At 61.0% G+C, this 115,343-nt stretch carries 103 protein-coding genes (1 of these 103 running past the window's edge); 64 read left to right on the forward strand and 39 right to left on the reverse strand.

Annotation, left to right across the window (positions count from 1 at the left end; translation table 11 throughout):
- Window positions 1–213: 213 nt before the first annotated feature.
- The 7 genes from PH605_RS13075 to PH605_RS13105 all read right to left on the reverse strand — a co-directional run bounded on the left by PH605_RS13075 (window position 214) and on the right by PH605_RS13105 (window position 8,308).
- Window positions 214–3,036: a condensation domain-containing protein gene (locus PH605_RS13075; protein WP_142845252.1), complete on the reverse strand. Its 2,823-nt coding sequence runs from the start codon at window positions 3,034–3,036 to the stop codon at window positions 214–216.
- 62 nt (window positions 3,037–3,098) lie between these two features.
- Window positions 3,099–3,377: a phosphopantetheine-binding protein gene (locus tag PH605_RS13080; protein WP_078053260.1), complete on the reverse strand. Its 279-nt coding sequence runs from the start codon at window positions 3,375–3,377 to the stop codon at window positions 3,099–3,101.
- Entirely contained in the window at window positions 3,370–4,209 is an 840-nt protein-coding gene (locus tag PH605_RS13085; RefSeq protein ID WP_142845251.1) for a siderophore-interacting protein, read from the reverse strand. The genes PH605_RS13080 and PH605_RS13085 overlap by 8 nt, the downstream gene beginning before the upstream one ends.
- Window positions 4,210–4,444: 235 nt before the next feature.
- Window positions 4,445–5,398 (reverse strand): ABC transporter substrate-binding protein, encoded by a 954-nt coding sequence (locus PH605_RS13090; RefSeq protein ID WP_142845250.1) that lies wholly within the window; start codon window positions 5,396–5,398, stop codon window positions 4,445–4,447.
- 23 nt (window positions 5,399–5,421) lie between these two features.
- Entirely contained in the window at window positions 5,422–6,486 is a 1,065-nt protein-coding gene (locus tag PH605_RS13095) for a FecCD family ABC transporter permease (RefSeq protein ID WP_142845249.1), read from the reverse strand.
- An 11-nt stretch (window positions 6,487–6,497) separates the two neighbouring features.
- On the reverse strand, window positions 6,498–7,511 hold the full coding sequence (locus tag PH605_RS13100; RefSeq protein WP_142845248.1) for a FecCD family ABC transporter permease: 1,014 nt from the start codon (window positions 7,509–7,511) through the stop codon (window positions 6,498–6,500).
- Window positions 7,508–8,308: an ABC transporter ATP-binding protein gene (locus PH605_RS13105; RefSeq protein ID WP_142845247.1), complete on the reverse strand. Its 801-nt coding sequence runs from the start codon at window positions 8,306–8,308 to the stop codon at window positions 7,508–7,510. The genes PH605_RS13100 and PH605_RS13105 overlap by 4 nt, the downstream gene beginning before the upstream one ends.
- Window positions 8,309–8,522: 214 nt before the next feature.
- On the opposite strand from PH605_RS13105, the gene PH605_RS13110 reads away from it, so the two are divergent.
- Entirely contained in the window at window positions 8,523–9,824 is a 1,302-nt protein-coding gene (locus PH605_RS13110) for an NtaA/DmoA family FMN-dependent monooxygenase (protein ID WP_142845246.1), read from the forward strand.
- A gap of 2 nt (window positions 9,825–9,826) precedes the next feature.
- Here PH605_RS13110 and PH605_RS13115 read toward each other — a convergent pair whose 3' ends face one another.
- Complete coding sequence (locus PH605_RS13115; RefSeq protein ID WP_142845257.1) at window positions 9,827–10,603, reverse strand: IclR family transcriptional regulator; 777 nt, start codon at window positions 10,601–10,603, stop codon at window positions 9,827–9,829.
- 297 nt (window positions 10,604–10,900) lie between these two features.
- Here PH605_RS13115 and PH605_RS13120 point away from each other — a divergent pair, with 297 nt between their 5' ends.
- Window positions 10,901–12,967: a TonB-dependent receptor gene (locus PH605_RS13120; RefSeq protein ID WP_142845245.1), complete on the forward strand. Its 2,067-nt coding sequence runs from the start codon at window positions 10,901–10,903 to the stop codon at window positions 12,965–12,967.
- A gap of 80 nt (window positions 12,968–13,047) precedes the next feature.
- Here PH605_RS13120 and PH605_RS13125 read toward each other — a convergent pair whose 3' ends face one another.
- Window positions 13,048–14,235: an acyl-CoA dehydrogenase gene (locus PH605_RS13125; RefSeq protein WP_142845244.1), complete on the reverse strand. Its 1,188-nt coding sequence runs from the start codon at window positions 14,233–14,235 to the stop codon at window positions 13,048–13,050.
- 96 nt (window positions 14,236–14,331) lie between these two features.
- On the opposite strand from PH605_RS13125, the gene PH605_RS13130 reads away from it, so the two are divergent.
- The 8 genes from PH605_RS13130 (at window position 14,332) to PH605_RS13165 (ending at window position 22,970) form a co-directional block, all read left to right on the forward strand.
- Window positions 14,332–15,252, forward strand: coding sequence for a LysR family transcriptional regulator (locus tag PH605_RS13130; protein ID WP_142845243.1), 921 nt, complete (start codon window positions 14,332–14,334; stop codon window positions 15,250–15,252).
- A gap of 135 nt (window positions 15,253–15,387) precedes the next feature.
- Window positions 15,388–16,449, forward strand: a complete 1,062-nt coding sequence (locus tag PH605_RS13135; RefSeq protein WP_142845242.1) for a LacI family DNA-binding transcriptional regulator — start codon at window positions 15,388–15,390, stop codon at window positions 16,447–16,449.
- Window positions 16,446–17,468: an ABC transporter substrate-binding protein gene (locus PH605_RS13140; RefSeq protein WP_080857865.1), complete on the forward strand. Its 1,023-nt coding sequence runs from the start codon at window positions 16,446–16,448 to the stop codon at window positions 17,466–17,468. Before PH605_RS13135 ends, PH605_RS13140 begins: the two co-directional genes overlap by 4 nt.
- A gap of 167 nt (window positions 17,469–17,635) precedes the next feature.
- On the forward strand, window positions 17,636–18,463 hold the full coding sequence (locus PH605_RS13145) for an ABC transporter permease (protein WP_078053248.1): 828 nt from the start codon (window positions 17,636–17,638) through the stop codon (window positions 18,461–18,463).
- A complete protein-coding gene (locus PH605_RS13150) occupies window positions 18,460–19,239 on the forward strand; it encodes an ABC transporter permease (protein WP_065655279.1) in 780 nt (259 codons plus the stop codon). The genes PH605_RS13145 and PH605_RS13150 overlap by 4 nt, the downstream gene beginning before the upstream one ends.
- Window positions 19,232–20,257: an ABC transporter ATP-binding protein gene (locus PH605_RS13155; RefSeq protein WP_078053247.1), complete on the forward strand. Its 1,026-nt coding sequence runs from the start codon at window positions 19,232–19,234 to the stop codon at window positions 20,255–20,257. The genes PH605_RS13150 and PH605_RS13155 overlap by 8 nt, the downstream gene beginning before the upstream one ends.
- A 2-nt stretch (window positions 20,258–20,259) precedes the next feature.
- The gene (locus tag PH605_RS13160) at window positions 20,260–21,180 is read left to right on the forward strand and encodes a nucleoside hydrolase (RefSeq protein ID WP_142845241.1); all 921 of its coding nucleotides are present in this window, start codon (window positions 20,260–20,262) and stop codon (window positions 21,178–21,180) included.
- Window positions 21,177–22,970: an adenine deaminase gene (locus PH605_RS13165; protein WP_142845240.1), complete on the forward strand. Its 1,794-nt coding sequence runs from the start codon at window positions 21,177–21,179 to the stop codon at window positions 22,968–22,970. The genes PH605_RS13160 and PH605_RS13165 overlap by 4 nt, the downstream gene beginning before the upstream one ends.
- A gap of 55 nt (window positions 22,971–23,025) precedes the next feature.
- Here the strand turns inward: PH605_RS13165 and PH605_RS13170 are convergent, their stop codons facing one another.
- Entirely contained in the window at window positions 23,026–24,201 is a 1,176-nt protein-coding gene (locus PH605_RS13170; protein ID WP_161987897.1) for a M20 aminoacylase family protein, read from the reverse strand.
- A gap of 311 nt (window positions 24,202–24,512) precedes the next feature.
- On the opposite strand from PH605_RS13170, the gene PH605_RS13175 reads away from it, so the two are divergent.
- The 14 genes from PH605_RS13175 (at window position 24,513) to PH605_RS13240 (ending at window position 39,083) form a co-directional block, all read left to right on the forward strand.
- Entirely contained in the window at window positions 24,513–25,220 is a 708-nt protein-coding gene (locus PH605_RS13175; RefSeq protein WP_142845238.1) for a phosphoribosyltransferase, read from the forward strand.
- Window positions 25,221–25,427: 207 nt separating this feature from the next.
- Complete coding sequence (locus PH605_RS13180; RefSeq protein ID WP_142845237.1) at window positions 25,428–26,483, forward strand: dipeptidase; 1,056 nt, start codon at window positions 25,428–25,430, stop codon at window positions 26,481–26,483.
- Window positions 26,484–26,532: 49 nt separating this feature from the next.
- The gene (locus tag PH605_RS13185) at window positions 26,533–28,173 is read left to right on the forward strand and encodes an ABC transporter substrate-binding protein (protein ID WP_142845236.1); all 1,641 of its coding nucleotides are present in this window, start codon (window positions 26,533–26,535) and stop codon (window positions 28,171–28,173) included.
- Window positions 28,174–28,191: 18 nt separating this feature from the next.
- Complete coding sequence (locus PH605_RS13190) at window positions 28,192–29,259, forward strand: ABC transporter permease (protein WP_142845235.1); 1,068 nt, start codon at window positions 28,192–28,194, stop codon at window positions 29,257–29,259.
- Window positions 29,256–30,188: an ABC transporter permease gene (locus PH605_RS13195; protein ID WP_080857872.1), complete on the forward strand. Its 933-nt coding sequence runs from the start codon at window positions 29,256–29,258 to the stop codon at window positions 30,186–30,188. Before PH605_RS13190 ends, PH605_RS13195 begins: the two co-directional genes overlap by 4 nt.
- The gene (locus tag PH605_RS13200) at window positions 30,185–31,021 is read left to right on the forward strand and encodes an ABC transporter ATP-binding protein (RefSeq protein WP_080857873.1); all 837 of its coding nucleotides are present in this window, start codon (window positions 30,185–30,187) and stop codon (window positions 31,019–31,021) included. The genes PH605_RS13195 and PH605_RS13200 overlap by 4 nt, the downstream gene beginning before the upstream one ends.
- On the forward strand, window positions 31,018–31,767 hold the full coding sequence (locus PH605_RS13205) for an ABC transporter ATP-binding protein (RefSeq protein WP_080858207.1): 750 nt from the start codon (window positions 31,018–31,020) through the stop codon (window positions 31,765–31,767). Before PH605_RS13200 ends, PH605_RS13205 begins: the two co-directional genes overlap by 4 nt.
- 177 nt (window positions 31,768–31,944) lie before the next feature.
- Entirely contained in the window at window positions 31,945–32,847 is a 903-nt protein-coding gene (locus tag PH605_RS13210) for a LysR family transcriptional regulator (protein WP_142845234.1), read from the forward strand.
- Window positions 32,848–33,030: 183 nt separating this feature from the next.
- Complete coding sequence (locus tag PH605_RS13215) at window positions 33,031–34,566, forward strand: ABC transporter substrate-binding protein (RefSeq protein ID WP_142845233.1); 1,536 nt, start codon at window positions 33,031–33,033, stop codon at window positions 34,564–34,566.
- Window positions 34,567–34,778: 212 nt separating this feature from the next.
- Complete coding sequence (locus tag PH605_RS13220) at window positions 34,779–35,729, forward strand: ABC transporter permease (RefSeq protein WP_059760891.1); 951 nt, start codon at window positions 34,779–34,781, stop codon at window positions 35,727–35,729.
- Complete coding sequence (locus tag PH605_RS13225; protein WP_161987896.1) at window positions 35,726–36,547, forward strand: ABC transporter permease; 822 nt, start codon at window positions 35,726–35,728, stop codon at window positions 36,545–36,547. Before PH605_RS13220 ends, PH605_RS13225 begins: the two co-directional genes overlap by 4 nt.
- Before the next feature lie 53 nt (window positions 36,548–36,600).
- On the forward strand, window positions 36,601–37,998 hold the full coding sequence (locus PH605_RS13230; RefSeq protein ID WP_142845232.1) for an amidase: 1,398 nt from the start codon (window positions 36,601–36,603) through the stop codon (window positions 37,996–37,998).
- A gap of 97 nt (window positions 37,999–38,095) precedes the next feature.
- On the forward strand, window positions 38,096–38,662 hold the full coding sequence (locus PH605_RS13235) for a DJ-1/PfpI family protein (RefSeq protein WP_003523156.1): 567 nt from the start codon (window positions 38,096–38,098) through the stop codon (window positions 38,660–38,662).
- 70 nt (window positions 38,663–38,732) lie between these two features.
- Window positions 38,733–39,083 carry a ribbon-helix-helix domain-containing protein gene (locus tag PH605_RS13240; protein ID WP_080853594.1) on the forward strand — a complete coding sequence of 117 codons (351 nt, stop codon included), beginning with the start codon at window positions 38,733–38,735 and terminating at the stop codon, window positions 39,081–39,083.
- Between the two features lie 162 nt (window positions 39,084–39,245).
- On the opposite strand, the gene PH605_RS13245 is transcribed toward PH605_RS13240, so the two are convergent.
- From PH605_RS13245 to PH605_RS13255, 3 genes are all read right to left on the reverse strand, one after another.
- Window positions 39,246–40,166, reverse strand: a complete 921-nt coding sequence (locus PH605_RS13245) for an ABC transporter permease (RefSeq protein ID WP_003523158.1) — start codon at window positions 40,164–40,166, stop codon at window positions 39,246–39,248.
- The gene (locus tag PH605_RS13250; protein ID WP_142845231.1) at window positions 40,159–41,169 is read right to left on the reverse strand and encodes an ABC transporter permease; all 1,011 of its coding nucleotides are present in this window, start codon (window positions 41,167–41,169) and stop codon (window positions 40,159–40,161) included. Before PH605_RS13250 ends, PH605_RS13245 begins: the two co-directional genes overlap by 8 nt.
- A gap of 143 nt (window positions 41,170–41,312) precedes the next feature.
- Entirely contained in the window at window positions 41,313–43,022 is a 1,710-nt protein-coding gene (locus PH605_RS13255; RefSeq protein WP_142845230.1) for a peptide ABC transporter substrate-binding protein, read from the reverse strand.
- Between the two features lie 305 nt (window positions 43,023–43,327).
- Here PH605_RS13255 and PH605_RS13260 point away from each other — a divergent pair, with 305 nt between their 5' ends.
- The 11 genes from PH605_RS13260 to PH605_RS13310 all read left to right on the forward strand — a co-directional run bounded on the left by PH605_RS13260 (window position 43,328) and on the right by PH605_RS13310 (window position 56,675).
- The gene (locus PH605_RS13260) at window positions 43,328–44,491 is read left to right on the forward strand and encodes a M20 aminoacylase family protein (RefSeq protein ID WP_142845229.1); all 1,164 of its coding nucleotides are present in this window, start codon (window positions 43,328–43,330) and stop codon (window positions 44,489–44,491) included.
- Window positions 44,492–44,539: 48 nt separating this feature from the next.
- Window positions 44,540–46,390 (forward strand): ABC transporter ATP-binding protein, encoded by a 1,851-nt coding sequence (locus tag PH605_RS13265; protein WP_065655299.1) that lies wholly within the window; start codon window positions 44,540–44,542, stop codon window positions 46,388–46,390.
- A 298-nt stretch (window positions 46,391–46,688) separates the two neighbouring features.
- Window positions 46,689–47,642: a sugar-binding transcriptional regulator gene (locus tag PH605_RS13270; protein ID WP_125146489.1), complete on the forward strand. Its 954-nt coding sequence runs from the start codon at window positions 46,689–46,691 to the stop codon at window positions 47,640–47,642.
- Window positions 47,643–47,786: 144 nt separating this feature from the next.
- Window positions 47,787–49,100 carry an ABC transporter substrate-binding protein gene (locus tag PH605_RS13275; RefSeq protein WP_065655300.1) on the forward strand — a complete coding sequence of 438 codons (1,314 nt, stop codon included), beginning with the start codon at window positions 47,787–47,789 and terminating at the stop codon, window positions 49,098–49,100.
- A gap of 173 nt (window positions 49,101–49,273) precedes the next feature.
- Window positions 49,274–50,146, forward strand: coding sequence for a carbohydrate ABC transporter permease (locus PH605_RS13280; RefSeq protein WP_080837071.1), 873 nt, complete (start codon window positions 49,274–49,276; stop codon window positions 50,144–50,146).
- Window positions 50,147–50,158: 12 nt separating this feature from the next.
- On the forward strand, window positions 50,159–50,983 hold the full coding sequence (locus PH605_RS13285) for a carbohydrate ABC transporter permease (RefSeq protein ID WP_104679666.1): 825 nt from the start codon (window positions 50,159–50,161) through the stop codon (window positions 50,981–50,983).
- Between the two features lie 12 nt (window positions 50,984–50,995).
- Window positions 50,996–51,994, forward strand: a complete 999-nt coding sequence (locus tag PH605_RS13290) for an ABC transporter ATP-binding protein (RefSeq protein ID WP_142845228.1) — start codon at window positions 50,996–50,998, stop codon at window positions 51,992–51,994.
- Window positions 51,991–52,767, forward strand: coding sequence for an L-iditol 2-dehydrogenase (locus PH605_RS13295; protein ID WP_080857882.1), 777 nt, complete (start codon window positions 51,991–51,993; stop codon window positions 52,765–52,767). Before PH605_RS13290 ends, PH605_RS13295 begins: the two co-directional genes overlap by 4 nt.
- A 61-nt stretch (window positions 52,768–52,828) precedes the next feature.
- A complete protein-coding gene (locus tag PH605_RS13300; protein WP_142845227.1) occupies window positions 52,829–54,313 on the forward strand; it encodes a mannitol dehydrogenase family protein in 1,485 nt (494 codons plus the stop codon).
- A gap of 7 nt (window positions 54,314–54,320) precedes the next feature.
- Complete coding sequence (locus PH605_RS13305) at window positions 54,321–55,040, forward strand: HAD family hydrolase (protein ID WP_059759542.1); 720 nt, start codon at window positions 54,321–54,323, stop codon at window positions 55,038–55,040.
- A gap of 60 nt (window positions 55,041–55,100) precedes the next feature.
- Complete coding sequence (locus PH605_RS13310; protein ID WP_161987899.1) at window positions 55,101–56,675, forward strand: FGGY-family carbohydrate kinase; 1,575 nt, start codon at window positions 55,101–55,103, stop codon at window positions 56,673–56,675.
- 213 nt (window positions 56,676–56,888) lie between these two features.
- Here the strand turns inward: PH605_RS13310 and PH605_RS13315 are convergent, their stop codons facing one another.
- Window positions 56,889–57,722, reverse strand: a complete 834-nt coding sequence (locus PH605_RS13315) for a MurR/RpiR family transcriptional regulator (RefSeq protein ID WP_125146079.1) — start codon at window positions 57,720–57,722, stop codon at window positions 56,889–56,891.
- 298 nt (window positions 57,723–58,020) lie between these two features.
- Between PH605_RS13315 and PH605_RS13320 the strand changes: the two genes are divergently transcribed.
- Window positions 58,021–58,758 (forward strand): sulfate transporter family protein, encoded by a 738-nt coding sequence (locus PH605_RS13320; protein ID WP_142845225.1) that lies wholly within the window; start codon window positions 58,021–58,023, stop codon window positions 58,756–58,758.
- On the opposite strand, the gene nth is transcribed toward PH605_RS13320, so the two are convergent.
- Entirely contained in the window at window positions 58,720–59,502 is a 783-nt protein-coding gene (gene nth, locus PH605_RS13325) for an endonuclease III (RefSeq protein WP_035239600.1), read from the reverse strand. The genes PH605_RS13320 and nth overlap by 39 nt on opposite strands.
- A gap of 37 nt (window positions 59,503–59,539) precedes the next feature.
- Here nth and PH605_RS13330 point away from each other — a divergent pair, with 37 nt between their 5' ends.
- The 4 genes from PH605_RS13330 to PH605_RS13345 all read left to right on the forward strand — a co-directional run bounded on the left by PH605_RS13330 (window position 59,540) and on the right by PH605_RS13345 (window position 61,696).
- Entirely contained in the window at window positions 59,540–60,022 is a 483-nt protein-coding gene (locus PH605_RS13330; RefSeq protein WP_003523126.1) for a DUF2244 domain-containing protein, read from the forward strand.
- 217 nt (window positions 60,023–60,239) lie between these two features.
- Complete coding sequence (locus PH605_RS13335) at window positions 60,240–61,112, forward strand: bifunctional helix-turn-helix domain-containing protein/methylated-DNA--[protein]-cysteine S-methyltransferase (RefSeq protein ID WP_271040149.1); 873 nt, start codon at window positions 60,240–60,242, stop codon at window positions 61,110–61,112.
- Between the two features lie 54 nt (window positions 61,113–61,166).
- Window positions 61,167–61,403, forward strand: coding sequence for a CopG family ribbon-helix-helix protein (locus PH605_RS13340; protein WP_035228253.1), 237 nt, complete (start codon window positions 61,167–61,169; stop codon window positions 61,401–61,403).
- 5 nt (window positions 61,404–61,408) lie between these two features.
- Window positions 61,409–61,696 carry a type II toxin-antitoxin system RelE/ParE family toxin gene (locus tag PH605_RS13345; protein ID WP_059759532.1) on the forward strand — a complete coding sequence of 96 codons (288 nt, stop codon included), beginning with the start codon at window positions 61,409–61,411 and terminating at the stop codon, window positions 61,694–61,696.
- Here the strand turns inward: PH605_RS13345 and PH605_RS13350 are convergent.
- The gene (locus tag PH605_RS13350) at window positions 61,693–62,667 is read right to left on the reverse strand and encodes a sugar-binding transcriptional regulator (protein ID WP_161987895.1); all 975 of its coding nucleotides are present in this window, start codon (window positions 62,665–62,667) and stop codon (window positions 61,693–61,695) included. The two genes, PH605_RS13345 and PH605_RS13350, sit on opposite strands and share 4 nt — an antisense overlap.
- A gap of 206 nt (window positions 62,668–62,873) precedes the next feature.
- On the opposite strand from PH605_RS13350, the gene tal reads away from it, so the two are divergent.
- A complete protein-coding gene (tal, locus tag PH605_RS13355; RefSeq protein WP_065656345.1) occupies window positions 62,874–63,839 on the forward strand; it encodes a transaldolase in 966 nt (321 codons plus the stop codon).
- Between the two features lie 106 nt (window positions 63,840–63,945).
- On the opposite strand, the gene PH605_RS13360 is transcribed toward tal, so the two are convergent.
- Window positions 63,946–64,719, reverse strand: coding sequence for an IclR family transcriptional regulator (locus tag PH605_RS13360; protein WP_142845223.1), 774 nt, complete (start codon window positions 64,717–64,719; stop codon window positions 63,946–63,948).
- Between the two features lie 199 nt (window positions 64,720–64,918).
- On the opposite strand from PH605_RS13360, the gene PH605_RS13365 reads away from it, so the two are divergent.
- Window positions 64,919–65,650, forward strand: a complete 732-nt coding sequence (locus PH605_RS13365; protein ID WP_065656346.1) for an SDR family oxidoreductase — start codon at window positions 64,919–64,921, stop codon at window positions 65,648–65,650.
- A gap of 58 nt (window positions 65,651–65,708) precedes the next feature.
- Here PH605_RS13365 and PH605_RS13370 read toward each other — a convergent pair whose 3' ends face one another.
- The 5 genes from PH605_RS13370 to PH605_RS13390 form a co-directional block, all read right to left on the reverse strand.
- On the reverse strand, window positions 65,709–65,882 hold the full coding sequence (locus PH605_RS13370) for a DUF1328 domain-containing protein (protein ID WP_003499086.1): 174 nt from the start codon (window positions 65,880–65,882) through the stop codon (window positions 65,709–65,711).
- A gap of 209 nt (window positions 65,883–66,091) precedes the next feature.
- Entirely contained in the window at window positions 66,092–66,946 is an 855-nt protein-coding gene (locus tag PH605_RS13375) for a metal ABC transporter permease (protein ID WP_142845222.1), read from the reverse strand.
- Window positions 66,943–67,803, reverse strand: coding sequence for a metal ABC transporter permease (locus PH605_RS13380; RefSeq protein WP_142845221.1), 861 nt, complete (start codon window positions 67,801–67,803; stop codon window positions 66,943–66,945). Before PH605_RS13380 ends, PH605_RS13375 begins: the two co-directional genes overlap by 4 nt.
- On the reverse strand, window positions 67,784–68,692 hold the full coding sequence (locus tag PH605_RS13385) for a manganese/iron ABC transporter ATP-binding protein (RefSeq protein ID WP_065656349.1): 909 nt from the start codon (window positions 68,690–68,692) through the stop codon (window positions 67,784–67,786). The genes PH605_RS13380 and PH605_RS13385 overlap by 20 nt, the downstream gene beginning before the upstream one ends.
- Complete coding sequence (locus PH605_RS13390; RefSeq protein WP_065656350.1) at window positions 68,689–69,579, reverse strand: metal ABC transporter substrate-binding protein; 891 nt, start codon at window positions 69,577–69,579, stop codon at window positions 68,689–68,691. Before PH605_RS13390 ends, PH605_RS13385 begins: the two co-directional genes overlap by 4 nt.
- 314 nt (window positions 69,580–69,893) lie before the next feature.
- Here PH605_RS13390 and PH605_RS13395 point away from each other — a divergent pair, with 314 nt between their 5' ends.
- A complete protein-coding gene (locus tag PH605_RS13395; protein ID WP_161987898.1) occupies window positions 69,894–70,796 on the forward strand; it encodes a hypothetical protein in 903 nt (300 codons plus the stop codon).
- A 52-nt stretch (window positions 70,797–70,848) separates the two neighbouring features.
- Here PH605_RS13395 and PH605_RS13400 read toward each other — a convergent pair whose 3' ends face one another.
- The 7 genes from PH605_RS13400 to PH605_RS13430 form a co-directional block, all read right to left on the reverse strand.
- The gene (locus PH605_RS13400; protein ID WP_078053212.1) at window positions 70,849–72,588 is read right to left on the reverse strand and encodes a patatin-like phospholipase family protein; all 1,740 of its coding nucleotides are present in this window, start codon (window positions 72,586–72,588) and stop codon (window positions 70,849–70,851) included.
- A 306-nt stretch (window positions 72,589–72,894) separates the two neighbouring features.
- Window positions 72,895–74,394, reverse strand: coding sequence for a lysine--tRNA ligase (gene lysS, locus PH605_RS13405; RefSeq protein ID WP_142845220.1), 1,500 nt, complete (start codon window positions 74,392–74,394; stop codon window positions 72,895–72,897).
- A 249-nt stretch (window positions 74,395–74,643) separates the two neighbouring features.
- On the reverse strand, window positions 74,644–76,101 hold the full coding sequence (gene gltX / locus PH605_RS13410) for a glutamate--tRNA ligase (protein ID WP_104680272.1): 1,458 nt from the start codon (window positions 76,099–76,101) through the stop codon (window positions 74,644–74,646).
- Window positions 76,102–76,312: 211 nt separating this feature from the next.
- Window positions 76,313–78,085, reverse strand: coding sequence for an SLC13 family permease (locus PH605_RS13415; protein WP_125146072.1), 1,773 nt, complete (start codon window positions 78,083–78,085; stop codon window positions 76,313–76,315).
- 155 nt (window positions 78,086–78,240) lie between these two features.
- Window positions 78,241–78,552 carry a GIY-YIG nuclease family protein gene (locus PH605_RS13420; RefSeq protein WP_080857900.1) on the reverse strand — a complete coding sequence of 104 codons (312 nt, stop codon included), beginning with the start codon at window positions 78,550–78,552 and terminating at the stop codon, window positions 78,241–78,243.
- Window positions 78,553–78,707: 155 nt separating this feature from the next.
- Complete coding sequence (locus tag PH605_RS13425) at window positions 78,708–79,469, reverse strand: TerC family protein (RefSeq protein WP_080857901.1); 762 nt, start codon at window positions 79,467–79,469, stop codon at window positions 78,708–78,710.
- A gap of 163 nt (window positions 79,470–79,632) precedes the next feature.
- Window positions 79,633–80,319 carry a TetR/AcrR family transcriptional regulator gene (locus tag PH605_RS13430; RefSeq protein ID WP_065656355.1) on the reverse strand — a complete coding sequence of 229 codons (687 nt, stop codon included), beginning with the start codon at window positions 80,317–80,319 and terminating at the stop codon, window positions 79,633–79,635.
- Window positions 80,320–80,479: 160 nt separating this feature from the next.
- Here PH605_RS13430 and PH605_RS13435 point away from each other — a divergent pair, with 160 nt between their 5' ends.
- The 11 genes from PH605_RS13435 to PH605_RS13485 all read left to right on the forward strand — a co-directional run bounded on the left by PH605_RS13435 (window position 80,480) and on the right by PH605_RS13485 (window position 96,140).
- Window positions 80,480–81,694, forward strand: coding sequence for an HlyD family secretion protein (locus PH605_RS13435; protein WP_142845219.1), 1,215 nt, complete (start codon window positions 80,480–80,482; stop codon window positions 81,692–81,694).
- A gap of 34 nt (window positions 81,695–81,728) precedes the next feature.
- Window positions 81,729–83,312, forward strand: a complete 1,584-nt coding sequence (locus PH605_RS13440; RefSeq protein ID WP_065656357.1) for a DHA2 family efflux MFS transporter permease subunit — start codon at window positions 81,729–81,731, stop codon at window positions 83,310–83,312.
- Between the two features lie 223 nt (window positions 83,313–83,535).
- Entirely contained in the window at window positions 83,536–84,558 is a 1,023-nt protein-coding gene (locus PH605_RS13445) for a LacI family DNA-binding transcriptional regulator (RefSeq protein WP_065656358.1), read from the forward strand.
- A gap of 105 nt (window positions 84,559–84,663) precedes the next feature.
- A complete protein-coding gene (gene xylB, locus PH605_RS13450) occupies window positions 84,664–86,118 on the forward strand; it encodes a xylulokinase (protein ID WP_142845255.1) in 1,455 nt (484 codons plus the stop codon).
- Between the two features lie 232 nt (window positions 86,119–86,350).
- Window positions 86,351–87,661: a xylose isomerase gene (gene xylA / locus PH605_RS13455; RefSeq protein ID WP_142845218.1), complete on the forward strand. Its 1,311-nt coding sequence runs from the start codon at window positions 86,351–86,353 to the stop codon at window positions 87,659–87,661.
- A 725-nt stretch (window positions 87,662–88,386) separates the two neighbouring features.
- Complete coding sequence (locus PH605_RS13460) at window positions 88,387–89,766, forward strand: GH1 family beta-glucosidase (RefSeq protein ID WP_142845217.1); 1,380 nt, start codon at window positions 88,387–88,389, stop codon at window positions 89,764–89,766.
- Between the two features lie 368 nt (window positions 89,767–90,134).
- A complete protein-coding gene (locus PH605_RS13465; RefSeq protein WP_142845216.1) occupies window positions 90,135–90,764 on the forward strand; it encodes an NAD(P)H-dependent oxidoreductase in 630 nt (209 codons plus the stop codon).
- A 368-nt stretch (window positions 90,765–91,132) separates the two neighbouring features.
- Window positions 91,133–92,173 (forward strand): methionine ABC transporter ATP-binding protein, encoded by a 1,041-nt coding sequence (locus PH605_RS13470; RefSeq protein WP_080857906.1) that lies wholly within the window; start codon window positions 91,133–91,135, stop codon window positions 92,171–92,173.
- Window positions 92,163–92,831: a methionine ABC transporter permease gene (locus PH605_RS13475; protein WP_004433403.1), complete on the forward strand. Its 669-nt coding sequence runs from the start codon at window positions 92,163–92,165 to the stop codon at window positions 92,829–92,831. The genes PH605_RS13470 and PH605_RS13475 overlap by 11 nt, the downstream gene beginning before the upstream one ends.
- Window positions 92,832–92,864: 33 nt before the next feature.
- A complete protein-coding gene (locus tag PH605_RS13480; protein WP_004433407.1) occupies window positions 92,865–93,644 on the forward strand; it encodes a MetQ/NlpA family ABC transporter substrate-binding protein in 780 nt (259 codons plus the stop codon).
- A 252-nt stretch (window positions 93,645–93,896) separates the two neighbouring features.
- Complete coding sequence (locus PH605_RS13485; RefSeq protein WP_065656782.1) at window positions 93,897–96,140, forward strand: bifunctional diguanylate cyclase/phosphodiesterase; 2,244 nt, start codon at window positions 93,897–93,899, stop codon at window positions 96,138–96,140.
- A gap of 127 nt (window positions 96,141–96,267) precedes the next feature.
- Here PH605_RS13485 and trhO read toward each other — a convergent pair whose 3' ends face one another.
- The 3 genes from trhO to PH605_RS13500 form a co-directional block, all read right to left on the reverse strand.
- Window positions 96,268–97,212 carry an oxygen-dependent tRNA uridine(34) hydroxylase TrhO gene (trhO, locus tag PH605_RS13490; RefSeq protein ID WP_080857907.1) on the reverse strand — a complete coding sequence of 315 codons (945 nt, stop codon included), beginning with the start codon at window positions 97,210–97,212 and terminating at the stop codon, window positions 96,268–96,270.
- Window positions 97,213–97,503: 291 nt separating this feature from the next.
- Window positions 97,504–98,412 (reverse strand): CHAD domain-containing protein, encoded by a 909-nt coding sequence (locus PH605_RS13495; protein ID WP_142845215.1) that lies wholly within the window; start codon window positions 98,410–98,412, stop codon window positions 97,504–97,506.
- On the reverse strand, window positions 98,396–98,884 hold the full coding sequence (locus PH605_RS13500; protein ID WP_065655372.1) for a CYTH domain-containing protein: 489 nt from the start codon (window positions 98,882–98,884) through the stop codon (window positions 98,396–98,398). The genes PH605_RS13495 and PH605_RS13500 overlap by 17 nt, the downstream gene beginning before the upstream one ends.
- Before the next feature lie 171 nt (window positions 98,885–99,055).
- Here PH605_RS13500 and PH605_RS13505 point away from each other — a divergent pair, with 171 nt between their 5' ends.
- From PH605_RS13505 to PH605_RS13520, 4 genes are all read left to right on the forward strand, one after another.
- Window positions 99,056–99,694: a 2-dehydro-3-deoxy-phosphogluconate aldolase gene (locus tag PH605_RS13505; protein ID WP_065655371.1), complete on the forward strand. Its 639-nt coding sequence runs from the start codon at window positions 99,056–99,058 to the stop codon at window positions 99,692–99,694.
- A gap of 108 nt (window positions 99,695–99,802) precedes the next feature.
- On the forward strand, window positions 99,803–100,498 hold the full coding sequence (locus PH605_RS13510) for a tellurite resistance TerB family protein (protein WP_142845214.1): 696 nt from the start codon (window positions 99,803–99,805) through the stop codon (window positions 100,496–100,498).
- Between the two features lie 262 nt (window positions 100,499–100,760).
- Complete coding sequence (locus PH605_RS13515) at window positions 100,761–101,453, forward strand: GNAT family N-acetyltransferase (RefSeq protein WP_142781356.1); 693 nt, start codon at window positions 100,761–100,763, stop codon at window positions 101,451–101,453.
- Entirely contained in the window at window positions 101,440–101,700 is a 261-nt protein-coding gene (locus PH605_RS13520) for an intracellular growth attenuator family protein (RefSeq protein ID WP_142781357.1), read from the forward strand. The genes PH605_RS13515 and PH605_RS13520 overlap by 14 nt, the downstream gene beginning before the upstream one ends.
- Here PH605_RS13520 and PH605_RS13525 read toward each other — a convergent pair.
- The 3 genes from PH605_RS13525 to PH605_RS13535 form a co-directional block, all read right to left on the reverse strand.
- The gene (locus tag PH605_RS13525; protein ID WP_142845213.1) at window positions 101,697–102,746 is read right to left on the reverse strand and encodes a nickel/cobalt transporter; all 1,050 of its coding nucleotides are present in this window, start codon (window positions 102,744–102,746) and stop codon (window positions 101,697–101,699) included. The two genes, PH605_RS13520 and PH605_RS13525, sit on opposite strands and share 4 nt — an antisense overlap.
- Window positions 102,740–103,381 carry a DUF1007 family protein gene (locus PH605_RS13530; RefSeq protein ID WP_161987894.1) on the reverse strand — a complete coding sequence of 214 codons (642 nt, stop codon included), beginning with the start codon at window positions 103,379–103,381 and terminating at the stop codon, window positions 102,740–102,742. Before PH605_RS13530 ends, PH605_RS13525 begins: the two co-directional genes overlap by 7 nt.
- Window positions 103,382–103,488: 107 nt before the next feature.
- Entirely contained in the window at window positions 103,489–104,667 is a 1,179-nt protein-coding gene (locus tag PH605_RS13535; protein ID WP_142845212.1) for a hypothetical protein, read from the reverse strand.
- 270 nt (window positions 104,668–104,937) lie between these two features.
- On the opposite strand from PH605_RS13535, the gene PH605_RS13540 reads away from it, so the two are divergent.
- From PH605_RS13540 to PH605_RS13550, 3 genes are all read left to right on the forward strand, one after another.
- Window positions 104,938–105,225 (forward strand): hypothetical protein, encoded by a 288-nt coding sequence (locus PH605_RS13540; protein ID WP_142845211.1) that lies wholly within the window; start codon window positions 104,938–104,940, stop codon window positions 105,223–105,225.
- A 526-nt stretch (window positions 105,226–105,751) separates the two neighbouring features.
- Window positions 105,752–106,399 (forward strand): outer membrane protein, encoded by a 648-nt coding sequence (locus PH605_RS13545; protein ID WP_142845210.1) that lies wholly within the window; start codon window positions 105,752–105,754, stop codon window positions 106,397–106,399.
- Window positions 106,400–106,727: 328 nt separating this feature from the next.
- Window positions 106,728–107,909 carry an MFS transporter gene (locus PH605_RS13550; RefSeq protein WP_142845209.1) on the forward strand — a complete coding sequence of 394 codons (1,182 nt, stop codon included), beginning with the start codon at window positions 106,728–106,730 and terminating at the stop codon, window positions 107,907–107,909.
- A gap of 30 nt (window positions 107,910–107,939) precedes the next feature.
- Here PH605_RS13550 and PH605_RS13555 read toward each other — a convergent pair whose 3' ends face one another.
- The 3 genes from PH605_RS13555 to PH605_RS13565 all read right to left on the reverse strand — a co-directional run bounded on the left by PH605_RS13555 (window position 107,940) and on the right by PH605_RS13565 (window position 111,448).
- Window positions 107,940–108,932 (reverse strand): WD40 repeat domain-containing protein, encoded by a 993-nt coding sequence (locus PH605_RS13555; protein ID WP_004433450.1) that lies wholly within the window; start codon window positions 108,930–108,932, stop codon window positions 107,940–107,942.
- 483 nt (window positions 108,933–109,415) lie between these two features.
- Window positions 109,416–110,534, reverse strand: coding sequence for a CobW family GTP-binding protein (locus PH605_RS13560; RefSeq protein WP_059758487.1), 1,119 nt, complete (start codon window positions 110,532–110,534; stop codon window positions 109,416–109,418).
- A gap of 113 nt (window positions 110,535–110,647) precedes the next feature.
- Window positions 110,648–111,448, reverse strand: a complete 801-nt coding sequence (locus PH605_RS13565) for a creatininase family protein (RefSeq protein WP_078053192.1) — start codon at window positions 111,446–111,448, stop codon at window positions 110,648–110,650.
- Window positions 111,449–111,527: 79 nt separating this feature from the next.
- Here PH605_RS13565 and PH605_RS13570 point away from each other — a divergent pair, with 79 nt between their 5' ends.
- The 3 genes from PH605_RS13570 (at window position 111,528) to PH605_RS13580 (ending at window position 114,496) form a co-directional block, all read left to right on the forward strand.
- Window positions 111,528–112,037 (forward strand): MarR family winged helix-turn-helix transcriptional regulator, encoded by a 510-nt coding sequence (locus PH605_RS13570; protein ID WP_142845208.1) that lies wholly within the window; start codon window positions 111,528–111,530, stop codon window positions 112,035–112,037.
- A 134-nt stretch (window positions 112,038–112,171) separates the two neighbouring features.
- Complete coding sequence (locus PH605_RS13575; protein WP_003505469.1) at window positions 112,172–113,194, forward strand: LacI family DNA-binding transcriptional regulator; 1,023 nt, start codon at window positions 112,172–112,174, stop codon at window positions 113,192–113,194.
- Between the two features lie 339 nt (window positions 113,195–113,533).
- Complete coding sequence (locus tag PH605_RS13580) at window positions 113,534–114,496, forward strand: 2-hydroxyacid dehydrogenase (protein WP_104679894.1); 963 nt, start codon at window positions 113,534–113,536, stop codon at window positions 114,494–114,496.
- 162 nt (window positions 114,497–114,658) lie between these two features.
- Here PH605_RS13580 and PH605_RS13585 read toward each other — a convergent pair whose 3' ends face one another.
- Window positions 114,659–115,343 carry the 3' portion of a Gfo/Idh/MocA family protein gene (locus PH605_RS13585; protein ID WP_142845207.1) on the reverse strand. Its footprint extends 443 nt past the window's final position, so the window shows 685 of its 1,128 coding nt (coding positions 444–1,128); the start codon falls outside the window, past its right edge; its stop codon occupies window positions 114,659–114,661.

Raw genomic sequence — 115,343 nt, forward strand, 5'->3', positions numbered from 1 at the left:
TGCCGCACGGTGTTGCTCCTCTTTCGTGTCCGAGATCGTCGCCAAACGCTCGAATACGAGTAGAATCAACACCGTGCGCCATGTCCACCAAATTTAAACCGGACAGCAGTGGGACAGACCCGAGCATGACGGAGGTGGGCTTTCGGGATTTTGCCAACAAATTGAACCCGGCTCCGCTAAGGCGAAGCCGGGTTTTTCTTGCCCAATTCCAGCTCAGGCGAGTGTCGTCAGCGCGCGGCTCGAAGCGCCGGCTTCGGCAAAGCGGCTGAAGACGCCGCTGGTGGTGTTGCGCAGCCGTTCGACATCCTGCGGGCCGTAGCGGTCCGAACGGTAGCTCATCAGCACGCGAATGGAGCGCTCGCCGCCGATCATCTCTTCCATCACCTCGAATTGCAGTCCCAGCATGGATTCATGCTTGTCGGGGTCGATCTGGCGGAACTCCACCGGTTTGCCATCCGGCCCGGCAAGAGTGCCGTTCAGCTTGTTCTTGGCGTGGATCTGGATAAAGACCTCGAACAGATGGTCGCGGCCGGGCGTCATGCCCAGCGCTTCCTCGACGAGATCGATCGGGATTTCGCTATGTTCCAGCGAGCCGTTGATGGTGTTCTTCACCGAAGAAATCAGGTCGCCGACGGTCATTGTCTCGCCGAAACGCACGCGATGGGCGACAACCGTGGTGAAATAGCCGATCGTATCGAAATAACCGCTATCGGTGCGGCCTGAAGCCGAGGTGCCGACCACGAGATCGCTTAACCCGCCGAGATGGCGCAGCGATGCGGCAATGGCGGCGTAAACCACGTTGAACAGCGAGGCGCTGTTCTGCTTGGCAATGGCGTAAAGCCCGTCGCTGACATGTTTTTCCAGCTTGAATTCGATCCAGCCGCCCGCCGGTGCTTCGTCCTGCGATGCCTCGTGCGGCGTGCTGTCCTGTCCGTTGAGGGTAAGGCCTTTCGGCGCATCCCGCAGCATATCGGTCCAGTAGGCGAGGTGGCCGGCATTGACGCCTGACGCGACCTGTTTTCTCGCAAATTCATGGAAGGGCGCCGGCTTGGTGGCAAAGACCGGGGCCTTGCCCGCCGCCCTTGCCCGGTAGGCCTCGGTCAGCTCGTCCATCATCAGGTTCACCGACCATTCGTCGAGTACGATGTGATGGAAAAGGAAGGAAAGCACCTGACGGCCGGTCTGCGCATCCTTAAGGAAGCGCAGCCGCATCGGCAGTTCACGCGCAAGATCGAACCGCCAGCCGGCCTCCGCGTGCCGGTCCACACCTTCGCTTTCTTCGCTGGTCCAGAACCATTTGTAACCGGGCAGGTCGTGCATCGGCACGATCTTCTGCAGAACCGTATTGTCTTCGACGTAGAAATGGGTCCGCAGGCCGGGATGGCGCTCGATGATATCGAGGAAGGCGCATTCGAAGGCATTCTCATCCACCGGATCGAGGAAATCGAGCGCGAAGGGAATGTTGAAGATTTCGCCGAAGCCGAAGGCGGCATAGGCCTTCCAGAGCGACATCTGCGCCAGCGAAAGCGGCGCGGTGAGCGAGCCGCTCGCCGTCGCTTCGGCCTGCGCGGGTGCTGCGGTTTCGAGCCGGGTCGCCTGTTTTGCGAGCGAGGCGGCGGTCGGGTAGCTGAACAGGTCGTTGAAGCGCAGCTCGATGCCGTGGTTGCTGAGAAGACGTCCGATGATGCGCGTCGCAATCAGCGAATGGCCGCCGAAGTCGAAGAAATCGTCATCCGGCCCCATGTCGGGCGAAACGAGCGCTTCACGGAATTCCGCAAGGATCGTTGCGACGGTGTTGTCATCGTTTTCACCCGAAGCAGGCTGCTGCGGTGCTGTCGCGACGTTTTGGGGGACGATGCCGGAAAAATCCGTGCCGCCTTCGAGATGGTTGACGAAGCGCTCCAGCAGGAAGGCCGTCGCATGCGGCGATGTCTCCCTGCCGCCCGTCAGTTCGAGGCGGATATCGCCGGCGGCTGTCGGGCCGGCGGCAAGCGTCAGGCCGAGACCGGATTGCAGGGAGGGCAGGGGCAGGTGCTCAAACTGGAGCCCATGCTCCGATATGGCCTGAACGGGTGTCGCAAGCGCCTGCAGCGTGAAGGTTGCGGTTCCGCCTTCATTGTCGTTTCGCTGCTCCAGACCGGACAGCACGGCTTTTTCAGCCTGTTCGGGTGATTGGTCGCGGGAGATCGCTACCCGTGCCGCAGCCTCCGCTGACATCGGCATCGAAGCGCTGACACCGGGCTCCAAGCGCAGGGTTACTGTCTCGGGACCGCCGGTTTTCGCGAGGAAAAGGGCAAAACGCGATCCGGCGCGGGCCAGAAGCGCATTCGTCGCCGTGGAGCTGTTAAGGCCGAGCAGGGTGGCGGGAAGATCGATGCCGTGGCTGTGGCTCGCCGGCCTGTCGACCCCGTTTTGCCGCAGCGCCACGACGGTCGAGCCGGAGGCCGGACGTTGCAGCCAGCCGAGCGGAAGCGGGTCGACACTGTTACTTTCGACCGCGCGCGGCGAAAGCGGTTTCGGTGTCTCACCGGCATAGGCCGCCGTAATGCCTTCCAGCAGGATTTGCGGCGAGAGGACTTCGCCGAGCAGGCCGTGGACCAGAAATGCCAGCAGGATTTCTCCCTCGCTCAAAAGCACGACGGCCTGAAACGGCGGGTCGGTCTCGGCATCGAAGGGCCTTGCCTGAAGGTCGTGTAGCAAAGTCAGGGCCTCGCCTGCCGATGGAACATGCAGCAGTTGCACGATGGATGCGGACGGGGCCTCGATGCTCTTGGCAAGCGTGCCGTCCTGGCCGAAGGCAAAGCGTGCACGAAGTTCGGGCCAGACTTCGCAAAGCGTCTTCAGCGCCGAGGTCAGGCGCAGCAGATCGCACTCTTCACCGATGCGATAGGCGAGAAGGGCGCGGAAGACCTGATCGGGATCCTGAAACTGCTCGAACCAGACCCGTTCTTCGTATTGGCTGGGCGGGGCTGCATCCCCCCTGTCGAAAGTTTCTTCGACGCGACGTGCGAGCATACGCGTATTGTCTGCTGCCATGGTCCTCTCCTTGGAAATATTCGGGAATCGCGCTCCGGCGCGAAAAGTGCTGCGTCGCGGGATCAATGTCCCGCGCGCGACCGTTCGATGAGCGCCTGCCAGGCGGCAAGCGTGGGCTGCCGGGCCAGATCCTCATAATCGAGCCGCGTCCCGGCAAGCTGGGAAAGCGGTGGCATCAGCCGCATGAGGGCAAGCGAATGAAGCCCGCGACCGAACAGGTTGTCCCCCGGTTCGATGTCGCGCACTTCATCGTCGAGAACCCTGGCGATAAGGGCCTTGAGTTCCGTCATCATCGTTTCCGCCTCCGGCATGGTGTCCGCCGCGATTGCCGGTTCACTCATCGAAATGATCGTGAACGCCGCTGGCGCCGCGCCGCCAGTAACCGGAAGCGCGAGTCCATTTGGGGTTGGCGCCGAATTCTTCGACCAGAAGGGCGCGAACCTCCTTTGCAGCCTTCGATTCGCAGGCAACCCAGCTGAAGAAATCGCCCTTCGGCAGGTCAAGCTTGCGCAGGGCGCCCACCAGCGCGTCGTGGTCGGTTCCGTTTTCCGTCCTCTGCGTCACCCAGACAATAGACGCATCCGCCTTCGTCGTGAGTTCCAGCCGGTCGGCATCCGTCTCGACCTCGATCAGCGCCACGACGCGGGTGCCCTCAGGCATTTCCTCCAGCCGCCGCGCCAGCGCGGGAAGGCCGGTATCGTCGGCAATCAGCAGATGCCAGTCGTAGGTGAAGGGAACGGTGAAGGAGCCGCGCGGACCGGCGATCCACGCTTTGTCACCCGCTTTGGCGGCTTTCGCCCAGTTGCTGGCGGGGCCGTCGTGATGGGTGGCGAAATCGATGGCGAGTTCGCCCTTTTCGACGTCGAAGCTGCGCGGTGTGTAGTCGCGCGCCAGCGGGCGCGGCGCACCTTCCGGGAATTCAATGCCGTTCGGGCCGATCACCGGCAGGCTCGGTTCGGTTTCGCCGGGCTGGGCAAAGAACATCTTGACGTGGTCGTCGAAACCGAGGCTCGCAAAGCCCTCCAGTTCCGGCCCGGTCAGGACGATGCGGACCATGGACCGGCTGAGCTTTTCGACGCGCGCGACATTGAGCGCGCGCAGCGCGACGGGGTGGCGATGGCGTTTGGGAGTGCGGTCCGGAATGGGGGAATCCATGGTTTCTGGCATGCTCATGCTGTTGTCTTTCCTGGGATATCGCCGACGGGTTCGGCGGTCTCGCTGTCCCGGGTCGGCGTGCCGGACGATCGCGCGTTGGGAATCTTAATCCGGCGCGATATTCCGGCGTCGTTGCGTCAAGATGCGCGAACCATAACAGGCGGTTTCGGCCCCGGCAATATAACTTTCTCCAAAAGCTCAAGTTTATACCCGGCACATAAATCGTGCCGGGATTGGCTTTGGATAACGCCGTTCAGCGGCGGCCTGCCCAGCTTTCCACCTCATCCAGTGTGTGCAGGGCGCTCGGGATTGAAGGCGTCGTGACCCTGGTGGAATCGAGGAAAACGATCCTTTTCTCGCGCGCCGGTTTTACGAAACGCTCCCAGCCGGGAATGATCTTTTCAAGGGCGGCGCGCGTTCCGGCCTCGCCGCGGGCGGGGCTGGTATAGCTGTTCATCACCACCAGCAGATCGGGATTGAGCTTGCCGAAGGCATCGGCGCTCAGCGGCATCATCAGGGTCGAGCCCATGCCGCCCGAAGAGGCAGCGTTGTCGATCTTCAGGCGGGTATAACCCAGATCCTCCAATGCCTGCACCGCGCCGGACATATCACCCACCGCATTGATCTGGTCGGTCAGCAGGATCGCGAGATAAGTCTTGCCCTTGATCTCGTCGCCCAGCGTCTTTTTGACGGCGGCGAGCTTCGTGTCATAGGTCTTCCGGCGCTCGGCAAAGACATCGCTTCGCCCGACCAGGGCGGCAAGGTTTTCTTCGACGCTGAAACCGTAGGCATGGCCGGTGCTGACTTTTTGCAGATAGACGGGGGCGACGGTGGAGAGTTGTTCGGCCTTGCCGCCATCCATTTCCGTGGCGACGATCAGGTCCGGTTGCAGCGCCCGCAGTTTTTCAAGGTCGATCTGGCCGACCGCGCCGAAACCCTTCGGTTTCGTGCGGCCTTCACCGAGAACGGTGTCGACGAAATCGACGGCGGTGGCGAATTTGCCGTCGCTGTTGCGGCCATAGGCGCCGACCACATTGGCGTCGAGATCCATCAGCGGCACGCCGAGCAGCGGCTCGTGCATGACGACGATGCGTTGCGGCTTTTCCGGAACGGAGACGGTGCGGCCGGCGGCATCGGTCACGCTGCGCTCGGCGGCGAGGCTCGTTCCGGCGGCCAGAAGTGCGGCGATGAGGATGGCAATTCGCATGGCATTCCCTTTATTCGATGTCTTCAGTGGCTATTGGTTCTGCGCAACGCCTGAAGGCGCAGCGTGAGGATGAAAAGCGGCACGCCGATCAGCGTCAGCGCAAGGCCGATCGGCATCGGCGTATCGGCCACCAGCCCGCGTGACAGCGTATCGGCGGTGACGACCAGAATGCCGCCGGTAAGCCCCGACAGGAAAAGCCTGGCGCGACCGACGGCGGGCGAAACGAAGGTGGCGAGATGCGGGGCGATAACGCCGAGAAAGGTCAGCGGGCCGACGGCGGTAACGGAGGAGGCGCTGAGGATGACCGCAAAAACAATGACGAGCGGGCGCGAATGCCTGACGGTTTCACCGAGCGCCATGGCCATTTCATTGCCGAGATCGAAGACCGCGAGCGCCCGGCCGATGAGAAAAATACCCACGAGGCTTGCGCCAAAGGGGGGCGCGAAAACGAGGATGGTCGACCAGCTTGCCTGAAACAGCGAACCCGCCATCCAGTCGGCCAGCGACAGCGAGGTTTCGGCCGGCGTGTAGAGCAAAAGGACGGAGGAGACGGAGGAAAGCGCCGATTCAATTGCGATGCCCATCAGCAATATGGCAAGGCCGCTCGAGTGTTCCCGTCCGACGAGGGCGATGAGAAGGAAGGCGACGGCCAGACCGCCGCCGACGGCCGCAAGCGCCACCAGCGTCTTGGGTGCGGCCGGCACCAGCACCAGAAGCAGCATGATGGTGGTCATCGAGCCTTGGCTCAGACCGAACAGGCCGGGATCGGCGAGCGGATTGCGGGCGACGGATTGCAGCATGGCGCCTGCCAGCGCCACGCTCCAGCCGGCCATGAAACCGATGAGGATACGCGGCAGCCGCACCGTCCACAGCGCATAGGCCTGATCGTCGCCGAGGTGCCCGCCCACCAAGCCGCGCAGGAGATCGGCGAGGCCCGTTTCGGTATTGCCGAGGCTGACGGACAGGGCGGCGAGCGCCAGCGCCAGCACCATCAGCGCAAGGCCGGCCTTCAGATTTCCGATGCCGATCTGCAGGCCGCTCGGAAGCCGGAGGACGGCTTTGCCGTCGGTAGCGAAATGCCGTTTCATGAAAGCCCCCTTCATGACAGCCCCCTCGCCGAAGGCGACAGATAGAAGCGCTTGACGATGACGATGAAGACGAGGCCCCCGAGCAGGTCCATGAACAGCCCGGTATTCACCACATAGGGCGCAAACAGGGTTTGCGCGCCAAGATCGGCCAGCACGCAGAGGCCCGCACCGACAAGCGCAGAGGCCGGCAGGGCAAGCGTGAAATTCACACCAACCAGCGGCCGGATCATATGCGGTACGATGAGGCCGACGAAGCCGATGGGGCCGCAGATCGCCACCGCCGAACCCGAGGCCAGCATGGTGGCGAAGAGCGCGACCCGGGAAATACGCGTGACATTCACACCGGCGGAGGCGGCCTTTTCCGCGCCCAGCAGAACCAGCGTCAGCGGCCGGGCGACCGCCCACAACATGACGAGCGCAATTGCGCCGATCCACCAGAAATCGGTGAGGCGCTCGGCATAGACGTGGTTGATATTGCCGCCCACCCAGCTGAGGAACTCGGCGCGGCGTGTGGGGTTGGAGAGAAGCAGGGCGTTGGTCACGCCGATCAGCAGCATGGAAACCAGCGCGCCGGAAAGGATGAGCGACAGGCCGCGCGGATCGTTCGCCCGCCCGGCGAGACGCGCGACGACGAAGCAGGCGGCAAAACCGAAGCCGGCGCCCGCGAGTGCTGCAAGGCCCTGCATTTCCGGAGAGAAATCGAACACCAGCGCACCGGCAATCACAAAAAGCGTCGCGCCGGCATTCAGCCCCAGGGTGGAGGGCGAGGCGAGGGGATTGCGCGCAAGCCCCTGCAGCACGCAACCGCTGACGGCCGTAGTCGCCCCCACATAGATGGCAATCAGCGCGCGTGGTATTTGCTGATAAAGAAGCACCGACTGCTCATAGCTGTCGGCCTCGCCGCGCCAGAGCGTCGCCAGGATTTCGGCAGGCGGCATGTCGCCGGACATTACCAGCAGATTGATGGCGAGGATGGCAGCCAGCAGCAGCGCGGCGGCGAAAATCAGCGTTATTTTCGGGGTCATGCCGGAATGGCCTGTTCCTGCCGCTCCAGCCGGGGCACGCAGATGAGCCGCCCCTGCCGGGAGAAGATATCGGCTTCGAGATCGAAGACCTCGGCGACATTTTCGGACGTTACCGTTGTTTTCACCGGCCCGGATGCCAGAACCCGCCCGGCTTTCAGCATGATGACATCATCGGCGAAGGTGGAGGCGAGGTTGAGATCGTGCAGCACGACGATGACACTCTTGCCATGCCTGTCCGTCAGTTCGCGCACGAGGCTGAGAACGGCATATTGATATTTCATGTCGAGATGATTGACCGGCTCGTCCATCAGGATCATGTCCGTATCCTGCGCCAGCACCATGGCGATGAAGGCGCGCTGGCGCTGGCCGCCGGAAAGCGTGTTGACCTGCGCTTTCGCCTTGTCTTCCAGCCCGACGGTCTTCAGCGCCTCGGCAAAAAGCGCGCGGTCGCGTTCGGTCGGGCCGCCCGCAAGGCCGTAACGGGCGTAACCGGCAAGCTCGATCAGCTCACCGAGCGTCATATAGTCAGGGCAATGGCACTCCTGCGGCAGATAGGCGATGCGCCGCGCCAGTTCGCGGCGTCCGATCTCGCCGATCGAACGCTCACCGAGCCTTATTGTCCCCGATGACAAAGGCACGAAACCCATGATGGTCTTCAACAGCGTCGACTTGCCGCAGCCATTGGGGCCGACCAGCGCGGTGACGCGGCCTGATCTGAAACGGGCGGAAAGCCCCCGCAGGACGGGAACATGTCCATAGCTGGCGTGAAGGTCCGTGGCGTCAAGCACCGGATACAACTCCTGTTATTCATGCGCCCATGCGTCGAGACGCCGCACGGTCTTTATAAGTATTTGAATTTAAACGTCTAACCCGTCGAAAAAGCATTTCTTTCCGGCAGGCGCGACGGTGTGGTCTTGAAGCGACACTAAACTATAGTAAAACTCTCCACAAATCGAAATTTGCCGATTCAATGTGCAGACTTCCTGCCGGTTATTTCAGTCGAGGTGCATCATGTCAGTCGCAGCCAAGCTTCATGTCGGCATGTCGCTGGCCCCAACCTGGCTCAGCGGCGAGGCATGGCGGCGCGCGGACAGCGATATAAACGGGGTGTTTTCCAGCGATTATTTCGTCGATCTGGCGCAGCGCGCGGAAGCCGCGCATGTGGATTTCGTGTTTCGGCCGGATACGCTTTTTCTGCGCACCGAGGGGCTGGAGACCGGCGGCGGATTTGCCAGCATGGATCCGACCATGCTTCTTGCGGCCATTGCGCGGGAAACCAGCCATGTCGGGCTGTTGTCCACCGTTTCGACCACATTTCTGCCGCCCTATGTGGTGGCCCGCCAGATCCAGTCGCTGAACTGGCTGAGCAACGGCAGGGCGGGGTGGAATATCGTCACGGCGCTTGAGGGGCACGAAAATTTCGGCCTGAAAGAGATGCCTTCGCCGCAGGAGCGTTACGAGCGCGCCGCCGAATTCACGCAGGTAGTACAGCAGCTCTGGGCGAGCTTTCCGAACGAAGCTCTCAAACTCGACCGGGAAAGCGGTCGGTTCGCGGATTCCTCGTTGGTGCGGCCGGTGGCGCATGAGGGTAGGCATTTCAGCGTCAAAGGCCCGCTCAACCTGCCGTCCCATGCCAGCCGCATTCCGCTGGTGCAGGCGGGCGCTTCTCCCGAGGGCCGTGATTTCGCCTCGTCGGTGGCCGATGCTGTCTTTGCCTCGACGCCGGATATGCAGGCGGCCATCGAACTCAGGGCGGATTTGCGGCGGCGTGCCGAGGGCCACGGTCGCAACCCCGACGGCGTGAAGCTGATGCCGGGCCTCAGCCTCTATCTCGCGGAGACCGGCAGGGAGGCGCTGGAACTCTTCGCGGAGACCCATGCCCGCGCCAACCGCGCCCGCGCTTTTGCCTCCATTCGCGATATGACGGGTCTTGATCTCACGGACTGGCCGCTCACGCGGATCGTTACCGCCTCCGACCTGCCGCCGCCGCCGGAGACACCGAGAAGCCGCACCCATGCCGGCCTGCTGCGCCGGCTGATCGAGCGGGAGACGCTGAGTGTTGCGGAATTATTGCGACGTCCGGAAGTGATGGGGTCGGGCCATTGGCAGATCATCGGTACTGTTGAAGATGCCCTTGAGGCCATCCGCGAATGGGCGGCTGCCGGTGCGATCGACGGTTTCGTCGCGGTGCCCGGCGGTTCGGTGGCATCCATGCGGCTGGTGCTGGAGCGGCTATTGCCGAAGCTCGCCGATGCCGGGCTGTTCCGCACCGCTTATTCCGGCCGCACCTTTGCGGAACATCTGGCCGAATAGGCTTATACGCCGCCGGATTCGGCCGTCGCCTGTCTGGCGGATTCGATCAGCCGGGAAAAATGCTGTTCGGTCTCGGCGGTGGCCACGAAGGATACGGTGGTGACGACACAACAGAGTTCGCCCTGGGCGTCGAAAACCGGCGCCGCCTTGCCCGTCAGGGCGGAGAACAGATGTTCATTGAGTTCCGCGCCGCCGACCTCACGAATGGTTTCCAGAATGCCGGCATCGGGACGGGAGCCACGAAAGGCGGCCGGTTGCAGCCTGCGCACGGCGGCTATCCTGTCCGGTGGCAGGTAGGCCTGAAAAACCAGCCCGCAGGCGCTGTTGTCCAGCGGCAGAACATCGCCGAGCGCTACGGTGCTGATGGAAAAGCTGGCGCTTCTCGCCCACCGCACCACGGTCGGGCCGCGTTCGGTCCAGATCGCCACGCCGCAGCTGGCGCCGATCTCGGAGGCAAGCGCATTCATCTGGCGGCCCGCGGTTTCGACCGGATTGATTCGCCTGAGCGCGCTTATGCCTATTCCGAGCGCCGCAGGTCCGAGGTCGTAACTGCCGCTTGCGGGGTCCTGTATCACCAGCCCCTCCCGCACGAGGCTTTGCATGTAGCGATGCGCCGTGGAGCGGCCGGTGCCGGCGCGTTTGGCCAGTTCGCCAAGTGCCAGCGCCCTGTCCGATCTGGCGAGAAGATTGAGGAAACGCGCCGCGATCGATACCGACTGAATGAGGGCAGAGCGCTTTTCGCCCTCGTTTTCCGGCAGATTGTCCGAATCGTCATCCATGGCGTTCAAGCGCGTTCCCCCGTTTTGTTGAGCATGCCTAACGCATCGCACCGGAAATCGGAATGGATTTCTGCGGACGGAACTATGCTGTTTCCTTTCGAAACGCTGCGGGTGAGCAAACGGTGGTCGGTAAACTTTGTTGTAAATATGGCACATCCCGTTACGGAAGCCTTTTTGTCCGCAATACAGAACGCATTCTCTATTGCGAAACGGATAACGCTTCCGTTACTTGAATATGACTTTAATACTCATGTTTATTAGGGGTGTGCGATGGGGTTTAGCTCTAACGGTCGTTTGATGAGCGGGGTCAGCGCTCTGACGCTGGCGACATTGTTTGTGACGCCGGTTCTCGGTCAGGATCAGCAGGCAACGACGGCGGGCACCACCGTCCTGAAGCCGATCGTCGTGACCGGTGAAAAAGTGGCGCGCGACATGAAGAACACGGCGTCGTCCGTTTCGGTCATATCCGGGGATAAAATCAAGAAGGAAAAGACCGGCGACCCGACCGTATCGGAAGCGATCAAGGATATTCCGAACGTCGTTTACACCGACAATGTCAGCGCCCCGATCATTCGCGGACAGGACACACAGGGACCGAATACCGGCTCCATCGCCTTCTTCACCGGCACGGTGCCGCGCGCGACGATCAATGTCGACGGCCATTATCTCGGTTATAACGAGTTCATCTATGGCGCGAGCTCCATCTGGGATGTCGAAAGCATCGAGGTGTTCCGCGGCCCACAGACCACCTCGCAGGGCGCCAACGCCATTGCCGGCGCGATCCTCGTCAACACCAAGGACCCGACCTTTACGCCGGAAGCCAGCTATCAGGCGGAAATCGGCAATTATCACCAGAAGCGCGGTTCCTTCGCCTTTTCCGGTCCGCTGATCGAGGATGAACTGGCGGCGCGTGTGGCGATCGATTATTCCGGCCGCGACACCTTCATCGACTACATCAATTCCGCCTTCGCCCATACCGGTACGGACCAGAATTTCAAGGAGTTCAACGGTCGCTTCAAGCTTCTGTGGGAGCCTTCGGAAATACCTGGTCTTTCGACAAAGCTAACCTATTCCTACAATGCCTCTAACCGGCCGAGCCAGGAAGCGGCTTCGCGCCCATTCGAGGACCTGAACCACGTCACCACAACCATGCCAAGTTTCGGCCAATACACCAATACTGGCATCCTCGACGTCAATTACGATTTCGAGAACGGTGTGAAGCTGTTCAACCAGACGCAGTTCTCCTCTTCCTCCGCCGAGCGCCGGGTTGGCATTGCGAATAATGGTGACGCCGAAATCGATCTGAAGAACACGTCTCACGAAACACGCGTGACCTTCGGTGATCAGGAAGACGTGCTGAGCGGTGTCGCGGGTATTTATTACGCGCATACGAAAGCCGACGAGGTGCTTTATCTGCGCGGAACCTCGCGCTTCAACGATACCAAGGATAATCTCGGCCTCTTCAGCGAATTGAGCTATCGCCTGACCGATCAATGGACCCTGACCGGCGGCCTGCGCTACCAGCAGGACCAGATTCAGCGCGCCGGCTACCGGACGCTCTCCGCCACCAGCAGAAGCTCGGTCAATTATGACGAAACCTTCTCGGAAATCCTGCCCAAGGCGTCGCTGGCCTACGCCATCAATGACGACTGGACGGTGGGCGGCCTGATCAGCCGCGGTTACAATCCCGGCGGCGTCGCATTCGACCTGACGACCAGCAAATGGCGCACCTTCGACAAGGAAACCATCTGGAACTACGAGCTGTTCACCCGCGCCAGCCTGCTGGACGATACGCTGACAGTGAACGGTAACCTGTTCTACATGGACATGAAGGACGCCCAGTTTAACGTGCCGGTCGTCGTCTCCACGGGCATCAGCGAGTCCTACACCGTCAATGCCGAAGAAGCTCATGCTTACGGTCTGGAAATCGGCGTGGATTATCAGGTCCTCGACAATCTGACACTGAAGGCCAGCGCCGGTCTGCTGAAGACGAAGATCGACGAGATTTCCAGCAATGCCGCCTATGTCGGCAAGGAATTCGCCAAGTCGCCGGGTTACAGCTTCACCGTCGGAGCAAGCTGGGACGTGACGGATAAATTTACCGTTTCGGGGCAGGTGCGCCATCTCGACGGCTATTATTCCGACACGGATAACAAGGCCGTTTATGCCATCGATCCTTATACGATTGCAGATGTGCGGGCGAGCTACAAGTTCCAGGAGGAGCTTGAATTCTACGCTTACGTCAAGAACGTCTTCGATGAGCGCGCACCGACGCTGATGAAGGAAAACCGCGGCATTGGCGGCATCGAGGCAAGCATGACCGAACCGCGCATGTTTGGCGTCGGTATTCGCGGCACGTTCTGAGCGATTGCCGGATTTGAAAAGCAAAAGGCCTTCGAAGTGATCTTCGAAGGCCTTTTTGATGAAACGACGCGGATAAAGTCTCAGAAAAACGCCTGAATGCCCGTCTGCGCCCGGCCGAGGATTAACGCGTGGACGTCGTGCGTGCCCTCATAGGTGTTGACCGTCTCAAGGTTCTGGGCGTGGCGCATGACGTGATATTCGATCTGAATGCCGTTGCCGCCATGCATGTCGCGGGCCTGGCGGGCGATATCCAGCGCCTTGCCGCAATTGTTGCGCTTGATGATGGAGATCATTTCCGGCGCCATCTTATGCTCGTCCATCAGTTGGCCGACGCGCAGCGATGCCTGAAGGCCGAGCGCGATTTCGGTCTGCATGTCGGCGAGCTTCTTCTGGTAAAGCTGCATGCCGGCGAGCGGCTTGCCGAACTGCTTGCGGTCGAGACCATATTGCCGGGCGCGGAGCCAGCAATCTTCCGCAGCCCCCATGACCCCCCAGGAAATGCCGTAACGGGCGCGGTTGAGGCAGCCGAACGGGCCTTTCAGGCCGGAAACATTGGGCAGCAGCGCGTCTTCGCCCACTTCCACACCGTCCAGAACGATCTCACCGGTGATGGAGGCGCGCAGCGACAGCTTGCCGCCGATTTTGGGAGCGGAGAGGCCCTTCATGCCCTTTTCCAGCACGAAGCCCCTGATCTGGTTGTCATGCGCTTCCGATTTCGCCCAGACGACGAAGACATCGGCGATTGGCGCATTAGAAATCCACATTTTCGAACCGCGCAGGCGATAGCCGCCGGCAATTTTCTCGGCGCGGGTCTTCATGCCACCGGGATCGGAGCCGGCATCCGGCTCGGTGAGGCCGAAACAGCCGATCAGCTCGCCGGAGACGAGGCCGGGCAGGTATTTCTTCTTCTGCTCGTCAGAGCCATAGGCGAAGATCGGATGGATGACGAGCGAGGACTGCACGCTCATCATCGAGCGGTAACCGCTGTCGATCCGCTCCACCTCGCGGGCGACGAGGCCGTAAGCCACATAGCTGGCATTGGCCGCGCCATATTCTTCCGGCAGGGTGACGCCGAGCAGGCCGGTGCGGCCCATCAGGCGGAACAGTTCCGGTTCGGTGGTCTCGGAAAGATAGGCTTCGGAGACACGCGGCAAGAGTTCGGATTTGCCGAAAGCGGCGGCGGCGTCGCGGATCATCCGCTCGTCATCGGTCAGTTGGTCTTCGAGCAGAAAAGGGTCCTGCCAATTGAATGCTGCGTGTTCGCTCACGTGATGCCTCCGGATTTGCTGGCCGGATTATTGGTATTCGAGCCAGTCGGCACAAGCCATGTTTACTCATTTTTGCATTACATATAGTAATGGCTCATGACATCTCTCAGCCGCAAACTCCTGCCCTCCACCAGTGCGCTCGCCGCCTTCGATTCCGTGGCCCGGCTCGGCAGCTTTTCCGCCGCCGCCGATGAGCTTGCCCTGACGCAGGGGGCGATCAGCCGGCAGGTTATGTCACTGGAAGAACAGCTTGGCGTGCGCCTGTTCGAACGCGGCGCGCGCGGCGTGACGCTGACGGCGGAAGGCCGTGCCTATGCAAAATCCATCGCCTCCGCCCTTGGCGAGATACGCTCTGCGTCGCTGCAGATCATGACCAAAACGCATGGCAATACCTTGAACCTTGCCATGTTGCCCACCTTCGGCACCCGCTGGCTTCTGCCGCGTATCCCGGATTTCGTGGCGAACCACCCCGAAATCACCATCAATTTCGCCACCCGCATCGGCCAATTCGACTTTGAGCGTGAGCAGCTGGATATGGCGATCCATATCGGCCAGGCCGATTGGCCGGGGGCGGAGAGCACCTTTCTCATGCATGAAATGGTCGCGCCGGTGTGCAGCCCGCAATTTCTCAGCGCTCACCCGGTGGAAAGGGGCGAGGATATCGCCGCCCTGCCGTTGCTGCACATGGCCTCGCGGCCCGGCGCATGGGGGCACTGGTTCGAAAGCCTCGGCCTGTCGCTCGCCCTGCCGCAGGGCATGCGCTTCGAACAGTTTTCCAGCGTGGCGCAGGCCTGCATCGCCGGGCTCGGCGTGGCGCTGATGCCGCTGTTTCTGATCGATAACGAACTGAAATCGAAGCAACTGGTCAAAGCCTTCGATCATCAGGCGAGAAGCCCCAGTTCCTATTATGCGGTGGCGCCGCTTTCGCGTGCCAATCATGTCCCGGTCGTGCTGTTTCGCGATTGGCTGGTGCGCCAGGTTGAGGCTTATCGCGCCGCCAGCACTCAGGCCCTGTAAAAAATAATCGCTCTTTTTTCGGGCATTTAACCTTTGTGCCCAGCTTTTCGCCGTATTTCGCCGGCGCAGGACTCGACAGCGGCCCGCGCCTCGCTTATTCTGATTAAACGTTTAATCAGCCTTCCCGGACCATCCATGGCGTCGTCACGGCCTGCCACCAATCTGAGCGCGATAGCAGCGGCACTAGGCGTGTCGGTTGCAACCGTGTCCAATGCGCTGTCGGGTAAAGGCCGTGTTTCACCTGATCTGGTAGAGCGTATCCGCAAGACGGCAAGTGAACTGGGTTATGTGCCGAGTTCGGCGGGCAGGGCGTTGCGCACCGGCAGAAGCGGTGTTCTGGGGCTGGTTCTGCCTGACATTGCTAACCCGCTCTTCCCGCAGATCGCGCAGGCCATTGAAAAGGCTGCCGTTACTGCCGGTTACGGCGTGCTGATCGCCGACTCCCGTGGCGATATCGCCATGCAGACGGATGCGATCAACCGGCTGATTGAGCGCGGGGTCGATGGTATGGTGGTCGTTCCACGCCGTGGCACGCGCATTTCTGATGTCGATTGCCCGGTCGCCGTCATCGACAGCCCGTCAACACCGGGCAATACCGTCGCCGCCGACCATTGGGATGGTGGCCGGCAGGTGGGTGACTATCTGGCAGGCCTTGGCCACCGCAAGGTGGTGCTGGTGGGCAAGAACCGCGATTCCAACGTACAGAATGACCGTCTCGGCGGCATTCGGGATGGTCTTGGCAAGGCCTGTGTGACCCGGACGCTCTGGATCGACAGCATCGAAGAGGCTGACGGTGCGGGTTGCCGGCTGGGGCTTGCCGATCTGGTGGCGGATGGTTTTACCGGCTTTGCCGCCATTTCCGACCTGCATGCGCTGCGGGCGCTGACCGAGTTGCAGCGCGAGGGCATCGAGGTGCCGGAAGAAGCAAGCGTCACCGGTTTCGACGATCTCATCTTTTCCGCCGTGGTCACCCCACCCTTGACGACCATGCGCATGGATATGGGCCGTATCGCCGATCTCGCCGTGGCCGCGCTGCTGCGCGCGATCGATGGCGCCGGCGAAAACGGCATCGCGGGCGAAGTGACCGCGGAAATCTCGAAAGTACCGATGGCGCTGATCATGCGCGGTTCCACCGGCAAGGCAAAGCATGATGCGATTGAAGCCAAAAAAACGACAGCAGGAGAACTCACACCATGAAAAAGATCATTCTTGCATCGGGCACCGCCCTGATGCTGACGATGGGGGCCGCTGAGGCGCAGGACAAGACGCTGACGATTTCCGTCTACGCCTTCGCGCAGGACGAATTCAAGGAACTGGTCTATACGCCGTTCGAAAAGCAATGCGGCTGCAAGCTGGTCGTTGAGACCGGCAACAGCGTCGAGCGTCTGGCCAAGATGGAGGCCAACAAGGCCAATCCGGTGGTCGATCTCGCCATCGTCTCCATGGCGGATGCGCTTTCGGCCACCCGCAAGGATCTGATCCAGAAGATCGATGCTTCCAAGGTTCCGAATATCGAAAAGCTCTATGACATCGCCAAGGATCCGAATGGCGACGGCATGAGCGTCGGCGTCAATTTCTACGCCACCTCAATCGTTTACCGCACCGACAAGATGAAGATCGATAGCTGGGCCGATCTTTTGAAGGACGGTATCGTCGACCACGTCGCCTTCCCGAATGTTACCACCAATCAGGGCCCGCCGGCGCTTTATATGCTCGGCAAAGCTATCGGCAAGGACACGCCCGATCTTTCCGGCGCCATCGAGGCCGTGGGCGAAAAGAAGGACGACATCGTCACTTTCTACGTCAAATCCTCGCAGTTGGTGCAGTTGATGCAGCAGGAAGAAATCTGGGCAGCCCCGATCGGCCGCTTCTCCTGGGCGCCTTTCACCAAGCTCGACCTGCCGCTTGCCTGGGCGACGCCCAAGGAAGGCCAGACCGGCGGCATGAACGTGCTCGTGGTGCCGAAGGGCACGAAGAACGAAGATCTGGCGTTGCAGTTCATGGATTTCTGGCTCTCGACCGACGTTCAGAAGGCGCTGGCCGAAAAGCTGGTGGACAGCCCGACCAACAGGGAAGTCAAGGTTTCCGACGAGGTGGCGAATAACATCACCTATGGCGACGAAACCGCAAAAAGCCTGCAGCTCATCCCTTCCGACGTGACGCTTGATAACCGCGACAAGTGGCTGTCGGAGTGGAACGCGAAGGTGGGCCAGTAAGCCCATTCACCGTTTGGAATGGGGCATTTAAACGTCCGCAAGGACGGCTCCATTCCCGGAAAAGCGGTTCGGTCGTCCCCTGACCGCTTTTCCACCCTTTTTGATCGTAGGCCGGCGCGTCTGGCTGCCGTAACAACCGGCCCTCAGGCCGTTCAGGGAATAAACCCATGTTTCAGAACCGGGCCGAAGCGCTGGCGCTTGCCTTGCCTGCCGCAATTTTCGCGGCGGCGGTCTTTCTTGTGCCGGTCTTCATCCTGCTGTCGGAGGGCTTCCGCACCGCCGACGGCTGGACGTTGTCGGCTTATGCCGATTTCTTCACCGATCCGCTGAACCAGACGGTTTTCCTGCGCACCCTGAAGCTCGGCGCGCTTGTCACCATCGTCTCGGCGGTGGTGGGTTATGCGGCGGCCTTCGCCATCGTCAACCTGTCGCAGGGCGCGAAGGGGCACGTCGTCAATCTGGTCGTGCTGCCGCTGATGATTTCGCCTGTCGCCCGCACCTATGCCTGGATCGTCATTCTGGGTCGAACCGGCATCGTCAATCAGGCGCTGCAGGCTGTCGGCCTGAGTGACGGGCCGATCCGTATCCTGTTTTCCGAAACAGCCGTCTTCATCGGCCTTCTGCAATTGTTCCTGCCATTGATGATCATCTCGCTCATCAGTGCGCTTGAGAATATGCCGAAGGATACGATTGCGGCTGCCCGAGTGCTCGGCGCAAGCTGGCTGCAGGTGTTCTGGAAGGTCATCCTGCCGCTCACCAAGGAAGGGTTGGTCGTCGGTGGCACGCTGGTCTTCACCGGTTCGCTCACGGCCTATATCACGCCCGCCATTCTCGGCGGCTCGAAGGTGCTGATGCTGGAAACCCTGCTTTACCAGCAGGTGACGGTTTCCAACAATTTCGTCTCCGCGAGCGTCATCGCCTTCATCCTGATCGTCATGAGCTTTGCCGCCAATATCCTGCTGAAGCGCATCGCCACCGCAAGGAACAAGAAATGACCCGGCAGCTCTTCATTCCGCTTACGCTTCTGCTTGTCGTCGGTTTCCTGATCGGGCCGTTCCTCATCATCGTCGCGGCCTCGTTTTCGGCCGGCGATACGCTCGCCTTTCCGCCGCAGGGCTTTTCGCTGAAGTGGATCGCCAAGGTCTTTACCGTTGAGAGCTTCCGGGAAAGCTTTGCCATGTCGATGTTCCTCGCCATCGGCGGCACGTTTGCGGCGCTCATCCTCGGCATCCCCGCTTCTTACGCCATGTCGCGCTACAAGCTACCTTTTGCCGAGACGGTGCGCACCATCGTTTCCGCGCCGATCATCGTGCCCGGCATCATCGTGGGTCTCGCGCTGCTGCGTTATTTCGTCGTGCCTTTCGGCATCGGCATCACGCTTGCGTTGTTCCTCGCCCACACCGCGCTCATCCTGCCCTATGCGGTGCGGGTGGTGTCGGCCAGCCTCAACAATCTGCGCTCGGATATCGAGGAGGCGGCGGTGCTGCTCGGCTCGTCGCGGGTCGGGGCGTTTTTCCGCGTCGTGTTGCCGAATATTCGCGGCGGCATTCTCTCAGCCTTCATTCTCGGTTTCGTAACGAGCTTCAACCAGGTGCCGGTGTCGCTGTTCCTGTCAGGCCCCGGCGTTCGCACGCTGCCCATCGACATGCTGGGTTACATGGAAATCGTCTTCGATCCTTCCGTGGCCGCACTCTCCTCGCTGCTCGCCTTCCTTTCCATCGGCATCGTCTTCATGGCCGAACGTTTTCTGGGGTTCTCCCGTTATGTCTGACGCAAATTACCTTTCGCTCAACAAAGTCTCGCTCGCCTATGGCGGCAATGTCGCCGTCAAGGACCTCGATCTCGATATCCGCAAGGGCGAGCTGCTCGCGCTTCTCGGGCCTTCCGGCTGCGGCAAGACCACGACGATGCGCGCCATTGCCGGGCTGATGCCGGTGGCGGGAGGACGTATCGATCTCGATGGGGCAGACATTACCCGGGTGGCCGCGAACAAGCGTGCCGTGGGTCTGGTGTTCCAGTCCTATGCGCTCTTCCCGCATCTGACGGTCTATGAAAACGTCGCCTTCGGCCTGAAACTCAAGGGCATGAACGGCAAGGCGCTGGAAGACAAGGTCGCCTCCGGCCTGAAATCGGTGGGCTTGTCCAGCTTCGCCTCGCGCAAGCCGGCGGAGCTTTCCGGCGGCCAGCAGCAGCGCGTGGCGCTGGCGCGCTCCATGGTCATGGAGCCGAAAGTGCTCTTGCTCGATGAGCCGCTCTCCAACCTCGATGCCCGCCTGCGCCTTGAAATGCGCACCGAATTGCAGCGCGTGCAGAAGGAAACCGGCGTGACGATGATCTTCGTCACCCATGACCAGATCGAGGCTTTGGCGCTCGCCGACCGCATTGTCGTCATGAAGGGCGGCAAGATTGAGCAGATCGGTACGCCGGAAGAGATCTACAACGCGCCGGTTTCATCCTTCGTGGCGGATTTCGTCGGCTTCGAAAACATCTTCGCGCTGGAAGGCGGCGCGCTCAAAACCGCAAACGGCGCAACACCGCTTCCCGGACCAGTCCTTTCAGCATCCGGACTGGCCTGGCGGCCGCGCATGGTCACCCTCGGTTCAGGTCCTTTCCAGGGAACCGTGCGCGGCACCTCCTTTGCCGGCAACAGCCGCGAATATCTGCTCGATACGCCGCTTGGCCCCATCAAGGCGGAAACGGACGCCGCCCTGACCTCCCACGCAATCGGCGATACGCTCGCCTTCGACCTGCCGGTCGAAAAAGCGGCGAGCCTCAAGGTGTTCAACTGACCATGGGTGTATGGATCGATACCGATATGGGCTTCGACGATATCGCCGCCATCATGGTGGTGCAATCGTCGGGCCTTGCCATCGACGGCATTTCGCTGGTCTTCGGCAACGCGACACTTCAGGCCGTCTGCCGCAATGCCGCAGGCGCCGTCTCAGCCTTCGGCTGGTCGATGCCGATCCATCAGGGCCGCACCATGCCGGTGCTCGGTGCACTCGAAACCGCGCAATGCATTCTGGGCGATAACGGCATTCCGACCGTCGGCCAAAACTTGCCGGATGCGCCGGTCTTGCCGAAAAGCGATGCCTTTGCCGCCCTGTGCAACTGGCTTGAGGGTGATGGTGAGAAGCGCATTCTGGCACTCGGCCCACTCACCAATATCGCCGCGCTTTGCCTTGCCCGGCCTGATCTTGCCGCCAGAATTTCCGATCTCACCTGGATGGGTGGTGGCGTGACCAGCGGCAACCACACGGCCTCGGCCGAATTCAACGCCTTTGCCGATCCGGAAGCGCTGGCCATCGTGCTCTCCCACGGCCTGCCGTTGCGCATGGTCGATCTGGACGCCTGCCGCAAAGTCACCGCCTCGCCGGCCGATGTGCTGCCGATCCGTAATGCCGGCGGCAAGAATGCCGGGCTGATCGCCGATCTGCTGGAAGGTTTCATCGGCATCGCCACCAGCCGTGGCAGAGCTGCCATGGCGCTTTACGATCCCGTTGCCGCCGTCGCATTCGTCTCCGGTCTCATCGGTTGGCGTCATGCGCGGATCGATGTCGAGCTTCAGGCGACGCTGACGCGCGGGCGAACCGTGGTCGAGACGCGCGCTGAGAAAGCTCACGCCTTCAACGCGCATTTCGCCGAAACGGTGGATGCCGAAGGTGCGAAGACGGCGATTCTCGAGGCGTTGCGCCGGGAGGCCGCCCGATGAGCGCGAACTTTCCGACACGCGAGCCTGCCGATCTCACCGATGATGCGCTGCGCAGCCGCGCGGTCGCCGCCGCACGCGGCGATGCACCTTTCGATGTTCTCGTCAGCGGCGGAACATTGGTGGATGTGGTGACGGGAGAGCTTCGCGCCGCCGATATCGGCATTGTCGGCGCTTTGATCGCCAGCGTGCACGAGCGAGCAAGCCGCAGCGACGCTGCACGGATCATCGATGCGGCAGGCGCCTATGTCTCGCCCGGCCTCATCGACACACATATGCATATCGAAAGCTCGATGGTCACGCCGGCCGCCTATGCGGCAGCCGTGGTTGCCCGTGGCGTCACCACCATCGTCTGGGACCCGCATGAATTCGGCAATGTGCATGGGGTGGAAGGGGTGCGCTGGGCGGCGAAATCCATCCAGAACCTGCCCCTGCGCGCCATTCTGCTCGCGCCCTCCTGCGTGCCTTCCGCACCGGGGCTGGAGCGCGGCGGGGCGGATTTCGACGCTGCCACTCTCGCCGATATCCTGTCGTGGCCGCAGGTCGGCGGTGTCGCGGAAATCATGAATATGCGCGGCGTCATCGAGCGCGATCCGCGCATGAGCGGCATCGTGCAGGCCGGGCTTGCCTCGGAAAAGCTGGTCTGCGGCCATGCACGCGGCCTGAAGGGCGCCGATCTCAACGCCTTCATGGCGGCGGGCGTTTCTTCCGATCACGAGCTGGTCTCGGGCGAAGACCTGATGGCGAAACTGCGGGCAGGAATGACGATTGAGTTGCGCGGCTCGCACGATCACCTGCTACCGGAATTCGTGGAAGCGCTGAACGCCCTCGGCCACCTGCCGCAGACGGTGACACTCTGTACCGACGACGTCTTCCCCGATGATCTGCTACGAGGCGGTGGGCTTGACGATGTGGTGCGCCGCCTCGTCCGTTATGGCCTGAAGCCCGAATGGGCGCTGCGCGCCGCAACGCTCAATGCCGCGCAAAGGCTCGGCCGTGCCGATCTCGGCCTCATCGCCGCCGGCCGTCGCGCCGATATCGTCGTCTTTGAGGATTTGAGCGGTTTTGCCGCCCGCCACGTTCTGGCCGAGGGCAGGGCGGTTGCGGAAGGCGGGCATATGCTCGTCGACGTTCAGGCCTGCGATGCGGCGGCGCTCGAAGGCTCGATGAAGCTGCCGCTGCGCGCAGCCGATGATTTCCGGGTTGCCTGCGAAGGGGCAAAGGTACGCCTCGCCACCATCGACCGCCCGCGCTTCACGCAATGGGGCGAGGCGGAAGCCGAGGTGAAGGACGGTTTCGTCGTTCCCCCTGAGGGCGCCACGATGATTTCCGTCACCCATCGCCACGGCATGGCCGAGCCGATCACCAGAACCGGCTTTCTCACCGGCTGGGGAAACTGGAACGGCGCCTTCGCCACCACCGTCTCGCATGACAGCCACAACCTCACCGTTTTCGGCGGTAATGCGGAGGACATGGCGCTCGCCGCAAATGCGGTGATAAAGGCCGGCGGCGGCATGGCTGTCGCTTCCGAAGGCAGGGTGACCGCACTTCTCCCGTTGCCGCTTTCCGGCCTCGTTTCCGATGCCCCGCTTGACGACGTGGCAAAGGCTTTCGAAGAATTGCGCGAAGCCGTCGGCAGGCTGGTGGAATGGCAGCCGCCCTATCTCGTCTTCAAGGCCTGCTTCGGCGCCACGCTCGCCTGCAATATCGGCCCGCACCAGACGGATATGGGCATTGCCGATGTGTTGACGGGCAGGGTGATGGAAAGCCCGGTGATTTCGGTTGTGAGCTAGAACATCCGCTCACATCTTTCGGTTGTCATCGCGCGGACGGAGCGTGCCGCGGGCTTCATTGATCCGCCGCCAGTTCCTGCTCCACCAGCGTCGCCCAGAACGCCACGCCCGGCACGATGGCTGCATCGTTAAAGTCGTAGGAGGTGTTGTGGTGCAGCGCGCCATCCACCGCCGGACCGTTGCCGAGCCAGACATAGCAGCCGGGCGCTTCGCCTGCGAAGAAGGCGAAATCGTCGCCGGCGGTCGAGGGCGGGAAGGCGTTGCGGGTCCTGTTGCCGAAGACGGTTCTTGCGGCGCGCAGCGCCCGTTTCGTCGCATCCGCCTCGTTGATGACGGGTGGAATCCGGCGGATGAACTCATAACTTGCTTCGATGCCGAACATCGCCGCCGTGCCCTTTGCCAGCCTGCCGATTTCCGCTTCCAGCTGGTCGCGCACGTCAGCCGCATAAGCACGCGCCGTGCCGCCGATTTCGACGAGGTCGGGAATGACGTTGAGCGCCTTCGGGTCGCCCGCCTGCACCGAACAGGCGCTGACTACGGCGGGTTGCAGCGGATCGACGACGCGGCCGACGATGGTTTGCAGCGAGGCGAGGAAGGTGCCCGCCGCCGTCACCGGATCGCGGCCGAGATGCGGCTTGGCGCCGTGGGTGCCGATGCCTTTGAACGTGACGCGCCAGCTGTCGGAAGAGGCGAGCTGCGGGCCTTCCACCACCGCCATTTCGTCGATGCCGAGCCCCGGCATATTATGCAGGCCATAGACCGCATCGCAGGGAAACAGGGTGAAAAGCCCGTCCTCCACCATTTTTTTCGCGCCGCCACGGCCTTCTTCGGCCGGCTGGAAAATGAAATGCACGGTGCCGGAAAAATCGCGGGTCTTTGCGAGGTAACGCGCCGCACCCAGCAGCATGGCGGTGTGGCCGTCATGGCCGCAGGCATGCATCTTGCCGGGAAATTTCGATTTATAGGGCCGGTCGGGAACTTCCGGCATGGCAAGCGCATCCATGTCGGCGCGCAGGCCAATGCTGCGGGTGCCGTTGCCCACCTGCAGCGTGGCGACCACGCCGGTGCCGCCGAGACCGCGATGCACCTTCAGCCCGGCACGCTCGAGAAGATCGGCGACGATGGCGCTGGTTCTTTCCTCTTCGAAGCCCAGTTCGGGATGCGCGTGCAGGTCGTGGCGAAGCTCCGTCAGGAATGGCAGGTCCTCGCCGATGCGGTCCAGCAGTCTCATGGGCAGCTTGTCCTTGAATATGAGAAAAACCCGCGTCATAGGTGGGTTCATCCGAATGCCTGTTGCTTTTTTATCTTCTAGAGCATTTCCAGCAAAAGTGTGTAGCGGTTTTGCGTTCGGAAATGCGTAAACCAAAGAGCCAGGGTATTTCCGTGTTTCGGATAAAAACGGAAATACCCTAGCGGAAAAAGCCAATGAAATGAACCCGCAGTGTCTCTGTGGTTGCTAAAATGACTAATCTGCCGAACGGGATTGGTGCGGCCGAAAACCGCCTCCGCCTTGCGCCATCCCGGTTCTGAAAGGAAAAACCGATGCCGTCATCCGCATCGCCTGCCGCCCATTCTCCCGTCGCGCCGCATGAGTTCTGGCAGGAGATCCATCCGCGCCACAGCTTCGAAACGGCAGGCCCGCATTCCACCTTTTTTCCGGCGGCGCTGGATGACGGAAGGCAGATATGCCTGCCGATAAGGCCGCTGGCGGATGGCGAACATGCGCTCGCCTCGCTTATCGTCAATCAGGCCTCTTTCGAGGTGCTCGAGGCGCTGGCGGCCGACCTTGCCGCACAGCTTCTTCCCTTCAAGCCCGATGTCGTCATCGGCCTGCCGACGCTGGGGCTGACGCTCGCCGCCGCCGTCGCCCGGCATCTCGGCCATTCCCGTTACGTGCCGCTCGGCACTTCGCGCAAATTCTGGTATCTCGAGGAACTGTCGGTGCCGATGTCCTCCGTCACCACAAGGCAGGAAAAACGGCTTTATATCGATCCGCGCATGCTGCCGCTCATCGAGAACCGGCGGGTGGCGCTGGTGGATGATGTGATCTCCAGCGGCAGCTCCATCATAGCGGGTCTTTCCCTTCTCGCCGCCTCCGGCATTCGGCCCGCCGTCATCGGCGCGGCCATGCTGCAATCAGATCGCTGGCGGGAAAAAATCGCCGCTTTCGGGCCGGAATGGCCGGAGCGGGTGAGGGGTGTTTTTTCAACGCCGCTGCTCACCAAAGCGGAAGGCGGCTGGCGCGCCTGACGAAGCGCAAATTCCGGCAAAAGGCAAGTGGTGATAATTTCACCGCTGCCTAATTTGTGTCTTGCGAAGCTCGAAGAGATCGTCCTAAGATCGCCCCCGACAGACAATAGCGGTCGGCGAATAATGCGCCGGTTTGCTTTCGCGCGGTGTCATCCCGGCGTCTGCCCGCCCCCGTTTTGTTCTTTCCGATGACTGGAATTTCTTCCCATGCATGCAGTATTCGACGGTCATAATGATGTGCTGCTTCGGTTGTGGCGCAACAGCAAGGCCGGTGCCGATCCGGTGGCCGAATTCAGGAACGGCACGCGCGAAGGCCATATAGACGGCCCGCGTGCGAGGGCAGGCGGTCTCGGCGGCGGCATCTGCGCCATCTATATTCCCTCCGGCGATCTCATCTTGCAGGAACCGGATGAAAGCGGCCACTACAACACGCCGCTCGCCTCCCCACTGGAGCGCCAGCCTTCGCTCGATATCGCCATGGAAAAGGCGGCGATTGCGCTGAGGCTCGACCGCGCCGGCGCGTGGCGGCTTTGCCGCTCCACGGCCGATATCCGCAAGGCCTTTGCCGAGGATATCTTCGCCGCCGTGCTGCATATGGAGGGCTGCGAGGCGATCGACGCCGATCTCGATGCGCTGGACGTGTTTTACGCCGCCGGCCTGCGCTCGCTCGGCCCCGTTTGGAGCCGGCACAATATCTTCGGCCATGGCGTTCCGTTCTCTTACCCCATGTCTCCCGATACGGCCCCCGGCCTCACCGACGCCGGTTTTGCGCTGGTGAAGGAATGCAACAGGCTCGGCATTCTCATCGATCTCGCGCATATCACCGAAAAAGGCTTCTGGGATGTGGCGAAGACCACCAACCAGCCGCTGATCGCCAGCCATTCAAACGCACATGCGCTTACCCCCGTCGCCCGCAATCTCACCGACAGGCAGATGGATGCCATCAGGGAAAGCGGCGGGCTGGTGGGGCTTAATTATGCCGTGACCATGCTGCGCGCGGATGCGCGCGACATTGCCGATACGCCGCTTTCCGACATCGTGCGCCATATCGATTACATGGTGGAGCGCATGGGCATCGATTGCGTGGCGCTGGGATCGGACTTCGACGGCGCGACGATACCCGTTGGCGTTGCCGATGCGAGCGGCAATCACAATCTGGTTGCGGCGCTGAAATCGGCGGGCTACGGTGATGGAGAACTTGCTAAAATATGCCGGGAAAACTGGCTGCGTGTTTTGTCTCAGGCCTGGCACGAGGCGGCCTGAGAAGAGCTGAAGCGAACCAAATCAAGCTTATAACAAAAGGGGAGATCCTATGATCAAATCGCTCAACAAATCCATGCGTATTCTCAGCACCAGCGCCGCTTTGTCGCTGATGATGCTGGCCGCGCCCCATGCTTTTGCCGCAACGCCGGCCGATACGCTGGTCGAAGGTTTCGCCATCGACGACATCATCACGCTTGATCCGGGCGAGGCTTTCGAACTTTCCGCCGCCGAAGTCACCGGCAACACCTACAGCAAGCTGGTTTCCATCGATCTTAACGACACGTCCAAGGTTATCGGCGATCTGGCCGAAAGCTGGACGACCTCCGACGATGGTCTCACCTATACGTTCAAGCTGAAATCCGGCCTGAAATTCGCGTCGGGCAATCCAGTCACGGCCGATGATGTGGCTTTCTCCTTCGAACGCGCCGTGAAGCTCGACAAGTCGCCGGCATTCCTGCTGACGCAGTTCGGTCTCAGCGGTGACAACGTCACCGAAAAGGCGAAGGCTGCGGATGCGAACACATTCGTTCTGACGGTCGACAAGCCCTATGCGCCGAGCTTCGTGCTGAACGTGCTGACCGCAACCGTCGCTTCGGTGGTCGACAAGAAATTCGTGACGGAAAAGGCCAAGTCGGTCACGCCGAGCGCCGATTACAAATACGACACAGATTTCGGCAACGAGTTCCTGAAGACCGGTTATGCCGGTTCCGGCCCTTACAAGATCCTCGGCTGGAAGGCCAATGAAGCGGTCATCCTCGAGGCCAACCCGAATTATTACGGCGAGAAGCCGAAGCTGAAGCGTGTGGTCTATCGCCATATGAAGGAAAGCTCGGGCCAGCGCCTGGCGCTTGAGAACGGCGATATCGACGTTGCCCGCAACCTCGAGCCGGGCGACATGGAAGCCGTTTCCAAGAAGGAAGGCCTTGCCGTCACCTCCGCGCCGAAGGGCACCGTCTATTATTTCAGCCTCAACCAGAAGAACGAGAACCTGAAGAAGCCCGAAGTCATCGAAGCCTTCAAATATCTCGTCGACTATGACGCCATCGGTGCGACGATCATCAAGGGCATCGGCGAAATTCACCAGACCTTCCTGCCGAAGGGCCAGCTCGGCGCGCTTGACGAGAACCCCTACAAGCTCGACGTCGCCAAGGCGAAGGAGCTTCTCGCCAAGGCCGGCCTGAAGGACGGCTTCACCGTGTCCATGGATGTGCGCAACACCCAGCCGGTAACCGGCATTGCCGAAAGCGTGCAGCAGACGCTGGCGCAGGCCGGCATCAAGCTGGAAATCATCCCCGGCGACGGCAAGCAGACGCTGACCAAATATCGCGCCCGCACGCATGATATCTACATTGGCCAGTGGGGTTCGGACTATTTCGACCCGAACTCGAATGCGGAAACCTTCACCATCAACTACGACAATTCCGACGAGGGCAAGAACAAGACGCTCGCCTGGCGCAATGCCTGGGACGTTCCTGATCTGACCAAGGAAACCCAGTCGGCGCTTCTGGAGAAGGACAGCGCCAAGCGCGCCGCCATCTATGAAAACCTACAGAAGGAAGTTCTGGCGAAGGGTCCCTTCGTCATCATCTTCCAACAGACGGAAGTGGCGGGATATTCCGCCAAGCTGAAGGGCCTGAAGCTCGGACCGAGCTTCGACACCAACTTCGTCTACACCATTTCCAAGGAATGATCCGGAAGGATCGGTCTCTTGAGCATGGTTGAAACCAACAGCAGGGCGAGGCACGGCAAACGCCGTGCCAATGCCCGCGTGAAAGCCGTTCTCGGCTTCGCCGTCACCGTCATCACCACCTTTCTGGGGCTGATGGCGGTCACATTCTTCATTGGCCGCGTCGTGCCGATCGATCCCGCGCTGGCGATCGTCGGCGACCGTGCGCCTGCGCATGTGGTCGAGCGGGTGCGTGAGCAGCTCGGCCTCAACCTGCCGCTCTGGCAGCAGTTCTTCCTTTATCTGAAACAGGCGCTATCGGGCGATTTCGGCACCTCCGTCCTCACCACCAATCCGGTGATGGAGGATATCAAGCGGGTGTTTCCGGCGACGATAGAACTCGCCACGCTCGGCACCATCATCGGCGCCGTCTTCGGCATTCCGCTTGGCGTGCTTGCCGCCGTCAAGCGCGGCAGCTTTGCCGACCAGGTGGTGCGCGTCATCGGCCTCATCGGTTATTCGGTGCCGATCTTCTGGCTCGGCCTTCTGGCGCTGCTGGTGTTTTACGCCCGGCTGCAATGGGTGGCTTATCCCGGCCGCATGGATATCGTTTATGAATTCACCTTCACGCCGGTCACGGGCTTCTTCCTGATCGACGCGATCTGGCAGCGGCAATGGGACGTGTTGTGGGATCTCTTCCGCCACATCATCCTGCCGGCCTGTCTACTCGGCTATTTTTCGCTGGCCTATATCAGCCGCATGACGCGCTCCTTCATGCTGAACGAGCTTAGCCAGGAATATATCGTCGCGGCCCGCGCCAAGGGGCTTTCGGAAACCCGCATCATCTGGTTCCACGCGCTGCGCAACGCCGCCGTGCCGCTGGTGACAGTGATTGCACTCTCCTATGCCGGTCTGCTGGAAGGTTCGGTGCTCACCGAAACCATCTTCGCCTGGCCGGGGCTCGGCCTCTACATCACCAATTCCCTGCAGAATGCGGATATGAATGCCGTTCTCGGCGGCACGATCGTGATCGGCGCCATCTTCGTTGGCATCAATCTCTTCTCCGATCTGCTTTACCGGACGCTCGATCCAAGGACGCGCAGCCGATGACCCTTTCGACCGATACGATCAAACCCTATAGCCGCGAATGGCTGCTCTCCGACCGGCCGGCCTCGCGCAGGCAGGCGCGGCTTGGCCGTGCCTATGTCATCTGGCGGCGCTTTTCGGAAAACCGTCTGGCGCTGCTTGGGCTCGGCATCATCATCGCGCTGCTGTTCGTGGCGCTGTTTGCCGATGTTCTGGCCCCGCATAACCCGGTGCAGGGCGATCTGCGCAATGCCCGGCTGTTGCCGCCCGGTACGGAAGGTTATCTGCTTGGCACCGACGATCAGGGCCGCGATATTCTCTCGCGCCTCATTCACGGTTCGCGGCTGACGCTGTTCGTAGTTCTGCTGGTCGCCATCATCGCAGCCCCCGTCGGCCTCATCGTCGGCACGGTTTCCGGTTATGCCGGCGGCTGGGTGGATGCGGTTTTGATGCGCATCACCGATATTTTCCTTGCCTTTCCGAAGCTCGTTCTGGCGCTGGCGCTGGTCGCGGCGCTTGGGCCGGGCATCGAAAACGCGGTGCTCGCCATCGCGCTCACCTCATGGCCGCCCTATGCGCGCATCGCGCGCGCCGAAACCATGACTTTCCGCAATTCCGATTTCATCGCCGCGGTCAAGCTCATGGGGGCGTCGCCCTTCCGTATCGTGCTGAAGCACGTCATGCCGCTCTGCCTGTCGTCGCTCATCGTGCGCGTGACGCTGGATATGGCAGGCATCATCCTCACCGCCGCAGGCCTCGGCTTCCTCGGTCTCGGCGCACAGCCGCCGCTGCCGGAATGGGGCGCGATGATCGCTTCCGGCCGCCGCTTCATTCTCGATCAATGGTGGGTCGCGGCCATGCCCGGCGTGGCGATCCTCATCGTCAGCCTCGGTTTCAATCTCCTGGGCGACGGTCTGCGCGATGCGCTCGACCCCAAGGAGGCGGGCCAATGAGCGCGCCGCTTCTGACCGTTCAGAATCTCCGCGTGTCCTTCCCCACCCGCACCGGGCTGGTGGAGGCGGTGCGCGGCGTGTCCTTCACGCTCGGCCGCGAGCGTCTCGGCATCGTCGGCGAATCCGGCTCGGGCAAATCGCAGACCGGCCGCGCCATCATGGGGCTGACGCCCAAAAATGCGCGCATCGAGGCCGATGCGCTGCGCTTCGGCGATATTGATCTGCTCAAGGCGTCTGCAAAAGAGCGGCGGATCATGCGCGGCAAGCGCATGGCCATGATCCTGCAGGACCCGAAATATTCGCTGAACCCGGTCATGACCATCGGCCGCCAGATCATGGAAACCCTGCGCACCCATGAAAAGATCGGTGGCGGCGAGGCGCGCCAGCGCACGCTCGCCATGCTCGAAGCGGTGCAGATACGCGACCCGGAACGCGTCTTCGATCTTTACCCGCACGAGGTTTCGGGCGGCATGGGCCAGCGTGTCATGATCGCCATGATGCTGGTCTGCGGCCCGGAACTGCTGATCGCCGACGAACCGACATCGGCGCTCGACGTGACGGTGCAGCTGGAAGTGCTCGACATTCTCGACAAGCTGGTGCGCGACCGCGGCATGGGGCTGATCTTCGTCAGCCACGATCTCAGGCTGGTATCGTCTTTCTGCGACCGCGTTCTGGTCATGTATGCCGGCAAGGTGGTGGAGGAACTGTCCTCGGCCAATCTGAAAGAAGCGAAACATCCCTATACGCAGGGCCTGCTGAACTGCCTGCCGGAAATCGGCGGCCACCGGCATCCGCTGCCGGTTCTGGAACGCAAGCCGGAGTGGCGCGCATGAGTTCAGTTCTTTCCGTTCGCGACATGGTGGTCGATTTCGACGGTTATATCGCGCTCGACCGCGTCAGCATCGATGTGGCCGAGGGTGAATCTTTCGGCATCGTCGGCGAGTCCGGCTCCGGCAAATCGACGTTGCTGCGCGCCATTGCCGGCCTTAATCATTTCGATGAAGGCTCCTTGATGGTGGCCGGACGCTCCTATACCGGCAAGCACCGCGACAAGAGCTTCTATAGCGACGTGCAGATGGTGTTTCAGGACCCCTATGGCTCGCTTCACCCGCGCCAGACGGTGGATGCGCTGCTGCTCGAGCCGCTGGTCATCCACGGTCTAGACAATCGCGAGCAGCGCATTGCCCGGGCATTGGACGAGGTGGGCCTCGGTTCCGGCTTCCGCTTCCGTTATTCGCACCAGCTTTCCGGCGGCCAGCGCCAGCGCATCGCCATTGCGCGTGCGCTGATCGTCGAGCCGAAAATCCTGCTGCTGGATGAGCCGACTTCGGCGCTCGACGCCTCCATTCAGGCGGAAATCCTCAACCTGCTGGAACAGGCCCGCAAGGACCGCAATCTCACCTTCGTCATGGTCAGCCACGATCTCGGCGTCATCAGCCATATGTGCGATCGCCTTGCGGTGATGAAAAGCGGCAGGGTGGTGGAAATGCTGGAGGCCGAGGCGCTGGAAAGCCGGGAATTCAGCGCGGATTATACAAGGCAGCTGCTGGTGGCGAGCGAGGGCTTCAAGCGCGTTTGAGGTGCCGCTATAGTCGGGTCAAATGACATCTTCCGTCATTCCGGCCTTGAGCCGGAATCCAGCGACCGCGCGTCTGCGCGGTCAGAGACTATATTGCGATCAAGGACTTGATCGCGCTGGATGCCGGGTCAAGCCCGGCATGACGGACGGTGTCGGCCAAAACAAGGTATCCAGACGATGCAACTGCGCGCCCTGATGTATTTCGACGAACTGGTCCGCACCAATTCCATGCGCGCCGCGGCGGAAAACCTGAATGTCGCGCCGACAGCGGTGAGCCGGCAGATCGAGAACCTCGAATATTATTTCGGCTCGCCGCTGGTGGAGCGTTCCAGCCGGGGCGTGAAGCTGACGGCTGCGGGAGAGCTACTCGCCGCCCGCGCCGGCAAGACGCTGCGCGAGCTCGACCATGTGCACCAACTCATAGACGATCTGAAAGGTCTGCAGCGCGGCCGGGTCACGGTCTATGCCAATGGCGCGACGGTGGCCAATCTTCTGGCGCCGGTGCTGGCGCAGTTCAGCCTGAAATATCCGAAGCTGCGTTTTGAGGTACATATTACCAGCGCCCGGCAGGCAATGGAGGCGCTGGGTGCTGCGGAGGCCGATCTGGTCGTCAGCCTGTTTGCGCCGAAGCTTTCCGGCGTAAAAGTGCGCTCTCGCACCCGCATCAGCTATGACGCCATCTTCCCCGCCGGTCATGCGCTTGCCGGGCAGGCGGAAGTCTCGCTCAAAGAACTGGCCAGCCTGCCGCTTGCTTTGCCGGATAAAAGTTTCGCGGCGCGTCAGGCCTTCGACACGCTGTTTGCCGATGCGGGCATCGAGCTTGATCCTGTTTTCATCACCAGCTCTTTGGAAATGCTGAAGGAGCTGGTGCTGGGCCACGCCGCCGCCACGCTGTTGCCGGCGCTTTCGGTGGCGCGGGAAATCCGCAGCGGCCAGATGGTCGCCGTTCCGTTGGCCGGGAAAAAAGGCATCCATACCCAGATCGATCTCTGCGTTGCGCCCGACCGGCAATTGTCCTTCGCCGCCTCCAAGCTCGCCGATTTCATCGAGCGCTTCATGCGCGAGGCGACGGCGGGATAAGCGGGACAGTTTGGTCTTTCCGCCCGGAAGGTTGATTTCCATCCGCATTTCCGTGTAGCCATTTCAGCTACACGGAGCACACAAAAATCGAGATTGTGTGTGCGCCTGCAACATGACACTCTTTTTGCAACGGGCGGTCTTCGGAAGGGCAAAAATGCCCCGGCCGCCAGACAGGGGACAATGATGCCACGCACTTATCTTTCGCAGGCGGCAACGCTTTCGCGCCGTACCGCGCTGACCCTTGCATTGGGCACGGCGCTCTGGCTGCCGCTTTCGGCAACGGTTGCCGAAGCCGCGGCGAAAACCGCGCTGACGCTTGGCATGGCGGTGGAGCCGGCCGGTCTCGATCCGACCATCGCCGCCCCCGTCGCCATCGGCCAGGTCACCTGGCAGAATGTCTTCGAAGGTCTGGTGAAGATCGACCGCGAGGGCAAGGTAAAGCCGCAGCTCGCCGAAAGCTGGGAAATTTCCCCTGATGGCAAGACCTATACGTTCAGGCTGCGCAAGGGCGTGACTTTCCATGATGGCGAGGCTTTCGATTCCTCTGTCGCGAAATTTTCGCTGGATCGGGCGCGTGGCGAAAGCTCGGTCAATCCGCAGAAACGCTTCTTTGCGGCGATAGAAAGTATCGAGACACCGGATGCCGCAACGCTGGTGCTGAAGCTGAAGCAGCCGGCCGGCAGCCTTCTCTACTGGCTCGGCTGGCCGGCCTCCGTGATGGTGGCGCCGAAAAGCGCGGAGAATAACCGCACCACACCAATCGGCACCGGCCCGTTCAAATTCGTGGCCTGGGCCAAGGGCGACAAGGTCGAGCTGCGGAAGAACGACGCCTATTGGGACAAGGCCGTGGCGGTGAAGCTGGAGAAGGCGACCTTCCGTTTCGTCTCCGATCCACAGGCGCAGGCCGCCGCACTGAAATCTGGCGATATCGATGCCTTCCCGGAATTCGGCGCTCCGGAACTGATGACCTCCTTCGATGGCGACGCGCGCCTCGGCACCTTCGTCGGCAATACCGAGCTGAAGGTCGTGGCGGGCATGAACAATGCCCGCAAGCCCTTCGATGACAAGCGCGTGCGTCAGGCGCTGATGATGGCTGTGGATCGCGGCACTGTCATTGAAGGCGCCTGGTCCGGCTTCGGCACGGCCATCGGCAGCCATTACACGCCGAATGACCGCGGCTATATCGATACGACTGGGGTACATCCTTACGATATAGACAAGGCCAAGGCGCTGCTTGCCGAAGCCGGTTATCCGGATGGTTTCAGCTTCACCATCAAAGCCCCGCAAATGGCCTATGCCCAGCGCACCTCGCAAATCCTGCAGGCGATGTTTGCCGAAATCGGCGTGACCATGACCATCGAGACTACCGAATTTCCGGCGAAATGGGTGGCGGATGTTCTCAAAGGCGCGGATTACGACATGACCATCGTTGCCCATGCCGAGCCGATGGATATCGATATCTATGCGCGCGACCCCTATTATTTCAATTACAGGAACCCGACTTTCAACGAAGTCGTGGCGAATGTCGAAAAGACAGCGGATGCCGGCGAGCAGGAAAAGCTCTATGGCGAAGCTCAGAAAATCCTCGCGGAAGATGTACCCGCCCTTTATCTTTTCGTCATGCCGAAACTCGGCGTCTGGGACAGGAAGGTGAAGGGGCTCTGGGAAAACGAGCCCATTCCCTCGAATGTGCTGACGGATGTGCATTGGGAAGAGTGACGTTTGTCGATAGCCGTTTCTTCCTTCATGCCGGTCCCCGGGTCGAGCCCGAGGATGATCCGGCATCCAGCCAGCCCAAGTTCCTGGGCTGAAAGGGCTCTCTCCGCCGCGCAGACGCGCGTCGGCTGGATTCCGGCTCAGGGCCGGAATGACGGGAGAGAGATAACTGGACCTTCGACCGCAGGCGAAACAAAGCAAGGAGAAGATGCCAGATGTTAGCCGTCCTCATCCGGCGTCTTTTAAGCCTCGTTATCACCCTGTTTGCCGTTTCCCTCATCATCTATGTCGTCATGGGCCTGCTGCCGGGCGATCCTGCCGCCATCATGCTCGGAACCTCGGCGAGCCCCGATACGCTGGCCGCGCTGCAGAAGCAGATGGGCCTCGATCAGCCGCTGCCGCTGCGTTATCTCCACTGGCTGGCCGGTGTGTTTCATGGCGATCTCGGGCAATCCTATACCTATGGAGTGCCGGTGGCGGGGCTGATCCTGGAGCGGCTGGCCGTTACCCTGCCGCTTGCGCTGCTGGCCGTCTGCCTTTCGGTGGCCATCGCCATTCCGCTCGGCGTGGCGGCGGCGCGGAGCCGCAACGGGGCGCTGGATTTTGCAGCCGGGCTGTTTTCGCATGTGGGAATTGCCGTGCCCGGTTTCTGGGTCGGCCTGCTGCTTATCATCGTCTTTTCCACCACGCTCGGCTGGATGCCGGCCGGCGGTTTTCCCGGCTGGACGCCGAGCTTTTCAGCTGGTCTTACAGCGCTCATCCTTCCGGCGGTGGCGCTGGCGCTGTCGCAGGCCGGCGTTCTTACGCGCGTCTGCCGCTCCGCCGTGCTGGAAGTGATGAATGAGGATTTCGTGCGCACCGCGCGCGCCAAGGGTCTGAGCGAGCGGGTGGCGTTGTGGCGCCATGCGGTGCCGAATGCGATGATCCCTGTCGTCACCATGATCGGCCTGCAATTCACCTTCCTCATTGCCGGGGCGGTGCTGGTGGAAAATGTCTTCAACTTGCCGGGTCTCGGGCGGCTTGCCTATCAGGCGCTGACCCAGCGCGATATCGTCGTCATGCAATCCGTAGTGCTGTTTTTCTCGGCGCTGGTGATCGTCATGAATTTCGTGGTCGATATCGCCTATCTTTTCATCGATCCGAGACTGCGGGCAGGTGCGCGATGATGCGATTGATCCGCCGCCGCCCCGCCTTTGCCGTCGGCATCGCCGTCACGGTCTTTCTGGTCGCAGTCGCCCTGCTGTCGCTGGTCTGGACGCCGGTGTCCCCCACCAAGATGCAGATCGTCCAGAAGCTGAAATCGCCCTTGGTTTATGGCGGCCTCGGCACGGATCATTTCGGCCGCGACGTGCTGTCGATGCTGATGGCCGGTGCGTGGAACTCGCTGTCCACCTCCATCGCCGCCGTCGCCCTCGGCGCATTTATTGGCACGACCATCGGCGTTGCGGTTGCGGCCCTGCGCGGTTTCACCGAAACCGTGGTCATGCGCATCTGCGACATCATCTTCGCCGTGCCGCCCATCCTGTCGGCGATGATGCTGGGCGCTTTCATCGGCACGGGCCGTTTTACCGCCATCATCGCCATCGCCACCTTCATGGTGCCGGTCTTTGCCCGGTTGACGCTGGGGGCGGCGTTGCAGATATGGTCGCGGGAATATGTCACCGCCGCCACCAGCATCGGCCAGAATCGCGCCAAGATCACGCTTTTCCACATTGTGCCGAATATTTCCAACCAGATCATCGTGCAGGTGACGATCCAGCTCGGTCTTGCGATATTGACGGAAGCAGGCCTTTCTTTCCTCGGTCTCGGCATGCCGCCACCCGCCGCCACCTGGGGGCGGATGCTGGCCGATGCCCAGACCTATCTCGGCACGGCGCCCTGGCTCGCCATCATGCCCGGCCTTGCGATTGCGCTCGCCGTCTTCGGCCTCAATCTTCTCGGCGATGGCCTGCGCGACCTGCTGGACCCGCGCGATACCAGCTGACCGCTCAAAAAAGCTGTCGCCCCCATTTCCTGTTTTTCTGACGAGACGATGCCATGACCGATCTCATAGACCTCAACACGCTCGAAATCCTGGCGCTTTACCGGGAGAGGAAGCTTTCGCCATCGGAATATTGGCAGGCGGTGGAGGCTCGTATCGATGCCTTCGAACCGGTGGTGAACGCGCTTTACGCCTACGATCCGGAAGATGCACGCAGGCAAGCGCTGGCCTCGACGCAACGTTGGCAAAAAGGCGAAACGCTCGGGGCCCTCGATGGCATTCCGGTTTCGCTGAAGGAATTGATCGCCACGAAAGGCCATCCGGTGCCGCTCGGCACCAAAGCGGTGGAACTGGTGCCCGCGGTAGAGGACGCGCCCGTGGCCGCCCGCTGCCGGGAGGATGGCGCGATTATTTACGCCAAGACGACGTGCCCGGATTACGGCATGCTTTCCTCCGGCCTTTCCAGTTTCCACAAGCTCAGCCGCAATCCGTGGGACCCCACCCAGAACCCCGGCGGTTCCAGCGCCGGTGCGGCCTCGGCCGGGGCTGCGGGTTACGGCACGCTGCATATCGGCACGGATATTGGCGGCTCGGTGCGGCTGCCGGCGGGCTGGACCGGCCTGTTCGGTTTCAAGCCAAGCCAGGGCCGCATCCCTGTCGATCCCTATTATACCGGCCGCTGCGCCGGGCCGATGACCCGCACTGTTGTTGATGCCGCCTATGCCATGGCGACGCTTTCCCGTCCCGACTGGCGCGACGGCACGGCGCTGCCGCCCAACGATATCGACTGGATGGACCTCGATATGAATGTGAAGGGCCTGAAAATCGGCCTGATGCTGGATGCCGGCTGCGGCCTGCCGCTGGACGAAGAGGTGCGCGACGCCGTGCTCTCCGCCGCGAAACTGTTCGAGGCTGCCGGCGCCATCGTCATCCCTGTCGAGCCGGTGCTGACGCGGGAAATGCTGGATGGGCTGGACGATTTCTGGCGGGCGAAGTTCTGGGGCGACATGGCGGCGCTGAGCGCGGACCGCCGTGCCGCGATCCTTCCCTATATTTACGAATGGGCGCAGAAGGGGGCGGATATTTCCGGTTCGCGCGCCGTTTTCGGTTTCAACCAGACCATGGAAATGCGTACGGCTTGCGGGCGGTTGATGCAGTTCGTTGATGCGGTGATTTCACCCGTCAATCCCATCGTGTCCTATCCGGCTGACTGGGCCTCGCCCACCAATGATCCCGAGCGGCCCTTCGAACATATCGCCTTCACGGTGCCGTGGAACATGTCGGAACAGCCGGCATCCTCGATCAATTGCGGCTTCTCCAGATCGGGAATGCCCATCGGCTTGCAGATCGTCGGGCCGCGTTACGAAGATTTGTTCGTGCTCAAACTTTCAAAGGCCTTTGAGAGTTGGGGCGGTGGTGTGAGACGCTGGCCGCAGCCGCCGCAGGCCCGCTGATCCCAGCTTTATCGACCCTGTAGTATTGCCATAATACCCGCATCTCGATCCCGCCTGTTAGGGTGCCCAAAGGCATTCGAAAACGGGAGGAGCAGACATGCCGAAGAAGATTTTGATGATCGCCGGCGATTTCGCCGAGGATTATGAGACCATGGTGCCGTTCCAGACGCTGCTCGCGGTCGGCCACACGGTACATGCCGTCTGCCCGGGCAAGAAGGCGGGCCAGACCATTGCCACGGCCATCCATGATTTCGAGGGCGACCAGACCTATTCGGAAAAACGCGGCCATAATTTCGCGCTCAACGCCACCTTCGCCGATATCAAGGTTGCGGATTACGATGCGCTGGTCATTCCCGGCGGTCGCGCGCCGGAATATCTGCGGCTCAATGCGGATGTGCTTTCGGCGGTGAAACATTTCTTCGAGGCCGACAAGCCGGTGGCCGCCGTCTGCCATGGTGCGCAACTGCTGGCGGCTGCGGGCGTCCTGAAGGGCCGCACCTGCTCGGCCTATCCCGCCTGCCGCCCTGAAGTGGAACTGGCGGGCGGCACCTATGCCGATATCGCCATCGATGCGGCCGTTACTGACGGCAAGCTGGTGACGGCGCCCGCATGGCCGGCACATCCGGCCTGGCTTTCGCAATTCATGGCCGTGCTCGGCAAATGAGACCGGCGAAACGGGGCTTTTTCCGGCCCCGTTTTCCACCTATCTTTCAGGCGTGGTGAGGGAGGAAACCATGTGCAAGCTTTTCATCAAGGCAGACCCGACGCTTTGGGAGAGCCATACGCGGTCGCTCAGGATCGATGGCATGGTCACCAGCGTGCGGCTTGAAAACTTCTTCTGGTCGACGCTGGACGAGATCGCGCGGCGCGACGGCATGAACAGCGTGCAGCTCATCGCCAAGCTCTATAATGAATCGATCGATGCCGGGCACGATCTCGGCAATTTCACCTCGTTCCTTCGGGTCTGCTGCGGGCGTTATCTCGCGCTTCAGCTTTCCGGCGATATTCCGGCGCGCAGCGATATTCCGATTGCGGCGCTGGATGCGGACAGCATTCTCGATGCGGAGAAGGTGAATTATCATTAGGGCACGTCCCGCTTTTGTGCCGCGAAACCCCTTCGCCTCATTCCTGTGCTCGTCACAGGAATCCTGCCGGCGCGCGTCTGCGCGACGGGGAGAGTCCTTTCAGCCCAAGGACTTGGGCTGGCTGGATCCGTGTGACGAGCACAGGGATGAGGGAGAGAGCGTTTAGCTCTTCAGCGCTCTTGGATCGAGCGCGTCACGCACGGCATCGCCGATGTAATTCACACTCAGAACCGTCAGCGAAATCGCCAGCCCCGGCCACAGCACGCGCGAGGGCGTCAGTTGCAGGAAGTTGGCGCCATCGAACAGCAGCCGTCCCCAGGTCGGGAAATCGGAGGGGAAGCCGAGGCCGAGGAAGGACAGCGCGGATTCCGTGATGATGGCGGCGGCGATGCCGAGCGTGGCCGAGACCATGATCGAGCTCAGCACATTCGGCAGAATATGCCTGAGGATGATGCGGTATTCGCGCATGCCGCTCGATTTCGCCGCCATGATGAATTCCTGGCTTTTGATCGTCAGCACATCGCCGCGCACGATACGGGCCGTATGCATCCAGCTGGTTATCCCGATCACGAAGACGATGAGGATGAAGATGCCGGTTTCCGGCCCGAAGGCGGCGCGCAACGTATCGCGAAACAGCATCAGGATGACGAGCAGCAGCGGCAAGAGCGGCAGCGCCAGGAACAGGTCGGTCAGCCGCATCAGCGGGCCGTCCAGCCTGCGAAAATAGCCAGACAGCACGCCCACCAGCGTTCCGAGAAACAGCGCCAGCAACATGGCGGTGATGCCGACGGCAAGCGAGATGCGCCCGCCGGCCAGAACCTGCGCCAGCATGTCCTTGCCGAGATTATCGGTGCCGAAGGGATGCGCGAGCGACGGCCACTGGTTGCGCGCCTTCACATTGATGGCGTTGGGCGCAACGGTGTGGATATAGGGGCCGACATAGACCGCCAGCAGGATGAAAACGAAGACGAAGAGGCCCGCCACGCCGCCCTTGTGAACGCGGAACTGTTTCCAGATATCGGCAAGGGCGGATTGCGTGGGGGTGGCCGCAACCGTCGGCGCTGCGATGGTGGCGTCAGTCATAGCGGATCCTCGGGTCGAGAATGCCGTACAGCACGTCGGCAATCAGGTTGAAGAGCACGATAAGCACCGCGAAAATGAAGGTGAGCGTCTGCACCAGCGGAATATCCGCGCCCTGAACGGCGGTGATCAGCAATTGGCCAAGCCCGTTCACGCGGAAGATTTGCTCAGTGATGATGGCGCCGGAAAAGATCGTCGGCACGCCGAGCGCAATCACCGTCACCACCGGGATCAGGCTGTTGCGCAGCACGTGGATGAGCAGGACGGATTTTTCCTTCACGCCCTTGGCGCGCGCGGTGCGCACATAATCCTGATGCAGATTGTCGAGCATGGAGGCGCGCACGAAGCGGCTGATCTGCGAGACATTGTAGAGCGTCAGCACCAGTACCGGCAGGAACATCTGTTTCACCTGCGCCACGAAACTTCCCCAGTCGGTCACCTGAAGGTTGGTGTCATAAACGGAAGGGAACCATTGCAGGTAAGAGCTGAAGATGACGACCAGCAGCACGCCGGTAAAGAAGGTCGGCACCGAATAACCGACCATCGAAACGAAGGTGCCGATCTGGTCGAAGATCGAATATTGCTTATAGGCGGAGATGACGCCGATCGGGATCGCCAGCAGCGCGCCGAAGAGATAGGCGAGGCCCACCACCCACAATGTCTGCGGCATGCGCTGAATGACGAGATCGACCACCGGGCTGCGTGTCGCCCAGGAAAGCACCCGCATGCGGCTGCCATCGCCGATCTGCCAGCCGGTCAGCCTTTCAATGAGGTTCAGCGGTTCGTTGATGAAGAATTGCTGCAGCCACATCAGGTAGCGGATGAAGAAGGGCTGGTCGAGGCCAAGCGAGGCGCGGATTTGCTCGCGCACTTCCGGCGGGATGGTGAGCGGCAGGTCGCCGGTCGGGTCGTTCGGCGCAAGATCGAGCAGCGCGAAGATGACGAAGCTGATGACAAGCAGCGTCGGTACGGCAAAGGTAAGCCGCCGGAGCGTAAAGGTAAACATCTGAAACTCTCCAGACCCAGAGCGCGACAGGACGAAAATTGGGAGCGTTTTCGCCTTAACGCGGCAAATGTGTCTTCAGATCATGGTCCAGGGGCATGCAGAAGGCCGGCCTCTCCGGGGGGAGAAGCCGGCGCATCCGCGTGTTACTTCTTGCGGGACCAGTCCGCGACGTTCCAGAGTTCCGAATCCCAGGCATTCATGCGAACGCCTTCCAGCGTCAGCGAATGCGAGGAAACGCTGCCGCGGTGGATGAGCGGAATATGCGCGCCTTCCTCCGTCAGCATGTCGTTCAGCTGCTTGGAAATTTCCGCGCGCTTGGCAAGCTCGGCGGTCTTGGAGAGTTCACCCACCAGCTTGTCGAATTCCGGGTTGCAATAACGCGGAATATTCTGGCCCTGCCAGCCGTTTTCCGGGGCCGGAATCTTGTCGCACAGCCATTCCGCCAGATATTTTTCCGGGTCCGTGCCGTCGAAATTGTTGGTGTACATTTCGACGTCGGCATAAAATTTCTGGAAGGTATCCGGGCTAGCCGGGTCGCCGCCGAAGAAGACCGAGGCGCTGACATTGCGCAGTTCGGAGGCAACGCCAATTTGCGACCACATGTCCTTCACCAGTTCCTGCGTGGCCTGGCGAACCGAGTTGGTGGAGGTCTGGTAGAGGAAGGAGAGCTTCACGCCATCCTTGGCGCGGATGCCATCGGCGCCCTTCACCCAGCCGGCATCGTCGAGCAGCTTGTTTGCGCCTTCCACATCCTGCTTCAGGCACCAGCTGTCATTCTTGGTGGAAGCGACGGCTTCCGGCGCCGGCACGATGTTGCAGGTCGGCTTGCCCGCTTCGCCATAACCCGCTTCGTCGATGACATCGCGGTCGATGGCAAGCGACAATGCACGGCGCACGGCCGGATCGGAAAGGGCAGGGTGCGGGCCGGCCTGCTTGGTGGAGCGCTTGTCGCCCAGCGAAGGATCGGCATTGTACCAGTTGAGATTGATACGCTCGACCTGGGTGCCGAAGGCTGTCTCAAGCTTGCCTTTACCTGCGGCTACCATGGTGGCGAGGATTTCCGGCTCCACCTGCATGTTCCAGGCATAGTCGAATTCGCCGGTTTCCAGCACGGCGCGTGCGGCGGAGGCGGCATCACCGCCGCCCTTCAGGGTCGCCGTCGCGAAGGCGGGCTTGGCGGGGTCGCGGTAATTGGTGTTGGCGACGAAGCTGATCACGTCATTCGGCTTGAAATCCTTGACCACGAAGGGGCCGGTGCCGATGGGGCCGAAATTGGCGGATGTGCAGCCGGGCGCGGCAGCGCCGACGCATTTTTCAAACTGCTTCTTCTGGATGACCGGCGACTGTGCGCCGACGAATGCGGAATAGGGGTAAGGTTTCGGTTCGGTGAAGCTGACCTTGACGGTGTGGGCGTCGACGGCCTCGACATTCTTCACGCCCTCATATTGCGCCGCCTGCGCGCAGCCGCCATCCGGTGCGGTGCAATATTTCCAGGTGAAAATAACGTCCTCGGCGGTGAACGGCGTGCCATCCGACCACTTCACGTCGCTTTTCAGCTTCCAGGTCATGCTGAGCAAATCCTTCGCGACGCCGCCATTGTCGATCGTCGGAATTTCGGTGACCAGCATCGGCACCAGCTCGCCCTTTTCGTCGTAGCGCGCCAGCGGCTCAATCACCATGGACGAGCTGTAGACTTCCTTCGTGCCACCGGAAAGATAAGGATTAAGTGTCGATACTGCTTGCCAGAACAGGATTTTCAGTTCGCCGTCACTGCCGCGCTCGGCATGGGCGGCAGAGCCTGCCAGGGCCATGGCCGCCACCGTGCTGGCAAAGAGAACGCTGCGCTTCTTCATTGTAGTTTTCCCCTTTTTGGATTTTATCTGTTTGAATGTTTGACGCTTTTCCCGTCGTCATGTGCAAGGTCTGTTATTCTAAGTATTTGACTTTGCTAAGGAATATTCCTCCATTCCCGATGATGCTATTGTCAGTTTTTTTGAAAAGCAAGTCCCAATGTTCCTTTGATGAACAAAAATTGAGCCATTCAGTTTTGGGCCTATTTTTCGCTCATGCAGCAAATTTCATGCTTGCAAAACGAGAATTTCCAAACGCAATATGGCGTCCGACAACCCGGCGGGGAACAAAAAAAGGGAAAAAGAGAATGCCGATATTGAACCGTGTGGCTGAAATGCAGGAAGAAGTTGCCGGCTGGAGGCGCCATCTGCACGAACACCCGGAACTGCTCTACGATGTCTTCGAAACATCGAAATTCGTGGCCGAAAAACTGAAATCCTTCGGCTGCGACGTCGTCGAGACCGGCATTGGCAAGACCGGCGTGGTCGGCATCATCAAGGGCCGGCACGGGGATGGCCCGACCATCGGTTTCCGTTCCGACATGGACGCGCTGCCGATCCTTGAGACAAGCGGCAAGCCCTGGGCTTCGAAGACGCCGGGCAAGGCCCATTCCTGCGGTCATGACGGGCACACCGCCATGCTTTTGGGTGCGGCGCAATATCTGGCCGAGACCCGCAATTTCAAGGGCTCCGTGGCGGTGATTTTCCAGCCGGCGGAAGAGGGCGGCGCTGGCGCGCTCGCCATGCTGAACGACGGCATGATGGAGAAATTCGGCATTTCGCAGGTCTATGGCATGCATAACGAGCCGGGCATTCCGGTCGGCAATTTCGCCATCCGCAAGGGATCGACCATGGCGGCGGCGGATAGTTTCGAAATCGTCATCACCGGCAAGGGCAGCCATGCGGCCGCCCCACATCTTTCCATCGATCCTGTGCTGACCTCGGCGCATATCATCATCGCCCTGCAATCCATCGTCTCGCGCGAAACGGATCCGCTGAAATCGCTGGTCGTCACCGTCGCCACCACCCATGGCGGCACGGCCGTCAATGTCATTCCCGGTGCGGTGACGCTGACGGGAACGGTGCGCACGCTGCTGCCGGAAACCCGCGATTTCGCCGAAAAGCGCCTGAAGGAAGTGGCGACCGCCACCGCCATGGCGCATGGCGCCACCGTGGAGGTGAATTATCATCGCGGTTATCCCGTCACCTTCAACCACAGTGACGAGACCGAATTCGCGACCGGCGTGGCGATGGGCGTGGCCGGCGCGAACGCCGTCAACACCAATCCAACCCCGCATATGGGGGCAGAGGATTTCTCCTATATGCTGGAAGCGCGCCCCGGCGCCTTCATCTTCATCGGCAATGGCGATACCGCCGGGCTGCACAATGCGGCCTATGATTTCAACGACGATGCGCTGCCTTACGGCATCAGCTACTGGGTTTCGATGGCCGAAACCGCACTTGCTGCGTAAGACATCCGGCGGCCTTCATGGCCGCCTTTTGCTTTTCAGGAGATCGGCATGCTTTTGGCGGCAACGTCCATGGAACAGACCGGCGGTTCGGTAAGCCCGGTTTTATCGGTTCAAAATCTCACCACATCCTTCCGCGTCGATGGCGGCTGGAAATCCGTGGTCCGTAATATGAGTTTCGAGATCGCGCCGCGCGAAACGGTGGCGATCGTCGGTGAAAGCGGCTCCGGCAAAAGCGTTACCTCGCTCTCCATCATGCGGCTGCTCGATAAAAAGACGAGCCGCATCGAAGGCAAGGTCATGCTCGGCGGGCGCGACCTGCTGGCGCTGCCGGAAGAGGAGATGCGCAAGGTTCGCGGCAAGGACATTTCGATGATCTTCCAGGAGCCGATGACCAGCCTTAACCCGATCTTCCCGATCGGCAAGCAGATCGCCGAGGCGCTGACCGTGCATCAGGATATTTCCTCATCCGCTGCGCGCGCCGAGGTCATCCGCCTGCTTGAGAAGGTCCGTATTCCCAATGCGAAGAACCGTTTCGATGATTACCCGCACCAGTTTTCCGGCGGCATGCGCCAGCGCGTGATGATCGCCATGGCGCTCGCCTCCAAACCGAAGCTGCTGATCGCCGACGAGCCGACAACGGCGCTCGACGTCACCATTCAGGGCCAGATTCTCGACCTCATCAAGACGCTGCAGGAAGAGGAGGGCATGTCGGTCCTGTTCATCACCCATGATATGGGCGTGGTGGCGGAAGTCTCGGACCGCACCATCGTCATGTTCCGCGGCGATGTGGTGGAAACCGGCACCACCGACGACATCTTCCATCGTGGCCGCCATCCTTATACGCGGGCGCTGCTTTCGGCGGTGCCGAAGCTCGGCTCGATGAAGGAGAGGGTGCTGCCGGCCCGTTTCCCGATCATCGATATCAAGACCGGCGAAAGCCAGCCCGTCGCGGAGGTGAAGGATACGGTCTCCGGCGGCCGCACGCCCATTCTTTCCGTCAAGGACCTCACCACCCGTTTCGATATCCGCACCGGCCTTTTCGGCCGCAAATCCGGCGCCGTGCATGCGGTGGAAAAGGTCTCCTTCGATCTCGCCGAGGGCGAAACCCTGTCTCTCGTGGGTGAATCGGGCTGCGGCAAGTCCACCACGGGCCGCTCCATCACCCGGCTGATCGAGCCGACATCCGGCAATGTCATGCTTGACGGTTACGAGGTGCTGAAGCTCGACAAGACGACGCTGCGCACCATGCGCCGCAGCGTGCAGATGATCTTCCAGGACCCCTTCGCCTCGCTCGATCCGCGCATGAGCATCGGCACGGCGATCATGGAGCCCTTTATCGAGCATCGCCTCGGAACCAAGCAGCAGGCCCGCGAAAAGGCGGCCGATCTTCTGGAAAAGGTGGGCCTCAGCCCGGATATGATGCGGCGTTTCCCGCACGAATTTTCCGGCGGACAGCGCCAGCGTATCGCCATTGCCCGCTCGCTGATGCTCGACCCCAAGGTCATCGTTGCCGACGAGGCGGTGTCCGCGCTCGATGTCTCGATCAAGGCGCAGGTCTGCAACCTGCTGCTCGACCTGCAACAGAGCCTCAACCTCGCTTTCCTGTTTATCAGCCATGACATGGCGGTGGTGGAGCGTGTCAGCCATCGTGTGGCGGTGATGTATCTCGGCGAGATTGTCGAAATCGGCCCGCGCGCGGCGGTTTTCGACAATCCGCAACATCCCTATACGAAAAAGCTGATGTCCGCCGTTCCGGTGCCGGACCCGGCGCGGCGGCAGATCCGGCGCAACATGGCGACCGACGAGATCAAAAGCCCGATTCGGCCGGTGGATTATGTGCCGCCGCAGCGCCATTACCGTGAGGTTTCCGCAGGGCATCTGGTGCAGGAAGCGGCTTGATTGAGGGTACGGGCGGAGAGCTGGTAAGGAACCGAGCGGTCGCCGCGCATTTCTTCTCCCCGTGGGGGAGAAGGTCGCGGCAGCGGGATGAGGGGGCAAGTTCTCCGTATATCGCTAACGTTGCCCCCTCATCCGACCCTTCGGGCCACCTTCTCCCCGGCGGGGAGAAGAAATTTGCCGCACCGTCACGCCAGATGATTTTAGGCCCACTGAGTGCTCTCTTCTGCATCCGCCGTTTGACAGCCGACGCAAAAAAATGCCAGCAAATGCGCAAGCATAATTCTCAAAGGGCAGCGGCATGGCCAGACGAAACGACGCACATGGACGGCTGGACGATGCGGCCCGTGCCGGCTGGCTTTATTATGTCGCGGGCCGCACGCAGGATGAGATCGCCGCCGCCATGGGCATTTCCCGGCAATCGGCGCAGCGGCTGGTATCGCTTGCTGTTGCCGAACGGCTGATCAAGGTCCGGCTCGATCACCCCATCGCCGCCTGTCTCGAAAAAGCTGAACGTCTCAAGGAAAAATTCGACCTTAGATATATCGAAGTGGTGCCGAGCGATCCGGCCGGCGTCTCCTCCACTGTCGGCATTGCCGAGGCCGGGGCGGCGGAAATCGAGCGCTGGCTGAAGAATGCCGATCCCATCGTGCTCGCCATCGGTACCGGCCGTACATTGAAGGCCGCTGTCGACCAGCTGCCGCCGATGGAATGCCCCCAGCATCGCATCGTGTCGCTGACGGGCAATATCGGGCCGGATGGCTCGGCCGCCTATTATAATGTCATCTTCAGCATGGCCGATGCCATCAAGGCACGGCATTTTCCGATGCCGCTGCCGGTTCTATGTTCTTCTGCGGAAGAGCGGGAACTGCTGCACGACCAGTCCATGGTGCGTTCCACGCTGGCGCTGGGTTCTGCGGCGAATGTCACCTTCGTCGGTGTCGGCGAACTCGGCGAAAACGCACCGCTCTGCGTCGACGGTTTTCTGGGTGTCGATGAGATGAAGGCGCTGATGGCAAGCGGTGCCGTTGGCGAGATTTGCGGCTGGATGTATGATGCCAATGGCCGCATTCTCGAGCATTCCGTCAACGAGCGCGTCGCCTCCGTTCCCATCCCTTCAAGAGACACCTGCACCGTCATCGGCATGGCGCAGGGCGCACGCAAGAACGCCTCGATTCTGGCGGCGTTGAGGGGCGGTCTGCTGAACGGCCTCATCACCGATGAAGTCACAAGCGAATATTTGCTCACGCACTGAGCAAAAATTAAACACATAAAATCAACGGCTTGGTTTTTCCATGTGCGTCGCAGCACAGGATGTCGCTTGACTTTTTTGCTGATGAGGTGAGTAAATGCCCTAGAGCAAAGCGAATGCTCATCATTTTTCTTCTGGGAGGAAGATATGACATTGAAGACCATTTTGCTGGGCGCATGCTCGGCACTCGCCTTTTCGACCCTTGCTTCCGCCGAGACGCTGACCATCGCGACCGTGAACAACGGCGATATGATCCGCATGCAGGGTCTGACCTCGGACTTCACCACCAAGAACCCCGACATCAAGGTCGAGTGGGTGACGCTTGAAGAAAACGTCCTGCGTGAGCGCGTGACCACCGATATCGCCACCAATGGCGGCCAATACGACATCATGACCATCGGCAATTACGAAGTGCCGATCTGGGCCAAGCAGGGCTGGCTGCTGCCGCTCGAAAAGCTCGGCGACAAATATGACGTCGACGATCTGCTGCCGGCGATCCGCGGCGGCCTCTCCAGCGAAGGCAAGCTTTACGCCGCGCCCTTCTATGGCGAATCCGCCATGATCATGTATCGCAAGGACCTGTTCGAAAAAGCCGGCCTGAAGATGCCCGATAACCCGACCTGGGAATTCATCGGCGACGCTGCCCGCAAGATCACCGACCGCAAGGCCGATATCAACGGCATCTGCCTGCGCGGCAAGGCCGGCTGGGGCGAAAACATGGCCTTCATCAGCGCGCTCACCAACTCCTTCGGCGGCCGCTGGTTCGATGAAAACTGGAAACCGCAATTCGATCAGCCGGAATGGAAGAGCTCCCTGCAGTTCTACGTTGATCTGATGAAGGATGCCGGTCCGTCGGGCGCATCCTCCAACGGCTTCAACGAAAACCTGACGCTGTTCCAGCAGGGCAAATGCGGCATGTGGATCGACGCTACGGTCGCTGCTTCCTTCGTCTCCAACCCGAAGGATTCCACCGTCGCCGACAAGGTCGGTTATGCCATTTTCCCGACGCATGGCGAGCTGAAGAACCACGGCAACTGGCTGTGGTCGTGGAACCTCGCGATCCCGAAGAGCTCGCAGAAGGCGGAAGCGGCCGAGAAATTCATTTCCTGGGCAACCAGCAAGGAATATACCGAGCTCGTCGCCTCCAAGGAAGGCTGGGCAAACGTGCCTCCGGGCACCCGCACCTCGCTTTACAAGAATGCCGAGTATGAAAAGGCCGCCGCCTTCGCCAAGCCGACGCTTGCCGCAATGGATGCCGCCGACATCACCAAGCCGACCGTAAAGCCCGTGCCTTACACCGGCGGTCAGTTCGTGGCGATCCCTGAATTCCAGGCGCTCGGCACCACGGTCGGTCAGCTGTTCTCGGCGGTCGTTGCCGGTCAGTCCAGCGTTGACGATGCGCTTGCGGGCGCCCAGTCGACCGCGACGCGTGAAATGACCCGCGCCGGCTACATCAAGTAATCCTCCCGAAGATCGCTGCCCGGCGCCAATGCCGGGCAGCGAACCTTGGGATGGAAAGCCGCCGGTCTGTACGGTGGCGTTTAAGCCTTTCAAATCAAAACAAGAATGAGCCGGTTCTTCCGGATATGCCGGGCGCATGTCGTGACGCCCCGGCCCAAGGGGAGGTGAGTGCAATGGCAACCCGAAACACGAGCGGATTAGCGCGGGTCATGCTTGCGCCATCGGTGCTGTTGTTGCTGGTGTGGATGATCGTGCCTCTGGCGATGACGCTCTGGTTCTCGTTCCAGAACTACAATCTCCTCAACCCGGCCAATGTCAGCTTCGCCGGTCTGTTCAATTACCAGTATTTCTACACCGATCCGGCCTTCTTCCAGTCGATCTGGAACACGCTTTTGATCGTCGGCGGCGTGCTTGCGATCACCGTCATCGGCGGCATCGCCATTGCGCTTCTGCTCGACAATGACATTTTCGGCCAGGGCATCGTGCGCATCATGATTATCTCGCCCTTCTTCGTCATGCCGCCGGTGGCCGCATTGGTGTGGAAGAACATGATCATGCATCCCGGTTACGGCGTGCTTGCCGATCTCTCCCGCTTCTTCGGTTTCCAGCCGGTCGACTGGTTTGCGCAGTTTCCGCTGCTCTCCATCATCATCATCGTCGCCTGGCAATGGCTGCCGTTCGCAACGCTGATCCTGCTCACCGCCCTGCAGTCGCTCGATGGCGAACAGAAGGAAGCCGCCGAGATGGATGGCGCCAACTTCGTCAACCGCTTCGTCTATCTGACCCTGCCGCATCTGTCGCGCGCCATCACCGTCGTCATCCTCATCCAGACGATCTTCCTGCTCGGCGTCTACGCGGAAATCCTCGTCACCACCAATGGCGGCCCCGGTTATGCCTCCACCAACCTCGCCTTCCTCATCTATCGCACAGCACTTCTGGGCTACGACGTCGGCGGCGCTTCGGCCGGCGGCATCATCGCCGTCATCCTCGCCAATATCGTCGCCATCTTCCTGATGCGCGCGGTCGGCAAGAACCTCGACCGGTAAGGGGGAAACATCATGGCCCGCAAGACAACCACTCGCGCAAAGATCGGCTTTTCCATCGCGGCCTGGGCCGTGGCGCTGCTGCTGTTCTTCCCGATCCTCTACGCCTTCCTCACCTCGATCAAGACCGAGCCGGAGGCGATCGCCGGCTTCAGCCTCATTCCGTCGGGCACCTTCGAGAATTACGTGACGGTCCAGACCCAGCGCGATTACTTCAAGCCGTTCATGAATTCGGTGGTGCTGTCGCTCGGCTCGACGATCATCGCGCTGATCATCGCCATTCCCGCCGCCTGGGCCATGGCGTTCTCGCCGACCAAGCGCACCAAGGACATTTTGATGTGGATGCTCTCCACCAAGATGATGCCGGCCGTCGCCGTGCTGGTGCCGATCTATCTGATCTTCCGCAATGCCGGCCTGCTCGATACCCGCATCGGGCTCACCATCATGCTCACCTTCATCAACCTGCCGATCGTCATCTGGATGCTCTACACCTACTTCCGGGAAATCCCCGGCGAGATTCTCGAAGCCGCCCGCATGGATGGCGCATCGCTGTGGAATGAGATCGTCCATGTACTGACCCCGATGGCGGTTCCGGGCATTGCCTCAACGCTGCTCCTCAACGTCATCCTCGCCTGGAACGAATCCTTCTGGACCATCCGGCTGACGACCACCAATGCAGCCCCGCTGACGGCCTTCATCGCCTCCTTCTCAAGTCCGCAGGGGCTGTTCTGGGCAAAACTCTCGGCCGCCTCGATGATGGCGATCGCCCCCATTCTCGTCATCGGCTGGTTCTCGCAGAAACAACTCGTGCGTGGCCTGACCTTTGGCGCCGTGAAATAAGGAACGACAAACATGGGCAGCATTTCCCTTCAGAACGTGTCCAAGCTCTTCGGTGAGGCGAAAGTCATCCCGTCGATCGATCTCGATATCCATGACGGCGAATTCGTCGTCTTCGTCGGTCCCTCCGGCTGCGGCAAGTCCACGCTGCTGCGCCTCATCGCCGGTCTGGAAGATGTTTCCGGCGGCAAGATCGTCATCGACGGCAAGGATGTGACGGAAAAGGCGCCGGCCGAGCGTGGCCTTGCCATGGTGTTCCAGTCCTATGCGCTTTATCCGCATATGAGTGTCAGGAACAACATCGCCTTCCCGCTGAAGATGGCCAAGCTCGACAAGGCGATCATCGATAAAAAGGTGGAAGACGCCGCAAGGGTGCTGAACCTTACCGACTATCTCGAGCGCCGGCCCTCGCAGCTGTCAGGCGGCCAGCGCCAGCGTGTCGCCATCGGCCGCGCCATCGTGCGCGAACCTTCCGCCTTCCTGTTCGACGAGCCGCTTTCCAACCTCGATGCGGCGCTGCGCGGCACCATGCGGCTGGAAATCTCAGAACTGCACAACACGCTGAAGACGACGATGATCTACGTCACCCACGACCAGGTGGAAGCCATGACCATGGCCGACAAGATCGTGGTGCTCAACCGCGGCAATATCGAGCAGGTCGGCTCACCGATGGAGCTTTACCGCTCCCCCGCCAACCTCTTCGTCGCCGGCTTCATCGGCTCGCCGCGCATGAACCTGGTGACCGGTGACTTTGCCCGCCAAAAGGGTGCGACCACCGCCGGCGTGCGGCCGGAGCATCTGGTGCTGTCGAAGGAAAGTGGGCTCTGGCAGGGCAAGGTCACCGTCGCCGAACATCTCGGATCGGATACCTTCCTGCATCTCGAGGTGAACGGCATCGGGCCGATTACCGCAAGGACCGATGGCGAGTTCGAGTGCAAACACGGCGATACCGTCTTCATCACGCCGGATGACACCAAGATCCACAGGTTCGATGAAAAGGGTGTGGCGATATGACGGGAAGACTGGAAGGCAAATCCGCGCTGATAACGGGTTCGGCGCGCGGCATTGGCCGTGCCTTTGCCGAAGCCTATATACGCGAGGGGGCAACCGTCGCCATTGCCGATATCGATTTCGAGCGCGCCAGCAAGACCGCCCGCGAGATCGGCGAGAATGCCTATGCCGTCGAACTCGACGTGACCAAGCAGCATTCCATCGACACCGCTATCCGCACGGTGGAGGGCCAGGCGGGCGGGCTCGATATCCTCATCAACAATGCCGCGCTGTTCGACCTCGCGCCGATTGTCGAGATCAAACGCGAGAGCTACGAAAGACTGTTTTCGATCAACGTGTCCGGCACGCTGTTCATGATGCAGGCCGCTGCAAAAACAATGATCGCTCGGGGAAAAGGCGGCAAGATCATCAACATGGCAAGCCAGGCGGGCCGGCGCGGCGAGGCCTTGGTGGCGGTTTATTGCGCCACCAAGGCCGCCGTCATCAGCCTCACCCAATCGGCGGGGCTCGATCTCATCCGGCACGGCATCAACGTCAATGCGATTGCGCCGGGCGTGGTCGATGGCGAGCACTGGGACGGCGTGGATGCGCTGTTTGCGAAATACGAAAACCGCCCCGCCGGTGAAAAGAAGCGGCTGGTCGGGGAGGCAGTACCCTTCGGCCGCATGGGCCGTGCCGAAGACCTGACCGGCATGGCGATCTTCCTTGCCTCCGATGAGGCACAATACATCGTCGCCCAGACCTATAATGTCGATGGCGGCAACTGGATGAGCTGAGTATCGGGCGCCTGCCGCCCGGCCTTGGCACGAACAACGTTTCCCCTTCGAGGATCGTGACATGACATGCAAACTCTCCCTCGCAACGCTTGACGACGCCAGAAAAACGGCGGCGGTTCCGGCCTATTCCCGGGCCGATCTTTCCGCCGGCATCGTGCATTTCGGCGTCGGCAATTTCCACCGCGCCCATCAGGCGGTTTATCTGGATGACCTCTTCAACACAGGTGCGGACCATGACTTCGCCATCATCGGCGCGGGCGTTCTGCCGTCCGATGCGGTGATGCGCGAAAAGCTTGCCGCGCAGGATTTCCTGACGACGGTGGTGGAGCAGGACAATAACCGCACCGGCGCGCGCGTCACCGGGCCGATGATCGACATTCTGAAGGTCGGCGACACGAAGGCCATCATCGATACGCTCGCCGATCCGAAAATCCGCATCGTTTCCATGACGATTACCGAGGGCGGTTATTTCATCGATGCTTCCGGTTCCTTCAATCCGCAGCATCCCGCCATTGCCGAGGACGGCAGGAACCCGGCTTCGCCGAAAACCGTGTTCGGCCTCATCGTCGCCGGGCTGAAGGCGCGTCGCGACAAGGGGCTGCAACCCTTCACCGTCATGTCCTGCGACAACATTCCGCATAATGGCAGGGTCACGAAAAATGCCGTGGTCGGGCTGGCGGCCCTGTCCGATCCGGCCTTCGCCAACTGGATCGGCGAAAATGTCGCTTTCCCCAATTCCATGGTCGACCGCATTACGCCCGCGACAGGCGAGCGCGAACGCAATATCGCCCGCGACGATTTCGGCATCGAGGACAACTGGCCGGTCTTCTGCGAGGAGTTCAAGCAATGGGTTATGGAGGATAATTTCCCCGCCGGCCGCCCGGCGCTGGAAAAGGCTGGCGTGCAGTTCGTCAAGGATGTCGCGCCCTATGAGCACATGAAAATCCGCATTCTCAATGGCGGCCATGCGGCAATCGCCTATCCGGCGGCACTGCTCGACATTCATTTCGTGCATGAGGCGATGGAACATCCGCTGATCCGGGCATTTCTGGCAAAGCTTGAAAATGACGAGATCATTCCGGTCATTCCGCCGGTTCCCGATACGAATCTTGCCGATTATTTCGCGCTGATCGAGCGGCGTTTCCTCAATCCGAAGATCGGCGACACCATTCCGCGTCTGGCGCAGGACGGTTCCAACCGCCAGCCGAAATTCATCCTGCCATCCACCGCCGACCGTCTGGCGCGCGGCGAGGATATCGTCGGCCTTTCGCTGGTTTCGGCGCTGTGGTGCCGTTATTTCCAGGGCACCTCCGATAGCGGCAAGGAAATCACCTTCAACGACGCCAGCGCCGAGCGGCTTCAGGCGGCTGCCATCAAGGCCAAGGACGATCCGATGGCCTTCCTCGCGCTTGAAGACATCTTCGGAACGGTTGCCGAATCGGAGCTTTTCCGTAAACGCTTTGCCCATGCATTGAAGACGCTGTGGCAAGAAGGCACGGCGAAGACGTTGCAGCTTTATCTGGATGACAAGCTGGCTGAAAAGTGACCATGAGATGGAAGACGAGACCGGGCCCCTTTTGATTTTCGATTGCGACGGCGTTCTCGTCGATAGCGAGCCGGTCTCCATCTCCGTCCTTCTCGATATGCTCTCCCATCTCGGCGTTACGATGGGAGAGGAAGAGGCCTATGAGCGCTTCCTCGGTCGCAGCGTCGCCAGCATGACGGCGACGTTGTTTGAGGATTACGGTGTCGAAACCGACATCGATTTTCTCGACCATATGCGGGCGACGCTGTTTGAGCGTTTCCGCACCGAGCTTCGGCCGATTGACGGCATTGGCGAAACGCTGGACAGGCTCCTGCCGCTGCGGCGCTGCGTCGCTTCCTCAAGCCAGCCGGAACGCATCCGTTATTCGCTGGGGTTGACGGGCCTGATCGACAAATTCGAACCGCATGTCTTCAGCGCCACCATGGTGAAGAACGGCAAACCGGCGCCCGATCTTTTCCTGCATGCGGCGCGCGAAATGGGCGTCGAGCCGCGTCACTGCATCGTGATCGAGGACAGCCCGGCCGGCATTGCCGCCGCAAAGGCGGCTGGCATGGGCGTTTTTGCCTTTACCGGCGGTTCGCATGCGCGCTTTCCCGCATTCCGTGAAAAGATCGCCGGGCTTGGTGCGGATGCGGTGTTTGACGCGATGCCGGATTTGGTCCAACTTGTCGGCAGCTATGTGGGGAAGGGCGGTTTTGACGGCCAAATGGAACGTGATGCGGGCTGAAGCAGATTTTGCCTGCCGCCGTCGCCGGGTCGTTGCGCAAGGGATGGAATTGCAGTCTTGATGCGTCAAAATCTCGTCGCTGTCGATGTCGGCACCGCCAGCGCCCGGGCCGGCATTTTCGATCCGGCCGGCCGGCTGCTTGCCCGCTCCACCCATCCCATCCTGATGCAGAGGCCGCAGGAAAACCACGCCGAGCACGATTCCACCGACATATGGAAAGCGGTCTGCATCGTGGTGAGGGCAGCGCTTGCCGAGGCCGGTGTTTCACCGCACAGCATCGCCGCCATCGGTTTCGACGCCACCTGCTCGCTGGTCATCCGCGATGGGCGGGGTGAGCCGGTTTCGGTTTCCGTTACCGGTGAAGACCGGTTCGACACCATCGTCTGGCTCGATCACCGGGCGATATCGGAGGCCGATAGGCTGACGGCATCCGGCCACCGGGTGCTGGATTTTGCCGGCAACAGCGTCTCGCCGGAAATGCAGATGCCGAAGCTGATGTGGCTGAAGACGCATATGCCGGCAAGCTGGTCGCGCATGTCCTTCGCCTTCGATCTGGCGGATTTCCTGACGTGGAAGGCGACCGGTTCAGCGCAGCGTTCAAATTGCACACAGACGGCGAAGTGGAATTTTTTGGCGCAGGAAAATCCCGGCTGGCAGGCGGATTATCTCGAATTGGCGGGCCTTGCCGATTTGAGAGAGCGGGCAGGGCTGCCGGACACCACGGTAATGCCGGGTGATAGCATCGGCCCGCTTTCGCCCGAAGCCGCCGCCGAACTGGGTCTCGATACCGGCTGCCAGGTGGCGGCGGGCATGATCGACGCCTATGCCGGCGCGCTCGGTGCGCTGGGCGGCTGCCTGTCTGCGGATGTGGGCCGGCATGTGGCGCTGATCGCCGGTACATCGAGCTGCCTTGTCGCCATGTCGGAGCGGCAGATGCCCGGCCACAGCCTCTGGGGGCCCTATTGGCAGGCGATCCTGCCGGGTCACTGGCTGGTGGAGGGCGGGCAATCGGCCACCGGCGCGCTGCTCGACCATATCGTGCGCATGCATGCGGCAGGCGGTGAGCCGGATACGGCGCTACATGCCCGCATCGTTGCGCGGGTAACGGAATTGCGCGCGCTTGAGGGCGAGGCCTTCGCCGAGCGGCTGCATGTGCTGCCGGATTTCCACGGCAACCGCTCGCCGCTTGCCGACCCGCACGCCGTCGGCGTCATCAGCGGACTGACTTTGGATACGTCGTTCGACAGTCTCTGCCGTCTTTACTGGCGCACGGCCGTCGCCATTGCGCTTGGCGCCCGCCATGTGCTCGATGCGATGGAGCGTTTCGGTTATGCGGTGGAAAGCCTGCACGTTACCGGCGGGCATGTGAAGAACCCGCTGCTGATGGAGCTTTATGCCGATGTGACGGGCAAGCGCATCGTCGTTCCCGCCACCGCCGATGCGGTGCTGCTCGGCACGGCGATGACGGCGGCGACGGCCGGCGGGGTGCATGCGGACCTTGCGGCTGCAGGAGCCGCCATGTATCCGGGCAATGCAGAAATATCAGGCAATCCGGCGCGTGGCCCCCGTTATGAGCGGGATTACCGCCGTTTTCTCGCCATGCACCGCCATCGTCAGGAACTGGAAAGCCTTTGATTTTCTAAAGGCTAATGGCAGGCGTTGACGGCCGCCGCTCATTTCTTCTCCCCGCCGGAGAGAAGGTGGCCCGAAGGGCCGGATGAGGGGGAACGCCAGCGATTGACCGCACCCTAGCCCCCTCATCCCGCTGCCGCGACCTTCTCCCCGACGAGGAGAAAAAACGAGCGGTAACCACTCGATCCCTCGGCCCCGTATTGCCGCCAAACGCAATTAGCTGCGCAGCGAGCGTTTCAGGGCCGTGAGGTTCTTTGCCCTTGCCCTGCCGCTGTCATCGGCGCTGGCGCCAAGCGCACAGAGGGTAAATTCCAGCAGGGAGACCAGTTGCAGCAGGCCCTGGCCGCCATTCTGCGCCTGCGGCATGGCAAGGCAGAGATCTGCGCTTTCCGGTCCCCATTCATAAAAGCGTGTGGTGATCAGCAATGTCCTGTAGCCGCTCTTGCGCGCCATTGCCGACAGGCGTTGCAGGGGCGACAGGGCGCCGCCGCAATCCATGATGACGAGCAGCGCCTGCGCGGGGTCGAAATCCCACAGGGCCACATAGGCCGCGCTGTCGCTGCCGAGATAATGGATATGGCCCCGGCTCTCCAGAAGCCGCCCGTAAAAATGCCGCCCGGCATCGAGACCTTCCGGAGAGGTTGCCAGAAAAACATTGCCCGCCGTGGCGATCTCGTTCATGGCGACCCGCCAGATCGATTGGGTGGTCATGTCAAAAGCGGTCTGGATGGCCTGAATCTGCTGGGACAGAAGCTGTGAAAACGGGTTGGAATGGCGTTCGCCGCCCTCGGCCATGGCGGGTTGGTCAGCGCCGGCGGTTTCTTCGGCATGGCGCAGATCGGCGCGTATATCGCTGAATTGCCGGTATCCCAGCGAACGCAGGAAACGCCCGACCGTCATCGGACTGAGGCTGAGCTTGGCGGCCAGCGTCTGCGCCGTCTCGAACGGCAATTCGTCCAGATGTTCGATCAGATATTTGGCGATCTTGCGCTCTGAAGGGGTGCCTGCCTTCATGGCGCGCGTAAGGTTCAACAGCAGCTTTTCCACCAACGCCTCATTCTTTTATCTTTATTGAACGATGATGCATGCGCGCGCGCAAACGAGCGTGCGAACCGCAATTTGACGGTGGGGGATAGCTTTTCCGGCCTTGTCCTCCACCGGACCGGAATGCGAAATGTAATAGGTATATTATTATATTTTAGAGATACCTTTTATTCAAGAGAAATTCCATCTGCGGTTTAAAACCAGCCATTTGGCATCTTTCCGTCCGTCTTGCAGAGCGGGCGGGCAGCGCTTATCTCTCGTCTGGTAAGTGTGTTTCAACGCGAAAGGCGTCGAGGAGTTCCGGATGATTTTTGATGCGGCGAGGCTTGCCTTCCACAATCTCTTTGCCGCCGAAACCCGGTCGGTCTTCTGGAAGGTTCTGGGGCTCACGCTTCTCGTGCTTGCGGCGCTGTGGTTCGCCATTCGGTCGATCTTCGTTTATTTCGCCCTGCCGTGGGTGGATACGCTGATCCCCGGCGTGCCGGATTGGGCGGGCTGGTTGACCTTCGTTTTCGCCATTTTCGCCGGCATCGGGCTGGCGCTGGCGCTCGCGCTGCTCATTTCGCCGGTCACCGCCGTCATTGCCGGCCTGTTTCTCGACGATGTCGCCGAAGTGGTTGAGAAAAAGAGCTATCCGAACGATCCTCCGGGCAAGGCGATGCCGGTCGGCGAGGCCGTTCTGTCGTCCATCAAGTTCTTCGGTGTCGTTATTGCCGGCAACATTGTCGCGCTGTTGCTGCTTCTGGTGCCGGGTATCAATCTCATCGCGTTTTTTCTGGTGAACGGCTATCTGCTCGGCCGGGAATTCTTCGAATTCGCGGCGATGCGCTTCCGCTCGCCCGCCGAAGCGAGGTTGTTCCGTTCCAAACACCGCACCACCGTTTTCATGGCCGGGCTGGTGATAGCGGCCTTCCTGGCGGTGCCGTTCCTCAACCTGTTGACGCCGCTTTTTGCCGCCTCGATGATGGTGCATCTGCACAAGGCCGTCAGCCGGCGCGATCCCTCATTCGCTAGCGGCCGCACCGAACAACTGCGCGGGTAATTCCACCAGCGGCGCTGGAATATCGAAGGTCTTTTCCGGCGATTTGCAGATATCGGCAATCACGCAGCGTTCGCATTCCGGCTTGCGCGCCTTGCAGCAATAACGCCCGTGCAGGATCAGCCAGTGATGGGCATGGAACAGATATTGTTCGGGAATGATGCGGATCAGCCGGTCTTCAACCTCGTCAGGGGTTTTGCCCGGCGCAAGACAGAGCCGGTTGGCAATGCGGAAGACGTGTGTATCCACCGCAAGCGTGGGCACGCCGAAGGCCATGGACATCACCACATTGGCCGTCTTGCGGCCCACACCCGGCAGGGTCACCAGCTCCTCGCGGGTTTTCGGCACCTCGCCGCCGAAATTGTCGATCAGCATCTGCGACAGGGCAATGACGTTTTTCGCCTTGTTGCGGTAAAGCCCGATGGTCTTGATATAACCGATCAGTTCTTCCTCGCCGAGCGCCAGCATCTTTTCCGGCGTATCGGCCACCTTGAACAGCGCGCGCGTGGCCCGGTTCACGCCCACATCGGTCGCCTGCGCGGAAAGCGCCACAGCCACCAGCAGGGTGAAGGGATTGGTATGTTCCAGCTCGCCTTTCGGCTCCGGCCGCTGAATGGAAAAGCGCCGGAAGATTTCGGTAAGCTCGTCCTTCGAATAGGCCGTTTTCACCCGCGCCGGCTTGCGCGCGGATGCCGGATTTGACTTTTTCAATGTTTGGGTGCTGGATCGTTTTTTGGCGACTGTCATGGACTATCTATAGCCAGCCCGCCCTGAGGAAAGCAACGTGGATACGCTCAACGACCAGCCGATTTTCGCGGCGGAACTCGTTCCGCACCGTTCGCTTGGCAGAAGGGGTTTCCGGCTGCTCCTGCTTTTCTCCGGCCTGGCCTGCCTTGTCTATGGCGGCTTTTTCCTCGCCACCGGGGCATGGCCGGTCGGCCTGTTCTTCGGGCTGGATTTCCTGCTGCTTTATGCCGCCTTCCGCGCCAATTACCGGGCGGCGAAGGCGCGGGAAGAGGTCAGCGTCTCGCGCACCAGCCTGTCGATCCGCAAATTTTCTCCCGCCGGTCGGATGGTGGAGCATCGCTTCAATCCCTTCTGGGCGCGTTTCAGGGTGAGGCGGCATGACGAGATCGGCATCGTCTCCATGCATGTGACGGGTGAAGGCCGGGCAACCGACATCGGTTCGTTTCTCAATCCGGATGACCGGGAAAGTTTCGCGAAGGCGTTTGGCGGTGCGCTGGCGACTGTCAGGCGGCGGATGTAAGAGGATAATCCAGCTCTCCCTCCGTCATTCCGGCCCTGAGCCGGAATCCAGCCGACGCGCGTCCGCGCGGCGGAAAAGACTCCTTTCAGCCCAAGGACTTGGGCTGGCTGGATACCGGCTCGAGGCCGGTATGACGGTAGAAATGGAGCAGGGCGCAAGAAACGGGTGGAGACGAAGTCGCTTTAATGGTTTTCTCCTACCCGTTAGGAGATTTGCGATGAACGCCAATATTACGCTGAACGAAGACATCACCCCCATCGGATCGGATTACGACACGGTGCGCGGGGTTATCGAGCTTTTGACGCTGGATTATCGCGAGCAGCCCTCCCTCGAAGCCATTGCCGCAGAGCTCGGCCAGTCGCCGACGCAATTGCAGAAGACCTTCACCCGCTGGGCCGGCCTTTCGCCCAAGGCATTCCTGCAGGCCGTAACGCTCGATCATGCCAAGCGGCTGTTGCGCGAAGAGGATTTGCCGCTGCTGGAAACCTCCATTGAGGTCGGTATGTCTGGCCCCGGACGCCTGCACGATCTGTTCGTTACCCATGAGGCCATGTCGCCCGACGAATGGAAGGCCAAGGGCGGCGGGCTGACGATCCGTTACGGTTTCCACACCTCGCCCTTCGGTCTTGCGCTGGTCATGGTGACCGATCGTGGCCTTGCCGGCTGCGCCTTTGCCGATCCGGGCGAAGAAAGGGCGTGTTTCGAGGACATGGCCGGCCGCTGGCCGAATGCGGACTATGTCGAGGATCGCGAAGCGACGGCGCCCTATGCCGCGCGCATCTTCGACCCGTCCATGTGGTCGGCGGACAGGCCGCTGCGCGTCGTGCTGCTCGGCACGGATTTTCAGGTGCGGGTTTGGGAAAGCCTCCTGAAAATCCCGATGGGCCGCGCGGTTACCTATTCGCACATCGCCTGCGATATCGGCCAGCCCACCGCGTCGCGTGCGGTCGGTGCTGCGGTCGGGGCAAACCCGGTGTCCTTCGTGGTTCCCTGTCATCGCGCTGTCGGTAAAAGTGGGGCTCTGACGGGCTATCACTGGGGCCTGACCCGCAAGCGGGCGATGCTCGGCTGGGAAACGGGGAAGGTGTGAGGCGAGGCTTGGATTGTCTTTGCCGATCTGCCTGGGATCGGTTATTCTTGGCCCATGAAAAGCACGATTGAACTTCCCGACGATCTTAAACACCGGCTGGATATCTTGGCCGAGCGCTCGAACTCGACTCCAAGCCGCATCATAGAAGATGCGCTTTCTCATGGACGTTCTCTGGCATGGCAGGAGAAATGGACGAGCGGCGTGAGGGCAGGGTTGGCGGAGGCCGATGCCGGGGAGTTTGTTACTGAAGAAGAAATCAACGTCGTTCTGAATAAATATGCCAAGGCCTGAAACGCGTGCGGTTGGTTTGGACGCGGCGTTATCTCCGGGAGCTTGATGCTATAGGCGACTATATCGCCGAACGTAATCCGCGTGCGGCAGTAAAAGTCGTTAGGGCAATTCACCAGACGACGGCACGTCTTTTGTCCGATAATCCTCATTTAGGACGCAGTGGCGAAATCGAAGGGACTAGGGAGCTGGTTATTTCCGGCCTGCCCTACATCGTTGCCTATCGCGTGACGGAGCAACAGGTCGAAATCCTGTTCGTGCAACATGCCGCTCGCGAATGGCCCGACGAGGCCTAAACCAGCTCCATCAACGCCCGCGCTGCCGCCTCGTCTGTTATCAGCGTATTGCACCCGATCCGCTTGATCGTGGCGCGGATGGCGATGGCGCGGTGGGCGCCGCCGGAGGCCAGCACGATGTGTTTGGCCTTGCGCAGCGTGTCGAGATCGATTGCCATGGCGCGCTGGTTGATCGGGTGATCGACCGAGCGACCTTCGGCATCGATGAAATTGAACATGGTGTCGCAGACGCAGCCGGCATCGATGAGTTCCTGCAGCGTCGCTTTCGAAATGAAGCCTTCCGACAGCGAGGTCGAATGCGGGCCGATATCGCCGCAGGAGACGATGGCGAGATCGAGCGTTTCGGCGAGATCGTAAAGCGTCGCAAGCCCGCATTTTTCGATCAGCGCCCGTTTGGTCTCAACCGAATCCACCAGAAGCGGCGCAAGGAACATGTAACATTCCGCTCCGAGCGCGCTCGCCAGCCGCCAGGTGTAATCCAGCGGGTTGGTCTGGTGCACGGCGACGATACCGCCGAGCAGCGAGACGACCTTGCAATTTTCCCGGCGCGGCGGGCGGAAGCTGGAGAGCGAAGCGGTCATGGTGCGGCCCCAGCCGACGCCAATGGTGGCCTCATTCGGCACCGCTTCTGAGAGGAATTGCCCGAGCGCCAGCCCGACGGCCTTGGCCGTGCCTTCGGCGTTCGCCTTATCCGGGGAAGGGATGATCACCGCCTCGTCCAGCCCGTAGGCCGCCTCCAGCCGGCCGGCCAGCTCGACGAAATCCTCAATGCCTTCGTTGATCCATATCTGCACTTCGGAGCGCTTCATCGCCTCGTCCAGAAGGCGGATGACGGTGGAGCGGCTGATGCCCAGTTTCTCGGCGACATCCTTCTGCGTCATGCCCTGATTATAATAGAGCCATGCGGCGCGCAGCCGCAGAGACGCCGCTTCCAAATAGGCCGTATGGGTTTCTCTTCTCAGTTTCGCCACGGTTTCCGCCATTCTTTATGAGCGACCGAGTATCGCAGGCGTGAAACTTATGTCAATTGCGATGCGCAAATGTCTTGACTTTCGACCGTGCCGCTTGCGATAGTCGGAGCCGGACAAACCGCGATTTCGGCCTTGGGCGCACCCCCGGTGCGGGAACGAAATGACGGCTGAGCAAGTTTTCAAGAGATCATGAAGGATCATCAGATATGACATCCAAACTCGAACAACTTCGCGCCATCACCACGGTCGTTGCCGATACCGGCGATATCGAGGCGGTTGCGCGCCTGAAGCCGGTGGATTGCACCACCAACCCCACCATCGTTCTCAAAGCGCTCGGCACACCGGCCTTTGCCGATGCGGTGAAGGAAGCCGTCGCATGGGGCAAGAAGCAGGGCGGCCAGTCTGACGCCGTGGTTGCCGCCGTTGCCGACCGTCTCGCCATTTCCGTGGGCGCGGCGCTTGCCGGCCTCGTTCCGGGCCGTGTGTCGACCGAAGTCGATGCCGACCTTTCCTTCGATACGCAAGCCTCCATCACCAAGGCGCGCCACATCATTGCCGCCTATAAGGAGCGCGGCATCGAGCGTGAACGTATCCTCATCAAGCTCGCCTCCACCTGGGAAGGCATCAAGGCTGCCGAGGTTCTCCAGTCCGAAGGCATCGACTGCAACCTGACCCTGCTGTTCTCGCAGGCACAGGCGATTGCCTGCGCCGAAGCCAAGGTCTTCCTCATCTCGCCCTTCGTTGGCCGTATCCTCGACTGGTACAAGAAGTCCACCGGTGAGACCTACACCGCCGAGACCGATCCGGGCGTCGTTTCTGTGCGCAGCATCTACAATTACTACAAGGCCAATGGCATCAGCACCGTCGTCATGGGCGCTTCCTTCCGCAATGTCGGCGAAATCGAAGCGCTGGCCGGTTGCGACCGCCTGACGATCAGCCCGGCGCTGCTGGAAGAGCTGGACAAGGACAGCGGCAAGCTGGAGCGCAAGCTTTCGCCCGACAATGTCAAGGCAGAGCCGCTGCAGTCGCTCGACGAGAAGGCATTCCGCTGGGCGCTCAACGAAGATGCGATGGCCACCGAGAAGCTCTCGGAAGGCATCCGCCTCTTCGCCAAGGATCTGGTGACGCTGCGCGAAATGGTCCGCAAGGAACTGACGCTGGCTGCGGCCTGATACAAAAAGGGGGAACCATCCACGTTCCCCCTGCGTTTAAGAGATATAAATCTCCAGTCACTCAAAACGCGATCGGGTCCCTGCCGGTCGCGTTTTTTTGTGCGTTTCAGAAATTTCCGTTTCCCGTCGCCACTTCGGAAATCCGCTTTGCCGCCTCGCGGATCAGCGCTTCACAGGCCTCGCGTGTCGGGGCCTTGCCGCCAAGCGGGGTAATATAGGGGCAGGTGATGACCGCAAGCGCCGTGCCGTCCAGCGTCAGCACCGGGGCGGAAATATTGCGCACGCCGGCGGTCTGAAGGCTGTCCATGGATTCGAAACCGTTTTTGCGCACCTCCGCCAGCCGCCCGGCAAGGTCCGGCGGCACGGTTTCGCCGCTGCCGCGCACCTGTTCAGTTATCATGATCTGGCGCTGCGCTTCCGTCTGGAAGGCCAGAAGCACATGGCCGGAGCCGGTGTGGAACAGGCTCATCTGCGCGCCGACCCGCATGGACATGGCCCAGTAGGTGGACGATTCCTGCTGGGCGATGACAACGACGCTGCCGCGATCATAAACCGCCAGATGACAGGCCTGCTCGGCGCTTGCCGAAAAATCGCGCATGACCGGTGCGGCGAAAGAAACCAGCCGGCGGATCGGCGCGTGGAAATGCGCCAGCCCGAACATCTTCAGCGTCAGTGAGAAGCGGTCTCCGTCAAGTCGCTGCACATAGCCGCGGCGCACCAGCCGGTCCAGCATGCGATAAAGCTCGTTCGGGCTTTTGCCGATAGACTTGGCGATCTCGATCTGCGTCAGCCCGCCATCGGTACGGGCCAGAAGTTCGAGAATGTCCAGACCCTTGTCGAGGGCGGGAGCGCGATATCTTTCGCTGTCGTCGTCGGTCATCTGGCCTCGATGGTGTTTTGCGCGGTCGCCGGGTGGGCAGCCTGAAAATATGGTTGCCCGATAGCCGACATCGACGCAAGTTTGCTTGACGCCATATGAATACCGCGTTTACATATGAATTGTCGATCCATATTTGAGATCATCGAAATTCAGCGGTCCGGTGCCTGAAGGGCGGGCGGGCCTTAGCGGGAGGCTATTCATGGTGCAGGATTTTAACGGCCGGACAGTGGTGATCACCGCCGCCGGTCAGGGTATCGGCCGGGCCGCGGCCGAGCGGTTCGTCTCGCTCGGTGCGCGCGTCATCGCCACCGATATCAACGAACAGGCGCTTTCGACGCTGAAGGGTGCGGAAACCCGGGTTCTGAACGTGCTGGATGGCGATGGCGTCAAGGATTTCGCCGCCGATATCGGCCATGCGGATGTGCTGTTCAACTGCGCGGGTTTCGTTCATTCCGGCACCATTCTCGATTGCGAAGAGAAGGACTGGGATTTCTCCTTCGATCTCAACGCCAAGGCCATGTATCGCACCTGCCGCGCCTTCCTGCCCGGCATGCTGGAAAAGGGCAAGGGCGCAATCGTCAACATGTCTTCCGTCGCTTCCAGTGTGAAGGGCGTGCCGAACCGTTTCGCCTATACCGCCTCCAAGGCGGCCGTGGTGGGTCTGACCAAGGCCATCGCCGCCGATTTCGTGACAAAGGGCATTCGCTGCAACGCCATCTGCCCCGGCACGGTCGATAGCCCGTCCCTGCATGACCGCCTGCGCGCCACGGGCAATTACGAACAGGCGCTGGCCGATTTCATCGCCCGCCAGCCGATGGGCCGTATCGCCACGCCGGAAGAAATCGCGGCGCTGGTTACCTATCTCGCTTCGGACGAGGCAGGTTTCACCACCGGCCAGATTCACGTCATTGACGGCGGCTGGACTGGCTGAATCTTTTTAAGGGAGAGAGGAGAGGCGACCGGCGTGAAAACCGGTCGCCTTTTTTCATTCAGACGACGGCGCTTCCGGCCATCAGTGCAAGCACGAGGAAGACCAGGAAGATCACCACGGCGATGAAGAACAGGATTCGGGCCACGCCCGCCGCGGCTGCCGAAATGCCGGTAAAGCCGAATACGCCCGCGATCAAAGAGATAACAAAGAAAATAAGAGCCCACTTCAGCATGGCGCTTCCCCTTTTGCATAATTTCCCGAGCTCGCCGCCCCGCGACAGGCTCGGTAAAATGACGCGCAAAAGGCGAAAATGTTCCATACGCCCGCAAAAATCGTTATTTTAGAGTGTTTTCGCTTTTCTTCGAACAGCGAAAACACTCTAACTCTTGTTTTGGCGCATTTCCGGACGGAAAACCGGGGTCCACTTTTCCTGGAAATGCTCTAGAAACCTGTTTCCCCTGCTGCATCGATCCTCCTCGCCTTCAAGGTGGTGCGGATGAAGGTGGCAACGAAAGCAAGGCTCATGAACATGACGATAGTGGGGGCCGGCGCGCTGTCGATGAGGAAGCTCAGCCATATGCCTGCCAGCGATGAGGTTATCGCCACCGCAATGGCCACCAGCAGCATGGCGGAAAAACGCCGGGTCAGCAGGAAGGCGATTGCGCCCGGCGCGACCAGCATGGCGACCGAGAGGATGATACCCACCGCCTTCAGCGCCCCGACGACGGTGAGCGACAGAACCATCAGCAGACCGTAATGCAGCACCCGCACTGGCAGGCCGATGGCTTTCGCATGCTGCGCATCGAAGGCGTTGACCAGCAGATCCTTGCGGAGAATGCCGAGAAACAGCGTGGCGAAAAGTGCGATCAGGCCCGTCTCCAGCATGTCCGACGGCGCAATGCCCAGCATGTCGCCGAAGAGGATGTGGTCGAGATGCACATCGCTCTGCACTTTCACATAAAGCACCAGCCCCAGCCCGAACATGCCGGAAAAAACGATGCCCAGCACCGTGTCTTCCTTGATGCGGCTGTTTTCCTTGATGAAACCGGTGCCGAGCGCGCAGATCATGCCGGCGATGAAGGCGCCGATGGAAAGCGGGATGTTGACGATATAGGCCAGCACCACACCGGGCAGCACGGCGTGGGAAACCGCATCCCCCATCAGCGACCAGCCCTTCAACACCAGAAAACAGGAGAGCATCGCCATCGGCACCGCGATCATCAGGGTGATGACGAAGGCATATTGCATGAAGGGCAGCTGAAACGGCAGGATGGCGAGTTCGAGATAGTCGCTCATGGCGTCTCCTCCAGCGCCCTGCGTGCCTTGGCGCGGGAAGCGAGAAGCCCGTGCTTGGGCGCGAAAAAGAAGGCAGCAAGGAATATCGCGGTCTGCAGCACGACGATGACGCCGCCGGTCGCACCGTCGAGGAAATAGCTGAGGTAAGCGCCGACGAAGCTGGTGGCCGCGCCGATGATGAGGCTCATCAGGATCAGCCGCTCGAAACGGTCGGTCAGCAGATAGGCGGTGGCGCCCGGCGTCACCACCATGGCGACGACGAGGAAGGCCCCAACGGTCTGGAGGGCGGCAACCGTGGAAGCGGCAAGCAGGGTGAAGAAGATCACCTTCAGCACTTCCGGCTTCAGCCCCACGGTGCGGGCGTGGTTCTCATCAAAGAACACCACCATGAAGTCACGCCATTTCAGCGCCAGCACGATGAGGCTGATGCCGCCGATCAGCGCGAGCTGGATGGTGTCTTCGGCGGTGATTGCGAGAATATTGCCGAGCACAATGGTCTGGATATTCACCGAGGTGGGCGAGAGCGACACCATGAACAGCCCGAGCCCGAAAAACGAGGTGAAGATCAACCCGATGATCGCGTCTTCCTTCAACCGCGTCTTCTGGTTCAGGAACAGCATGGAACCGGCCGCAAGCCCGCCGGAAAGGAACGCGCCGAGCGAAAAGGGCAGGCCCAGCATATAGGCGCCCGCCACGCCCGGAACGATGGCATGGGAAAGCGCATCGCCGATCAGCGACCAGCCCTTCAGCATCAGATAGGCCGAGAGAAAGCCGCAGACGCCGCCCACCAGTGCGCTGACCCAGATGGCGTTCAGCATGTAACCATAGGTGAAAGGCTCAAGAAGGCTGTTTATCATCGACTTTTTCTTTCGGAGCCTGCGGATCATGTCCGTTCTGGCCATTCTTGCCGTAGATCACGAAAGGCCGCTCGTCATCGGTGATGACCTTCACCCGGCGCGGATCGGCGTCGTTATGCAGGTCTGCCCCGCCAAGCACGAAGTGGCGCAGGCTGCCGCCGAAGGCTTTTTGCAGGTTCTGCTCGTTGAAGGTATCCGCCGTCTTGCCCGATGCCAGCACCGTGCCCTTGACGAAGACGGCGCGGTCACAGAATTCCGGCACGCTGCCGAGATTATGGGTGGAGACCAGCATGACGCGGCCCTCATCGCGCAGCGCCTTCAAAAGCGCGACGATCTGCTCTTCCGTTGTCACATCGACACCGGTGAAAGGCTCGTCCAGCAGGATCACCTGACCCTCCTGCGCCAGCGCGCGGGCCAGAAACACCCGCTTCTTCTGCCCGCCGGAGAGTTCGCCGATCTGGCGCTTGCGATAGTCCAGCATATTGACGCGTTTCAGCGCCTCTTCGACCATGTGATGGTCGCGTTTCGAGGGGATGCGCAGGAAATTCATGTGGCCGTAACGGCCCATCATCACCACATCCTCCACCAGCACCGGAAAGCTCCAGTCCACCTCCTCGGCCTGCGGCACATAAGCGACGAGGTTTTTCCTGAGCGCTTCCTTCACCGGCAGGTCGAAAATAGAGACGGAGCCGGCGGCGAGCGGCACGAAACCCATGATCGCTTTGAAAATCGTGGACTTGCCGGCGCCATTGACGCCGACAAGTGCAGTGATCGTTCCGCGGGGGATGGAAAAGCTGGCATTTCTTAATGCGGTGTGGCCGTTTCGATAGGTCACTGTCGCATTTTGAACCGTCAGGCCGCCGCCTGATTTTTTACTGCCCATTCTCATGAAGACAGCCCCTTGGCAATGGTTTCGCTGGTCACGCGCAAAAGGTCCAGATAGGTCGGAACCGGGCCGTCCGCCTCGCTTAGCGAGTCCACATAGAGGATGCCGCCATAGGCCGCACCGGTTTCCTTGGCCACCTGCTCTGCGGGATCGGCGGAAACCGTGCTTTCGCTGAAGATGACGTGGATATTGTGCTCGCGCATGGCGTCGATCACGCCGCGCACCTGCTGCGGTGTGCCCTGGCTGTCGGCATTGACCGGCCACAGGAACAGTTCCTTCAGGCCGAAATCGCGGGCGAGATAAGAAAACGCGCCTTCGCTCGTTACCAACCAGCGCTTGTTTTCCGGCAGAACGGAAAGCGTGTCGCGGATCGGCTGCACGGTGGCTCTGATCTTGTCCGAATAGGCCTTGGCATTGGCGGCATAGACATCGGCATGGGCAGGGTCGATCTCGGTCAGGCCCTTGCGGATATTTTCCACGTAGATCAAGGCGTTATCGGGCGACATCCAGGCGTGCGGATTGGGTTTTCCCTGATAGGCGCCGCCGCTGATGGCCATCGGTTCCACGCCGTCGCTCACCGTCACGCTCGGCACGCCGGAAAGGTTGGCCAGGAACTTTTCAAACCACAATTCCAGATTGAGGCCATTGCGAAGCACCAGATCGGCCTTGCGGGCTTTGAGAATATCGCGCGGCGTTGGCTGGTAGTTGTGAATTTCAGCGCCCGGCTTGGTAATGCTTTCCACCTCGGCCGCATCGCCCGCCACATTGCGCGCCATGTCGGCGATGATGGTGAAGGTCGTCACGACAGTCGGCTTTTCCTGAGCAACGGCAGCGCCGGGCAGAAAAAGCGAAAAAGCGAAAATCGCGTGGCGGATTTTATGGAAGTTCACGGGGCTCACCAGATTTTGTTGCGATTAATTCGCAATACCATCTATTATAAAATCACGCTTGTCAACGCTATTGCAAATCATTCGCAAATTAGTGCATTTCGCAAATGTCCGAAAATGGTGCGTTTTTGCCGGTGTTGCACCGGCGGGATTAAACTTTTTTCAATGAGAAAGCGGCACTATCGCAAGGCTCGGACAGCGTGGTCCGGAGCTTGTCCCGCGTGTGTTCCTCATCCTTCGAGCCACGTTTTGGGGTGAGGGCGTAAGACGGGGTACTTGATGTCAGGATGTTGCGGGTGAAAGCTGTATTCGGACGAATGCGGTTTTCGCGCAAGCTCGTTATGATTGGAGGCGGGATCCTGCTTTTGGCGGGTGCGACCGGCTCTGCTGCCGTGTTTATCGGCAGCGAGCGGCTGCTCGGCCCATCCTATGCCTCCACCAACGGGCTTTCCTGCGACGCGGTCCAGACGGTCAATATCCGCAAGAACGGTTCCCTATGGGTCCGCAAATTCATTCGCACCCAGGGTGGTGACGGCACAGAGCGGCTGAAGACTGCGCTTCGTGTCGCAAGGGCGGTTTACGACAAGCAGAAACCCGATCTGGTTCAGGTCTCCGTGCTCGACAAGAACGGTCCGCAGCTGCGCTCGGAAATGCGTGGCCGTGCCATTGCCGCACAGGTGGTTTTCATTCCCGATCCGGCAAAAATCCCTGAAGGCGCGGATGCCCATCGTTATTCGGCCTTTTATTATGATGGCGCCGCCAATGCCAGCGGCCAGTTTTACGGTTTGCGTATCGATCTGCCGCTGGAAGATGCCGAGGCGCTGGCGGCAGGCCTCAGCGATTCGGCCGATTGTGCGACCCCGGCTCTGGATGCCGGTTCCGAAGGCCATGAAGGAAAACCCGCGAAAACTGCGACGGGACACGGCGAAACCAAAGATGACGGCGCGGGCGGCCATGGCGGCGCGCCGGCGGAAGCCAACGAAGGCGGGGCTGCCCATGGTGAAACCCCGTCTCCCGAAGCGCATGGCGAACCGGCTGCCGACGAACTTCTGACCTCGACGCCGGAAGCCGATGGCGGCAGCATCTTCAGCCTGTCCTATCTGAAATCGCTGATCTTCGGCAAAGGCTCGACGACTGCACAGGCGGCGGAAGAAAAGCCGGCTGCCGAAAATGCGCCGGCGGAAGAACCCGGTGCGGAGAAAAAGGCCGCGAGCCACTAAGCGGGCGAAGGCGGTTTTTCCCCGAACCCTTCCGTGGCTCGCATCTGACGTGTCAGATATCCGGCCCGATCCGAAGTCGGCCAGCCGGATTTGGAAATTTCTTCCGTTTGTTGACGATTGCCGGAGAGAAACTCTGCGACAGGGCGGCAAAGGCGGCAATGCGGGCGATCAGCTTTTCCCTATCGCCCTTTGTCACGGCTTCGTAGCTCTCGATCTCGTCGATATAGCCCGTCAGCCAGTCCTGATATTTGCCTTCGTTCCACAGCCGCTCAGTCGCAAACACCGTGTCTTCCAGCCGATCATAGGCAACGAGCGTCCGTCGCCAGCGATGCTCGTCGAAATCCAGCGCGCCATTGGCGAAGAGCGACCCGACCTCGAGGCCGTAGCTCATCAGCTTCGCAGAGCGTTCCGGCGGCATGGTGAGGTTCAGCCCGCCTTCCTCCTCGTTGAGGAAAACGCGGGCGATGCGTTCTCTTTGGCCCGGCATGGTGGCGAGCGACTGATCCTGCCAGTCCTTCGCCGAGCTGAGGATGCTGCCGAGAAAGCCGCTCATTTTTTCCATCTTGTGAACGGGCACGCCGATCCCTTCGCCGGCCGCCTGCGGGATCGTGACGCGCTTACCGCTGCTGGCGATGGATTTCGGCAATTCATCGAGGCTAAGCGCGAAAGTGGGACGCGACGGAAGCAGGGCATCGAAAAGATGAATGGGGAAGTTGCTGCTGATGCCGCCATCGGAGAACCAGATTTTCGCCTTCATGACGGGCCGCGCTTTGCCGCCGAGACGCTGCACGATATCCAGCGTGCCGCGATCGTTGGTATAGGCCGGAATGGCCTTGAACAGCACCGGGAAGCTCAGGCTCATGCGCGTTGCGATGATGACCGGCAACTGGGCGGGCTCCGGAAAAGCCTTGAGTTCGGGAAAGGGGCCGCCCGGTGTTGCGATCTGCTTGAGCCAGTTCATCACGGCCGCGGGAAAGAGCTGGCTCCATTCCGTCGGATCGTAAGCCACCATGAGACTGGTGGTCGGAAGCGTGTGCGGCCGCCGCATCGACAGGTTCGTCGTCACCATCTTGAGGTTGATGACCGGCTTCTCCGGCTCCGCGCCGATGAGATCGCCGAAGGTCAGCGGTGGCGCGGTTGCTGCGTCGCTGCCGAAAGCGATGTCCTGGATCGATGCATGAAGCCATTCCGTCAGGCCCGGAACCTCGGCATCGGAAACCGTCAGTCCCGAGCAGAAACCGAAGCCGTCTCTTGGCAACCGGTAGAAAACCAGCCACAGGATCTGGCCGAGGATGCCGGCCAGCATTCCCACCAATCCCCCGAGAACCGACCCGGCCCAACCGCCGCCCAGAACCCACAAGGCGCCGGCGCCGATGACAATGCCAACTATGGCTGCCAGCGGAAAAGCAAGGAGCAAGCCTAGGACCTTGCCCGGCCAGCCGCCGGCCTGCGCCCACAGCAGGTAACGCATCAGCGGGCGAAAACGGCGCTGGGGCTGGAAAAGCCTGTCCAGAATGGTGGGTATCGTGTCGCAATGAGCCTGCAGGCGGGTGAAGCCATTCGGATCGTTTCTGACCGTGCGGGAATATTCCGCCGCCGCCGCAAAGGCGGCGGCAATCGCCCCCGCCGATGTGCCGCCTATCGAGCGGAAGCGATACCGGCGCGCCAGTTCCAGAACCGCATAGGGATAAACGACGCCGGAGGTGATGCCGCCTTTCATCACCACGTCGCATTCCTTTTCAGGTGCGGCAAACATATCGGGCTGGTATTTGGGAAGCTCATTCTCGGGCATGCGTATCTCCCCCCCGGCGGCTCCTGATCGAAAGCCGTCAAACACAATGCGAATGATGGAGAATGGGTATCACAAGTTGAGGTGAGGTCGCCAGTATATTCTACTAAAAGTTAAATAAACTTGCGCGATCCGTTCGCTGAAAGCCGGATGATTACTTGCGGGCGTCTATCTCTGGAGAGGAAAACCGGCAGACAAACGGGCGAAACCTCGCCACACTCTCCGACGTCAAGAAAATACGCCCCTCCCCACCAGCGAGAAAATCGGGGCGCGGAAGGCGGCCGTGAGGCCGCCCCGGGTTCCGTCCGATCAGTCCGCCTTGTTGCGGCGGGCCGGGAAGAGGATGACGTCGCGGATCGACGGCGCGTTGGTCAGAAGCATAATCAGGCGGTCGACGCCGATGCCGAGGCCACCGGCGGGCGGCATGCCCTGGTCGATGGCGTCGAGGAACTCGTCGTCCAGCTGCTTGTCCTTTTCGCCGCGGGCGTGCGCCTGTTCCAGCTGCTCCACCATGCGGCGGCGCTGTTCTTCCGGGTCGTTGAGTTCGGAGAAGGCGTTGCCCACTTCCCAGGCGTTGCAATAGCTTTCGAAACGCTCGACGAGGCGCGGTTCGCCCGGCACTTCCTTGGCGAAGGGCGAGATGTCCTTCGGGAAGTGCGTGACGTGGCTCGGCTGGATCAGCGTGCCTTCGACCTTTTCTTCGAAGATGAAGGCAAGGCATTCGCCCCAGGTCCAGTCCTTTTCGACGGCAAAACCGGCAGCCTTGGCAGCGGCGCGGGCTTCTTCGTCGGTCTTGATGGCAAGGAAATCGATACCGGTTGCTTCCTTCACCGCCTCAGGCATCGGCACGCGCTTGAACGGGCCCTTGAAGGAGATCGTCTGGCCCTGGAATTCGACCTCGGTCGTGCCGTGCAGGGCAATCGCCAGCGTCTCGAACAGCCGCTCCACGAGACCCATGATGTCTTCGTAGTCGGCATAGGCCCAATAGCACTCCATCATGGTGAATTCAGGATTGTGCCTTGTGGAGACGCCTTCGTTGCGGAAGTTGCGGTTGATTTCGAACACCTTGTCGGTGAGGCCCGAAACCAGCGTGCGCTTCAGGAACAGTTCCGGCGCGATGCGCAGATACATGTCCATTTTCAGCGTGTTGTGGAAGGTCTTGAACGGATCGGCCGTCGCGCCGCCATAGATGGTCTGCAGCATCGGCGTTTCCACTTCGAGGAAGCCTTCGGCCTCCATGAAACGACGGATGCCGGAGAGGATCTTCGAACGCTGCAGGAAGCGCAGCTTGGATTCCTCGTTGGAGAGAATGTCGAGGTGGCGCTTGCGGTAACGCAGCTCGATGTCGGAGACGCCGTGCCACTTTTCCGGCATCGGCAGCAGCGACTTCGTCAGCATGGTGATTTCTTCGGCGTTGATCGTCAGCTCGCCGCGCTTGGTGCGGCGCACCTTGCCGGTCACGCCGATGATGTCGCCGATATCGATCATCGGAAGCAGGTTGCGCGCCGCTTCCGGCGTCGTCTCCTTGTGGGAGAAGATCTGCACCTTGCCGGATGCGTCATGGATATCCATGAACATGCCGGAATTGCGCGAGGAATAAACGCGACCGGCCACCGTCACCGTATCGCCGGTTTCGACGTCGGCTTCGATATCGGCGTATTTTTCCGCAAGCTCCGCATTGGTCAGCGTGCGGTGGAAATGCGCCGGATAGACATCGCCGATCTGCTCGCGCAGCAGCGCAAGCTTCTGGCGGCGCACTTCGGTGGCGTCGGAGGAGAGGGCGGTGGTTTCGGTCGTCTTGTCGTTCATCGTATTCGCCTTCAGCGGCTTTGTTCGTTGCGGTTACCCTGTGCGCTCCGGGCTTACCCCCCTCTGTCCTGCCGGACATCTCCCCCTCAAGGGGGGAGATCAGATGCCGCGCCCGCCCGTTCCATGGGCAAGGTGTCAGCCGCTTGTCGATCTCCCCCCTTGAGGGGGAGATGCCCGGCAGGGCAGAGGGGGGTACCCCGAGCAGAGGGGTATATTCAGAATGCTGCCGTCACCGCCAGCACATAACTATCAGCTTCCGCTGCCCACCATCGTGGCCACAACGGTAATCGCAGCCTTCAGGCGCTGGCGCACGACGGAGCGGCCGAGCAGCGCCATCGAGTCAAACAGCGGCAGCGAGCGCGAGGAACCGGACATGGCCACAAACAGCGGCGGCGTCACGACGCGCAGTTTCTTGCCGGTGCGTTCGGCGACATCGCGCAGCTCGGCCTCTATCGCTTCCACGTTCCAGTCAGGCATCTTTTCGAGGTCTGCTGCAACCGTGGTGAGGATTTCGTGGATTTCCTCTGGCTTGCTCTTCAGACCGGCAAAGGAAGCGGGTGTGAGGCCAGCATCGCTTGCGAGCAGGAAGCCGGCAAGGTTCGGCAGCTCGCCGAGTTTGGAAACGCGGCTCTGCGCAAGCTTCAGGCCCTCAGTCAGGCGGGAATTCTCCATCGCCCATTCCAGTGTGCGGGCAATGAACTCTTCCGGCGAAAGCTTTTCGCGCAGCCAGCGGCCGTTCAGCCAGTCCAGCTTCTGAATGTCGAAGATGGCGCCGGCCTTGGAAAGCGCTTCCGGGTCGAACTTCGCCGCCAGCTCGTCCATGGTCAGAAGTTCTTCGCCTTCGGCGATCTGGATGAAGAACAGGCCAAGGAAGTTCATCAGCGCTTCCGGCAGGTAACCGAGCGCGGAATAATAGGAGATCGAGGTCGGGTTCTTGCGCTTGGAAAGCTTCGACTTGTCGGCGTTGCGCATCAGCGAAAGATGCATGAACGTGGGCTGGTCCCAGCCGAAATAACGGTAAAGCAGAATGTGCTTGGGCACGGAGGCCAGCCACTCTTCGCCGCGCGCCACATGGGTGATCTTCATTAGATGGTCGTCGATGACGTTGGCCATGTGATAGGTCGGCATGCCGTCGGCCTTGATCAGCACCTGCATATCGACCGAATCCCACGGGATCGATACATCGCCATAAACGCCGTCATGGAAATCGCACGAGCCTTCGGCCGGGATTTTCATGCGCACGACGTTGGCTTCACCGGCGGCAACGCGCGCGGTCACTTCCTCGGCCTTCAGGTTGAGGCAATGGCCATCATATTTCGGCGGCTTGCCGGCGGCGCGCTGGGCCTCGCGCATTTCTTCCAGCCGCTCGGGCGTGCAGAAACAGCGGAAGGCATGGCCTTTTTCCAGCAGCTCTTCGGCATAGGGCCAATACATGGCCTTGCGCTCGGACTGGCGGTAGGGACCGTAAGGGCCGCCGACATCCGGGCCTTCCGACCAGGTCAGCCCGGTCCAGCGCAGCGCTTCCAGCACCTTCTGCTCATATTCGAGGGTCGAGCGGGTGGCGTCGGTATCCTCGATGCGCAGGATGAACTCACCGCCATGTTTCTTGGCGAAGAGATAGTTGAACAGCGCGATATAGGCGGTGCCGACATGCGGCTCGCCGGTGGGGGAAGGTGCGATGCGGACGCGAACGCCGGAAGTGGTCATGAAATTCACTCGTCGTGACGTGGCAGTGACATCGGGGCGGTTCACCCGTCTGTCACGATGTTTTCGTTTGGATGCGGCAGGAAATCATGTTGGAAGACGCAATGAAAGCGCCTTTTGCACATTCCCGTTCGGCTTCGGCTTAGGCCATATTCTACCGCAGGCGTCAAGGAAATACGAAGCCCGCGCTGGTTCAGCGTCCCAGCTGAGAGCCCTAGTTCACTGGCCAGACGTAAAGCAGCATGGGAATGCTGGCGATGACGATCATGATCGACAGCGGCAGGCCAAGGCGCGGATAGTCGCTGAAGCGATAACCGCCGGGGCCCATGACCAGCGTATTGCACTGGTGGCCGATGGGTGTGAGGAAATCGCAGCCGGCGCCGATAGCCACCGCCATCAGAAAGGCCTCCGGCCGGAAACCGAGTGTGGTGGCGAAACCGGCGGCGATGGGGGCCATGACCAGCACGGTGGCGGCATTGTTGAGAAAGGGCGTCACTGCCATGGCGGTGAGCAGGATCATGCCAAGCGCCGCAAAGGGCGGCAATCCCTGCGCGGCATGACCGAGCCAGGCGGCGATCAGTTCGCTCGCCCCGCTGGTGCGGAGCGAGTCGCTGACGGGAATAAGGGCGGCGAGCATGACGAGGATCGGCCCGTCGATGGATTTATAGACCTCGGTGAGCGGGATGGCGCCGACCACGATCATCATGAAGGCAGCGGCGAAAAAGGCGACGGAGACCGGCACCAGCCCGCTGCCGGCGGCGATCATGGCGGCGGCGAGCACGATGACGGGCAGAAGCGCGCGGCGCTGCACGCCCAGCAGGATTTCCCGCTGCGCCAGCGGCAAGAGCGAAAATTCCTGCAATACCTGCGGCAGGTTCTTGCGGCTGCCCTGCAAAAGAATGACGTCGCCCGCCTGCAATGTCAGCTCGGAGAGCCGCTGGCTGACGCGCTGGCCGCGCCGGCTCACCGCGATCAGATTGACGCCACGCGTATAGGACAGCGCGAGTTCACGCGCCGAAATGCCGTTCAGAACCGATTCATTGCTGATCACCGCCTCCATGGAAATGAGATCTGCGGTTTTTTGGCCGTTTTCCATCAGCGGCTTGCCGGAAAGCAGAAGCTTCGCCTGCGAGACGATGCGGTCCAGCCCCTCCGGGCTGCCTTCGAGGAGAATCGTGTCACCCGCCTTCAGCGTCACGTCGGGGAAGGGGGAGATGCGCCGCGGCCCGCGCAGGATGGTGCTGGCGATCACATCGCCGTCGGCCTGTTTCAGCAATTCGCGCAGCGGCTTCTCCGCATAGGTGCTGTCGGCGGGCAGGGTGGCTTCAGCGGTATAGGCGGACTGGTCGAGAATATCCTCCACCGACGCCTGCTGGCGGTTGCGCACCGGCAGCAGCCGGTAACCGAAGGTCAGGAAGATGATGCCGATGACGGTAAGTCCCGCGCCGACGGGCGTGAAGTCGAACATCGAAAAACTCTGCCCGGTCATTTCCTCGCGCAGCCGCGACACGACGATGTTGGGCGAGGTGCCGATCTGCGTCATCAGCCCGCCGAGCAGGGCGGCGAAGGCCATGGGCATCAGATAATAGGAGACCGGGCTGCCGGATTTGCGGGCGAACTGGAAGGCGACCGGCATCATGATGGCGAGCGCGCCGATATTCTTGATAAAGGCCGACATGACGGCGACGACGATCATCAGGAAGGCGAGCTGCAGGCTCTTGGAGTGCATTTCGGGAAAATATTTCTTGATCGTCATATCGACGATGCCCGACCTCGCCACGGCCGAGCTGACCACCAGCGCGCTGCCGACGATGATGACGATATCGTCCGAAAAACCGGAAAAAGCTTTTTCGAAAGGCACGACGCCGAGCGCGACGGCCACGAGCAGCGCACTGCAGGCGACGACATCGTAACGCAGCCTGTCCCAGATGAACGCGACCATCATGCCGGCGATGACGGTGAAGGCGAGAATCTGGTCTGTCGTCATGCTGGCTTATGCTTTCGAAGGAGAGTCGGCGGGAATGACTCTATCGATGAGGATATCGAAGAACGCAAGCCGGGGTGAAGCGGTTCCGGGCTTGATGTCATTCCTATCTCTTCGTCATACCGGCCGTGAGCCGGCATGACGGAGCGGAGGCATCGTCAGAGAAGAAAATGGGCAATGTCGTCCCAGGCTGGATTGAGATCTTCAATCAACTTGATCTTCCATGCCCGCGGCCAGTTTTTTATCGTCTTTTCTCTCGCAATTGCGTCCGTGACGAGATCGTATGTTTCGAACCACACAAGCGTCTTAACGCCATAACGCGTTGTGAATCCGGGGGTCAGGTTGTTCTGATGTTCATATAAACGGTGAGAAAGGTCGCTTGTTACGCCAGTATAGAGCGTCCCGTTTCTTTTGGATGCAAGAATATAAACGTAACCTTGGCGCATGAGAAAAGCATGCGCAAAGGTCATTAGTTTTGGCAAGAGGCGAAATTATTTCCGTCATACCGGACTTGATCCGGTATCCAGCCGCCGCGCGTCTGCGCGGCGAGAAGAGTCCTTTCAGCCCAAAGACTTGGGCTGGCTGGATTCCGGCTCAAGGCCGGAATGACGGTGGCGAGATGCCGTTAGTGCGTATCGCCTGCCGCCTCCGCCTTTTTGCGCTGCCGCGCATTGCGGGCCAGCATGTTGAGCAGTTCCACCAGCGCCGAGAACGCCATGGCGGCATAGACGTAGCCCTTCGGAACATGGAAGCCCATGCCTTCGGCGATCAGCGTCGTGCCAATCATCATCAGGAAGGCGAGCGCCAGCATGACGATGGTGGGGTTGCGCTCGATGAAGTTGGCGAGCGGCGTTGCGGCCAGCAGCATGACGGTGACGGCCACGACGACGGCGACGATCATGATCGGCAGATGCGGTGTCATGCCGACGGCGGTGATGATGCTGTCTACAGAGAAAACAAGGTCGAGCAACAGGATCTGGCCAATGGCGGCGCCGAAATTCATCGCGGCCGGGCCACCCACCATGTCTTCCTTGTGATCTTCGGGGTCGACATTGTGGTGAATTTCCTTGGTCGCCTTCCATACCAGGAAGAGACCACCCGCTATGAGGATCATGTCTTTCCACGAGAAGGGGTGGCCGAAGGCTTCGAAAACCGGCGTGGTGAGCTGCACGATCCATGCGACGGTGCCGAGCAGGCCGAGGCGCATGACGAGCGCAAGGCCTATACCGATCTTGCGGGCTTTTTCGCGCTGTTCGGGCGGCAGCTTGTTGGTGAGGATGGAGATGAAGATCAGGTTGTCGATGCCGAGCACGACCTCCATGACGATCAGTGTGACGAGCGCCACCCAGGCGGCGGGGTCAGATAGAAGAGGGAGAATGGACTCCATCAGGTAGGTTTTCCTTTCAGCAACAAGGCCAGCCGAAATATTCGGTGGGTGGAATTTATAGCGCAATACGCGAGAAACAAGGAGTTGATGGCTCCGGGGCGCAAGATTTCATCGAAATTTCGCGCAGGCCGCGTATTGGCGTTCACGCCGTTGCTGAATGATCTCAGGCCTTGTCTGTTCCGTAAGCCGCCATGAATACGTTGATGGCGCTGCTGATAACCCGGTCCAGTTCCTCGTCGGGAACCGGGCCTTCCAGTTCGCCGAACAGCCGCAGCTTGAAGAAGGTGCCGGTGGAAAGCTCGATATATTGCCGGGCGGCCAGCTCAGGGTCATCCACTTTCAGATGGCCGATCTCGACCTGATGTTCGATGAAGTCCAGGAGCACGGTGCGCACATTGTTCGGAGCCGACAGGAAAAAGCGCTGCGCCAGTTTCGGCATGCGATCGATGACGCCGAGCACCGAACGCATGGCAGGGATCATGTCCGAACAGATCATCTTGTTGGCAAAGGCCTTGCCGAACTGTTCCAGCCCCTCGCGCACCTCCTCGGTGCCCTCGAGAATATGGCGCATGGAGGTGGCGAATTCGTTGCGGTGATGGTCGACGAGCGCAACGAACAGATCCTCCTTGTTGGAGAAATAGACGTAGATCGTGCCCTTGGAAACGCCGGCTTCACGCGTGATGTCGTTCATGCTGGCCGCGTCGAAGCCCTTGCGCTTGAACACACGCCAGGCGCCCGCCAGAATCTGCTCGCGCTTGGCCGGGTCTTCACCCGCCGCAAAACGCCCGGCGGCATTGCCCGGACAGCCCGTTTCCGTTTCCGTCTCCATATCCCTGTCTTCACCTGCCATCGCTACCGTCTCTTAGCATCGCAATGGCGTAAAAAAAATTAACCGAACGTCGAACCAATCGGTTCGATAGCACTTGATATGTGTCAGGAAAGAGATTATGTCAATCGAACCGAACGGTTCAGTTCGAAAAACTTTCTTCAATTTATCACGGTAAGCTCTCATGTCGGCCCAGAAGAATAATGCGGTTCGCGCCGTCAACGATGCGGAAGAGGCGGATATCTCCGCCAAGGCCGAGACCTCTCCGGCAAAGCCGGCCGAGGCCGCGCCGCCGCAGCAGCCCCAGACCATTGCGGCGCCGAAGCAGAAGAAGCGTTCCAAGCTTCTGCCGGTCATCGCGGTTGCCCTTCTCGCCGGCGCCGGCTGGTACGGTTACAACTGGTGGGTCGACGGCCGCTTCATGGTGTCGACGGACGACGCCTATATAGAAGGGGATATCGCCGTCATCGCACCGAAGGTTTCGGGCTATGTCGCCAAGGTGAACGTGGTCGAGAACCAGGAAGTCAAGGCGGGCGATCCGCTGGTGACGCTGGACGACGGCGATTATCGCATCGCGCTCGATCAGGCCGAAGCCCAGATCCGCACCGAGCAACTGTCACTGAAGCGCATCGATGCGCAGATCGTCGGCGGCGAAGCTTCGCTGGAGCAGGCCGTCGCCCAGAAGGGTGCGCTGGATGCCGCCCTTCGCGGTGCCGAAATCACCCAGAAGCGCGCCAGCGAGCTGCAGGCGAAGGATGTCGGCACGGTTGCCGCTTCCGACAATGCGCAGGTCGCGCTCGATCAGGCCAAGGCGAATGTCGTGGCCGGCGATGCCGCCATCTCCTCGGCCAAGGCCAATGTTGAACTCCTGCGCGCCCAGCGCGAGGAAGCCGAAAGCACGATCCGTTCGCTGCAGCTTTCCCGCGACAAGGCCGCCCGCGATCTTTCCTTCACTGTTCTGAAGGCGCCTTATGACGGCGTCATCGGCAATCTGGCGGTTCAGAACGGCGATCTGGTGTCTGTCGGCAAGCGTCTGGCTTCGCTGGTGCCGATGAACGAGCTTTATATCGACGCCAATTTCAAGGAAACGCAGCTTGCCCGCGTCGTGCCCGGTTCGAAGGTGCGCGTGCATGTCGACGCCTTTGACGATGCGACGATCGAGGGCACGGTGCAGTCGATTTCGCCCGGCTCGGGCTCGGTCTTCTCCATGCTGCCGCCGGAAAACGCGACCGGCAACTTCACCAAGGTCATCCAGCGTGTGCCGGTTCGTATCGTCTTCTCTAGGGAAGACCTTGCAAAGCACAATCTGCGCGCCGGCCTCAGCGTCGTTGTCGATGTCGATACCCGCACGGCGCCGGAAGGCACCAGAACGGCGCAAGTTAACCCGGAAGCCAAGTAAGGCGCATCGCTGATGCGCCGTTGAGGTCAAGATCATGGCGGCTACGGTTGTCGGTACGGGCGGGGCGTCCATCCCCGCCGATCCCCCGATGGACAGGCGCAGGCTCATCGCGTTTTTCGCGATGGTCTTCGGCATGTTCATGTCCATCCTCGACATTCAGATTGTCTCCGCGTCGCTCGCGGAAATCCAGGCGGGTCTCGGCGCGGGTTCCGATGAGATCGCCTGGGTGCAGACCTCCTATCTGATCGCCGAAGTCATCATGATACCGCTGTCGGGCACGCTGGCGCGCATTCTCTCCACGCGTGTGCTCTTCGCCACCTGCGCGGCCGGTTTCACCATATCGAGCGCGCTCTGCGCCACAGCCACCAATATCGATCAGATGATCGTCTACCGCGCGATCCAGGGCTTTATCGGCGGCGGCATGATCCCCTCCGTCTTCGCCGCCGCCTTCACGATCTTCCCGCCCTCGAAGCGTTCGGTCGTCTCGCCGATCATCGGTCTCGTCGCCACGCTTGCGCCAACCATCGGCCCGACGGTCGGCGGTTATCTCTCCAATGCCTTTTCCTGGCACTGGCTGTTCCTCGTCAACATCATTCCCGGCATCATCGTCACCATCCTCACCTGGAGCCTGATCGATTTCGACAAGCCGGAAAAGTCGCTCTGGAAGAAGTTCGACTGGTGGGGGCTGATCTCCATGGCCGTCTTCCTCGGCTCGCTGGAATATGTGCTGGAAGAGGGCAACAACAAGGACTGGTTCAACGACGAGCACATCGTCATGGGAACGGTCGCCATGGTCATCGGCGCGGCCGTGTTCTTCTGGCGCGCCTTCAAGGTGGAATTCCCTGTCGTCGACATCCGCGCCTTCGCCGACCGCAACTTCTCCATCGGCTCGCTGTTTTCCTTCGTCATGGGCATCGGGCTTTACGGGCTGACATATCTTTACCCGCTCTATCTCGGCCGGGTGCGTGGTTACGATGCGCTGATGATCGGCGAGACCATGTTCGTCTCCGGTCTTGCCATGTTCTTCACCGCGCCGATTGCCGGCAAGGTCTCCACCAAGCTCGATCCGCGGGCGATGATGGCGATCGGCTTCATCAGCTTCGGCTGCGGCACATGGATCATGACGCATGTGACGACCGACTGGGATTTCTACGAGCTGCTGATCCCGCAGATCCTGCGCGGTTTCGGCCTGATGATGTGCATGGTGCCGATCAACAACATCGCGCTCGGCACCCTGCCGCCGGCCCGCATCCGCAATGCGTCCGGCCTGTTCAACCTCACCCGTAACCTCGGCGGCGCGGTCGGTCTTGCCATCATCAACACCATGCTGTCGCAGCGCACGGACGACCATTATGTGCGGCTGGCCGAACATGTGAGCTATTCCAACCCGCAGGCGCTGGAATGGCTGAACAGTGTCGGCGCCAACTACGATTCCTACGGGCTGGACGGCGCGTCCGTCGCCGTCAAGAAACTGGTTGGCATGGTCTCGCAGCAGGCATGGATATTGGCCTTCGCGGATGTGTTCTTCGCGCTGACACTGTTGTTCTCGAGCCTGATCTTCATGACCGTGCTGATCCAGAAACCCAAGGCAGCGCCGCCGCCAGACGCGGCGCACTAACAAGAATCCCCTCCCATCCACCGCAGAGCTGGGGCCGTCGGAAATGACGGCCCCTTTTTTGTTTTGAATATGGAGCGAGCGAGGGCGGCATATTTCTTCTCCCCGCCGGGGAGAAGTCCGCACCCAATTCATGATCCCGGCTTTCCGCGAAATATGAGGTACGTACATCATTTTTCAGTTTACCTCGACTGCAAAGCTGGATATGCAAGGGGAGGGAGGAGCCATGAAGCCGACAGTTCACGATATCGCCGAGCGGGCGGGCGTCAGTCTCGCCACCATCGACCGGGTGCTGAACATGCGCCCCGGCGTGCATGCGGCAACGCGGGCACGGGTGGAGGCGGCCATTGCCGAGCTTGGTTACGTGCGCGATATCGCGGCTGCCAATCTGGCCAAGGGCCGCAATTATTCGCTGGTATTCATCCTGCCGGGCAATGACAATTCCTTCATGGCGACGTTGCGCGCCGAAGTGCGGGCCGCAGCGGCACGGGCGCATCTGGAGCGCACCGCGATCCGCGTCATCGAGGTGCCGCCCTTCAATGCCTCCGCGCTGACGGAGGCTCTCGAAGTCGCGCGGCGGGAAAAGCCCTCGGGCGTCGCCTTCGTCGCCACCGATTCCGAAGATGTGGCGGAAGCCGCCGACCGGCTGGCCGAAGACGGCATCGCCACGGTGACGCTGGTGTCCGATCTTTCCGGTTCGCGGCGGGATCATTATGCCGGTGTGGACAACGTCGCGGCCGGGCGCACGGCGGCAAGCCTGATGGGACGTTTTCTCTCCGGGCGCGGCGGCGATGTCGCGGTTGTCGCCGGCTCCATGCTGGTGCGCGACCATCGCGAACGTCTGGAAGGATTTCGCGCCGTCATCGAATCCGAGTTTCCGCAATTGCAGCTGCTGCCGGTGCTGGAGGGCAGGGACGATCCGCTCACCGTCGAGACGCTGGTGCGCAAGGCGCTCGGCAATGCCGCGCTCTCCGGCATCTACAGCCTCGGCGCGGGCAATCGCGGCCTCATCCGGGCGCTTGGCGCGGCAGAGGGCGAAAGAGCGCTTTCGGTCATCGCCCATGAGCTGACGGAAAACACCGCCAATGCGCTGCGGGAAGGGCTGCTGGACGCCGTGCTCAACCAGGACGCGGGTCACGAGGTGCGCAGCGCCATCCGCGTGTTGAAGGCGCGGGCCGATGGCCAGCCCGTCATCGCCGCGCAGGAACGTATCCGTATCGACATATTCCTCAGGGACAATCTTCCCTGATGAGAGCATTTCCAGGAAAAGTGGCCGCCGGTTTTCCGTACGGAAATGCGGCGACTTTTAAAAAACGCTGAAAGCGGCGCATGGCGCGCCGGAATGGAGAAATACATGTATCTCGGTCTCGATCTTGGCACATCCGGCGTCAAAGCCCTGCTGATGGACGGCGATCAGAAAATCATTGGCTCGGCCAACGGCTCGCTGGACGTTTCGCGCCCGCATCACGGCTGGTCGGAACAGGACCCGGCCGACTGGATTGCCGCGACGAAAACCGCCGTTGCCGGCCTGAAGCAGAAGTTTCCGAAGGAGCTTGCCGCCGTCAAGGGCATCGGCCTTTCCGGCCAGATGCATGGCGCAACGCTGATCGATGCGGCCGGCAAGGTGCTGCGCCCCTGCATCCTGTGGAACGACACACGCTCTTATGCCGAGGCCGCCGCGCTGGATGCCGATCCGCGTTTCCGCAAGATCACCGGCAATATCGTCTTCCCCGGCTTCACCGCGCCGAAACTTGCCTGGGTGGCGAAGAATGAACCTGAAATCTTCGCGAAAGTGGCCAAGGTGCTGCTGCCGAAGGATTATCTGCGTCTGTGGCTGACGGGAGACTATATCTCCGAAATGTCCGATTCCGCCGGCACCTCCTGGCTCGATACCGGCGCGCGCAAATGGTCTTCCGAGCTTCTTGCCGCCACCGGGCTGGATGAAAAGCACATGCCGTCGCTGGTGGAAGGCACGGATGAGGCGGGCGTGCTGCGCGCCGAACTTGGCTCCGAATGGGGCATTTCCGGCCGTGCCGTCGTTGCCGGCGGCGCGGGAGACAATGCCGCTTCCGCCTGCGGCATGGGCACCGTGAAGGAAGGCCACGCTTTCGTGTCGCTCGGCACATCCGGCGTGCTTTTTGCCGCCAATGCATCGTACCTGCCGAAGCCGGAAAGCGCCGTGCATGCCTTCTGCCATGCGCTGCCCAATACCTGGCACCAGATGGGCGTCATCCTCTCCGCCACCGATGCGCTGAACTGGTATTCGCGCCTCACCGGCCAATCCGCCGCCGATCTGACGGGTGAACTTGGCGAAACGCTGCTTGCCCCGACCGGTGTTACCTTCGCGCCCTATCTTTCCGGCGAGCGCACACCGCACAACGACGCCGCCATCCGCGGCTCCTTCATCGGCCTTTCGCATGAAAGCGACCGCAAGGCGCTGACCCAGGCGGTGCTGGAAGGCGTGACTTTCGCGATCAGGGACAATCTCGAAGCGCTGAAGTCGGCCGGTACCTCGATTTCCCGCGTCACCGCCATCGGCGGCGGCTCGCGCTCGGCCTATTGGCTGGCCTCCATCGCCACCTCGCTCGGCGTGCCCGTCGATATTCCGGCCGAGGGCGATTTCGGCGCGGCCTTCGGTGCGGCCCGTCTCGGCCTGATTGCCGCGACCGGGGCTGATCCGGTGGCGGTCTGCGCGCAGCCGGAAACGGCGCGGACCATCGAGCCGGTGGCGGCGCTGGCCGGCGCCTATGAGGAGGCTTACCGGCGCTATCATGCGCTTTATCCGGCTATTCGGGCGCTTTCGCATTGAGACACGGCGTGTGCGGCTTCACCCCCCTCTGCCCTGCCGGGCATCTTCCCCTCAAGGGGGGAGATCGGCAGGGCGCTAACCCTCGCTCCACCCTCAGCCTAGCATGAGGACGAGACCTATCCGCGAGTCGATCTCCCCCCTTGAGGGGGAGATGTCCGGCAGGACAGAGGGGGGTGAGCCACGCCCTCCAACCTATACCGAACACCATCTAAACCCACCAAGGAGGATCACCATGAGCACAGGTTTCTTCGGCGATATTGCCAAGATCAAATATGAAGGCCCCGACAGCACCAACCCGCTGGCCTTCCGTCATTACAACCCCGATGAGATCGTCGCCGGCAAGCGCATGGAAGATCACCTGCGTTTTGCGGTGGCCTATTGGCACACCTTCACCTGGCCGGGCGGCGACCCCTTCGGCGGCCAGACTTTCCTGCGCCCATGGTTCGAAGATACGATGCAGGCGGCGAAACTGAAGGCGGATGTGGCTTTCGAATTCTTCTCGCTGCTCGGTTCGCCGTTCTACTGCTTCCACGACGCCGATGTGCGCCCGGAGGGCCGGAACTTCGCGGAGAATACCAAGAACCTCAACGAGATCGTTGATTATTTTGCCCAAAAGCAGGCCGATACCGGCGTGAGGCTTCTGTGGGGCACGGCGAACCTCTTCTCCAACCGTCGCTTCATGTCGGGTGCTGCCACCAATCCGGATCCTGACGTCTTCGCCTTCTCCGCCGCGACCGTGAAGACCTGCATGGACGCCACCAAGAAGCTCGGCGGCGCGAACTATGTTCTGTGGGGCGGCCGCGAAGGTTACGAGACCCTGCTCAATACCGATCTGTCGCGTGAACTCGACCAGCTCGGCCGCTTCCTCAATCTGGTGGTGGAGTATAAATACAAGATCGGCTTCGAAGGCACGATCCTGATCGAGCCGAAGCCGCAGGAGCCGACCAAGCACCAGTATGACTACGACGTCGCCACCGTTTACGCCTTCCTGCAGAAGAACGGTCTGGAAAAGGAAGTGAAGGTCAATATCGAGCAGGGCCACGCCATTCTCGCCGGCCACTCCTTCGAGCATGAGTTGGCCATGGCCAATGCCTTCGGCATTTTCGGTTCCATCGACATGAACCGTAACGACTACCAGTCCGGCTGGGATACCGACCAGTTCCCCAACAACGTGCCGGAAATGGCGCTCGCTTATTACCATGTTCTGGCCGGTGGCGGTTTCAAGAACGGCGGCACCAACTTCGATTCCAAGCTGCGCCGTCAGTCGCTCGATCCGCAGGACCTGCTGATCGGCCATATCGGCGGCATGGATTGCTGCGCCCGCGGCCTGAAGGCGGCGGCGAAGATGATCGAGGACGGCGCGCTGTCGAAGCCGCTTGCGGAGCGTTACGCCAAATGGGATTCGGCTGAGGCCCAGAAGATGCTGCGCGGCGAGCTGAAGCTGGAAGAGATCGCCGCCCTGGTGGAGCGTGAGGATATCAATCCCGAGCCGAAGTCCGGTCGTCAGGAATATCTCGAAAACGTGGTCAATCGTTACGTTTGACGCGCTGGAGGGGGCGGCGGCAGCGTCGCCCCCTCATCGCCTCGCTTCGCTCCGGCACTTCTCCCCGGCGGGGAGAAGAACAAGCTCCACACTCCTTGCCACGCTGAGGGCACGGCATATTTCTTCTCCCCGCCGGGGAGAAGGTGGCCCGAAGGGCCGGATGAGGGGGCTTGCTCTCCGTTCTGTTCCAAAAGATGCGGACAACTCCGCGCCACCCCTCCTTCCTTTTCAGTCACTTCCCGAAAAATACGTCCCCTCCCATCCCCACCCGCCATTTCCGCCGCATCATTCCTCCCGCAACCGGAACGGAAGGGCGATACGCGCGGCTCCTTTCGCGAACCGGAGGCCGGCATCGACAAGCATGGTTCTGGCAAACCGTGTTTCGGAAAGGCATTCCGCCGGGCCAGAGGCGGGAAGGGCCGATCCGATAGGTGCCGTGAAAAGGCTGTGACCGAGGGGCTGCCCTGGCGGCCCTGATGATGCGGCCCGGTGAATGCAACGACTTCCTCCACCTCCCATCTCCCACCCGCATTCGCCGGGTCGATGCCTTGCGCCGCCGGCAAACCGCTGCGGCGGCACTCCCGCATGCAAAGCGCTTTGGACTTGTTAACTCCACATCCTGAAACGTTGTAGATTCCTGCCGCCCACGACTGTACCTGCCGGCCGACATGGTCTAAACCCCTGCTGATCTTTTCACGCTCGATGGACAGAGAAGGGCCTCGCAGATGACCGATCCCAAAACGCTAGCCGCCCGTTTCCCCGGCGATTTCCTGTTCGGCGTCGCGACCGCCTCTTTCCAGATCGAAGGCTCCACGAAGGCAGATGGCCGCAAGCCCTCCATCTGGGACGCCTTCTGCAATATGCCGGGCCATGTCTTCGGGCGTCACAATGGCGATATTGCCTGCGATCATTATAATCGCTGGGAACAGGATCTCGATCTCATCAAGGACATGGGTGTCGAGGCCTATCGTTTCTCCATCGCCTGGCCGCGCATCATTCCGGATGGTTTCGGACCGATCAACGAGAAGGGGCTGGATTTTTACGACCGCCTCGTCGATGGCTGCAAGGCGCGGGGTATCAAGACCTATGCGACGCTTTACCATTGGGACCTGCCGCTGACGCTGATGGGCGATGGCGGCTGGGCCTCGCGCTCCACCGCGCACGCCTTCCAGCGATACGCCAAGACCGTGATGGCTCGTCTGGGTGACCGGCTGGATGCGGTGGCGACCTTCAACGAGCCCTGGTGCGCGGTGTGGCTCAGCCATCTCTATGGCATTCATGCGCCGGGCGAGCGCAACATGGAGGCAGCCCTTGCCGCCATGCATCACATCAATCTCGCCCATGGTTTCGGCGTGGAAGCCTCCCGCCATGTCGCGCCGAAAGTGCCGGTGGGGCTGGTGCTGAATGCCCACTCCGTCATCCCGGCTTCCGATAGCGACGCTGACCTCAAGGCCGCCGAACGGGCCTTCCAGTTCCACAACGGTGCGTTTTTTGATCCGGTCTTCAAGGGCGAATATCCGGCTGAGATGATGGAAGCGCTGGGAAGCCGCATGCCGGTGGTGGAGGCTGAAGACCTTTCCATCATCAGCCAGAAGCTCGACTGGTGGGGCCTGAATTATTACACGCCGATGCGTGTTGCCGACGATGCGACACCGGGCGCGGAATTCCCCGCCACGATACCGGCTCCGGCCGTCAGCGATGTGAAGACCGATATCGGCTGGGAGGTCTATGCCCCGGCGCTCCAGTCGCTGGTGGAGACGCTCTACAAGCGTTACGACCTGCCGGATTGCTACATCACCGAAAACGGCGCCTGCTATAATATGGGCGTCGAAAACGGCGAGGTGGATGACCAGCCGCGTCTCGACTATTACGCCGAACACCTCGGTATCGTCGCCGATCTCATCCGCGACGGTTATCCGATGCGCGGTTATTTCGCCTGGAGCCTGATGGATAATTTCGAATGGGCCGAGGGTTACCGCATGCGCTTCGGTCTCGTGCATGTGGATTACGACACGCAGGTGCGGACGCTGAAGAACAGCGGCAAATGGTATAGTGCGCTGGCTTCGGGCTTTCCGAAGGGGAACCATGGTCTGGCGAAGCAGTAACGGTCACCTCCCTCATCCCTGTGCTCGTCTCAGGGATCCAGCCAGCCCAAGTCCTTGGGCTGAAAAGAGTCTTTCCGCCACGCAGACGCGTGTCGGCTGGGTTCTTGTGACAAGCACAGGAATGAGGGTTGGGGGACGGCCGTGCATGAACTTTACGCGCCGCATCCGGTAGCAGGCGACGTGTCAGCGCCCGTCGCAATAAAGTTCTCCCACCTTATTATCAGTTTTCCAAACTTTTTTATCGGTTACCCCGCGGTGCCTGCTTGCGCCCGCCATCCTGCCTCCTATGTCAGACGGGCTACGAAAGCGTAGCACCCGTTCTGGCGTCCAAGGGGCAGGGCGGGATGGTTCTCCCAGGGAAAACGAAGATGCTTATCGAAAAACTCAACTGGCGTTACGCCACCAAGAAAATGGATCCTTCCAAGGCCGTGTCGGAAGACAAGGTCGAGCGCATTGTCGAGGCGGCGCGGCTTGCGCCCACCTCCAGCGGCCTTCAGCCCTTCGAGGTGATCGTCGTTACCGATCCTGAAGTGCGCGCCAAGATCCGCGAGATCGCCTGGAACCAGGCGCAGGTGACCGACGGTTCGCATCTGCTGGTCTTTGCAGCATGGGACAATTACACCGAAGAGCGGATCAACCACATGTTCGATCTGGTCAACGAAGAACGCGGCATCAAGAATGAGGGCTGGGAAGCCTATCGCCAGATGCTGCTTTCCACCTATCCGCAACGCGAGCAGCATGTGAATTTCGAGCACGCCGCCCGCCAGGCCTATATCGGCTTCGGCATGGCCGTGGCGCAGGCCGCTTTCGAGGGCGTGGATTCCACTCCGATGGAAGGCTTCGACCCGGCGAAGCTCGATGAAATCCTCGGCCTGCGTGAAAAGGGCCTGCGCTCCGTCACCATCCTGCCGCTCGGTTATCGCCAGCCGGAAGGCGACTGGCTGGTGAACCTGAAGAAGGTGCGCCGCCCGCTCGAGGAATTCACCAGCCGCGTGTGATTTTCATATCGTCGCGAAATCTTGACTGCCGCAGGGCCGCCTACGCGGCTTTGCGGTAGATTTTTCCTCTCTTTTCAGATAATTGAAAAAACATCCCTGTTAAAAGGTGGCGTGTGCGGGCAAGTATGCGCCATCGAATTGCCGATCCCCGGCATTTCTGAGTGAAAGCCTGACGAAATGACCCGGAAAATCAGCTGTCATCGAATGTGCCCGAAGGCTGCATGAAGAGAGCGGTTCAGCACCGCAACAGGATTTTTTGAGACCCGATCCGTCACGCATTCCCAGAGTTTACAATGAGTTTTCCATCCAGCGCGGCATCCCCCGCGCGCCAAGAACAGGCGGTCCCTGAAGGGTCGGCAAAGGAGCCTATGGTCACGTTTGAAGGCGTGACCAAGACCTTTGGCGGCGCCGGCGGCAAGCCCGGTTTCGCAGCCCTTGCCGGTATCGACTACGTGGTGCCGAAAGGCTCCATCACCGGCATCATCGGCCGCTCCGGTGCGGGCAAATCCACACTCATCCGTCTCGCCAACGGCCTTGAAAAGCCCTCGACCGGCCGCGTGGTCGTTGATGGCGTCGATGTCGCGGCGCTCGATGAAAAGAGCCTGCGCACGCTGCGCCGTTCCGTCGGCATGATCTTCCAGCACTTCAATCTTTTGTCGTCGCGCACCGCTTTCGATAATGTGGCCCTGCCGCTCGAAATCGCCGGCATGGGCAAGAAGGAGATCGAAACGCGCGTTGCGCCGCTGCTCGATCTCGTCGGGCTTTCGGACAAGGCCAATCGTTATCCGGCGGAACTCTCCGGCGGCCAGAAGCAGCGTGTCGGCATCGCCCGTGCGCTCGCCACCCAGCCGAAGCTGCTCCTTTCCGACGAGGCGACATCGGCGCTCGATCCGGAAACGACGCAATCCATTCTTGAACTGCTGAAGCGCATCAATGCCGAGCTGGGGCTCACCGTGCTGCTCATAACCCACGAGATGGAGGTGGTGAAGACCATCGCCTCGCAGGTGGCGGTCATCGACAGGGGCCTGATCGTGGAAGAAGGCACGACCTTCGATATCTTCACCGCACCGAAACATGAGACCACCCGCAGCCTGCTGTCGTCCTCGGTCGGCGTGAAGCTGCCGCATTGGGTCACTTCGGGCCTGAAACCGCAGGCGGCGGAAGGCGACCGTGTTCTGGTGCGTCTGGTGTTCTTCGGCGAGACGGCCTTCCAGCCGCTGACGGCGCGCCTCGTCGCCGAAATCGGCCCGGACGTGAACATCCTTGCCGGCACCATCGAGGAAATTTCCGGCCAGCCCTTTGGCTCGCTGGTCGTCTCCTATCCGGCCTCGGCGGATGTCACCGCCCGCGCCAATCGCTTTTATGCTGAGACCGGTCTTCACACGGAGGTGCTCGGTTATGTCGCCTGATATGCTGTTCAGCCTTCTCTCCAAGGGCCTGTTGCAGACGCTGCACATGGTCGCCGTTGCCGGCATCGTCGGCTCGCTGATCGGCGTGCCTATGGGTGTTTTCCTTGCCACCAGCGGCAAGGGCGAGCTGTTTCCGGCGCCGATGACCAACCGGATCCTCGGCCTCGTCGTGAACGCCGCGCGCTCCACGCCCTTCATCATTCTGGTGGTGGCGATCATTCCCTTCACCCGCCTCGTCGCCGGCACTTCCATCGGCACCAGCGCGGCCATCGTGCCGCTGACGGTCGCAACCGTACCCTTCATCGCAAGGCTGGTGGAAGCGGCGATCCGGGAGGTGGACAAGGGGCTCATCGAAGCCGCGCGTGCCATGGGTGCGACACCGCTACAGATCGTCACCAAGGTGCTTTTGGCCGAAGCCAAGCCCGGCATCACGCTGGCGCTCACGCTCACGCTGGTCAGCCTCATCGGTTATTCGGCCATGGTCGGCGCGGTCGGCGGCGGCGGGCTGGGCGATCTCGGCATCCGCTACGGTTACCAGCGCTTCATGCCGGATGTGATGCTGGTCGTGGTTCTGGTGCTGATCGTGCTGGTACAGCTGGTGCAGAGCGCCGGCGACAGGCTGGCTCGCAGCTTCGACAAGCGGACCCGGAAGAATTAACTGCGTTTATAATAACAACCCAAGGAGACACCCATGAAGAAACTCATTCTCGCGGCTTCGCTCGCCGCTCTCTTCACCGCCGGTCAAGCGCTGGCCGAGACCATCAAGATCGGCGTAACCCCCGCCGAGCATGCGCAGATCATGGAGCAGGTGAAGAAGATCGCGGCTGCCAAGGGTCTCGATATCGATATCGTCGAATTCTCCGACTATGTCGTGCCGAACCAGGCGCTGGCCGATGGCGAGCTGCAGGCCAACTCCTTCCAGCACCAGCCTTACCTCGACAACCAGATCGCTGACCGCAAGTTCGATCTCGTCAGCGTCGGCACCACCATCACCACCCCGATGGGCGTTTATTCGAAGAAGGTGAAGAACCTCGACGAGCTGAAGGACGGCGCAACCGTCGGCATTCCGAACGACCCGACCAATGGCGGCCGCGCGCTCCTGGTTCTCGCGTCCAAGGGCGTGCTCAAGGTCAAGGAAGAGGCCGGCCTCAAGGTAACGCCTGCCGACATCACCGAAAACCCGAAGAACATCCAGATCGTTGAACTCGACGCCGCCCAGCTGCCGCGCTCGCTTGACGATACCGACGCTTCGGTCATCAACACCAACTATGCCACGGCTGCCGGCCTGAACCCGAAGAAGGACGCCATCGCCATCGAAAGCGAAAAGTCCCCTTACGCGAACGTCATCGCCGTTCGTGCGCAGGACAAGGACAAGCCCTGGGTGAAGACGCTGGTTGAATCCTACCAGAGCCCGGAAGTGAAGGCCTTCATTCTGGAAAAGTACAACGGCACGGTCATCCCGTCCTGGTAAGTCGCTCCAGCACTGGCTCAGACCGGTATTTAAGGCGAAAACCGCTGACACTTGTCGCCATCCCGGTCTAAAAAAATCACGACCTCTCCCGTTCGCGGGGGAGGTTTTTTCTTTCCCGGATTGATGCAAATCCGCCTTCCATGAAAAACCCGGGGCATTTCAGGGAAGGATTTTTCAGCGCCTTTGCCAGACTGTCGTTTTATACCCGTGGTTTTTTGGGGCGGGGCCACAATGCGGCTTAACCGCTTTTGAATGTTTCCTTCGGAAGATGAGGCTTTCGAAGGGGATTTTATGCGGATTGCGCCGCGCAACATTGGGGACTATTTGCCGGTCGGGCGCAGAACCGCCGTGGGCGTCGTATTGTCCACCTTCGCGCTGGTGCTTATCATCGTCACCGCGCTGGTTTTATCCGCCTTGAGCCAGGTCCGGGAAAAGGCCAACCTGCTCGACAATGCCCGTTCGCGCGAGACGACGGCGGGCGCCCTCGTCACCTTTCGCGAGCAGCTCGGCGCGACGCTGAATGACTACGCCGCCTGGGACGATGCCGCCGAATATGTCTATGCCCCTGATCGTTTCGACTGGGTGGCAAGCAATTATGGTGAGATGACGGTCAATAACGATCTCTTCGATACCGCCGTGGTCATCGATGAGGACGGCAAGGTCCGCATGGCCTATCAGGACGGCAAGCCGGTGGCATGGAAGCCGGACGCCTATTTTGCCGGCGGCCTCAGGGAAATGATCGAGCGCGTGCGTTCCATGCGTCCGGGTATCACTTCGCAGGTGACCGGCTTCGTCAAGACCGGCGATGGCGTCGCCGCCGCGGGGGTTGCGCTCGTGCGGATGAAGTCCGGGGCGCTGCCGCCTGTCGGTGCGGAGCGGCGTTACCTGGTTTTCGCCCGTCATCTCAAGCAGGCGACGGTGGACAAGCTTGCCCGCAATTACGTCATCGACGGTCTGGAACTGCAATATGGCGACGGGCCTGCCGCCAACCATGTGGATATCGTCAATCCGCTGGGGGAGGTGCTGGCCCGGCTCGTCTGGCGGTCGCACCTGCCGGGAGATGTCAGCTTTCATGAGGCGCGTCCGGTCGTCTTTACCGCGCTTGGCATTGCCGGCACGTTTTTTCTGGTGCTGCTCATCATCGGTTCGGCCACGCTCGACCGCCTGAAGGCGGATGAGGCGGCGGCGCGGGAGGAGGCGCTGCGCGACCGGCTGAGCGGGCTCAGCAACCGCGCCGGCCTCTTCGCCAGGCTGAACCGCATGGTCGACAGGGGCCGCCATGACAAGACGGATATCAAGCTGCTCTATCTCGATCTCGATGGTTTCAAGGAAATCAACGATTCCTACGGCCATGCCGCCGGCGACCGGCTGATCAAGGGCGTGGCGGCGGCGCTGAGAGTGCTGGTGCCGGAAGGCGCGGTGCTGGCGCGGCTCGGCGGCGACGAGTTCGCCATCGCCATTCAGGGCAACGACGTCTGGGCCGAAGGCCGCAAACTGTGTCTGGCGCTTCTCGAACTCTTTACCGAGCCTTTCAGCATCGGTGAAAGGGTGGCGAGCATCGGTTGCAGCATCGGCACCTCGGTTTCACGCGCAGGCGACATCAATGGCGAGGAGTTGCTGCGGCGTGCCGATATGGCCATGTATCAGGCCAAGGAGAACGGGCGCGGGCGTTACGTTTCCTATGAGCTGAAGATGGATGCGCTGCGCGAGGAAAAGCTGCAGCTCGAAGCCGATCTTCGCTCCGCCATTTTGAACGACGAGATACAGGTGGTCTATCAGCCGGTCGTCAGCGCCGCCACGCGCTGTATTACCGGGGTGGAGGCGCTGGCCCGCTGGCAGCGGCCGGGATATGGCTTCGTGCCGCCGGATATCTTCATTGCCGCTGCCGAAACCAGCGGCCTTATCGACCGGCTCGGCCTTCTCGTCCTGCACAAGGCTTGCGAGACGGCGCAGCAATGGCCCTCCATCAAGCTCTCGGTGAATATCTCTCCCGTGCAGTTCCGCAATCCGGCCTTCTCTGGCCATGTGGCCGATATTCTCGACGCGACGCAGACGCCGCCCGAAAGGCTGCGGCTGGAAATGACGGAAGGTTATTTCATCCAGCATCCGGAGCGGGCGAGTGCGGCCATCGACAAGCTGAAGCAGCTTGGCCTGCATATAGCGCTCGACGATTTCGGCGCCGGCTTCGCCAGCGTCGGTTATCTGCGCCGCTTCGGTTTCGACCGGATGAAGATCGACCGTTCGCTGATCATGGCGCTCGACAAGGGCGGCCGGTCGCTGGAAATGCTGCAGGCCACCGTGGCGCTGGCAAAGTCGCTCGATATTCCGGTGACGGCTGAAGGCGTGGAAACGGAAGAGCAGGCGGCCATCCTGCATCTGTGCGGCTGCGATGAGTTGCAGGGTTACCTGTTCTCGAAACCGGTCGCGGCGGAAGAGATCACCGCCATGCTGGATGGGCAGGACGCACCGCTCTTTGCGTTGCGGGCAGGGGCGTGAAGGTCGCACGGGTTTATTTCAGCGATTTTTGATGGCCTGAAAGTGCGGCCCCTTTCTTCTCCCCGCCGGGGAGAAGAACGTCAGGCGCAACACGCTCGATCCACATGCAATCGCGGTGCAGTCCGGCTTACCGCCCCAGATGCCGCTCGCCGCGCTTCTTGGCCAGTTCGATCTGCTGCTGCCGGTCGCGGAAGCGCTGGCGGTCCTCTTCGCTGCGGTCATCGTAGCAGCTCGGGCAGGACACGCCTTCCTCGAATTTGGGGGATAGGCGCACTTCCGGTGTGATCGGATTGCGGCAGGCGTGGCAAAGCTGGTGGTCGCCTTCGGCAAGGCCGTGCACCACGGAGACGCGCTCGTCGAAGACGAAGCAGGCGCCTTCCCACAGGCTTTCTTCTTCCGGCACTTCTTCCAGATATTTCAGGATGCCGCCCTTGAGGTGATAGACCTCATCGAAACCCTGTTCCTTCATGAAGGCCGTGGCCTTTTCGCAGCGAATGCCGCCAGTGCAATACATGGCAATCTTCGGCTTGTTGTGCAGGCCGGGATTGTTCTTCACCCAGTCGGGAAACTCGCGGAAGGTTTTCGTCTGCGGATCGACCGCACCCTTGAAGACGCCGATGGCGGTCTCGTAATCGTTGCGGGTGTCGATGACGATCGTATCCGGATCGGAGATCAGCTCGTTCCAGTCGCGCGCCTCGACATAGGTGCCGACGATGCGGTTCGGATCGATATCCGGCACGCCCATGGTGACGATCTCTTTCTTGAGCTTCACCTTCAGCCGCACGAAAGGCATGTGCGAGGCGCGGCTTTCCTTGTGCTCCAGCGCGGTAAATTCCGGCTGGGCGCGCAGGAAGGAGAGCACGGCGTGAATGCCCGCATCCGGCCCGGCAATGGTGCCGTTGATACCTTCGGCAGCAAGCAGCAGCGTGCCCTTGACGCCGTTTTCCTGGCAGAGCGCAAACAACGGCTCGCGCAGGCTCTCGAACCGCGGCAGGCGGGCGAAATGATAAAGCGCGGCCACAAGGAAATCACCAGAGACTTCCGGGCGGGGGAGAATGGTCGTGTCGGTCATGGGCGCTGAAATACAGCGACGGCGGCCGCAAAGCAATATTTATCGGTGGGTTCGGGTATTTTGAAAATCGTCAAATCGGGAGGGTTTGCGGGCTTTCTGTCGCTCCTGCCGCCGTGTGCAGGCAACAGGGTGTTGCATTGGCGCCTCCGTCATTCCGGCCTTGAGCCGGAATCCAGCCGACGCGCGTCTGCGCGGCGGAGAGAATCTTTTCAGCCCAAGGACTTGGGCTGGCTGGATTCCGGCTCAAGGCCGGAATGACGGAGGTGGGTGAGCGCCGAAAGTGGCGTTAGCCTATTTCGCCGCCTGCCGCCACAACAGGCCGACGATGCGGCTTTCGGTGCGGGCGGATTCGGAAAACACCTCGTTAGCCAGCGCAAGGCCTTCCGTGCGCAGCGCCTGCTGCCTCTCGATGATCGCATCGAGCAGCAGGGCCAGCCGCTCGCCATTGCCGAAACGCTCCGGTTCGCGGTCGGCGACGGCGGCAAGAACCGAGAGATCGTGCTCGTGGCCGAGAATATCCACCAGCCGCTTGGTATCGGCCCGCTTGGCGCGCATGGCGGAAGGCCAGAGCCGGCGCATCAGGCCAAGATGCATCCAATAGGCCTGCCCGGACTTGCGCAATTCATGGAAATGCTCGGCGTCGGCCTGCTTATGGCAGTCGGTGAGCGCCTTGCGCGCCCTTTTTCTCTGTTTCGCCCAGGCGCTTCTCAGCAGCCGGGCGGTATCTTTTAACTCATCCGGCAGCGACAGGTCCTCAAGCTTCCTGCGCGCTTCCCCGCAGCCGGCAATGGCGGCGGCAATGGCCTCGTCGAGACCCGCTTCGTGTTCTATGGCGTCGTCGCGGCGCGCGCGCAGCATCGCGGTGATCGAGCGCAGCGCTTCGCCCTGCGCATCGGAACGCGCGAAGGCCTCGAGATATTCCGCTGTTTCCACCAGCGCCGTCGCATCGCGCGCAAAGGCGAGGGAGCGGGCGATATCGCGAATACGGGCGTTTTCCTCGCGGCCGAAATCCGGCGCCGCCTTGCGGATGAGGCGATAGAGGGCGCGCAGCCGCTTGAACCGCTTGCGGGCGTCGTGCACGGCCTCGTGCGATCCGGACGGCTGGTCGCGAAGGATCGTGACCGTATCGTCGATCAGCTCCAGCCCGGCCCGACGGATTTCATTGTCGAAGGGCTTTTTCGGATCAATTCTGAAGGGCATCCGGCAGGTCTCCGTTCGGACAGTCCATGGCGAGCGACTGGTTGGAGAAGCGCTTGTCTCCGGTGACTTCCCTGCCCAGCCAGGACGGCAGATCGGGATCGGCATTCTCGTCGTTCATTTCCACTTCCGCCACCACCAGCCCGTGATATTTCCCTTCGAAAACATCCACTTCCCAGGTGAAGCCGCCATGATCGACGGTGTGGCGGGTTTTTTCGATCACCACGCCCGGCGCGCTCGCCATCAGCTCTTCGGCGTCCTTGAGGGGGATGGAATATTCATATTCGTCGCGAACAAGCGCGCTTGCGCCGATCTTGATGGTCAGGGTCGCATCGCGCTGGTCGACGATCCTGACCCGGACCGAGCGGTTTTCCATCGAGGCGACATATGCCTGCCGGAAAGCCATGCTATGCGTGACCTCATTGCGCCATTCACCGCCTGCAACAAGAAACTTCCGTTCAATTTCCTTGGCCATGCTGTCTCCGCGAACTGGGGCGCCAGATTATCGCAATATGATAGTGCGATGAAGCGAATTGATTGAAGTATCTGGGTAAAAATGCGGCTGGCGCGCCTCGACATGAAAGCCGAGGCAGGCTAATCGGTAGACGGAATTTCAATCGTTTCAATTGCGCAAGGGAGGCTCATCTTGGCCCAGGAATCCGAAAAACTGCTCTCCATCCTCAAGCTCCAGCCGGTCGTGCCGGTGCTGATCGTGGATGACGCCGCTTCCGCCGTGCCGCTTGCGCGCGCTTTGGTCGCAGGTGGCCTGAAGGCAATCGAGATAACCATGCGCACGCCGGCAGCCTTGGATGCCATCCGCGCGGTTGCGGCGGAAGTGGAGGGTGCGAATGTCGGCGCCGGCACCATTCTCAATGCCCGGGATTTCGAAGCGGCGGCGGAAGCCGGCTCCACCTTCATCGTCAGCCCCGGCATCAATAAAAGCGTGCTGGAAGCCGCGCGCGGTTCCAAAGTGCCGCTGCTTCCAGGTGCTGCCACCGCCAGCGAAGTCATGGCGCTGCGCGACGAGGGTTACAAGGTGCTGAAGTTCTTCCCGGCCGAACAGGCCGGCGGCGCACCCTACCTCAAGGCGCTGTCCTCGCCGCTCGCCGGCACGGTCTTCTGCCCGACCGGCAGCGTGTCGCTCAAGAACGCCAATGATTACCTCTCCCTTCCGAACGTCGTCTGCGTCGGCGGCTCCTGGGTTGCCCCGCGCGAACTGGTGGCGACGGGTGACTGGGCGGGCATCACCAAGCTTGCCGCCGAAGCCGCCGCACTGCGCGCCTGATTTGCATCCTGTCAAACCCGTTCACGAAGGCGTGAGCGGGTTTGACATTTGTATTCGGCCCACGGCTTCCTATCTCCCCTGTAGATTTGACCTCTACAGGAGATTTTGATGTTCGACGCCAAGAAGCTTCTTGAACAATTCCTCGGCTCGCAGGTGCCGGGCCTTTCGGGAAGCGTCCGTGACAGAGCCGGGCAGGCCGCCGATATCGCCAAGAACAATCCTCTGAAGGCCGGCGCGCTCGCCGCCGCCATTCTGGGCACGAAGACCGGCCGCAAGCTTGCCGGCAATGTCGCCACCATCGGCGGCGTGGCCGCCATCGCCGGTCTCGGTTACCTCGCCTACAAGAATTACAAGTCCGGCCAAGCGCCTGAAGCCGCGCCGAAGCCCGAACCGGAGCTTCTCGCCCCGCCGGCCGATTCCGCCTTCCACCCGCAATCGCCAGCTCTTTCCAATGATTTCGCGCTGAAACTCATCCAGGCGATGATCGCCGCCGCCAAGGCCGACGGTCATATCGATGACAAGGAGCGCGCCAACATCATGGACAAGGTGCAGGTCTCCGGCCTTGATACAGAGGCCGAGCGTTTCCTCGAAAAGGAACTGGCCGATCCGCTCGACATCGACGCGCTGGTGGCTGCCGCCCGCACGGAAGAGCAGAAGGTGGAGCTTTACACCGCCTCGCGGCTTGCCATCGAGGCCGATACGCGGGCGGAGAGGGGCTATCTCGACCTCCTGGCCGGGCGGCTTGGGCTGCCGGATGCGCTGGTGGACCACATTGAGGCGACGGTGGTGGCGGCGAAGGTTTGAGGATAGCCTCGGCGGGCGCGGTTCACCCCCCTCTGCCCTGCCGGGCATCTCCCCCTCAAGGGGGGAGATCAGCCAGAAGGAAACACTCGCTCACTCGCAACGTTGAAGATGGCCGAGAGGTCGCCGCAGGTCGATCTCCCCCCTTGAGGGGGAGATGCCCGGCAGGGCAGAGGGGGTAAACCGCACCCGCCGACCCGACACATGCACTGTTGTCATCCCGCCCCGCTTGCCCTAATCCTTCTCCCAGCAAATGGGGAAGAGAATGCGCGATCTGAGTGATTTCAAGGGATGTCCGCCGCCGCAGCCGGTGGTGTTGAAGGGCCGTTACGTGACGGCGGAGCCGTTTGATCGCGAAAAACATCTCGCAAGGCTCTGGGCCGCACTTGGTGGCGAGGGCGTGAATGAACTGCTCAAATATTTCCCGCAAAGCGCCTTTCCCGATGCCGACGCTTTCGGCGACTGGCTCGTCGGCGCAGGGCAGAAGCTCAACTGGGTCACGCTGGTCTTCGTTGAAAACGCCACCGGCGATATCGTCGGCATGGCGAGCTACATGCGGCCCGATCCCGCCAATGGCGTGGTCGAGGTCGGCTCTGTCGCCCATGGCGCGAAGATGAAGCGCTCGCCTCTTTCCACCGAGGCGCATTACCTGATGGCGAAACATGTTTTCGAGGATCTGGGGTATCGCCGTTACGAGTGGAAATGCCACAATGAAAACGAGCCCTCCAAGATCACGGCGAAGCGTTATGGCTTCACCTTCGAGGGCGTTTTCCGCCAGCATATGATCTCGAAGGGCCAGAACCGCGATACGGCGTGGTTTTCCATGATCGACGGCGAATGGCCGCTGATCGGCAAGGCCTTCGAAGCCTGGCTTTCGCCGGAGAATTTTGCGGCCGATGGCGCGCAGAAGCGCAAGCTTGAGGATATCCGTGCGGAGTTTGCCGATGCCATTGCCTGAACACTCGGCGCCTGAAAAGCCTGCGCTTGAAAAGCCGCGCCCCGGCAAGAAGGATTGGTCGCCGGCCTTCGCCGCCGCCCTCATCATCGTCGGTTTCGGGCTGGTCTTCTTCGTCATGCCGAAGATCATGCTGTGGCTCGGCGATTATTCGCCCTGGCTCGCCGCTGCCTTCGGCACGGTGGCGGTACTGTGTTTCTTCCTGCTGTTCTGGCTGCGCGCCCGTTACCAGCGTCGCCGTGACGGTTAGAGCTGAAGCGACGCGCCGAGCAGCAACAGCCCCATGATGAGCACGAACAGCGCACCGGCGATCTCTATCGCATGGCTGATGCCGGCTGCCATGCGGCTGCCGGGGCCGGCGAAACGCACGGCGAGGCCTTTTGCCGAGACGGCCATGATGGCGAGCAGCGATACCGTTATGGCCGTGCCGAGCGACATGGCGAGGACGGAGAGCACACCGCCGAGATAAAGCCCGTTCAGAAGCGCGAAGCTCATGACGATGATCGCGCCAGAGCAGGGCCTGAGCCCCACGGCGATGATGGCGGACCATGCCTCGTGCAGGCTGAAGTTCTTGCCCTTGAGCAGCATCGGATCGGGCGCATGGGATTTACCGCAGGCGGCGCAGAGATCGCCCGTGCCGTCATGGTCGTGATCGGCAAAAACCGGCTTGCCCTGAAACCGGAGGCCCGTGCCCATGCCGCTGGTTCTGCCGGCCGCGGTTTCACCTGCCGGCGCGAAAACCGCGACAGGCTCGCGCCGGATACGCAGCGACCAGAGTTTTCGCACCAGCAGCCAGGCGCCGAACAGCGCCACCATGGCGAAGCTGGCGATCTCCATCGCCTGCGTCGCCTTGGTCATGGTGATGGAGGTGCCGCGCAGCACCAGCCACGCTGCGCCGACGAGGCCGATGGCAACCGCACCCTGAAGGAGCGCCGAAACGAAGGAAATGAGAATGCCGCGTTTCAGCTGCGTCTCATTGGCGATCATATAGGACGAAATGACCGCTTTGCCGTGGCCGGGACCGGCGGCATGGAAAACGCCATAAGCAAAGGAGAGGCCGATCAGCGAGCTGAGCGCCCAGCCATCCTCACGCATGGCCTTCAACGCGCCGGTCAGTGCCCGATAAAACATCTGCTGGTGCACGTTGATCCATTGCATCAGCGGGGCGAAGGGGCCGCCGACGGAAAAGGAAGGCTCGGCCGAGCCGATGCCGAGCGGCGATTGCGCATGGGCCGCACCGGCCACGGCAATGAGGCCAATGGCGACTGCGAAGAGGCCGGCCCTGCGGCTCAGCATGAGACCTCCAGCCGGGTGGCGAAGAGCTTGGTCATGTCGGTGCCGGTCGGATCGTTGAAGAAGGCGTCGGTGAGCGTGCCCTGGTTCTGCGAGATCACCTCGTCGGGATCGGGACGGACGACATGATGCTTGCAGGCATTCAGGTCCTTACCCTGCGTGGCGATATCGCCGTCCTTGGCGAAATCGATTGCCGTATACATGGTCGGATCCCAGGCGCCGAAGCTGAGCTTGCCCTTGACGGCCAGAGGCTTTGTCGGCTTCACGGAGAAGAACATCAGGATCTGCTGATCCTTATAGTCCACGTGAATGGCCTCGGGCTTCCCAAATTCCACCGGTTTTCCATTGGCGGTGATGAAGGTGTAGTAGGAATATTCGGCGAGCGATTCCAGAACGGTATTGCCGATCTCGGCCAGCTCGTCCTTGTCGAGCTTCAGATCGCTGTTCTTGTCGTAGTCCATCACCACGCTTGCCGAGAACATCTCGTCGAAACGCCAGATGTTGCGCACTTCCTGAACGGTGCCGTTCGGCCCCTCGACGATTTCCATGCGGGCTTCGGCAAAGATATGCGGATGCGCCGCCGCGGCGACGGGAACGCAGGCAAGGCCGGCCGCGAGGAGCAAAAAACGTCTGTTCATTATCCGGTCTGTCCTGCCTTCGAATCTGGAAGGCCCGACTCTAGCAGAAATTGGGACCGAATTTCGACCTGATGCGGCTGATCCTTCGCGCGGGCTGACCTTAAATTTCAGAAGGTACCGCTGAAACGCGAGGTGATGCTGGAGCCGCTATAGGCAAGATCGGTATCGCGCTCGCCATGCAGCAGGCGGTTGAACTCCACCTCCAGCTTGCTGTTCTTGCCGGTATCGAAGGAGAGCGTCGCGACCAGCCGGCGCTCGCTGGTATCGTAATTATAATAGATCCAGTCCTTGTGGACCCGGTGCAGCGCAAGATCGAGCCCCACCTTTTCGGTGAGCCTGCTTTTGATGACGAATTGAAAGCGGCGATGGAATTCGGCAATCGGGTCATCCGGGTCGAAAAGCGCATAGTCCTGCGAAAAGCCCGCGCCGAAGGCGATGCGCTCGGTGGCTTTCACCTCGGCCTCGGCCCGCAGATAGGGGCGGGTGCGCTTCACCTTGTCGCTGATCTCATCGCCGGAAATGGATGTGAAGCCCGCTTCGGCCAGAACCGCGAAACGGTCGGAAAACCTGTAACCATAGGCCAGAGAACCTCGCAGCGTGTTGGCCGGGAAACGTTCATATTTTTCCTGCTGCCCCTCAGGGACGGCGATACGATCGTAAGCAAGCGTCAGCCCGGCCTCGCCGCCGCCGAGTGATCGTGCATGTTCGGCCTTCAGGGATAAAAGCGCCTCGTTCGCTTCCAGTCGGGTGGGCAGGAAATAGGCGGGGCGGAACCGCGCCTTGCCTTTCATCAGGCTGGCGAGGCTTGCCGTCAGCGTGTTCTTGCCGCCAAGGGCGAGGATGCCGAGCTGGGAAGATGCCTCCAGCTTGTGATCCAGCTGCCGGTAACCAATGTCTTCTTCCGGCAGGTGCAGGAAAATATCGCCGGCATCGCTGCGGGTGCCGCGCAGCTCAAGGGCCCATTCCAGCTTCTCGGAAAATCGTTTCGTCAGCCCCAGCGCCGCGATGGTGTTATGTTCATTGGCGAAACGATAACGGGGCAGGCGAACCTCTTCCTGCTCGAGCGAATAACGCAGCTCTGCCCCTTCCAGCGCGATCTTGCCGTTAAGCCCGAAGCCGGCGCGCAGCGAAATCGCGCTCAGCCGGTTGGTGTCGGCGAAATAATTGCTGTCATAAGCAATGCCGGATTTATAGGTGACATTGTGCTCATCGGCCTTTTCCCCCGCCCGCGCGCCGCAGGCGCAGGCAAGCCCGAGAACAAGCGCGATATATCCCCCCAGTCCCATGCGCATCTCCGGTCTCTAATTAAGCAATATCTTATATTTGGATGGTTAATAAAGTTTCCCACACCGCTTTACTGTCGCGATGCAGGTGTCGACCGGCATTGTTTGAACAAGGGGCGCAAGTGCGAAGATGCGATATGTAAAATTTTATTAAAATCACAAGTATTAGTGTTAATCGTTTATTGTAATATTAGCCTTTGCTTGAATTAGAATCCTCTAAATATACAGTTCAGTTACGCCAGATGGCGTGATCAAACAAAAGAGGAGAGAGAAATGATTGCAAAGTTCGCTTGTGTAGCCGCTATTCTTACTGTCGCTTCCGTTGGTCAGGCCAATGCGGGCGGTCTTCTGGGAGGCACCCTGTCCGGCAACAGCAACAAGGGCGGCGCCCTTGTCGTCGTCTCGCCCAGCATCGATCTGGGTGTCAGCGGCATCCTGTCCAATAACGGGATCCTGAATGGCAACAAGACCGGCATCCTGAACGGTGTGCTGAACGGCAACAAGACGTCCGTCGATGTCATCGACAACAAGAATGACGGCGGCAAAAAGCGCCGCCACTAACCGAAAGGTGGAACGGGATGGCGAAACCATCGGACTTTTCTCCATCCCGCTCCAACGCAACAGCTCGAAAATCATCAGGGATTTTCGACGCAGACGATGCGCGCAGCGCATAAGCCGGCAATGATCCTTGAGTTGCGTGTGTTTGACGCATGGCGTTTCCGGCAAAAACAAACGGCGCATCGCATGACTGGAAGAGGGCCTCGCGGCCCTCTTTTTTTATTCTGGATGCTCCATCAGCACCTTGTGTCCGCCGATCCGTGACGGCTTCGGAAACGGGTGTGCGCCGATGCATATTTATATTTTTATATTCTAATTTCTGTATTGTTAATAAATGAATTATAAAGTAAAAATATGATCTATATTTTAAAATACTTTCAATTTTGCTGCTGTTGTTACTTGCTTTTAACTTTTGGATGTTTCAATTAACACGTGTCCACGACTCGCCATTTGTGATTGTGATTTCGGTGGCGGGTATGTTCGCGGCTCGCATTTCGGCGGGTAAGGAAGTTTTGAAGGAGCTATTTTCATGTTGAAACAATCATTTCTCGCGCTCGCCGCGCTCGGCGTTCTTTCCGGCGCAGCCATTGCTGCCGATGCCGTCAGCGACGTTCCGGCAGCACCTGTCGTCAACGATGCCGCGCCTGCCTTCTCCTGGGACGGTTTTTACGCCGGTGTTTCCGGCGGCTATGGCTGGGAGCGGTTGAAAACGACTGAAGACGGTGAGACCGACAAGCACAGTTTCGATGGCGCTCGCTTTGCGGGCTTTGCCGGTTACAATGCCGAAGTCGCGCCGTCCGTCATTCTCGGTGTCGAGGGTGATCTCGGTTATGCCTGGGGCAAAAAGACGATCAACCTCAGCAAGGTTTCCTCGGGCCTGAACGGCTCCGCGCGCCTGCGTGCCGGCTATGCGGTCGACCGCGCCCTGATCTACACCGCCGGTGGTTACACCGCGACGGACAGCGAGATCAAGACGCCCTTCGGCAATACCAGCAAGATGCTGAATGGCTGGACGATTGGCGCCGGCATCGATTACGCCTTCACCGACAACGTATTCGGCCGTCTCGAATATCGTTACAACGACTTCGGCAAGGAAACCTACACTGTCCGGGGCATTTCCGCCGATGGAAAGCTCAGCGAACATGTCGTCAGCGTCGGTCTCGGCGTAAAGTTCTGATTTGCGGATTTTCGTTTCCGAAGAGGGTCGCCCATCTTTGCGGTGGCGGTATCGGGGGCGACAGTTCGACGCATATCGATCCATAACCAGCCCGGCGGCAAGAAAAACCGCCGGGCAGGTGCTTCTAATTGAGTGACACGGGCTTGCGGTTGAGGGCTTGCGTCCAGCCCCAGGGCGGCAGCCAGGCCCGGCATAAAAGAAGCGGCTTCGCCTTTAACCGGCAATGAAACCGCATCCTGCTTTCCAAGCAGGCTTGAACAGCGGGCCTTTTTGATGTGATGGTGGTCGCCGCCATCCCGTCCCGCCTCCCAGCCTTCAGTCGATTCCCATGCTCCAGAAAAGCACTTCGCCGGGCGCTTTCGATCGTCAGGCCTATTTGATCGCCCTGCTGGTTTTTATTGCCGGCAGCACCAATGCGGCTGTTGTGCCATTTATCGGTTTTTACATCATCCAGGTGCTCGGCCATCCGCCGGCGACCGTCGGTTTTTACAGCGTGACGGCGGCGCTGGCTTCGATTGCCGCCAGCCGTGTTTATGGCGAGCGTGTCGATGCCGGGGTGCGGGTGAGGCCGTTGTTGATGCTTTCCGTGTGCGGCGCTTTTGTCGCGGCGGCTGCGGCGAGTTTCGGGCATCTGGCGCTGCTGGTGGCGATAACGGCGACCGGCATGGGGCTTTCCAATGCCGCCAGCACGCTCATTTTCAGTTACGGCCGGTATCATGGCCGGGTGAAGGCGCTGGATACGGCCGCCTATAATGCCTTCCTGCGAACGATGGTGTCGCTGGCATGGATGCTGGTTCCCGCTGCCGCCTATCTGATCTTCGATCTTGCCGGCGCGAAGGCCGTGTTCGTGAATGCCATGCTGATGGCGGTCGTCTGGGGCGGGCTTGCCCTTACGGTCGTGCCGCGCGACCAGACCAGCCCGATGGAGCGGCGACAGGCGGGTGACGACGGTACGGGGCGCAACCTGCCGCTGCTTCTGGCGGCGGCGGCCAGCTTCTGCATGTCTTTTGCCCATGCTCTCTGCGCCTCGGCCCTGCCGGTGTTTCTGGTGCGGGAGGTCGGCTTGCCGGATTACGTGCCGGGCCTGTCGCTCAGCGTCAAATGCGCGATGGAGGTTCTGTTCATCCTGCTTGCGCCGCGAATGATGCGCCGCTTCAGCGCCCGCCTGCTTCTGGGCGTTTCGGCGGTGATGGCCATCGTCGCCTTCAACGTCATCGCCTCGGTCACCACATTGCCGGCCATGATCGCGGGTGCGGCGCTGGAAGGCGCCTATTACGGCCTTTGTGCCGGCACTTGCCTTACTTTCGTGCAGGGCTTTGCGCGCGGCCGCACGGCCCGGGCGACGGCGCTATACATGAACTCCATTTTCCTCGCCGCGCTTTTTGCGGTGCCGCTGATGGGCTTCGTATCGCAATGTGCGAGTTTCGGCGTCTCGATCCGGCTCGCTTCGGCTGGCGCGGGCGCAGCCTTGCTGCTCCTGTTTCTGACGCGGCGGCAGGTGGGGGAGTAGCGCGGCCTGTTACCCCCTCGCGTCCATCCCTCAAGCCGAAATATCGATGATCCCGCAATCCCCGGCTTCCGAAGCAAAGGCGAGCAGCTTGCCGGTGGCGCTCCAGTCCATGCCGGTGATGGCGCCCTTGCCGGGGCGGCGCAGCAGGGCTTCCTTGCCATCGGCAAGGCGAACGCCGAGGATCATGCCGTCGATGAAGCCGATGGCGAGCACATCTTCCACGGGGTGGAAGGCGACATTGGTGACCATGATGTTGGCGCGGCTGCCGAGTTCTTCCGGGGCCTTGCCCATCGGGCCGTCCTTGCCGGCAAACGGCCAGACGATGGCGGCCGGCGCGCCGGAAGAGGCGAGCCATTTGCCCTTTGCCGACCAGGAGACGGATTTGACCTTGGCGGGATAACCCGTCATGCGCATATGGCGGGCTTCCATGCCGCCCTTGGTGGCTTCCATCTTCCAGCCGTGCAGGGCATTTTCCTGCATGGTAGTGACGAGGAACTTGCCATCGGGCGAAAAGGTGACGCCCGTATGGGCGCCCTTCCATTCCAGATCGACGGGATCGCCGGCGGTCGCCACCCAGTGCAATGTCACACCGTTATAACGGGCAACGGCAATGCGCAGGCCCTTGGGCGCAAACGCGATGGCCTCCACCGTGCGCTCTTCCTTGAATTCCTTGACCGTGCCGTCCGACAGCCGGACGAAACTGGATTTGCCGACGCCATAAGCGACAGCCTTCTGCGGCCCCCCGGCAACGACGCCCACCCATTTGCGCGGCACATTGGCGATTTCGCCGATGCTGCCGTCATGGCCGATGCGCAGCACGCGGCCGTCTTCACCGCCGGAAAGCAGGGTGGCGCTATAGGGATCGCGCACGCAGGTCAGAAGCCCGTCATGCGCCTCAGTCACCTTCTCGCCGCCATCCAGCCGGTGAATGGTGCCGGCGGCGGTGGCAAACAGGGGAATGTCGCCGAGAAAATGGGTCGAGACCACGTGGCCTTCGATATCAAGCGGGGCAACAGTCGGCATGAGGCATCGGTCTTTCGTATCTGTGTCGGATGGGGCGACGATGTCGACCCCGGCGGCAGGCATGGTTCTAAAGCATTTAAGGCAAAAGCGGAACCGCTTTTACGTTCGGACGATTCGTGAAATCAAGGAGATAGAGCGATTTGTGGTAGAGGAACCACCCTACACGACAGTTAAAATCATTGACGCGCCGGCGCTCCGGGCTCACCCCCCTCTGTCCTGCCGGACATCTCCCCCTCAAGGGGGGAGATCGGCAAGACGCTTTCTTGTCACTTCATTCTCGACCGTCGAGAGGTGCGAAACCTCGCCACGGGCCGATCTCCCCCCTTGAGGGGGAGATGTCCGGCAGGACAGAGGGGGGTGAGCCCGGAGCGCCGGAGTGTCAATGATTGTCAACTGCCGTGTACGGTGTCGAAGAACGCGCGTCGGGCGGATGACGGACGCAGCCGCACCCCGGTGTGGCACCGGGGTGACGGGGCCAAACGATCAGGCCGTCGCGAGGCAGGCGTTGAAGCTCTTTTCCAGCTTCTCACGATCCAGTTCGCGGCCGATGAAGACGAGGCGGCTTTCGCGTTTTTCGTCTTCCTTCCACGGGCGCTGGTGGTCGCCCTCGATGATCATGTGCACGCCCTGCACCACGTAACGTTCCGCATCGCCCTTGAAGGCGATGATGCCCTTGAGGCGCAGAATGTTCGGGCCGTCGGTCTGGGTGACCTTCTGGATCCACGGGAAGAATCGCTCGGGGTTCATCTCGCCGCCGCGCAGCGAGACCGACTGCACCGTCACATCATGGATCGGCGAAACCGCGCCATGGTGGTGATGGTCGTGCCCATGGTCATGATCGTGGTGATGATGCCCATGATCGTGGTCATGGTCATGATGATGGTGGTCATGATCGTGGTGGTGATGATCGCAATCAGGGCCGCAAACATGGTCGTCATGGCCATGCTCGAGGAAATGCGGATCGTTTTCCAGCGCGCGCTCCAGATTGAAGGCGCCCTGATCGAGAACCCGGGCGAGATCGACACCGGACCGGGTGGTCTTGTAGATGCGTGCGGAAGGATTGATGGCGCGCACGATATCCTCGATGCGGGCCACTTCCTCCGGCGAAACGAGATCGGTCTTGTTGACGACGACGACATCGGCAAAGGCGATCTGGTCTTCGGCCTCGCGGCTGTCCTTCAGGCGCAGCGGCAGGTGCTTGGCGTCAACCAGGGCGACGACGGCGTCAAGCTCGGTCTTGGCGCGCACGTCGTCATCCATGAAGAAGGTCTGGGCGACGGGAACCGGATCGGCGAGACCTGTCGTTTCGACGATGATACCATCGAAACGGCCGGGGCGGCGCATCAGGCCTTCCACGACGCGGATGAGGTCGCCGCGCACCGTGCAGCACACGCAGCCATTGTTCATCTCATAGATTTCTTCATCGGACTCGACGATCAGATCGTTATCGATGCCGATCTCGCCGAACTCATTGACGATGACAGCGTATTTCTTGCCGTGGTTCTCGGAGAGAATGCGGTTGAGAAGCGTCGTCTTGCCGGCGCCGAGATATCCCGTCAGGACGGTGACTGGAATGGGCTTGGCTATAGCTGTTTCGGTCATGGAAAACCCCGCGTGGAGAGAGGCCGTCAGGCCTCAGGAAGATGTGTCGTCGTCCATATAGGCGCGACGTCCGGGCAGTTCAAAGAGATTTTGGCCGAATTCGGCCATGTCGCTCAAATTTTGTTATGAAATAACGTTATGTCAAAAGCGTGGATATCTTCAAGCAGTTCGACAAGGCCTTTTACGGCATGGGAAATCAGCCTTTCGCCCTTTTCCGCAGTGGCGGCGGCGGCGTTTCCGGCAACGCCGTCGGGGTTGAGATCGCTCATCAGCCAGCCGAATGCATGCGGGCCATAGGCGCGCAGGTGTTTGAAGCGGCTGGCGAAATCGCTCTGGCGGGAGGGAAAGTCTTCGGCCTTCTGCATCGCCACCCGCTCGGGATGAAGCGCCAGCATGACCGATGTTTCGATATCGCCGCCATGAATATCGACCGCCTTGTCCTCCGGCTTCACGATATCGGCCGGTACGCCAAAACGGGTCCAGCTTGTGGCGACCGCCAGCATGCCGAAACGGGCGCGGGCCTCGGTGGCGACGATGGTCATCAGCGGTGAATTGCCGCCATGGGCGTTCAGCATCACGAATTTGCGCACGCCCTTTTTATATTCCGCCTCGGCGATGCCGAGCCAGCGCTCGATGGCCTCATCGTAACGCAGGGTTTTCGTGCCCGGCACATTCATGTGTTCGATGGAATAGCCGACCGGTTCCGCCGGCAGGAAAGAGACGGGCAGGTGGGCGGGCAGGGTGGCGGCGAGACGGGCGGCGATGCCTTCGGCAATCAGCGTATCGGTCTCGAAGGGCAGGTGCGGCCCATGCTGTTCATGCGCGCCGAGCGGTAGCACGGAAATTGCAGCTGTTGCGCGAAGATGCGGGTCTGTTACGTTTTCGTCGTGATAATGCGTGTATGAGTTTGGCATATGGCAGTCCGCGCGTGCATTCGTTAAGGATTTCCAGCAACATATATCGGTTCCGCCACAGGGTAAAAGGCACTCGCATATGAGCAAGGACAAAACCGGGCATAAGGACAAAAGCGCCAAGAAGGAAAAGGGCGGCAAGAAAGTAAAGGACGCCAAAAAGAGGGATGAGAATTTCAACCCCGAGGAACTGGCGCAATCCATCACCCAAGCGGCCCGCTCCATGCGCACGGCGCTCAGCCACAGCCTTGCCGAAAGCGGGCTTTATGCGGGCCAGGACGGCGTTATCCTGGCGCTGGCGCAGGAAGGCAGCCTCACGCCGGGGCAGATCGCCCAGAAACTCGGCGTCAAGGCGCCGACCATGACACGCACCATCGGCCGCATGGAAGCCCAGGGCTTCGTGGAACGCAGCGGCGACGACGAGGATGGCCGTGTGACGCTGGTGAAGCTGACGGAAGCGGGTTTGAAAAGCGTCGAGCACATCAATGTTTCCATTGCCAATTGCGGCGCAAGAGCCGTCGACGGGCTTTCGGCCAAGGATGTGCGCAACATCGTTAAACTCTTGAAGGCGATAGACGCCAATCTTCAATAATTTTTGCTGAAATTTTTAAAAGAACCATCTGTTTTGTGGGTATTCCTTAAACGGGTTGCGGATTTTGTTTAAATTGTTTAATTGCAATTTAAACGGAGCCATCCGTCATTGACACGCGTTTGGGGAGGAATGCCGTGGCCCAAAAGGTCAAACTGTCCACGATTGCCGAAAGCCTCGGTCTTTCGACCGCCACCATTTCTCTTGCATTGCGCGACAGCCCGCTGGTCGCCGCCGATACGCGGGACAAGATCAAGGAACAGGCGCGGGCACTGGGTTATATCTATAACCGCCGCGCCGCCAGCCTGCGCACCTCGCGTTCCGGCATTGTCGGCGTGGTATTCCATGATGTGATGAACCCGTTTTACGGGGAAATTCTGAAAGCCATCGAAAGCGAGCTGGACCGCAGCCGCCAGACCTTCATTCTTTCCAACCATTACGATTCGGTGGAAAAACAGCGCACCTTCATCGAAACGCTGCTGCAGCTCGGCTCGGATGGCATCATCATGTCGCCGGCCATCGGCACGCCGATCGAGGACATGACGCTGGCCGAGGAAAACGGCATGCCCGCCATTCTGGTGGCCCGCTCCATGGATGGCGTCGACATGCCGACCTATCGCGGCGACGACAGCTATGGCATTTCGCTTGCCACCAACCACCTGATCAGCCTCGGCCACCGCACCATCGCCATGGTTGGCGGCACCGACCAGACATCGACGGGCCGTGACCGTTATCAGGGTTATGTCAATGCGCTGCGCAAGGCCGGCATCGAGGTCGATCCGAACCTTCGCATTCCCGGCCCGCGCTCCAAACAGGGCGGTTTCGAGGCTGCCGTGCATTTCCTCTCGCTGCCGCAGAAACCGACTGCTGCCGTCTGCTGGAACGATCTCGTCGCCATCGGTCTCATGAACGGCATTTCCCGTGCCGGCTTGGTGCCGGGCGTCGATATTTCCGTCACCGGCTACGACGATCTGGAAGAGGCGGCGATTGCCACACCGGCGCTGACCACCGTGTCCAACGGCCAGGCCGAGGTGGGGCGCTTGGCGGCCCGCGCGCTGCTGGACCGGCTGGCGGGCAGCCACGAGCCTGATGGCATTCACCTCATCAAGCCGGAAATGCGCATCCGGCAATCGACCGGGCCGGTGCGACCGCGGGTGTGAGGCTTCAGACGATGGGAAATGGTGCGCGTTCTGTGCATTGCACCTTTCCGTCATTCCGGCCTTGAGCCGGAATCCAGTCACCGCGTGTCTACGCGGTGAAAAAGACTCTCTCAGCCCAAGGACTTGGGCTGGCTGGATGCCGGATCCAGTCCGGCATGACGGTGAGGGCGCTTAAAAAAATCGGCATGAAACTTCCGTCTGCCCCCATAGCATCCCCTTATTGCCCTTTTCACGGCCGTGTTTGTTTGAAAGGATCGCCGCCCAGAGGAGTGGGATGGCGAAAGGTTCGCCTGAAACCCGCTCCGGCTATCGGAATGTTATCAGGAGGAATATCCGCTCATGTCTGACAAAAAGGCCGTCGTTCTCGTTCCCGGCAAGATAAACCCGCGCGTTCTCGAACGCCTCGAAGGCAAGGTCGAGATCGTGACTGTGCCTGCCGGCGCCGAGCCGGTTCTGCCTGATGGTGCGGCCGAGCGTGTTAACGCCATTGCCGTTTCCGGCGTCGTCAACGCCAAATGGATCGATGCGCTGCCGAAGCTCGAGATCATCGCCAATTTCGGCGTGGGTTATGATGGCGTCGATGCCAAACATGCCGCCACACGCGGCATCGTGGTGACCAATACGCCTGATGTGCTGAACGACGAGGTGGCGGATACAACGATTGCGCTTTTGATCAACACCGTGCGCCGTCTTTATCAGGCCGAGACCTGGTTGCGCGACGGCAAATGGGTTGGCGAAGGTCCGTTCGCGCTGTCGCCGTTTTCGCTGCGCGGCCGCAAGGTGGGTCTCTTTGGCATGGGTCGCATCGGGCAGGAAATCGCCAAGCGGCTGGAGCCTTTCAAGGTGGAGATCGGTTACCACACCCGCAGCAAACGGGATGGCCTCCCTTACACCTATTACGGCTCGCTGAAGGAGATGGCGGAAGCCGTCGATATCCTCATCTGCATCGTGCCGGGTACGCCGGAAACGCATAAGGCGATCAACGCCGAAATCCTGACGGCGTTGGGGCCTGAGGGCGTGTTCATCAATGTCGGGCGCGGTTCCAGCGTCGATGAGGATGCGCTTCTGCAGGCGCTTAAGAGCGGTGCTGTGGGGGCTGCCGGTCTCGATGTGTTCTATGCCGAGCCGAAGGTGCCGGAAGCCTTCCTGTCGCTGCCGAACGTCTCCCTGCTGCCGCATGTCGCCTCCGCCTCGGTTCCGACGCGCAACGCCATGGCCGATCTGGTGGCCGACAATATTCTTGGCTGGTTCAAGGACGGCAAGGTGCTGACGCCGGTGCCGGAAACGCCGGTCAAGGGGTAATGCTTTACCGCCACACGCCCGTCACCCCGGACTAGATCCGGGGTCCAGCGCGATCAAGTCCTTGATCGCGAAATACTCCTCTCACGGCGCAGACGCGCCGTGGCTGGATACAGGCTCAAGGCCGGTATGACGGAAGAGAGGTTCTCGCCCTTTGTGGGCGTTCTATTCCGCAATCTCCGCGCTTCCCACCCATCGCCCTTCGGCAAATGATCGCGCCATGGCATGAATGCTGCGCTCGATCTTCAGCCCTTCCTCGAAATCGATGATATGGGCCTTTTTCCCCTCGATTGCCGCGATCAGTTCCCGGCATTCGATCACCTTCAGATCGTTGAAGCCGAGGCCGTGGCCGGGGGCGGGGATGAAGCGGTCGTAGGGCTTGTGGTGCGGTGCGGTGAGAATTGTTCTGAAACCCTGCTCTTCCGGGCGTCCATCCGTGGTGTAGAGCTGGAACTCGTTCATCCGCTCCTGATCGAACAGGATCGAGCCGGTGGAACCATAAATCTGGATGGCGATGCGGCCCTTGCGGCCCCAGGCGGAACGGTTGGCGATGAGCACGGCGGAAATGCCGCCTTCGAGCTTCAGCAGCACGCTGGCGAGGTCATGTGTTTCGACGGCGCGGTCGCCACCGCCGGCAAGCGGCCGGGTTTCATAAGGCTTCACCATGTCGGTGATGGCGCTTTCGGCATGGCCGAAGAGAGCGAAGAGCAGTGACAGCGGGTGCACGGCAAAATCGTCCAGCGCGCCGTAACCGGAGGAAGCTTCGCTCTTCCAATAGAAGGGCTGGGTGGCGTCGGCCATGAAGTCCTCGTCCATTTCGGCCCGGACGTGATAGACCCTGCCGATGGCG

Origin of the sequence: Agrobacterium sp. CFBP 3001 (assembly GCF_027871605.1) — a bacterium.
Lineage (GTDB): Bacteria > Pseudomonadota > Alphaproteobacteria > Rhizobiales > Rhizobiaceae > Agrobacterium > Agrobacterium leguminum.

Coding starts and splice junctions, on each gene's coding strand:
- PH605_RS13360 (WP_142845223.1), bottom strand. CDS start 64,719: ATGACCGACGACGACAGCGAAAGATATCGCGCTCCCGCCCTCGACAAG.
- PH605_RS13565 (WP_078053192.1), bottom strand. CDS start 111,448: ATGCCAAACTCATACACGCATTATCACGACGAAAACGTAACAGACCCG.
- PH605_RS13530 (WP_161987894.1), bottom strand. CDS start 103,381: ATGAACAGACGTTTTTTGCTCCTCGCGGCCGGCCTTGCCTGCGTTCCC.
- xylA (WP_142845218.1), top strand. CDS start 86,351: ATGAGCACAGGTTTCTTCGGCGATATTGCCAAGATCAAATATGAAGGC.
- PH605_RS13270 (WP_125146489.1), top strand. CDS start 46,689: ATGGCCAGACGAAACGACGCACATGGACGGCTGGACGATGCGGCCCGT.
- PH605_RS13555 (WP_004433450.1), bottom strand. CDS start 108,932: ATGCCGACTGTTGCCCCGCTTGATATCGAAGGCCACGTGGTCTCGACC.
- PH605_RS13235 (WP_003523156.1), top strand. CDS start 38,096: ATGCCGAAGAAGATTTTGATGATCGCCGGCGATTTCGCCGAGGATTAT.
- PH605_RS13470 (WP_080857906.1), top strand. CDS start 91,133: ATGGTCACGTTTGAAGGCGTGACCAAGACCTTTGGCGGCGCCGGCGGC.
- PH605_RS13215 (WP_142845233.1), top strand. CDS start 33,031: ATGCCACGCACTTATCTTTCGCAGGCGGCAACGCTTTCGCGCCGTACC.
- PH605_RS13135 (WP_142845242.1), top strand. CDS start 15,388: ATGGCGTCGTCACGGCCTGCCACCAATCTGAGCGCGATAGCAGCGGCA.
- PH605_RS13485 (WP_065656782.1), top strand. CDS start 93,897: ATGTTTCCTTCGGAAGATGAGGCTTTCGAAGGGGATTTTATGCGGATT.
- PH605_RS13425 (WP_080857901.1), bottom strand. CDS start 79,469: ATGGAGTCCATTCTCCCTCTTCTATCTGACCCCGCCGCCTGGGTGGCG.
- PH605_RS13275 (WP_065655300.1), top strand. CDS start 47,787: ATGACATTGAAGACCATTTTGCTGGGCGCATGCTCGGCACTCGCCTTT.
- PH605_RS13200 (WP_080857873.1), top strand. CDS start 30,185: ATGAGCGCGCCGCTTCTGACCGTTCAGAATCTCCGCGTGTCCTTCCCC.
- PH605_RS13305 (WP_059759542.1), top strand. CDS start 54,321: ATGGAAGACGAGACCGGGCCCCTTTTGATTTTCGATTGCGACGGCGTT.
- PH605_RS13335 (WP_271040149.1), top strand. CDS start 60,240: ATGAACGCCAATATTACGCTGAACGAAGACATCACCCCCATCGGATCG.
- PH605_RS13075 (WP_142845252.1), bottom strand. CDS start 3,036: ATGGCAGCAGACAATACGCGTATGCTCGCACGTCGCGTCGAAGAAACT.
- PH605_RS13365 (WP_065656346.1), top strand. CDS start 64,919: ATGGTGCAGGATTTTAACGGCCGGACAGTGGTGATCACCGCCGCCGGT.
- PH605_RS13570 (WP_142845208.1), top strand. CDS start 111,528: ATGAGCAAGGACAAAACCGGGCATAAGGACAAAAGCGCCAAGAAGGAA.
- PH605_RS13550 (WP_142845209.1), top strand. CDS start 106,728: ATGCTCCAGAAAAGCACTTCGCCGGGCGCTTTCGATCGTCAGGCCTAT.
- PH605_RS13245 (WP_003523158.1), bottom strand. CDS start 40,166: ATGACTGACGCCACCATCGCAGCGCCGACGGTTGCGGCCACCCCCACG.
- PH605_RS13385 (WP_065656349.1), bottom strand. CDS start 68,692: ATGAGAATGGGCAGTAAAAAATCAGGCGGCGGCCTGACGGTTCAAAAT.
- PH605_RS13515 (WP_142781356.1), top strand. CDS start 100,761: ATGCGCGATCTGAGTGATTTCAAGGGATGTCCGCCGCCGCAGCCGGTG.
- PH605_RS13265 (WP_065655299.1), top strand. CDS start 44,540: ATGCTTTTGGCGGCAACGTCCATGGAACAGACCGGCGGTTCGGTAAGC.
- PH605_RS13435 (WP_142845219.1), top strand. CDS start 80,480: ATGTCGGCCCAGAAGAATAATGCGGTTCGCGCCGTCAACGATGCGGAA.
- PH605_RS13375 (WP_142845222.1), bottom strand. CDS start 66,946: ATGAGCGACTATCTCGAACTCGCCATCCTGCCGTTTCAGCTGCCCTTC.
- PH605_RS13380 (WP_142845221.1), bottom strand. CDS start 67,803: ATGATAAACAGCCTTCTTGAGCCTTTCACCTATGGTTACATGCTGAAC.
- PH605_RS13395 (WP_161987898.1), top strand. CDS start 69,894: ATGCGGTTTTCGCGCAAGCTCGTTATGATTGGAGGCGGGATCCTGCTT.
- PH605_RS13475 (WP_004433403.1), top strand. CDS start 92,163: ATGTCGCCTGATATGCTGTTCAGCCTTCTCTCCAAGGGCCTGTTGCAG.
- PH605_RS13210 (WP_142845234.1), top strand. CDS start 31,945: ATGCAACTGCGCGCCCTGATGTATTTCGACGAACTGGTCCGCACCAAT.
- PH605_RS13500 (WP_065655372.1), bottom strand. CDS start 98,884: ATGGCCAAGGAAATTGAACGGAAGTTTCTTGTTGCAGGCGGTGAATGG.
- PH605_RS13175 (WP_142845238.1), top strand. CDS start 24,513: ATGCCGTCATCCGCATCGCCTGCCGCCCATTCTCCCGTCGCGCCGCAT.
- PH605_RS13195 (WP_080857872.1), top strand. CDS start 29,256: ATGACCCTTTCGACCGATACGATCAAACCCTATAGCCGCGAATGGCTG.
- PH605_RS13170 (WP_161987897.1), bottom strand. CDS start 24,201: ATGAGACTGCTGGACCGCATCGGCGAGGACCTGCCATTCCTGACGGAG.
- PH605_RS13420 (WP_080857900.1), bottom strand. CDS start 78,552: ATGACCTTTGCGCATGCTTTTCTCATGCGCCAAGGTTACGTTTATATT.
- PH605_RS13290 (WP_142845228.1), top strand. CDS start 50,996: ATGGGCAGCATTTCCCTTCAGAACGTGTCCAAGCTCTTCGGTGAGGCG.
- PH605_RS13300 (WP_142845227.1), top strand. CDS start 52,829: ATGACATGCAAACTCTCCCTCGCAACGCTTGACGACGCCAGAAAAACG.
- PH605_RS13090 (WP_142845250.1), bottom strand. CDS start 5,398: ATGCGAATTGCCATCCTCATCGCCGCACTTCTGGCCGCCGGAACGAGC.
- PH605_RS13140 (WP_080857865.1), top strand. CDS start 16,446: ATGAAAAAGATCATTCTTGCATCGGGCACCGCCCTGATGCTGACGATG.
- PH605_RS13520 (WP_142781357.1), top strand. CDS start 101,440: ATGCCATTGCCTGAACACTCGGCGCCTGAAAAGCCTGCGCTTGAAAAG.
- PH605_RS13080 (WP_078053260.1), bottom strand. CDS start 3,377: ATGAGTGAACCGGCAATCGCGGCGGACACCATGCCGGAGGCGGAAACG.
- lysS (WP_142845220.1), bottom strand. CDS start 74,394: ATGAACGACAAGACGACCGAAACCACCGCCCTCTCCTCCGACGCCACC.
- PH605_RS13250 (WP_142845231.1), bottom strand. CDS start 41,169: ATGTTTACCTTTACGCTCCGGCGGCTTACCTTTGCCGTACCGACGCTG.
- PH605_RS13115 (WP_142845257.1), bottom strand. CDS start 10,603: ATGGATGACGATTCGGACAATCTGCCGGAAAACGAGGGCGAAAAGCGC.
- PH605_RS13415 (WP_125146072.1), bottom strand. CDS start 78,085: ATGACGACAGACCAGATTCTCGCCTTCACCGTCATCGCCGGCATGATG.
- PH605_RS13560 (WP_059758487.1), bottom strand. CDS start 110,534: ATGACCGAAACAGCTATAGCCAAGCCCATTCCAGTCACCGTCCTGACG.
- PH605_RS13320 (WP_142845225.1), top strand. CDS start 58,021: ATGATTTTTGATGCGGCGAGGCTTGCCTTCCACAATCTCTTTGCCGCC.
- PH605_RS13545 (WP_142845210.1), top strand. CDS start 105,752: ATGTTGAAACAATCATTTCTCGCGCTCGCCGCGCTCGGCGTTCTTTCC.
- PH605_RS13510 (WP_142845214.1), top strand. CDS start 99,803: ATGTTCGACGCCAAGAAGCTTCTTGAACAATTCCTCGGCTCGCAGGTG.
- PH605_RS13295 (WP_080857882.1), top strand. CDS start 51,991: ATGACGGGAAGACTGGAAGGCAAATCCGCGCTGATAACGGGTTCGGCG.
- PH605_RS13580 (WP_104679894.1), top strand. CDS start 113,534: ATGTCTGACAAAAAGGCCGTCGTTCTCGTTCCCGGCAAGATAAACCCG.
- PH605_RS13540 (WP_142845211.1), top strand. CDS start 104,938: ATGATTGCAAAGTTCGCTTGTGTAGCCGCTATTCTTACTGTCGCTTCC.
- PH605_RS13260 (WP_142845229.1), top strand. CDS start 43,328: ATGCCGATATTGAACCGTGTGGCTGAAATGCAGGAAGAAGTTGCCGGC.
- PH605_RS13095 (WP_142845249.1), bottom strand. CDS start 6,486: ATGAAACGGCATTTCGCTACCGACGGCAAAGCCGTCCTCCGGCTTCCG.
- PH605_RS13145 (WP_078053248.1), top strand. CDS start 17,636: ATGTTTCAGAACCGGGCCGAAGCGCTGGCGCTTGCCTTGCCTGCCGCA.
- PH605_RS13085 (WP_142845251.1), bottom strand. CDS start 4,209: ATGAGCATGCCAGAAACCATGGATTCCCCCATTCCGGACCGCACTCCC.
- PH605_RS13130 (WP_142845243.1), top strand. CDS start 14,332: ATGACATCTCTCAGCCGCAAACTCCTGCCCTCCACCAGTGCGCTCGCC.
- PH605_RS13430 (WP_065656355.1), bottom strand. CDS start 80,319: ATGGCAGGTGAAGACAGGGATATGGAGACGGAAACGGAAACGGGCTGT.
- PH605_RS13480 (WP_004433407.1), top strand. CDS start 92,865: ATGAAGAAACTCATTCTCGCGGCTTCGCTCGCCGCTCTCTTCACCGCC.
- PH605_RS13155 (WP_078053247.1), top strand. CDS start 19,232: ATGTCTGACGCAAATTACCTTTCGCTCAACAAAGTCTCGCTCGCCTAT.
- PH605_RS13400 (WP_078053212.1), bottom strand. CDS start 72,588: ATGCCCGAGAATGAGCTTCCCAAATACCAGCCCGATATGTTTGCCGCA.
- PH605_RS13340 (WP_035228253.1), top strand. CDS start 61,167: ATGAAAAGCACGATTGAACTTCCCGACGATCTTAAACACCGGCTGGAT.
- PH605_RS13180 (WP_142845237.1), top strand. CDS start 25,428: ATGCATGCAGTATTCGACGGTCATAATGATGTGCTGCTTCGGTTGTGG.
- PH605_RS13100 (WP_142845248.1), bottom strand. CDS start 7,511: ATGACCCCGAAAATAACGCTGATTTTCGCCGCCGCGCTGCTGCTGGCT.
- xylB (WP_142845255.1), top strand. CDS start 84,664: ATGTATCTCGGTCTCGATCTTGGCACATCCGGCGTCAAAGCCCTGCTG.
- PH605_RS13370 (WP_003499086.1), bottom strand. CDS start 65,882: ATGCTGAAGTGGGCTCTTATTTTCTTTGTTATCTCTTTGATCGCGGGC.
- PH605_RS13230 (WP_142845232.1), top strand. CDS start 36,601: ATGACCGATCTCATAGACCTCAACACGCTCGAAATCCTGGCGCTTTAC.
- nth (WP_035239600.1), bottom strand. CDS start 59,502: ATGACAGTCGCCAAAAAACGATCCAGCACCCAAACATTGAAAAAGTCA.
- PH605_RS13120 (WP_142845245.1), top strand. CDS start 10,901: ATGAGCGGGGTCAGCGCTCTGACGCTGGCGACATTGTTTGTGACGCCG.
- PH605_RS13460 (WP_142845217.1), top strand. CDS start 88,387: ATGACCGATCCCAAAACGCTAGCCGCCCGTTTCCCCGGCGATTTCCTG.
- PH605_RS13150 (WP_065655279.1), top strand. CDS start 18,460: ATGACCCGGCAGCTCTTCATTCCGCTTACGCTTCTGCTTGTCGTCGGT.
- trhO (WP_080857907.1), bottom strand. CDS start 97,212: ATGACCGACACGACCATTCTCCCCCGCCCGGAAGTCTCTGGTGATTTC.
- PH605_RS13525 (WP_142845213.1), bottom strand. CDS start 102,746: ATGCTGAGCCGCAGGGCCGGCCTCTTCGCAGTCGCCATTGGCCTCATT.
- PH605_RS13110 (WP_142845246.1), top strand. CDS start 8,523: ATGTCAGTCGCAGCCAAGCTTCATGTCGGCATGTCGCTGGCCCCAACC.
- PH605_RS13280 (WP_080837071.1), top strand. CDS start 49,274: ATGGCAACCCGAAACACGAGCGGATTAGCGCGGGTCATGCTTGCGCCA.
- PH605_RS13240 (WP_080853594.1), top strand. CDS start 38,733: ATGTGCAAGCTTTTCATCAAGGCAGACCCGACGCTTTGGGAGAGCCAT.
- PH605_RS13440 (WP_065656357.1), top strand. CDS start 81,729: ATGGCGGCTACGGTTGTCGGTACGGGCGGGGCGTCCATCCCCGCCGAT.
- PH605_RS13225 (WP_161987896.1), top strand. CDS start 35,726: ATGATGCGATTGATCCGCCGCCGCCCCGCCTTTGCCGTCGGCATCGCC.
- PH605_RS13160 (WP_142845241.1), top strand. CDS start 20,260: ATGGGTGTATGGATCGATACCGATATGGGCTTCGACGATATCGCCGCC.
- PH605_RS13185 (WP_142845236.1), top strand. CDS start 26,533: ATGATCAAATCGCTCAACAAATCCATGCGTATTCTCAGCACCAGCGCC.
- PH605_RS13205 (WP_080858207.1), top strand. CDS start 31,018: ATGAGTTCAGTTCTTTCCGTTCGCGACATGGTGGTCGATTTCGACGGT.
- PH605_RS13220 (WP_059760891.1), top strand. CDS start 34,779: ATGTTAGCCGTCCTCATCCGGCGTCTTTTAAGCCTCGTTATCACCCTG.
- gltX (WP_104680272.1), bottom strand. CDS start 76,101: ATGACCACTTCCGGCGTTCGCGTCCGCATCGCACCTTCCCCCACCGGC.
- PH605_RS13465 (WP_142845216.1), top strand. CDS start 90,135: ATGCTTATCGAAAAACTCAACTGGCGTTACGCCACCAAGAAAATGGAT.
- PH605_RS13310 (WP_161987899.1), top strand. CDS start 55,101: ATGCGTCAAAATCTCGTCGCTGTCGATGTCGGCACCGCCAGCGCCCGG.
- PH605_RS13165 (WP_142845240.1), top strand. CDS start 21,177: ATGAGCGCGAACTTTCCGACACGCGAGCCTGCCGATCTCACCGATGAT.
- PH605_RS13445 (WP_065656358.1), top strand. CDS start 83,536: ATGAAGCCGACAGTTCACGATATCGCCGAGCGGGCGGGCGTCAGTCTC.
- PH605_RS13495 (WP_142845215.1), bottom strand. CDS start 98,412: ATGCCCTTCAGAATTGATCCGAAAAAGCCCTTCGACAATGAAATCCGT.
- tal (WP_065656345.1), top strand. CDS start 62,874: ATGACATCCAAACTCGAACAACTTCGCGCCATCACCACGGTCGTTGCC.
- PH605_RS13285 (WP_104679666.1), top strand. CDS start 50,159: ATGGCCCGCAAGACAACCACTCGCGCAAAGATCGGCTTTTCCATCGCG.
- PH605_RS13255 (WP_142845230.1), bottom strand. CDS start 43,022: ATGAAGAAGCGCAGCGTTCTCTTTGCCAGCACGGTGGCGGCCATGGCC.
- PH605_RS13535 (WP_142845212.1), bottom strand. CDS start 104,667: ATGGGACTGGGGGGATATATCGCGCTTGTTCTCGGGCTTGCCTGCGCC.